The organism is Curtobacterium sp. MMLR14_006, assembly GCF_001864985.1.
Lineage (GTDB): Bacteria > Actinomycetota > Actinomycetes > Actinomycetales > Microbacteriaceae > Curtobacterium.
On sequence record NZ_MJGU01000012.1, the window covers coordinates 56990 to 172332 of the forward strand.

Here is a 115343-nt window from a genome sequence, read left to right on the forward strand (position 1 = left end):
CACGGCGGTGATGCCGAGGCCGGTGAGCATGACCTTCGGGAAGATGCGCGAGGGGTCCTTCGTCTCCTCGGCCATGTTGACCGAGTCCTCGAAGCCGACCATGGCGAAGAACGCCAGCGAGGTCGCCGTGCTGACGGAGAGCAGCAGGCCCTTGTCCTCGGGGGTCTCGAACATGACCACGCGCGAGAAGTCCGCGTTGCCGCCGGCGATCGCCCAGAAGCCGATGAGGATCACCATCACGAGACCGGACAGCTCGACCAGGGTCAGCACGACGTTCGTCTTGACGCTCTCGCTCACCCCGCGGAAGTTGACGGCCATCACGGCGAGCATGAAGCCCATCCCGATGAGCATCACGGCCGCGTTCGGCAGCTCGAGGCCGAACCCGGCGCCGAGGTTCGCGGCGAACGCCCGCGAGGCCGTCGATGCCGAGGTGATGCCGGAGCACATGACGATGAAGGTGACGATGAAGGTCAGGAAGTGGATGCCGAACGCCTTGTGCACGTAGAGCGCCGCACCCGCGGTCTGCGGGTACTTCGTGACGAGCTCCAGGTACGAGAACGCCGTCAGCAGCGCGACCGCGAACGCGATGAGGAAGGGCAGCCACGCTGCTCCGCCGACCTCTGCGGCGACCTGTCCGGTCAGTGCGTAGACACCCGTGCCGAGGATGTCGCCGACGATGAAGAGCAGCAGCAGCTTGGGACCGATGACCCTGCGGAGCTCGGTCTGCTCCTGCTTCGGGCGGTCCGTGTTGGTGGTGGCCATGCGTCACCCTTTCGCGGGGCAGGGCATCCTGTCCAGTCCCACAGGAAGGTTTCTCGAGATCGCAACACGGTGACCCGCCGGCGAATACGCTCCGGGCCATGGACCACGACTCGAACACCACCGAGGAACCCGTCGAGTTCGCCGACTTCAACGCGAAGCTGCTGGTGCTCGACGTCCTCTGCTACGACCTCGACGTGCTCGACCCGTACGACCCCGATGCCGAGGACGAGACCGGCGAGGACCTCGACGTCGACGGGCAGGACGACCGGGCGCGCGAGTACTACGACGACCTCGACCTCCTGCCGTCGCAGCTGGCCCTGGTCACCGAGCTGACGGTCGACTCCGACCTCGAGGTGCTGCAGGACGTGCACCCCGGCTGGGACGGCTCCGACGACCGCTTCGACCCGCAGAACTGGGACGACGTGCTGGACCTGCCGGAGCTGAGCACCGTCTTCGTCGCCGCACCGCTGCCGGCCCACGTCGCCGAGCGGCTGCAGGCGAAGGGCGTCGAGGTCCGCTCCGCCTGACACCGGGGCTCAGCGCAGCAGTGCCCGTACCTGCTCGGTGAACTGCCGGGCACCGCCCTGTGCCGGGTGCCGGACGGCCACCGCGTCGATGCCGGCCAGTGCGAGCGCGCCCTGCGCCTTCCGCCCGACCGCGACGACGCGGACCCGGTCGACACCGCCGAGGGCCTCGAGCAGGGCGAGGGCCACCGAGGCGCCCGAACGGACCTCGGCAGGGCGCGGCGTCCGGTTCGTCAGCCGGTCCGGCGCCACGAAGGGGTGGTGCGGGAAGATCGCCCACGCGACCGGGAGCGGGCCGCTCCGATCCGCCAGTGCGGCGTGCACGACGCGCGACGACGCCTCCCACGGTGCGGTCGGCTCCGGCGGCACGAGGTACTCCGGCCCCAGCTCCCGCATGCTCGTGAAGGGGATCCCCGTGTTCGTCATCCCGCGCCAGCCCGGGGCCTCGGCGACGAGCAGGGTGTCCGCCGACGGTGCGAGCCGGTCGAGGTACCGGGACAGGTTCTCGCGGCGCAGGCGGCCTTCGGCGGAGCGGACGTCGTAGAGCGCCTCGGCGTCGGGCTCGACCGGGACGGCGTCGAGTGCGTCCCAGAAGCGCTGGTCGATCACGGGCGTCCGAGCACCCGGCGGTACACGGCTTCGAGGCCGGACGCCGACCGTTCCCAGCTGAGCCGCTCCGCGTGCTCCCGCCCCGCCGAGGCCAGGCCAGCCGCGTACTGCTCGTCGGTCAGGATCCGTTCGATCTCCGCCGCCCACACCGCCGGGTCGCGGGACTCGAGCACGACGCCCGTCTCCCCGTCGACCACGGCCTCGCGCAGCCCGCCGGCAGCGGCGGCGACGACCGGCACCCCGGACGCCGAGCCCTCGAGCGCGACGAGTCCGTACGTCTCCGAGTGCGACGGCACGAGCACGGCGGCCGCGCCGCGGAACAGGAACGCCAGGTCGGCGCGCGACTGCGGCCCGATGAAGGTGACCTGGTCGGCGATGCCGTGCGCGGCGGCGAGCCGACGCAGTTCGTCCACGTAGTCGCCCGCCTCGCTCGAGGCGTCGCCCGCGATGACCAGGGTGGGGCGGGCCTCCTGGCTGATGCCGGCGATCGCCTCGATCGCCAGGTCCAGTCCCTTGAGTGGCTGCACGCGGGCCGCCGCGACGACGTAGGGCGTGGCGGCACGGCGCGCGCTCGATCCGGCAGGGCGGAAGACGGAACCGTCGACGCCCGGCGGCACGATCCAGATGCGGGCGTCGTCGCCGCCGAGTCGCGTGCGGACGGTGGCGGCTTCGGCCTCGGACACCACGACGACGGCGTCGGACCCCTGGGCGAGCAGTTCCTCGCCGGCGATGCGCCCGGCGGACTCGGGGCGCTCGCCCTCGGACAGCGGGGTCTCTGGGTCGGCGGCGATCGAGTGGAAGGACTGCACGTGCGGCACGCCGCGCTCCCGGGCGACGGGCAACGCCGCTGCGCCGGAGAACCAGTGGTGCGAGTGCAGCACGTCGTACGGGCCGAGCTGTTCGAGTTCGCGGCGGAACGGTTCGATGAAGGCGTCGTGCTCGCCCTTCGGCACCGGCTGCGCGGGACCGGCGGACACGAACCGCAGGCACACGCCCGGCACGAGCGACACCGAGTCCGGCTGGCTCGGGGCCGACCGGCGGGTGACGATGTCGACGTGGTGGCCGAGGTCGGCCAGGGCCTCGGCCTGGTGTCGGACGACGACGTTCATCCCGCCGACCTCGCCCGAGCCGGGTTCGTCGCCGGGGGAGGTGTGCAGCGACACCAGCCCGATGCGCAGGGGTTCGGTGGTGGTGCTCACCGAGCCAGCCTAGCCGCGCGGCCCCCGCTGCGACGGGCGTGCCGGCGCCACCACGACGGGCTGGCGGCCCGCCTCGTCCGCCGGGTCGGCCGGGAGGCCTGCCCGGCGTGCAGGATCGCCACCCAGGACCTGCACGCGGTCGTCGCCGTGCCGCTCCCAGAACGCGGCGGTCCAGGCGCACAGGGCGCCGTCGAGCAGGTCCTCGCGGTGCTTGTGCGTCGGACCGTGCAGCACCGACGGGTCGGCGAGCCCGGCGGTCAGCGGGTGGGAGTCGAGCGACAGCGGCGGGTCGAGCGGGGTCTCCCGCAGCCGACGGACGAGTTCGTCGAAGGCGGCAGCGCGGCGGGTCCGCGCCTCGGCGGCGGGGATGCGCAGGTCGAGGCGCTTGTAGCGCGGTCGCTCGACGTCGTAGCCGAGCTCCTCGACGCCGACCAGGGTCGTGTACGGGTAGCACTCGAACGCCACCGGGCCGGTGCGCGCCCGCATGGCCGCCGTCGACGACACGTACCCGATGCCGTGCGCCGTGAGGACGTCGAGCAGCCGGGCCCCGGCGCTCGCCGCGGACGCCAGGTTCGTCGGGTTCGCCGCGACCTTCCACCGGCCGTAGCGCTGCCCGACCTGGCGTTCGGCCTCGCGGATGCCCGTGGGGTTCGTCACGACGAGCGAGGCGTCGACGGCGATGAGCGTCCGCGGGCCGACGTGTGCGGTGATCCACGCGGCGACGGCGTCGACCCCGCGGGCCCAGCCGGCGTCGGTGACGGTGCCGTCGGCCTCCATGGCGACCAGGCCGGTCTCGTTCGGCGCGCGGTCCGGGGTGCCGAGCCCCCACGCCAGGTCCACGCCGAGGTAGTCGCTCACCCGTCCATCCTGCCCCGTGTACGGTCCGCTGCATGGCGAGCGAAGCGACGACGGTCCGCGTGGGCGACCGCGAGGTCCGGATCAGCAGCCCCTCGCGGGTGCTCTGGGCCGAGGCGGGCATCACCAAGGGCGACCTGGCGCAGTACCTCGTCGACGTGGGCGACGCCTTCGTCCGGGCGAACGGCGACCGCCCGATCTCGTTGCAGCGGTTCCCCGGCGGCATCGACGGCGAGCAGTTCTTCTCGAAGAACCCGCCGAAGGGCGCTCCCGACTACGTCCGCTCCGTGACGGTGACGTACCCGAGCGGCCGGTCCCACCCGCAGCTCGTCGTCGACGAGCCGGCCGTGGCGGTGTGGGCTGCGCAGATGAACACGGTGGTGTTCCACCCGTGGGCCTCGCGAGCCGGGGACAGCGACCACCCCGACCAGCTCCGCATCGACCTCGACCCGCAGCCCGGCACGGACTTCTCGGACACCGTGCCGGTGGCGCAGGAGCTCCGGAAGGTGCTCGACGAGGTCGGGCTGACCACGTGGATCAAGACGAGCGGCAACCGCGGCCTGCACGTGTTCGCGCCGATCACCCCGGAGCACGAGTTCCTCGACGTGCGGCACGCCGTCATCGCTGCGGCACGGGAACTCGAACGGCGCATGCCGGACCGGGTGACGACCGCGTGGTGGAAGGAGGAGCGCGGCCAGCGCGTGTTCGTCGACTTCAACCAGGCGAACCGGGACCGGACGATGGCCGGTGCCTACAGCCCGCGGGCGCTCCCGCACGCGTCGGTGTCCACGCCCGTCACCTGGGACGAGCTGCCCGACGTCGACCCGACGGCGTTCACGGTCCGGACCGTGCCGGAGCGGCTGCGGTCGATGGGCGACCCGTGGCAGACGATGGGCGAGACCCCCGGCTCGATCGCACCGCTGCTGGAGTGGTGGGACCGCGACCTGGCGGACGGCCTGGGGGAGCTGCCGTTCCCGCCGGACTTCCCGAAGATGCCCGGCGAACCGCCGCGCGTGCAGCCCTCGCGGGCGAAGAAGACGACCTGAGTCGGGTCAGGCGGCGTTGCGCACGTCCGGCGTCGGGGCGGTCGCCTCGACGCGGGTGGTGTGCATCGGCAGACCGACGGACGCCGTGTGCAGGCGCGTGAGGCGCGACCAGGTGCCGCGGTTCGCGTCGCTGATGCCGTCGACGATCACGAGCCGAGCCCGATCGTGATGAGTGCGAGCGCGGTGGCCGTCACGCCGGCGATGCCGCTGACGAGGGCGCTCAGCTGCAGGGTGCGCTGCCGACGGGCCTCGCGTACTTCCGAGAAGGGACTCCGCCGTGACTGGCGGACCAGCGTGCTGGTGCTCATGTCGACCGCTCCGATCTGTGGCATCCGGGATGGATGCGTGCTGCTGGTCCCCATGCTGCCACGCCTTCACTAGTTCGCCTAACTACTTGGAACGCTGAGCGAAAAACGGACAGAACGCCCGTTCCCTACGTCAGTACGTCCCGCAGGTCGTAGGCGGAGGGGACTTCCAGCTGGTCGAACCCGCACGACCCGGCGTCGCGGTCGGGACGCCACCGTTCGAACTGCACGGTGTGCCGGAATCGGTCGCCCTCCATCTGGTCGTACCGGACCTCGAGGACCCGCTCCGGCGCCAGCCGGACGAACGACGTGTCGCGACCCGACGAGAACCGCGAGCGTTCCCCGTCACCGGTGACGGGCCTCCCGTCCGCATCGCGCAGGACGACGGGGTCGAGCTCGTCGACCAACGCGAGTCGGCGCTTGTCCGAGAAGGCGGAGACGCCGCCGACCTGCCGGAGCTCGCCGCCCTCGCCGTACAGACCGACCAGCAGCGACCCGACCCCCGAGCCGCTCTTGTGCACGCGGTACCCGATCGCGACGACGTCCGCGGTGCGGTGGTGCTTGATCTTGAGCATCGTCCGCTTGCCCGGTTCGTACGGCTTCGCCCGACGCTTGGCGACCACGCCGTCGAGCCCGGCGCCCTCGAAGGTGGTGAGCCACTCTCGGGCCTGCTCGACGTCGAGCGTGGTCCGGGTGACGAACAGCGGGTCCGTCATGCCGCCGGCGAGCTGTTCGAGGCGCTCCCGGCGCTCGTCGAACGGCCGGTCGACCAGGTCCTCGCCGTCGACGGCGAGCAGGTCGAACGCCACGAACTGCGCCGGCGTCTCCGCGCTGAGCTTCGCGATCCGCGAGGCCGCCGGGTGGATGCGCTGCGACAGGGCCTCCCAGTCCAGGTGCTCCGCGCCCGCTTCGCCGGACCGCAGGACGACCTCGCCGTCGAGCACCACCGGGTGGTCGCGGCCGCCGAACTGGGCGCGGAACGCCTCGACGAGCTCGGGGAAGTACCGGGTCAGGGGCTTCGCGCCGCGGCTGCCGATCTCGACGTCGTCCCCGTCGATCGTGACGATGCCGCGGAAGCCGTCCCACTTCGGCTCGTACCGGAGCCCGCCGGCCACGCTGTCGGGTTCCGGTACCTCGGCGACGGCCTTGGCGAGCATCGGTGCGATCGTCATGGGTCCTGTGTACTCGGGTGCGGCCGCGCGCTCGCGTCGCTGCGCGCGGGGTGGCGCGGGGCGGGGCGCTGCGCGCTTCGTGAGCAGAAGATGTCGGGTCCGGCGCGACGACCCGACATCTTCTGCTCACCATGTGCAGGCGGGCCGGGCGGGACGGGCCGGGGGCGCCCAGGAGGCGCGGGTCGCCCCGGCCGGTCGCGCTCGGTGAGCAGGAATGGTCGGGTCAGGTGCGACGACCCGACATCTTCTGCTCACCATCGGCAGGCGGGGCGGGCGGGGTGCGCTGCGCACTTCGTGAGCAGAAGACGTCGGGTCCGGTGCGACGACCCGACGTCTTCTGCTCACCAGGTGCGGCCAGGAGGCCCGGATCACCCCGGCCGTGCGACCAGCGTCGGTAGGGTGGCCGGCGTGACGACCGAGCCACCACCGGCAGCGCCGGCGCCGGAACCGATCAGCCCCGTGCAGGCCGCCGCACTCCGTGAGGGTGTGCTGCCACCCGTCGAGGAGGTCCGGCCGGGCATCTGGACGCTCGCCGTCCCGTTCCGCTCCGGGGTCGTCGACGCCACCCTGGTGTACGTGGTCGAGGGGACCGACGGCTCGCTCGCCGTCATCGACCCCGGCTGGTCGGCCGACGGGGACCTGGACGCGCTCGACGGGGCGCTCGCCGCGGTCGGCCGTTCGGTCGACGAGGTGTCGCTCGTCGCGGTGACGCACCTGCACGCCGACCACCTCGGCGCGGCGGCCGCGATCCGGCGCCGGACCGGGGCGCGGGTCGCGATGCACGGCCTGGAGGTCGAGGGGCTCCGGCGCGAGCGGTCGGACGCAGTGGCCAACGACGCCGACATCGCGACGTGGGGCCTGCCGGGAGACCTCCGTGCCGGGGTCGTCGCGGCGTGGGGGAGCGGGCGGCGGATCGGGCTCGGCAGTGCCGAGGAGCCGTTCGCCGACCTGCTGCTGGCGGACGCCGACGAGCTACCGATCCCCGGGCGGTTGATCCGGACGCTGTGGACCCCCGGGCACACGGCGGGGCACGTGTGCTTCGTCGACGAGGCCGACGGCCTGCTGTTCACCGGCGACCACGTGCTGCCCCGGATCAACTCGGGGATCGGTCTCGGCGGTCGGACCGTCACGAACCCGCTCGGCGACTACCTGGCCTCGTTGGCGCTGCTCGAGCCGTACGCCGACCTCGAGGTGTGCCCGGGGCACGAGTACCGGTTCCACGACGTCGTGTCCCGCGCCCGGGTGCTCGCGCGGCACCGCGAGGAACGGTCACGGCACGTCGCAGCGGCGCTCGACGCGCTCGACCGGCCGACGCTGTTCGAGGTCGCGGCGCGGGTGCCGTTCAGCGGGGGCATCGGGTCGATGACCGGGTTCCTGCTGGCGAGTGCGGTCACGCAGACCGCGTTCCACGTCGGCCTGCTCGGGCGGTCGGACGAGATCCGTCCCGCCTGACCGTTCCGGCGCGGCCGCGGCCGCGCCTTCGCTCAGCCGAGCGTGGCGGCCAGTCGTCGAACGGTGGTCTCCGCGTCGGCGAACGCGGCGGCGGCGTGGTCGGCCAGCGGTGCGAGGTCGGGCAGCCGGTCGGCGAGGGTCGCGCTCACGGTGACGGGGTGGTGCTGCATGCCGAGGGCGGTCCCGAGGATGAGGTGCAGGACGGGGGAGCCGTGGTCCCAGTCCTCGGTCGGGGTGCCGACGTCATAGGTCCCGCCGCGGCTCACCACGGTCACGACCGGTCGACCGGCCAGCGGCTGCACGTCCCCGGCGAGGACACCCGGCACGTGCACACGGTCGATCCAGACCTTGAGCGTGGACGGCACCGTGTAGTTGTACAGCGGTGCGCCGATGACGACGACGTCGGCGGCGAGCAGCTCGTCGATGACCTGCTGGCGGAGTGCCTCGGCCTCGGGCGGCACGGTCTCGTCGGCGGTGCGGTCCGCGGCGGCCCAGTGCAGGGCGGCGGTCTCCAGGTGGGGCAGCTGGTCGGCGTGCAGGTCGCGCCGGACGACCGTGTACTCCGGGCCACGGGCACGCCAGGCGTCGGCGAACGCGGCGGTCAGCGCCCGTGATCGGGAGTGTGAGCGGTCGGCCGAGGAGTCGATGTGCAGCAGCGAGGGCATGCCGCCCACGCTACCGGCGCGGACGCGGAACGGCCCCGCGGTCCCTGGACGGGACCGCGGGGCCGTTCGTGACCGTGCGTCAGCGCTGGGTGTGGCGGCGTCGCAGGGCGCGGGCACCGACCAGGCCGGCACCGGCCACGAGCAGGCCGAGGGCCCAGGGCAGGGCCCCGGTGGCGTCCGAACCGGTGTAGGCGAGCTGGCCACCGGTGTTCACCGGGGTGACCGGCGACGCAGCCGGGACCGGCTTCGGCGCGACGACGGGCGCGACCGCGGTCGGCTGGACGTCGACGGCGAACGCGGTGCTGAAGTCGCCCGACGAGACGGTCAGATTGTGGACCGACGCGTGCGGGAAGGTGACGTTGACGATGCCGGCGTCTCCGTACTCCGCGTCCGGTGCGATGACGTCGCTCGCGACGTCCGACGAGACGGTCGGCAGCAGTACGGGCGCGTCCTCGTCCAGGTCGCCGGCCAAGTTGCCCCAGCGGTCCACGAGGCCGCCGGCGACGATGAGCGTTCCGCCCTGCTTGATCGTCGGGCGACCGCCCTCGGCGTAGCCTTCGGGCCCGCCGACGGTGATGACGCTGCCGTCGGGCTGGACGATCCAGATCTTCCGGTCGTCGAAGTCCTCGTCCTCGTCGAACAGGCCCGCTCGGTCGGTCGTGTAGACCATGATCCCCGCCGGTGCGCCGGCCTCGACGTTCAGCTGGACGTACTGCGTGACGGACTCGGTGCCGCTCGTCGCGGTGACGGCGAACTCCCAGTCGTACGCGTCGGTCGCGGTGCCGCTGAGCTCACCGGTCGAGGCGTCGAACGCGAGGCCCTCCGGCAGCTGGTCCGCCGGGGACCAGTCGTCCTCCGGGTACTCCTCGGCGAGTTCGGCGTCGTCGGGGTCGAACCAGGCGAGCGCGTACGTCGGCGTGGGCGAGCCCTGGGCGCGGAAGACGTGCGAGAACGCGTCACCGGCCGTGGCCGTCAGCTGCAGCGGGTGCTTCCGGCTGGTGCCCTCGGTGGTCGGGGTCCCGTCCGCGGCGAGGAACGCCGGGTCCTGGGTGACGGGGGCCGTCGCCTCGGAGGTCACCGTGGTGGTCTCCGTCGCGGCGGGCAGGGTGCCGGTGACGGCGACCGTGATGGTGGTGCGGACGTCGGTCGGGTCGACCTCGTAGGTGGCGGTCTTCGACAGGACGAGACCGTTGGCGTCCTTCCACGCGTACGTGTAGCCGAGGTCGCTGTCGAACCCGGTCGTCACGGCGCTGAGCAGCGAGCCGACCTTCGGCTTCCCCTTGATGGTGACGGTCGCGTCCTCGGCCTGCACGGTGACGTCCGGCGTCGGGGTGGCGTCCGGCTTCGCGGTCGCCTCGGGTGCGGGCGCTGCGGGCGCTGCGGGCGACACCGGCGCAGCCGGTTCGGTGGTGGCCGGGGTGGTCGGCTCGTCGGCGGGGACCTGCGGAGCGGGCGTCTCGTCCGCCGGCGCCGGGCTGTCCGACGGGGCCGGCTCGTCCGAGGGCGCCGGGGCCGGGGTCTCCTCGGTGACGACGGGCTGCGTCGTGTCGAGCGGCTCGGCGGCGCTGGCGGCGGTCGCGGTCATGATGCCGAGTCCGGTGGTCAGGCCGACGAGCGCGACGGTGGTGCCGACGGCGCAGGCGCGACGGACGGCGGAGGTGCTGCGGTGCACGGGTTCCCCCCAGGGTTCAGGTCCGGCGGCTCGCCGGATCATGTACATCTGCCGAGAATTCGTCGGCGTTCTCGGATCGTAGCGGGGCGATCACGCCGGAACGGGCGCCGAGACGCGAATGTGACCCGGGCTGGGGGCACCGCGCGCCGGTCCGCACGTGCGGGACGACGGACGGGAGGCGCGGGGCGGCGCCGCCCCGTGCCTCCCGTCCGTCCGTGGTCGCGTCTCAGGCGCGTCGGCGACGCAGACGGTGCACCAGGAGGCCGCCGCCTGCGGCGAGCAGGCCCAGTGCCCACGCGAGCGGGGACGACGGGTCCGCGCCGGTGAACGCCAGTCGTCCGGTGCCTGCGCCCGCGCCCGGGGTGGTCGCGGCGGGTGCCGCCACCGTGGCGGAGATCTCGACCGGGACACGGACCGACACGTCGTCGATCGTGACCGTCACGATGTGTCGTGACGCGTCGACGAACCTGATGCGCGGCTCGAACGCACCGTTCGGCAGCGTGACCTCGTCGCTGGCGACGCTGCTCGTCACGACGGGCCGGCGGTCGTCGGCACCGGCGGCCTCGTTGCCGTACGCGTCGACCGGCGTCACGCGCAGGTGCATCGTCGAACCCTGTGACGCGGGCACGGCATCGGTGGGGACGACTTCGGTGCTCTCGGCGAAGACCTCGCGGAGCCCGTCCTCGTCCTGCAGCCACGCCCGCGGCGTACCGACGACGCCGACGAGCAGCCGGATGCCGCTGGTCGCCGCCGGCCGGATCACCAGGTGGACGTACGCCGTCGCGGCCCGGGAACCGTTCACCGCCATGACCTGGAAGTCGTACGAGCCGGCCACCGTCGGCGTGCCGCTCAGCACGCCGCTCGTGTCACCCACGGCGAGACCGTCGGGGGCCGTCGGGTACTGGTTGCCCGGCACCGGGAACGCGGTCGGCCCGCTCAGCAGGACGTAGTGCAGCTCCGTCGACGAGCCCGTCGCGGTGAAGGTGCGCTCGATCTCCTCGCCCGCCGTCGTCTCGATCCGGATCGGGGACTCCGGCGACGAGGGCTCGGTGAACGTGATGGTGTCCGGCGCGGCGGGTTCGTCGGTGTCCTCGGCGCCGACCACGACCTCGAACGACGTGGACACGCCCCCTTCGGACACCGTCAGGGTCCGGGTGCCGGGCCCGCCGAAGGTCACGGTGTTCGAGGAGTCCCCGTCGTGCCACACCGCAGCGTCGGAGTCGTCCGTGCTCGTGACCGTCGACCGGGGGTAGGCCGGACCCGGCGTGGTCCGGTTGCCGTTCGCGTCGACCGCCAGCCCGGCGAGCGTGAGCGGGGTGTCCTCGGCGACGGGGACGCTCGGCACGGTGCGGACGCGGCCCTGACCGGAGGCCTGCTCCCAGATCGTGCCGTCGGTCTCGACCTGCCACATGCCGTCGTGGTCGGGGGTGGCGACGGCGAACGTGACGCCCACCGGGTCACCGGGCGCCACCGTGAGCTCGACGTACTGCGTGACCTCGGTCGAGCCGCTCAGGGCGACGACCTGGAACCGGAAGGTCCCGGCCTCCTTCGGGGCGCCGCTCAACACACCGGTGTCGACGTCGACCCAGTAGTCGGAGGACAGGGCGTCCTGGATGGCGTAGCCGACGGTGCCGTCGCCGCCGGTGGTCGGGAACGCGTGCGTGAAGGGTGTGCCGCTCGTGGCGGTGAGCTCGATCGGGTCGTCCGCGGTCGACGGTTCCGTGAAGGCGAGGTCGCTGCCGTCCTCGGCCGCCGCGTCCGGCTCGTCGGCGGGCGTCGCGGGCGCGGCGGGTGCGTCGGCTGCTGCGGGCGCTGCGGGCGTCGCGGATGCTGCGGGCGTCGCAGGTGTTCCAGGTGCCGCGGGCTCGGGTGCCGCGGGCTGCGGTGTCGCCGTCTCAGGGGCGGGAGCCGACGTCGGGTCGGTGGACGGGCCTCCCGGCCGGTCGTCGGTGTCGACCGTCGAGACGGGCGCGACGGGTGTACCGGTGCTCGGGTTGCTCGCGGTGCTCGTGGCGGCGGTGGGCTCGGCCGCGACGGCGGTCGCGGCGCCGACGCCGAACGCCGACGACGCGGTGACGATGGCGACGGCCGCGCCGATGGCGGCGACCCGTCGCGTGGTGGAGGTGCAGGGCTGGTTCACGGGATCCCCCTCGGATGCCGGTCGGGGCACCGGCTGGTGCCCTCATCCAGGAGGTGTCGTGCGCGAACCGATCCTGACGGACCCCCGGGTCTCGGTTCGGTCACGACGCCGGTCAGGGGCAGACCGGGGTGGACGGGTCAGTCGCCGACGGCGGCGGCTGCCCGCTCGAGCGCGGCGCGGAGCGCCCGGACCGCCGGCGAGGACGACCCCGCGGTCCGCACGACGGTGAAGATCGTGCGCCGCGGTCGCTCCGGCAGGTCGAGCAGCCGGCAGGTCGTCGTCCGGCCCGTCCACATCAGGTCGGGCATCAGGCTGACGGCGTTGCCGGACTCGACCAGCCGGATCTGCGTCTGCAGGTCGGCGGTCTCGTACCGGACGTCCGGCTCGAAGCCCCAACGTCGGCAGACCTGCTCGGCGAAGTGCCGTGAGGCGGTGCCCCGCGGCTCCATGACCCAGGGCATGGCCGCGGCGTCCTCGAGCGACGACACCGGCAGCAGCGCGGTGTCGAGCGGGGGGAGCGCCAGGCGGACGGCGTCCGTCGTCAGGTCGGAGCGGTCGAGCCCCGACAAGTGGGGTGCGGCGTGTGCCGGGTACTGCTCGGCGATGACCATGTCGAAGTCGCGCGCCCACGTCTCGTTCAGGGCGGTCTCCGGCTCGCGCTGCACCATCTCGACCCGCACGTCCGGGTGCTCCGTCGCCATCTCGTGCAGGGCGTTCGGCATGAGCGCGAGCGCCGCTGACTGGAACACCGCCACCCGGACCCGGCCCTGCACCGCCGGCAGGGTCTCCTCGACCTGCGCCTGCGCCTGCTCGAGCACGTCGAGCACGTGCCCGGCCGCGGACACGAGCACCTCGGCCTGCGGGGTGAGCTGCAGGCGTCGCCCGGCCTTGCGGAGGAGCTGCACGCCGGCCTCGCGCTCCAGGGCGCTGAGCTGCTGCGACACGGCCGAGGGCGTGAAGTTCACCGCCTCGGCGACGGCCGCGATCGTGCCACGGATGGAGAGCTCCCGCAGGAGCACGAGGCGGCGGACGTCGAGCATGTCGACACGGTAGTACAGCTTCACGGTACTCATCAGAAGAGATCGCTTCCGCTACCGCATCGGTGGCCGCCACACTGATCCCATGACGACGTTGCACGAGGAATCCGCCACCGACCACGACGCCCTGGCGGACCAGTCCGTCGCCCTCGTCCGGCAGTGGCTGGCGGACGCCGAGTCGTACCCGGTCGACGGGTCCGCGAAGCAGCTCGCCGGTGTCCTCGCCGACCCCGCCGGGCTCGACTTCGCGGTCGGCTTCGTCGACGGCGTCGTCCGCCCCGAGGACCTCACCGTCGCCGCGCGCAAGCTCCGCCAGATCGCCCCCGACGCCCCCGGGTTCCTGCCCGCCGCCATGCGTGGCCTCGTGCGGCTGGGCGGCGGGATGGCACCGGTGCTGCCGAACGTCGTCGTCCCCGTCGCCCGCCGGGTGCTCCGGAACATGGTCGGGCACCTCATCGTCGACGCCACCGACGCGAAGCTCGGCCCCGCCATCGCGAAGATCAAGCGCGACGGCGTCCGGCTCAACGTCAACCTGCTCGGCGAGGCCGTCCTGGGCGAGCGCGAGGCCGCCCGCCGCCTCGAGGGCACGCACAAGCTGCTGGCCCGCGACGACGTCGACTACGTCTCCATCAAGGTCTCCTCGACCGTGCACCCGCACTCCCCGTGGGCGTTCGGCCACGCGGTCGACGACATCGTCGAGCAGCTCCGCCCGCTGTTCGAGCGCGCCGCCGCCGCGACCCCAGCGAAGTTCATCAACCTCGACATGGAGGAGTACAAGGACCTCGACCTGACCATCGCGGTCTTCACGAAGCTCCTCGACGAGCCCGCGTTCCTGCACCTCGAGGCCGGCATCGTGCTGCAGGCGTACCTGCCCGACGCGCTCGCCGCGATGCAGGAGCTGCAGGAGTGGTCCGCCGCCCGTCGTGCTCGCGGCGGCGCCGGCATCAAGGTGCGCCTGGTCAAGGGCGCGAACCTGCCGATGGAGCAGGTCGAGGCGTCCGTGCACGGCTGGCCGCTCGCCACCTGGCACACCAAGCAGGACTCCGACACGAACTACAAGCGCGTGCTCGACTGGGCGCTCACCCCCGACCGCATCGAGAACGTCCGCGTCGGCGTCGCCGGGCACAACCTGTTCGACGTCGCGCACGCCTGGCTGCTCGCCGGGGAGCGTGGGGTGCGGGACGGCATCGAGTTCGAGATGCTGCTCGGCATGGCGCAGGGGCAGGCCGAGGCCGTCCGGAAGACCGTCGGGTCGCTGCTGCTCTACACGCCCGTCGTGCACCCCGGTGAGTTCGACGTCGCGATCGCCTACCTGATCCGCCGCCTCGAAGAGGGCGCCTCGCAGGACAACTTCATGTCCGCCGTGTTCTCCCTGGTGTCCTCGCCGCCGCTGTTCGCCCGTGAAGAAGCACGCTTCCGCGCCTCGCTCGTGCCGCTCGCGACGCCCGAGGGCCTCGAGGCGCCGGCATCCCACCGCGTCGCCGACCGCTACGCGGCCGTCGGTCGGCCCGGCCCCGGCCACTTCGAGAACACCCCGGACAGCGACCCGTCGGTCGCCTCCGTGCGTGCTTGGGGTGACGCGATCACCGCGCGGGTCGCCTCGTCGACGCTCGGTGTCCGCGCCGTCCAGGAGGCCCGGGTCGACTCCGCCGCGTCGCTCGACTCCGCGCTCGGTCGCGCGAAGGCCGCCGGTGCGGTCTGGGGCACCTGGTCCGGTGCCGCCCGCGGCGCCGTGCTGCACGCCGTCGGCGACGCGCTCGAGGCGAACCGCGCCGCCCTCATCGAGGTCATGGCCGCCGAGACCGGCAAGACGATCGACCAGGCCGACCCCGAGGTGTCCGAGGCGATCGACTTCGCGCACTTCTACGGCACGCTGGCGTCTGCACTGGACGACGTCGACGGCGCCACCTTCACGCCGGCCGAGCTGACCCTCGTCGCACCGCCGTGGAACTTCCCGGTCGCGATCCCCGCCGGCTCGACGCTCGCCGCACTGGCCGCGGGATCCGCCGTCGTGCTGAAGCCCGCACCGCCCGCCGAGCGCTCCGGCGCCGTGCTCGCCTCGATCATCGAGACCGCGCTCGACGCCCACGGCGCCCCGGCCGACGTCCTCGCGTTCCTGCAGGTGTCGGAGAACGACCTCGGGCAGCAGCTCATCGCCTCGCCCATGGTCGACCAGGTCATCCTCACCGGCGCGTACGAGACGGCCGAGCTGTTCCGCTCGTTCCGCCCCGACCTGCCGCTGCTCGCCGAGACCTCGGGCAAGAACGCGATCATCGTCACGCCGTCGTCCGACCTCGACCTCGCCGTCAAGGACGTCGTCGCGTCGGCGTTCGGGCACGCCGGCCAGAAGTGCTCGGCCGCGTCGCTCGTCGTCATGGTCGGCTCGGTCGCGAAGTCGAAGCGCTTCCGCAACCAGCTGCTCGACGCCGTGTCCTCGCTCACCGTGGGCTACCCGACCGACGCCGCGACGCAGATGGGTCCGGTCATCGAGCCGGCCGCGGGGAAGCTGCTCGAGGGCCTGACGACGCTCGGCGCGGGGGAGTCCTGGGCCGTCGAGCCGCAGCAGCTCGACGAGACCGGCAAGCTCTGGAGCCCGGGCGTCCGACAGGGCGTCCGCCGTGGCTCGGCGTTCCACCGCACCGAGTACTTCGGCCCGATCCTCGGCATGATGACCGCCGATTCCCTCGACGAGGCGATCGACATCGTCAACGAGGTCGACTACGGCCTGACCTCGGGCCTGCACTCGCTCGACCCGGCCGAGATCGGACGCTGGCTGTCGCGCATCGAGGCGGGCAACCTCTACGTCAACCGCGGCATCACCGGTGCCATCGTCCGCCGCCAGCCGTTCGGCGGGTGGAAGAAGTCGGCCGTCGGTGCCGGGACGAAGGCCGGTGGGCTGAACTACCTGCTCGGGCTCGGGTCGTGGACGCCGGCTGTCGCCACCGAGGGCTCGGCCGTCTCGGCACCGGTCTCGGCGTTCGCCCGGGCCACCGGTGTGACCTCGGAGTCGCTCGACCGTGCGCTCGCGTCCGACGAGCAGGCATGGTCGACGCTGTTCGGCACCGCGGCTGACGTCTCGGCGCTGTCCGCCGAGCGGAACATCGCCCGGTACCTGCCGTTCCCGTCGGTGCAGGTGCGGCTGGCCTCGGTCGACGAGGACGCCGTTCCCGAGCTCGTCCGGGTCGTCGCCGCGGCACTGCGGGCCGGCACGACGATCGAGGTCTCGACGGCGGCGACGCTGCCGTCCTCCGTCGCCTCGGCGATCCGCGCGCTGCCGATCGTCCGCTCGCTGTCCCAGACCGTGTCCGACGAGTCCTTCGCGAGCTCGGTGGCGTCCGGCCCGTCGACCCGGGTGCGGCTCATCGGCGGGGACACCCCGGCGCTGTACACGGCCGTCGAGGGCCGTCCGGACGTCGCGGTCTACGGCGGCCCCGTCACCGAGGCCGGGCGCCTCGAGATCCTGCCGTTCGTCCGGGAGCAGGCGGTGTCGATCACGGCGCACCGCTTCGGGACGCCGAACCACCTGACGGACGGGCTGATCTGATCCCGCACGGACCCGACGCCCGAGCGTCCCGACGCCGTTCCCTGGGGATCGTCGGCGCCGCCCTACTCCTGCCGGCACAGGGCGGCTGGCTCGCCTTCGCCCTGCGCGACGGCGGGGCGTGGTGGCTCGCCTGGGCCGTCGTGCTCGTCGGCTTGGTGGCCTGCACGGTGGTGACGGCCGCGCAGGCCCGCCGGCTCGAGCCGACCGGTCGGCCCGTGATCGCCACGCCGGTGAACGTCGCCGTGCTCCTGGCGCTCCTCGGCTGGATCCTCGTCGCACTCGTGCGCTGACGGCGCACGGTCGTCCGGCGCCGGAGCTGTCCGGTCGCCGCACGGTCTGGGGGCGCTCGGAGGGACAGCGCGTTGCCTCGGAGCCGCGCCGCAACCACGGCGCACCCGGCGGTCCCGCCGGACGATCCCTGAGGAGCACCACGATGACCGAACCCTTCGCCCGCCCGACCGCGCTCGCCCACGTCCGGGTGACCGTGACCGACATCCACCGCAGCAAGGCGTTCTACCAGCAGCTGCTCGGCACCGATCCGGCCATCGACTTCAGCGACCAGGTCGACGAGCCCGGTGTCCGCGAGGACCGCGAGCGGTTCTACGGTGGCGCGGTGTTCCGGCTCGGCGACCAGGTGTTCGGGCTCCGGCCGGTCGCCCCCGCGGGGCAGACCTTCAACCCGGACTCGGTCGGCCTCGACCACGTCAGCTTCGTCGTCGGGTCCGTGGACGAACTGCACCAGGCCGCCGCGCGGCTCGACGCCGCCGGGGTCGAGCACGGCGAGGTGACCGACCTCGGCGACGCCGGCATGGTGATCCTGTCCGTGCAGGACCCGGACGACATCAACCTGGAACTCGCCGCCGTCACGGGCTGACGGGCCGGAGCGCCGGTCGGCGGGGCCGTCCGGTCCGGACCGGTCCGGTCTCGGTCCGGTGCGGCGTCGACCTGCTGCGGGGTCGACCTGGTTCGATTCCGGCCCGCACAACCAAGGTGCTCCCGAACCGCGCGATCGCGTGGTTCGGGAGCACTTCGGTTGTGCGCCAGCGCGCAACGGGCGACAGGCGCCGGTGCGCCGCTGGCGCTCAGTCGGCGGCGGCGGGCTGCCCGGCGGTCATCGTGCTCGTCACGAGCTCGCGGAGCGACGCCGGCAGGGGGACCGGTCGGCGGGCGCCCTCGCGGTCGATGATCACGTGGACGAACTCGCCGGTGGCGAGGAGCGCGCCGTCGGACTGGCGGAACAGGCCGAACTCCCACGACAGGCTCGTGTTGCCGAGGTGCTTCGAGCGCATCCCGACCTCGATGACGTCCGGCCAGACGGCGGACTCGACGAAACGGCAGCTCGACGACACCAGCACCGCGATCCACTCCGACGAGAACGGATCGAGGCCGGCCTGCTCGCGGAACCAGTAGGTCGACCCGTTGTCCATGGCGCTGTAGTAGATCGTGTTGTTGACGTGGCCGAACATGTCGTTGTCGTTCCAGCGCGTGGGGTAGACGCGGACGAAGGGGTAGTCGTCGATGGTCATGGTGCTCCGATCGGTGGGGTGTCCGGGCTGGGGTTGCGGCCCGGTCGCAGGACGTACTCGAACGCGGCGCGCGCTCGGACGGGGTCGGGAGTCTCGCCGGAGATGAGGTCGGCGTAGGTGAACGACTCCGAGATCCGCACGAGCAAGCGTGCCAGTTCCTCGGCGGAGAGTGGTGCGGGGTCGAAGTCGCCGGACGACTGCTCCTCGACCACGAGCGCCGTGACGCGGCCGACGAACCGGCTCTGCACGTCGCTGTCCCGCGTCGTGAGCAGGCGGAGCGCCCGTGCCGGCTCGCGGGTCAGGAACGCCCGGAAGTAGGGCGCCTCGATGAGGTCGGCGGTGAACCGGTCGAGCACGTCGACGATGCGGGCGGCTCCGGTCGCCCGGTCCTCGTCGGCGGCGCGGGACGCCCGGTCGAGCGTCGGGACCGCCAGGGACCAGAGGATCTCGGACAGCAACCGGTCACGGTTGCCCACCCACCGGAACAGCGACGTCCGGTCCACGCCGAGCGAGCCGGCCAACGCCCCCATGTCGATGCGTGAGCCGGCGATGAAGGTGTGGCGGGCCTCCCGGAAGGCGCGCAGCGCAGAGTCCGATGTGTACACGCGAGTCTCCCTTGCAACGTTTTCGAGAATGATGCATCGTTGGTTCCATGTCAACGACGGCGCTCCCGACGACCCTGCTCGAATCGGACTTCTACGGCTTCCAGCAGCAGCTGTCAGAGCCGGAGCGAGCGTCGATCGGGCGGCTGCGCGAGTACCTCGAGCGTGAGGTCGCGCCCATCGCCGACGGCTACTGGGCACGGGCGGAGTTCCCGATGCAGGTGATCGCCCCGCTCGCCGAGCTCGGCATGTACGGTCCGGGCATCCCGCTCGTGCGCCACTTCGAGAACTCGGCGGTCTACCGCGGGTGGGCAGCCCTCGAGCTCGGGCGTGTCGATGCGAGCGTCGCGACCTTCATCGGCGTGCAGTCGGGTCTCGCGATGAACTCCATCGCGGTCGGCGGGAGCGAGGAGCAGCAGCGCGAGTGGCTGCCGCGCATGGCCGCGGGCGAGCTCGTCGGCGCGTTCGGCCTGACCGAGCCGCTGTCCGGAAGCGACTCCGCACGCGGACTCCGGACGACCGCGCGGCGTGAGGGCGACACCTGGGTGCTCGACGGCGAGAAGCGCTGGATCGGCAACGCGACCTTCGCCGACGTCGTCGTCATCTGGGCGAAGGACGTCGCGGACGAGCAGGTGAAGGGCTTCCTCGTGACGACGGACACCCCCGGCTTCACGGCCACCAAGATCGAGGACAAGATCGCCCTGCGCGGGGTGCAGAACGCCGACATCGTCATGCAGGGCGTCCGGGTGCCGGAGTCGCGCCGCCTGCAGCGCGCCGACTCGTTCCGGACGACGGCCGAGGTGCTCCGGCTCACGCGCACCGAGGTGGCCTGGCAGGCCATCGGCATCGCGGTCGGCGCGTACGAGGCCGCGCTGTCCTACGCGCGCGAGCGCATCCAGTTCGGCAAGCCGATCGCGGCGCACCAGCTCGTGCAGGACCGGCTCGTGCAGTCGCTCGGCAACATCACCGCGTCGATCGCGCTCTGCACGCAGGCCTCGGCCATGCAGGACGCCGGCGTCGGGGGCGACGAGCACTCGGCGCTGGCCAAGGCGTTCGCCACGGCGAAGATGCGCGAGACCGTCGCCTGGTGCCGCGAGGTGCAGGGCGGCAACGGCATCGTGCTCGACAAGGGCGTCGCCCGGTTCTTCGCGGACGCCGAGGCGATCTACTCGTACGAGGGCACGCGCGAGGTCAACACGCTCATCGTCGGGCGGGCGATCACGGGGCAGGCCGCGTTCGTCTAGGCCGGGGCGGCCGGGGCGGCCGGGGCGGATCCGACCCGGAACGACGTTCTCGACGTCGTGCGACGTCGATCCTGTCGTTCCGGGTCGATCGAGCTCGCCGCTACCCGAGCAGCTCCGGACGCTGCCAGTCCTCGCCGAGCACGTGCTGCCCGAGGAACGCGAACACCGTCTCGTACCAGACCACGGCGTGCTGCGGCTTGAGTACCCAGTGGTTCTCGTCCGGGAAGTAGAGGAACCGGTGCGGCATCGTGCCGTCCGCTGCGGCGTGATGCTCGGCGAGCTCCGACCACAGCCGCAGACCCTCGCCGATCGGCACCCGGTAGTCGCGGTCCCCGTGGATCACGAGCATCGGTGACGTGATGTCCGCGACGAAGCGGTGCGGGTCGTTCGCCGCGATGCCGTCCGCGTCGAAGATCGACGACCAGTAGTGCGACGAGTCCGTCGTGCCGTTGAACTGGTCGAGCGCCCACAGGCTGGCGTGGGTGACGACCGCCCGGAACCGGTCGGTGTGCCCGGCGACCCAGTTCGCCATGTAGCCGCCGAACGATCCGCCCATCGCCGCCGTTCGGGACGCGTCGATGTCCGCCCGGGCCTCCACGGCGTCGGTGATCGCCATGAGGTCGGTGTACGGCGCCTGCCCCCACGCGTTCCACCCGCGGTTCACGAAGTCGAGGCCGTAGCCCGTCGACAGCGCCGGGTCCGGCAGCAGCACCGCGTACCCGCGCGCCGCCGCCAGCATCGGGTTCCACCGCCACGACCACTGGTTCCACGAGTTGAGCGGGCCACCGTGGATCCAGAGCAGCAACGGGTGCGGCCCGTCGCCCTCCGGCACGACGAGCCAGCCGCGCACGCGCGCCCCGTCGGTCGCGGTCGTCTCGACCTCTTCCAGGTGGGCGGGGACGTCCGGCAGGGGCGCCGGCGTCGCGAGCGGGGTCACCGTGCCGTCGCCGTCGATGCGGACGGGGTGCAGCGGCGCCGCCCAGGAGGCCCGCAGCGCCACGACCGTGCCCGTCGCCTCCGCCACGCACAGGCTCGAGTACGCCCAGTCGTCGTGCGTCAGCTGCTCGACGGCGCCGCCGTCGAGCGGGAGGCGGAACACGGGCGCCCGGCCGTCCTGGTCGGCGACGGCGAGCAGCGCCCGGTCGCCGTGCTCGAAGACGAGCTGTGCGGGCCAGCGGTCCCAGTCGGTGGCGACGCGTCGTGCGTCGGACCCGTCGATCGAGGCGACCCAGACCTCCTGCTGGTTCGCGCCGGCCGGGGTCGAGCGGACCGTCCGCACCCACGCGACGGTACGGCCGTCGTGGCTGAGGGCGGGCATCTCGTGGTCGACACCGTCGTCGCCGAACAGGGTCGTGCGCGTTCCGGTGGTCAGGTCGTGCGCCACGATCGTGGAGCGGTCACCGCGGGCTTCCCGCACGCCCACCGCGGCGATGAGCACGGTTCCGTCCGGGGTCAGTGCGCCGTCGACGTGGTCGAGCGATCGACCGGGAGCCGGTGTGCGGTCGGTCAGGCGGGGCAGGCCGGCGGCCTCGGTGCTGTCGGTGCTGCTGCTGTCCTCGCTGCCGGCGGGGCTCGTGCTGGCCTCGGCGCTCGTCGTCGCGTCGGCACCGATCTCGAGGGTGAGGACGTGCGTCTGGTCCGGCCCGAGGTCGTGGTCCCAGTACCGGACCGGGTAGGTCTCGTGCAGGATCGCCCGGACCTTCTTGTCCGAGCGGGCCTTCCGCAGTTCGGCGTCTGCGGCGATGACCGTCTCGGGGTCGGTCCCGGCGCCGGGCAGCAGGTCGGCCGTGACGGCGACGGTGTCGGCGTCCGCGGCGGTGGCGAGCACGCCGCCGACACCGCCGGTCAACCGGGTGAGCGGGCGGGCCTCGCCGCCCCCGGCCGGCAGGACCCAGAGCTGCGCCGCGTCGAGGTCGGACGCGTCGGCGTCGGGCCGGGCGGACACGAACAACAGGTCCCCGGTGCGGGTGAAGGCGACCCCGCCCTCGCCCTTCGCGGAACGAGTGAGCCGGACCGGTCCGGCTGCGCGCGGCCCGTCGCTCGTCGCGTCAGCGTCCGCGGGGACCTGCCACACGGAACGCCGGTACGCGGTCCGGTCGGGGTCGAGCGCGCTGACCGTCAGGGCGACCCGCTGGCCGTCCGGACTGATCGCGATCCCGTCGACACGGGGGAGCGCGGTGTACTGGTCGAGGTCCGAGAACGGCGTCGTCATGCGACCACGCTAGCGAGGTCCTCCGACCAGAAGGCCGCGATCCGCTCGGCGACCGCCGTGCCCTGCGCACGACCGGCGTCCGCCGCGGGTGCCTGCGTCGAGAGCGCCAACGAGTTCGTCCCGAACGCCTGCTGCGACGTGCTGTCGGCGATGACGACCTCGACCGAGCTGCCGCCGGCCCGGAGCGACTCCACCGCGACGTCGAGCCAGGGTCCGAGCGGGGACGGCCCCTCGGGACCGCAGGCGATGACGAGCACGCGCTCGTGCCCGGCTGCGACGTCGGCGTTGGTGGCGGAGCGCATGCCGCCGTCGATGTACGGGCGGCCCTGGATCGCGACGGGCGACCAGACGAACGGCACGGAGCAGCTGGCGGCGACCGCGCGCGGCAGGGGGACGCCGTCGGCTGCGGTGAGCACCCGGAACGTGCCGTCGGTGGCGTCGATCGCCGTCACCGCGAGCGGAGCGTCCGGCCAGTCGGTGCCGGGCAGGGTCTCGACGAAGGTCGCGGTCCGCTCGTCGTCGGTCTGGCCGGTGGTCACCTGCTGCGCGGCCCGGCCGAGTCGGGCGCGGGCGTCCTGGTCGTCAGAGGCGCCCTGGAGCGCTGCGCCCACCCGTTCCTGCACCGAGCCGGGCTCCACCTGCGTGGGCTCCACGTAGGTGGACGGCAGGGGAGCGTGCTGCTGGTCGTACGCCTGCTGCACGGCACCGTTCCGGACGAAGGTCCCGACGACGCTGCCGGCACTCGAGCCGACGACGAGGTCCGCGGCGCCGAGGTCGACGCCGGCGTCCTGCAGGGCGGAGAGGACCCCGAGCTCCCAGGCGATCCCGGCGATCCCACCCCCGCCGAGGACGAGGGCTCTGGTTCCGGGCTGGGGCGTCGTGGCGTCGGTCATGGGTCCTGCTTACCAGCCGCCGGTGTCCGGGCCGGGCAGCGCGACGCCGCGCTGTGGACACCGTGCCGCACGATCGACCTGTGGACAACTCGATCCCCGTCGGTGGTCGGCCCTAGCGTCGAGGCATGGGAGCACAACGGGGACGACGCCGGACGCGTCCGGGGCGCATCGGCACGGTGGCGTGGCCGGTCGTGGTGGCGGCCGCGCCGACGGCTGCGTTCCAACTGCCGAACCTGTTCGTCGTGCCGGCGGTGCGGCTGTCGCTCGTGGTGTTCGGACTCCTCGTGCTCGCCGCGGCCGTCGTCGTGCAGGTGGTCCGCACACGGCACAGCGACGCTGCCCGGGGTGCGGCGGAGGACAACGCGGCGGCGGTCGAGCTCGAGCAGTCCACCGCCGTGCGGTACGCCTTCGGCCAGATCGCCACCCGGCTCGTCCGCTTCACCGAACTCCCGACGCGCGAGCGGCGCGGTGAGCTGCCCGTCTTCGCCGACCGGGTCGCCGTGGCCCTCGCCTTCTACCTGCTGCCCACGGTGCCCGACGTCCGTGCCAACGTGTACCAGCTGTCGGCGGACCTCCGCGCGCTCGAACCGATCGGGCACGGGGGTGCCGGTGACACCGCCGGGGTGTTCCGCGCGGGGACGCCGTACGGCGACCGCAACCTCGAGTGGGTGCTCGTCGGCGGAGCACCGCGCGTCGTCGGCGACCGGGCCGCCGACGTCGACGTCGACGACGACGTGCCCGGCTTCGAGCCGCGGTACACGTCCTACGTGTCCGTGGTGATCCGGTCCGAGGAGTACTCCTTCGGGATGCTCACCGTCGACTCGCCGGCCCCCGACGCGTTCACCGAGCTCGACGCGAAGGCCATCGCGATGATGGCGTCGTTCATGGCGGTGGCGTTCTCGTTGACCTACTCGTTCCCGGATCGGGACCGCAATGCAAGGAAAGGCCCGTGATGCTCACACGCTCTGTCGGACGCTCGACGTACGATCCCCTCATGACGACCGTGAACCCCGCCCCGCTGTCGTTCGGCCGCGCCCGAATCTCCTCACCGAACTGGAACGACGACACCACCGACGCCGACTACGAAGACCTCGACGTCATCGCCGCCAACCTCGAGCGCGAACGCGCCGCAGCCCGTGACCGGGTCGCCGCCGCCATCGCCGCTCGCCTGGGTCGCTGACCCTTCCCTCGTCACCCGTCCTGACCGACGACCGCTTGACGAACGGCACCCGTGCTCCTGCACGGGTGCCGTTCCTGTCTGCCGGCGCGCGCTCCGCTACGAGGCGGGCGCCACGTCGATGAGCACCTTCCCGACGGTGTCCTGCTCGACCGCGTCGTGGGCGGCGGCGGTCTGCTCCAGCCCGAACCGGGTCAGCGGGAGCCCGGCGTCGGCACCGACCTCGAGCACGCCGTCGTGGAGCGCCTCGGTGACGTCCTCGGCCGCGGCGGCCAGGGCCTCGTCGCCGATCGTGTAGAGCAGCAGGAACTGGTACCGGGCGTTCACGCTCATGTTCGGGCGGATCGGCAGGGTCGCGTCGTCACCGCCGTTGTTCGCGTAGATCGAGACGACGCCGTGGTTCGCCAGGACGTCGGCGACGAGCGTCGCGTTCTGCGGGATCGACACCTCGACGACGACGTCGACGCCGTCGGGGGCGATCGAGCGGATCTGGTCCGCCGCGTCGTCGTCGCGGTAGTTCACCGTGTGGTGGGCGCCGGCCGCCGTCGCGAGGGCTGCCTTCTCGTCCGAGCTGATCGTCGAGATGACGGTCGCTCCGGCCCACCGCGCGAGCTGGATGGCGGCGTGGCCCACGGCACCGGCACCGCCGGCCACCAGGACCGTCGTGCCCTCGAGTGTCCCGGGGCCGAGACGCGCGGGACCGTCCTCGTGGACCGTCAGCGCACGGTGCGCGGTCATCGCCGGGACACCGAGCGAAGCACCGACGTCGAAGCCGGTCCGCTCGGGCAGCCGTACCGCCCGCTCGACGGGCACGACCGTGTACTCCTGGGCGGTGCCGGTCGGACGGGACGCGGCGGCCATGAAGAGCCAGACGCGGTCGCCGACGGCGAGTCCCTCGACGCCGGGGCCGACGGCGTCCACGACACCGGAGCCGTCCTGGTTCGGGGTGATCTCGGGGAAGGGCAGGCCGTCACCGTAGGTGCCACCGGCGCGCGCCTTCCAGTCGGTGGGGTTCACACCGGAGACGACGACCCGGACGCGGACCTCGCCGGCGCCGGGTTCGGGGAGGTCCCGCTCGACGAGTTCGAGGACGCTGCTGTCACCGGGCTTCGTGTAGACGATCGATCGCATGTCCTCAGGCAACCACTCGGGACCGTCGCGGATTCCGAGCGTCGAGCCGCGCCCCCGGGTCAGCGCGCGTCGTACGCCACCCGCGACACCGCGACGTCCGCCATGTGCGAGGTCGCCCAGTCCTCGAGGGGCTCGAGGACCGTCCGGAGCGACCGCCCGCGCTCGGTCAGTGCGTACTCGACGTGCGGCGGGATCTCCGGGTAGACCGTGCGGGTGACCAGGCCGTCCCGTTCCAGCGCCCGCAGCGTCTGCGTGAGCATCTTCTGCGAGACGCCCTGCACCCGGTTCGCGATGGCCGAGTAGCGTGCCGGTCCTTCGGCGAGGCTGCCGATCGTCAGCACGCTCCACCGGTCGCCGATGCGGTCGAGCAGCTGCCGGCTGGGGCAGTCCGCCGCGTAGGGGGTGTACTCGAGTGCTGACATGACGTCCTCCGTTACGCACCGTGAGGTGCCTACTTACTCAAAGAGAGTAACTCTTGTACGGTGAGCAACACCAGGTCCACGAAAGGAACACCATGACCAGCATCGTCGTCTTCGGTGGCACCGGCTACGCCGGCTCCGCCATCACCTCCGAGGCCCTCTCGCGCGGGATCGCCGTGACCGCTGTCGCCCGCGACACGACCAAGCTCGAGCCGACCGACGGCCTCACCCTCGCGCAGGGCGACGCCTTCGACGCGGACTTCGTCGCCGAGGTCACGAAGGGCGCGGACGTCATCGTCGTCTCGCTGCACGCCGTGCAGGCCGACGGCAGCGAGCTCAAGGACAGGTTCCAGCACTTCGTCGACGCTGCCGCTGCCGCCGGCGCCCGTCTCGGCATCGTCGGTGGGGCCGGATCGCTCCGCGTCGCCGAGGACGGCCCCCGCCTGTTCGACACCGAGGGCTTCCCGGACGCGTTCAAGGGCGAGGCGAAGAGCCACGCGCAGGTCCTCGACGCCCTCCGCGCGTCGGACACCGAGGTCGACTGGTTCTACGTGAGCCCGGCCGCGGCCTTCGGCGGGTACAACCCGGGCGAGCGTCGCGGCACCTACCGCACCACCGACGAGGTCCTGCTCACCGACGCCGAGGGCAACTCGGACATCTCCGGTGCCGACTTCGCCATCGCCTTCGTTGACGAGATCGAGACGCCGGCGCACCACCGCGCCCGCTTCGGCGTCGCGTACTGAGCCGGTTCGCCTCCCGACCGGGGCACGCGCTGCACTGCGGTCCGCGTCTGCGCCCCGTGGCGGGCGTCGCGCCCATGTGAGTCGGGGCGCGATGCGCGCACGGGGGTGCGACGCGCTGGTGCGCGTCCGCGCCCCGGTGGGGAGGCCCTCGTCGGCTCCGTCTCGTGCCTCGCGTCCGCTGCGGCCTGCGTCCGCGCCCCCTGGCGGGCATCGCGCCCGTGTGAGTCGGGGTGCGATGCCCGTACGGGGGCGCGAAGCGCCGTGCGCCCGCTCCGCCCCGCGCCCGCGCCCGCGCCCATCGCATTCGCCCCGCGTCCGCGCCCGCCCTGCGCCCCGCCCTCTCAGTGCGCGACGATCGCGGGCACCGGCACGTGGTGGCGCATCCGCACCGCCAGGTGCAGGCCGCCCCGACGGGCGAGCACGAGCGCGATGACCGCGGCGGCCACGGCCGGCACACCGCCGGCGACGACCATCCCGACGTGGGCGCCGAAGTGGTCGACGACCTGGCCCATGACCGGCCCGCCGATCGCCTGGCCGCCGAGCAGCACGAGGACGTAGAGCGACATCACCCGGCCCCGGATCGCCACGTTCGACGACAGCTGCACGAGCGAGTTCGAGGCGGTCATGAACAGCAGCTGGGACATGCCGACGACGACGAGCGCCACGGTGAACGGCGCGATGACGGGGATCGTCCCCGACACCACGAGCAGCACCCCGGTCCAGAACACCCCGCCGACGATCGTCCGCAGCCGCACGACCGCCCGGCGGGTGGAGAGCAGTGCGCCGGCCAGCGCGCCGACCGCGACCGCGGAGTTGAACACCCCGTAGCCGGCGGCGCCGACGTCGTAGACCTCGGACGCGAAGGCGGACAGCAGAACGGGCATCGTCAGGGCGAACACCGAGAAGAACGCCATGAGCACCACGGGCACGAGGATCGTCGGCTTGTGCAGGGCGTAGCGCAGGCCCTCGACGAGCTGGCCCTTGCCGCGGGGAGCCGGTGGCGTCCGGTGCAGCTCGGACACGCGCAGGAACCCGAGCGTCACGACGACGGCGACGCAGGCGACCGCGTTCACGCCGAAGGACCAGCCGGCACCGACCGCGACGAGCAGCGCGCCGGACAGCGCCGGGCCGATCATGCCGCCGAGCTGGAACACCGACGAGTTGACGCTGATCGCGTTCCGCAGGTGCTGGTGGCCGACGATCTCGGTGACGAAGACCTGGCGAGCCGGGTTGTCGATGACGGTGACCATGCCGACCAGGAACGCGATGACCCAGATGTGCCAGGCCTCAACGACGCCGGTGAGCGTCAGGACGGCGAGCAGTGCGGACAGCACCGCGAAGGCGCCCTGCGTGATCATCATGAGCGCGCGTTTCGAGAACCGGTCGACGAGGACGCCGCCCAGCAGCCCGAAGAGCAGCATCGGCGCGAACTGGCAGGCGACGGTGATGCCGACCTGCGCGACGGAGCCGGTCAGCTGGAGCACGAGCCAGTCCTGCGCGATGCGCTGCATCCACCCGGCGGTCATCGCGACGAGGTTCGTCGCGGTGAACAGTCGGAAGTTCGGCACCGACAGAGCGATGAGGGTGTGTCGCCACGGCGGACGCTCGGCGACGACGGGCAGCGGTTCGGTGGGCGGTGGGAGGGTCGTCGGTGACGCGCTCACGGTGCGGGGTACTCCGGACGTGGTGGTGGGACGGGCACCCCGTCGGGAACACGGGGTCTGCCCCACCGAAACTACGGGTCCGCGGGTCATTCGCCACCCGTATGGTGGCTATCACTCCATTGCGATGTCGAATGGGGCCCACCGACGGAAGGCGACCACCGTGCTCGACCCGGTCCTGCTGCAGACGTTCCTGGCCGTCGCCGAGACCGGCAGCTTCACGCAGGCCGGCAACCGGCTCGGCATCAGCCAGCCGACGGTGTCGCAGCACGTCCGGCGCCTCGAGACCGCGGTGGCGCGGACCCTGGTGGCCCGGGACACCCGCGGGGTCGCGCTCACCGACAACGGCGACGCGATGGCGGGCTTCGCGCGGACCATCCTGGCCGCGCACGCCACCGCCGACGCGTACTTCTCGGGCTCGGCGACGCGGGGGCGGCTGCGGTTCGGCGCCGCCGACGACCTGGCGATCACGCAGCTGCCGCGGATCCTCCGCGACTTCCGGCGGCTGCACCCGCAGGTGAACCTCGAGCTGACGGTCAACCAGTCGGCGCCGCTCCTGCGTCGCGTGCACGCTGGGCAGCTCGACCTGGTGTTCATCAAGCAGACCGCGGGGGAGTCCGCCGAGGGCACCCGGGTCGCCACCGACCAGATGGTGTGGATGGCGCAGGACGGCATCACGGTGGAACGCGACGAGCCGGTGCCGCTCATCGTCTACCAGGCGCCGAGCATCAGCCGGCAGATGGCGATCGACGCCCTCGAGGCCGCCGGCCGGACCTGGCGGATCACCTGCAACACCCGGGACGTCAACGGCGTGCTCGCCGCGGTGCGCGCCGGCATCGGGGTCGCGGTGTTCCCGCACTCGCTCATCCCGGCGGACCTGGTGAAGGTCTCGCAGCGGCTCGGCCTGCCGGACCTGCCGGCGGTCGACTACGTCCTCATCGCGAACCCGACGGTGCAGCGCGGTCCGATCGAGGCCCTCACGAACGCGATCACGTCCCGAGGGGTCGTCCGCGCCGTCTGACCGCTACGGCGCGAGGGTCGGGGTCGTCCCGCTGCCGGTGAGGTCGGGCAGCGTCACCCCCGCGAGCGGCAGCAGTGCGGCGGCCACGGCCCAGAGCAGCACGAGCGTGCCCACCCCGCCGAGCACCGCGCCGAGCAGTGCGACCGGACGCTGCCAGGTCGCGGCGGCGTTCCGGAGCGTCGCGATCGAGAGCACGAGCGCGAGTGCCCCGAGCACCAGGCCGACGGCGTGCACCGTGCCGGGAGCGGTGAACCACCACGCGGCGAGACCGAGCGTCGCGGTGCCGGTGAGCGCACCGAGCACGGCTCCGGGGGTCGCGCCGAGTGCGCGGCGCGGTCGGGTCGCGGCGGCGGCGGACGGGAGGCCCGGTTCGGCTCCGGCGACGGCGTCCGGCCCGCCCTCGGGTGCGGTCGCGGGCAGGGCGGCGGTCGGAGCGTCGGCGCCGGTCGCGGGGACGGGCGTCGCGGTGGTGCCGCCGACCGTGTCGGCCGGCGCGGGCACGACCGGCGCGGGCAGCACCGAGGGTGCGGCGGGTGCCGCCGCGGCGGCTCCCTGGACGACGGTGTCGAACGGGTTCGCCGGAGCGGGGGTCGGCGCGACCGCGGCGCCCTGCTGGGCGGCGAAGCGGCGCGGCGTGCGGTAGCCGATCGGACCGACGGGGGCGGGCTCGGTGCCCTCGACGACGACGTGCTCGAGGCCCGGCACGGAGAACCGCGGCTGGCCCGCGGACGGCACGGGAGCGACGGCCGGCGGTGCCGGCGCGGCCGACGGCGCCGGCAGCGTCACCGGGGCGGTCGCGACGGGCACGGCGGCCTCGGGAGCCGGGGGTGCGGTCGGGGTGCGGAACGGGACGGTGTGCACGGTGGGCGACGTCGGCGCCGGCGGGAGCAGGTCCTGCTGCGGCGGGTAGTCGGGCACGACGACGTCCTGCTCGGCGAGGGCCGTGACCGTCGTCGCGACGTGCGCGCCGGCGGTGAGACCCGGCGCCCCCTGGGCGGCGTGCGACGTGGCGGGGGTGGGGCGTGCCTCCAGGCCGGCGGCGGCCGGGGCGGCGTCGGTGGGCGGCGCGGTGACCCAGGACGGGACCGGACGGCGCGGCCGGTCCGAGTCCGGCATGCGGTGCGATGCCACAGCGGTGCTCCCTTTTCCGTCGAGTGATCCACGATCAGTTCTACCGGCGCTGCCTCGGAAAGTCGCCGCCCCAGTTCCGGGGTCGCCGGTACGGTCGGGTGATGACCGGAATCGAACACCGCCCGCTCGGTCCCTCGGGACTCGTCGTCTCCACCGTCGGCCTCGGCTGCAACAACTTCGGCAGGCGCGGCACCGCGTCGGAGTCGCAGGAGGGGACCGACGCCGTCGTCCGGGCCGCCCTGGACGCCGGGGTCACCCTCTTCGACACCGCGGACGTCTACGGCGGGGCGCCGGGCATGTCCGAGGAGATGCTCGGTCGGTCGATCGCCGGGCGGCGCGACGAGGTCGTCCTGGCGACGAAGTTCGGCATGGACATGCAGGGTGCGAACGGTCCGGACTGGGGCGTGCGGGGGTCCCGCCGGTACGTGCGGCTCGCCGTCGAGTCCTCGCTGCGACGCCTCGGCACCGACTGGATCGACCTGTACCAGATGCACCGCCCCGACGACGTGACGCCGATCGAGGAGACCCTGTCCGTCCTCGACGACCTGGTGCGCGAGGGCAAGATCCGCTACGTCGGGCACTCGAACTTCGCCGGGTGGCAGATCGCCGAGGCCGAACTGACCGCGTCGATCGCCGGGACGACGCCGTTCGTGTCGGCGCAGGACGAGTACAGCCCGCTGGCGCGGCAGGTCGAGGCCGAGGTGCTGCCCGCGGTCCGTGCCTACGCGCTCGGGTTCCTGCCGTACTTCCCGCTGTACAACGGCCTGCTCACCGGCAAGTACACGCGGTCCGGCGGCCCGTCGGACGGGCGGCTGACGACCTCGAAGCCGCGGGTCCTCGAGGACGCGCCGTGGGAGGTCCTCGAGGACTACCAGCGCTTCTGCGACGAGCGTGGCGTGACGATGCTGCAGGCGACCTTCGCGTGGTTGCTCGCGCAGCCGGGGCTGTCGAGCGTGATCGCCGGGGCGACGAAGCCGGAGCAGATCACGCAGAACGTCGAGGCGGGGACGACGTGGACCCCCTCCGAGGACGACATCGCCGACATGACGGTCCTGTTCGACCGCGCCTGACGCGCGTGCGCCCCGGCCCGGCCGTCGACGGTCGGACCGGGGCGCACGTCGGTCGGGTCAGCGCGTGGCTGCTGCCAGGGCGTCGCGGAGCTGCTCGGCCGTCAGACGGGGGCCGTAGCCGGGGGTGTCGCGCTCGATGCGCCAGCTGTCCGCCAGGGAGCCCGCGTCGACGACGTCGAAACCGAACGCGTCGATGAGGTCGGTGACGACCTGCTTCGCCTCGGCGTCGTCGCCGGCGACCACGAGGGCGCGGCGGTCGGGCGTGCCGGCCGGCGTGGCGTGGCCGGTGAGGTCGGCGGCGCCGATGTGGTTGAACGCCTTGACGACCCGTGCGCCGGGCAGCCGGTCCTGCAGCATCTGCGCGGTCGTCGTGCGGCCCTCGTCGAGGGCGGCGATCTGACCGTCGCGCTGCGGGTAGTAGTTGTTCGTGTCGATGACGACCTTGCCGGCGAGCGGCTCGGCCGGGATCGTGTCGATCGCGCCGAGGGGGACCGTCACGACGACGATGTCGCCCGCGGCTGCGGCCTCGTCGCGGGTGGCGGCACGTGCGCCGTCGCCGAGCTCGCCCACGAGGTCGGAGAGCGTCTCCGGTCCGCGGGAGTTCGCGATGACGACCTGGTGGCCGTTCCGCACGGCGAGCCGTGCGAGCTGGGATCCGATGTTGCCTGCGCCGATGATGCCGATGGTGGTCATGCCGAGTGCAACACGGCGGACGGGTCGGCATTCCCCGGAGCATGATGGCGGCATGTCCCACGAGTTCCGCAACGAGACCGACCGGCAGCGCTGGGCGATGTACGTCGACGGCGCACTCGTGAGCGTCCTCGACCACCGCGAGAACGGGGACGCGATCGCGTTCCCGCACACGTACACGGTTCCCGCGCACCGGGGCCACGGCTACGCGGCGGCGCTCGTGGAGCACGCCGTCGCCGAGGTCGAGACCACCACCACGAAGCGCATCGTGCCGATGTGCTGGTTCGTCGGCGAGTGGTTCGACGCCCACCCCGAGAAGGCCCACCTGCTCGTCCGCGGCACCGCGGACTGAGCCGACACGAGAAGGGGGCCACCGTGCCCGCCATCACCCCGTTCCTCTGGTTCGACGACCAGGCTCGCCAGGCCGCCGAGTACTACGTCGGCCTGTTCCCCGACAGCCGCATCGACAGCATCGCCACGACACCGGAGGGGCGGACGCTCGTCGTCGAGTTCACGCTGCTCGGCCGGCCGTACCGGGCGATGGACGGCGGACCCGGCCACCCGCACTCCGACGCGGTGTCGTTCCAGGTGGACGTCGACACGCAGGACGAGCTCGACCGGGTGTGGGACGCCCTGCTCGCCGACGGCGGCCGACCGGTCGCGTGCGGGTGGCTGGTGGACCGGTGGGGGCTGTCCTGGCAGGTGACCCCGTCGATGATGGGCGACCTGATGGCCGGCTCCGGCGACCCCGAGGCGAACGCCCGGGTCTTCCGCGCGATGCAGGAGATGGTGAAGCTGGACATCCCGGCGCTGCAGGCGGCGGCCGCGGGGCGCTGACCCGGTACCGGTGACCCCGCCGGTACCGTTGCAGGAGAGAACACCGCCGGCCGGTGCCGGCACAGACAGGCTGGAGCCCTCCATGGACCACCCGAGCTCCCAGGTCCGCAACAGCGAGATCGGTCGCGCCTACACGGAACTCGCCCGCATCACGCGGCGCGCGAGCATCCGGGCACGCGGCTCCGAACTGGTGCTGAGCGTCGTCGACCAGTCCCTCGTCGACTTCGTCGTGCAGCACCCCGGTTGCATGGCCATCGACATCGCCCGCTACCTGCGGCTGAACCGGTCGACGATCTCGCGGCAGCTGTCCGGGCTGCTCGCGGCGGGACTCGTCCGCACGCTCGACGGCGGGACGGGCAACGCGAAGCCGCTCGCGGTGACCGACGACGGCCGCGCCGCGCTCGAACGGTCCGTGCAGCTGCACCGCGACGCGCTCGAGGAACGCCTCGCCGACTGGTCCGACGACGACATCGCGCTGCTCGCCGGCCTGCTCGAGCGGCTCGGCGCCGCCGACGAGGCCGGCCTGCCGATGCCCGGGCGCACCGACTCGTGACCACGTCGTTCGTCCTGCTGTCCGACACGCACCTGCCGAAGCGGGCGAAGGACCTGCCCGCGGGGTTGTGGGCCGACATCGACGCCGCCGACCTCGTCGTGCACGCGGGGGACTGGGTCGACGTCGCGACCCTCGACGCCGTGCAGGGGCGGTCGCGCCGCTTCGAGGGCGTCCGCGGCAACAACGACGGCCCGGAGTTCGACGACCGGCTGCCGCTCGTGGCGTGGTTCCCGGTCGAGGACCTGCGGTTCGCCCTGGTGCACGAGACGGGGGCGTCGACCGGCCGGGAACGCCGGATGACCGAGGCGTACCCGGACGTCGACGTGCTGGTCTTCGGCCACTCGCACATCCCCTGGGACACCGTGGCGCCCGGCGGCCTGCGGCTGCTCAACCCCGGCTCGCCCACCGACCGCCGTCGGCAGCCGGACCACACGTGGATGCGCGGCACGGTGGACGGCGCCGACCTGTCCGTCGAGCTGGTGCGGCTGCCCCCGGCCGCCCGCTAGCCGCGGTCCGGACCCGGCCCGGCCCGGCCCGGCCCGGAGCTCCGTCCGTCAGCGTGGGACCGGGACGTCGGCAGCAGCGGTCGGCATCCGGAAGAACGCGAGCTCCCACGCCACCGATCGCCGGAACGCCCGCGCCATCCGCCCCCGCTCGTCGGGGGTCGCCGCACGCGCCAGGTCCTCGACGAGCCGGGTCGCCTCGGCGCTCGCCGCGGCGAACCCCGGGTCCCCGTAGGCCGTGATCCAGTCGGCGAAGGCGTGCCCGTCCGGAGCGGCCCCGAGCCGGGACCCGACCCAGGCGTAGACCCGGAAGCACGGCAGCACCGCGGCGGCGAGCACCGCGGGTGACCCGGAGTCGGCGGCCTGCTGCAGGTGTGCGAGGTACCCGGCGCACGTGGGGTGAACGGGGTCGTCGGCGTGGGAGCCGGCGAGCCGTCGGTGGTGCAGGTCGCGGGCCTCGTCGGCGCACCCCTGCGCGGCCGCCGCCCAGAACGCAGCGGCACCGTCACCCGGACCGGACGCCGCAGCGAGCGCCGCCAGGTGCCGCTCGTACGCCCGCAGGTAGTGGACGTCCTGCGCCAGGTAGCCCGCGAACACCTCCGGCTCGAGCGTGCCGTCGCGGAGCCCCACCAGGAAGGCGCAGTCGATCGTCTCCTGCAGCACCGGTGCCGCGTCCGCCCACCACACGTCCGTGTACGACAGCGTCGGCAGGGCCGCCCGTGCCTGCGCGCCGTGGTCGACCGGGCCGTTGCCGCTCCCCACCGCCAGTGCGTCGGCGCCGCGGAGCGCCGCCGTGAGCCACTCCTTCGCCACCCCGACCGCGAGTTCCCAGTCGCCGTGCCGCGCGGCGAGCGTCGCGATCGCGCTGGACAGCGAGCACCCCGTGCCGTGCGTGTTCGTCGTCGCGACCCGCGGCCCGGTGAACACCCGCGCGCTGCCGTCCGGTGCCACGAGCACGTCGTCCGAGGTCGGCCCCTCGTCGTGCCCGCCCTTCGCCAGCACCAGGACGTCCCACCGCGCCGCCACGGCACGAGCCGCCGCCAGCGACGACGAAGACGACGACGACGACGACGAAGACGAAGACGACGACGCCGGCGACGCCGTCCCCGGCGCACCGGCCAGCTCCGCCAGCACGACGAGCTCGGCCCGGTTCGGCGTCACCAGGTCGGCGAGCGCGAACAACGCCCCCACGGCCGACGCGGCGTCCTCGTCGAGCAGCCGGTCCCCGCTCGTCGCCACCATCACGGGGTCGACGACGACCACCGGCGGCCGGTGCTCCCGCAGCCAGTCCGTCACGACCCGCACGACGTCGGCGGTGCCGAGCATCCCGATCTTCACCGCGTCGACCACGACGTCGTCCGACACCGCGTCGAGCTGCTCCCGCAGGAACCCGACGTCCGGCACGTGCACCGAGCGCACCCCGTGCGTGTTCTGCGCGACGAGCGCCGTCACGACCCCCATGCCGTACCCGTCGTGCGCGGCGATCGCCTTGAGGTCCGCCTGCATCCCGGCCCCGCCCGTCGGGTCGGTCCCGGCGATGCTCAGCACCCGGGGGACGCTCATGCGTCCGCCTCGTGGCGTGTGGCGTCGGACGGGAGGCCCGACACGGCCCCCGCGGACCGGCCCGCCCCCGCCGCGTGGTCGGGACCCGGACCGGACGCACCGCCCCATGCCGCCACGTACGCCGCCGCGGCGGACCCGGGGTCGGCCGCGGCGCAGATCCCCGAGACGACTGCCACACCCGCGGCACCGGCTGCCCGGAGCGGCGCGACGTCGTCGAGGGTCACCCCACCGATCGCCACGCACGGCAGGTCGGTGGCGGCAGCCAGCCGGGCGAACCCGTCGTGGCCGAGGGCCGGCGGGTGGTCGGCCTTCGTCGCCGTGGGGTGCACGACGCCGACGCCCAGCAGGTCCACGGTGCCGCGGGGGAGTCGCTCGACGGCAGCCAGGTGCGCGAGCGTGTTCGCAGTGAGGCCCACGTGGGCGTCCGCTCCGAGCAGGGCACGGGCGGCCGTGACGGGGACGTCCGACTGGCCGAGGTGCACGCCCGCGACCCGGTGACCCGCGTGCCGGGCCGCGAGGGCGACGTCGAGCCGGTCGTCGACGACGACGGTCGCGCGGTCCCCGACGGCGTCGGCCACCGCGGCGGTCAGGGCGAGCAGGTCCCGCGCCGAGGCGTCCTTGTCCCGCACCTGCACGATCCGGACCCCGGCGCGCACCGCGGCGCGGACGACCCCGAGCACGCCGGTGCCGTGCCGGTCGGCCAGGGCGCCGTCGGTCACCAGGTAGACGCCGACGCCCGTCGCGGCGGTCACGCCGCGACCCCGGGCGTCTCGACCGTGATCCGCGCCGTCCGCACGACGTCCTCCGGGGTGAGCGACGCCAGCCGGTCGAGGAACAGCGGCTGGAAGGTTCCGGGACCCCCGGCCTGGCGAGCGGCGAGCTCCGCGGCGATCGTGTGCACCGCGGTCGCGGCGACGGCCGCCGCTCCCGGCTCGTCCGGCACCACCGATGCGAACGCGGCGACGACCGCGCCGAGCGCGCACCCGCCACCGGTGATCCGCGTCAGCAGGTCGGTGCCGTTCGCGACCCGGACCACACCGATGCCGGGCGCGACCAGCAGGTCGACCGCTCCCGACACAGCCACCGCGGCCACGAGCCTCCCGTCCGAAGCAGCGACGGACGCGACCCGGGCGTCCTCCGTGCCCACGGTGCTGTCGACCCCGCGGCCACCGGCCGAGTCGCCGAGCAGGGCGAGGACCTCGGAGGCGTTGCCGCGGAGCACCGTCGGGTGCAGCGCGAGCAGCTCGCGCGCCAGGTCGGTCCGCACCGGCAGCGAGCCGACGGCCACCGGGTCGAGGACCCACGGGGTGCCCGCGTCACGGGCGGCGTGCACCGCCTCGAGTGCGGCGACCCGGGGCTCCGCGTGCGGGGTGCCGGTGTTCACCAGCAGGGCGTCGGCGACCCGGGCGAACGGCCCGGCCTCGGTCGCCACGTCGACCATCGCGGGCGAGGCCCCGAGCGCGAGCAGCACGTTCGCCGTGACGTTCTGCACCACGGTGTTCGTGATGCACTGCACCAGCGGGGCCCGGGCACGGACGGCCTCGAGCAGTTCGGCGGTTCGGTGGGCCCAGGCAGGGGAGGGCGCAGCGTTCTCCATGGACGATCCCTTCGCGAGTACGAGCTCGAGCAGGTTCGACGGGTGTGATCTCAGCCGCTGGATGCGGCACCCCGTGTCTCGGTCGACACCGTACACGACGTCCGGTGACCACTCCGAGGCCCGTCCGGGGCACCGTGTGCCAGGCTTGGACCGTGCCAGATGCAACGCCTCCCGGGCCCCCGCCCGGCCCCCGCGACCCCGGCGACGCCTGGTCGATCGGCCCCGACGGCACCAAGGCGTGGGGACGCTTCGGCGCCGCCGGACTGCTCGTCGACGACGGCGACGGCCGGGTGCTCCTGCAGCACCGCGTCGAGTGGAGCCACCACGGGGGCACCTGGGGCATCCCCGGCGGGGCACGCCACCAGGACGAGGACGCCGTCACCGCGGCACTCCGGGAGTCGGCGGAGGAGGCCGGCGTCCCCGAGGACGGCATCGACCTGCGGCACACCGCGCTGCTCGACCTGGGGTTCTGGACGTACACGACCGTCGTGGGGCGCGCCGCCCGTCCGTTCGAACCGGTCATCGCCGACCGCGAGAGCCTCGCACTGGACTGGGTCCCCGTCGACCAGGTCGAGGACCTGCCGCTGCACCCCGGCTTCGGGGCGTCGTGGCCCGCGCTGCGCGCCGTGATCACCACGACCCCGCACGTGGTCGTGGACGCGGCGAACGTCGTCGGCAGCGTCCCGGACGGCTGGTGGCGGGACCGCCCCGGCGCGGCCGAGCGCCTGCTGTCGTCGGTGTCGGCGCTCGCCGCGGCCGGGCTGCCCGCCGAGGCGCTCGACCTGCCGTTCGCCCGGTGGTGGCCGCGCTGGACGGTCGTGCTCGAGGGTGCCGCCCGCGACACCACCGCCGAGGACCCCGCGCGACTCGCGGTCGTGCGGGCCACCGGCTCCGGTGACGACGCGATCGTCGAGGCCGCCCGGGCCGCCGTCAGCGCCGGCGACGGCCCCGTCGTCGTGGTCACCGCGGACCGCGAGCTCCGCGCGCGGGTCGGAGCGATCGGCGCGGTGGTGCACGGACCCTCCTGGATCCGCGACCGCTCCTGACCGACCCCGCGCGCCGCCGCCGACCGTCACACGCTGTTTACACCGCCGACGTCACACGGCGCGTCCACGGTCGGTACTGTGGCCTCCACGTCAACGGAGACGTCACAACAGGAGGTTCCCCCATGGAGCGGATCACCAGGACCGACGACCGGGTCCACCGGCCGGCCGGGCCGTGGACGCCGACCGTCCACCGCCTGCTCGCACACCTGCACGAGCAGGGGTTCGTGGCCGCGCCGGAACCCATCGCACTCGGCGACGTCCTCGAGACCGTCTCGTTCGTCCCGGGCGTCGCCGGCGAGTACCCCTGGACCGAGGACGTCGCCGGCGAAGCCGCCCTCGTCACCAGCGCCCGCCTGCTCCGGCAGTACCACGACGCCGCGGCGAGCTACCCGCGCGACCCCGACGCCGACGTGTGGTCCCAGGCGGAGCGCGCCCCCGTCGAGACGATCGTGCACGGCGACTTCGCCCCGTACAACTGCGTCTACGACGGTATCGCCGCGGTGGGCCTCATCGACTTCGACACCGCGCACCCCGGCCCCCGGGTCTGGGACGTCGCGAGCGCCGTGTACCGCTTCGCGCCGTTCACGACCGGCCAGGTCGAGGGGGCGACGGCACCGCACCTGGCGGACCGGCTCGCCCGCGCCGCCGAGTTCTGCCGCGCCTACGGCCTCGACGACCGGTCCCGTGGCGTCCTCGTGCAGACCATGACCGCGTCGCTCGTCGCGATGGTCACCACCATCGAGACCGAGGCCGCCGCCGGCAACCCGAAGTTCACCAGCGACCTCGAGCACGGACACGCGGACCTGTACCGCGCCGACGTCGCCTGGATCGAGCAGCACGCGGACGACATCGCAGCCGCCGTCGCGTGACGCCGACCCCTGCGCGCCTCCGCGCGATGCGGTTCGCCGCGCAGGGGATCAGCGGCACCGCGCCCGACCCCGAGGCCGCGGTCGGGCGGATGCTCGCCGTGCAGGGGCAGGACCTCGGGCAGGCGCTGTGGGCCGTCGGGGTGCGGACCCACGGCGCGACCCTGGCCACCGTCCGTGACGCCTTCGACCGCGGCGCACTGGTGCGGTCGTGGCCGATGCGCGGCACCCTGCACGTCGTCCGCCCCGACGACCTGCGCCTGCTGCTCGCGCTGACCGCCGGGCGCACCCTGCGCAGCACCGCCCGCCGCGCCGACGCCCTCGGGATCGACGCGGCAGTGGTCGCACGGGCCCGCGACGTCACGGTGTCGGCGCTCGCCGGCGGCCCCGGACTGGTCCGCGACGACCTGTCCACCGTCTGGCGGCGCGCCGGCATCGACCCCGGTGGCGGCCGCGGCTCCCACCTGCTGCTCCACCTCGCACAGGAGGGCCTCGTCGCCTGGGGGCCCACCGCCCGGGTCGGGCAGCGACTGGTGCTCCTCGACGAGTGGGCTCCGCCCGCCACGGCACCGAGCGCCACCACACCCGACGAGCGGGACGAGGCACTGCGCCGCGTGCTCCTCGGGTACCTGCGTGGACGGGGGCCGGCGCCGGCGACCGACGCAGCAGCGTGGACGAAGCTGCCGCTCGGCGACGTCCGCCGCGCCCGCGCCGCCGCCGGTGCCGCCGTGGAGGACCTCGGCGACGGACTCCTCGCCCTCGCCGACCGTCCCGCCGTCGGCGGCGTGCCCGCCGGACACCTCCTGCCGGGGTTCGACGAGTACCTGCTCGGGTACGCCGACCGCTCCGCCCAGCTCGACCCCGAACACGCCGCCCGGGTGGTGCCGGGCGGCAACGGCGTGTTCCTGCCGATGGCCGTCGTGCGCGGACGCGTCGTCGGCACGTGGAGCCGCACCGAGCGCGCAGCCGGGGTCTCGGTCACGGTGACGCCCTTCACACCGCTCGACGCGGCTGCGACCCGTGCACTCGACGCGGCGGCGACCCGCTTCGGAACGTTCCTCGGCGTGCCGGTCGCATCCGCCGCCCGCTGACCCGAACCGACCCGACAGAGGACCGCAGCGGGCGTCGAGAACCCGCGCCGCGCCTCCCGACCGCTTCGACGGCGGGACCACCGGACCGGCCCAGCAGCTCCCCAGCGGCCACGCGGCGGATTCGGAACCACCCTCCGGTACTCTCGCAGGGCCATGACCGACAGCCCGGCCGACGCCACACCGTACGAAGTCCTCGGCGTCCCCGCGACCGCCGACGACGACGCCCTCCGCCGCGCGTACCGACGCGCCGCACGCGAGTCCCACCCCGACCTCGGCGGCGACGCGCAGCGCTTCCGCCGGGTCCAGCTCGCCTGGGAACGCATCGGCACGCCCGCCGCCCGCCGCGCCTACGACGCGGGATCGCGTGGCCCGTCCGCCAGCGACGGCCCCGGTCCGTCCGGAAGCTCGGTGTGGAGGCCCGACTCCGGTCGCGACGCCTACGCACCCCCGGCGGCGCGTCGCGACACACGGCCAAGGGCCCGCTCCCACGGACACCCCGGCGGTCGGTCGCGCGAGGTGTTCCTGCAGGCGGAGCGCGAGTGGGTCGGACTCGGCGACCCGATCGAGGACCCGTACGACCCCGCCCTCGTGCGGTCGGCACCCCGGCACGTGCGACGGCTGCTCGGCGAGGCGCTCGCCGAGGAGGCGACCGCCGCGATCGTCGCGGACATGGGCATCGGCGTCACGGTCTGGCACGACCTCGACGCCGGCGCCGAGGGCAAGCTCGACCACGCCGTCCTGACCCCGAGCGGGCTCTGGGCCGTGGAGTCGATCGACTGGGGCGGTCCGGTGCAGGTCGAGCACGGCGAGGTCGTCGGCGAGACCCTGCTGCCGGGGGAGCGCCCCGTCAAGGACCTCGTCCGCGCCGCACGCGCCGTGCAGAAGCAGACGCGCGTGCGCTTCACCGGGCGGCTGCTCGTCGTGCCGGACTCCGCCGTCGACGAGGACGTGCAGCTCGTCGGCTCGCCGAAGAAGCCCACCGCGCTCGTCGTCCGGCGGAGCGCCCTCGGCCAGGTGCTCAACGGCGTCTGGTCGCCCGCCGGGTCGGTCGACGTGTTCGAGGTCCGCGACCGCCTGCAGCAGACCGTCCGGTTCGTCTAGCGACGCGAGCGTCGGCGCTGCGCGCTCAGTAGCCGCGGAGCTTCTCGAGGTCGCGGCGCTCCCGCTTGCTCGGGCGTCCGGCACCGCGGTCGCGCATCGGCACGAACCCGGCTTCCTCCTTCGACAGCCGCGGCGGGGTCCTGTCCTCGAAGTGCTTCGCGGCCTCGGGGGCGCTCGTCCGCTTGAGGATGATGCCGGTCACGACGACGATCCGGTCGAAGCCGTTCTGCCGCACCCGGACCTCGTCACCGGGGCCGATCGGCTGCGCCGGCTTCGCGCGCTCCCCGTTCACCCGGACGTGGCCGGCCTTGCACGCGGCGGTCGCGGCCGACCGGGTCTTCGTGATCCGGACGGCCCAGATCCAGCTGTCCACGCGAGCCTTGGCCATCCCCTCACTCTAGGCGGCCCGTACCCTGGGACGGTGCGCGCGGACGAACAGGCAGCGATCGCCCGGGCCCGCGCGCTCGGGGTGCTGCACGACGCCGCGGTCGGGGACCGGCTCGTGGTCCGGGCGCACCACGGCGACGGCGCACAGGACGCCCTCGGGGACCTGCTCGCCCGCACCGCCGACACCGTGACGATCGCCACCCGCCGCGGCCCGGTCGAGGTCCGGCTCGACGACGTCGTCGCCGCGAAGCCCGTCCCGCCGCCCCCGCCCGCACGCGCGCCCCGCCGCTGACCGCGCGTCACCGGCGAGCCGCACCGCCCGGCGCGCACGACGCACCGTAGCCTCGTGGCATGGCAGTCCCCGTCGCGCTCGGCACCGAGGACCGCACCGCGCGGCTGACGCTCCGCCGCCCGGACCACTGGCGGCGCGAGGACAGCCCCCGCGCAGACCTCCGCCTGACCGGTGACGACGTCGAGCTGACCGTGCGGTCCCGACCGAGCGACCGTGCGATCGGCGACGAGAACACCGGGTTGCTCGCCCGCCTGCCGGGGTCGGTCGAGGGGCTGCTGCTCGTCGGGTGCGACCCCTGGACGACCGTCGGGGCACCCGCCCGTCTGGTCGAGTACGTCCGCCCCGACGACGCCGGCGACGTCGCCGGCACCCACCTGCTCTTCGTGACCGGTCGGCACCGCGTCGACCTGACGATCGAACGCCCCCTCCGACGGCTGCTCGACACCGACGACCTCGTGCTCGCGGTCCTCGAGAGCGTCCGCGCCACCGAGCCGACACCCGTCCGCCCGGAGCGCGACCTCGAATCCCTGCCGACGGCCGCACCGGCACCCGTCCTCGACGGGCCCCGGCTCAGCAGGGACGCCGTCGGCACCCTGCGGAGCCTGGCCGGCCGGCGCTGGAACCCCACCCTGCTGCGCAGCGCCGCCGGACGCGAACTCATCGAGGCCGGCCTCGTCGGACGGCTCGGCACCCTGCCCGACGCGACGCAGTCCCTGCTCGCGCCCTGGGCGGGCGACGTGGAACCGGTCACGCTGGAACAGCACCTGCCGGACGGGGGCGGGACGCGCCTCCAGGCCTGGTCGCAGACCGTCGTCGACGGGACGGACGAGACGGGCGCGGTGGTCGCCGCCGTCCCGCCGGACCGGCTGGTCGCACTGATGGCCGGGAGGCTCGGCATCGGCCCGGCGTGGACCTTCCCGTTCCGCACGGGGTCGCTGCCGGAGCACCTGCTCGGTCGCCGCCTCACCGGCGGCGCCGACGCGCCGGACCTGCCGGCCGACCTCGTCGAGGCCGACCCGCGTCTCGCACGCTTCTGGGCCGCGCCCTGGACGGTGTCGTTCCTGCGCCGCCCCGGCAAGCCGAACCCCGTCACCGTCGTGCACGCCGACGGGCAGGGCTTCGCCCGCGTCGGACGCAGCGAGGCCGGGGAGACCGTCTTCGGGACGGACTCCCCGGCCAACGTGTACCGCTCGGTGGTGCGGGCGCTGCTCGGCTGAGCGGACTAGGCGGCAGGACCGGCGGTCAGGGTGACCGTGACGGTCTTCGCGGCGCCGGTGCCGTCGGTGTAGTCGACGCTCACCCGGTCGCCGACCGCGTGGGACTGCACGATCCGGGTGAGCTGGTCCGCGCTCGTCACCGCGGTGCCGTCGACGCTCGTGATCGTGTCGCCCTCGGTCAGGCCGGCGTGCGCGGCGCCGGAACCCTCGACCGTGCCCGCGACGGCGACACCGCCCGTGGTGCCCGACGCGTCGCTCACCTGCACCCCGAGGAACGCCGGCAGCCCGATGGTGATCGTGCTCGAGGACTCGCCCGCCAGGATCTTCTCGGCGATGGTCTTCGCGGTGGTGATCGGGATGGCGAAGCCGGTGACGTCGGCCGACCCGGACGAGGCTGCGGTCGCCATGCCGACGACCTCGCCCTCGCTGTCCAGGACCGGGCCGCCCGAGTCGCCGGACACGATGTCCGCGGCGATCTCGATCATGCCGGTCAGCGACTCGGTGCCGGAGCCGGACTCGCTCTGCACCTGGATGTCCTGGTCGGTCGCGGTGACGGTGCCCTCGGCGGCCACGAGGTCACCGGTGCCCTCCGCGTTGCCGACGTCGGTCACGGTGTCGCCGGTGGCCGGCTCGCCGTCGTCGTCGAGCGTGACGGCCGACAGGCCCGAGGCGCCCTCGAGCTTGAGGACGGCGACGTCGTGCGTGGCGTCGGTGCCGACGACGTCGGCCTGGTACTCCTTGCCCGTGGTCTCGTCGGTGACGGTGATGCTCGTCGCGCCCTGGACCACGTGGTTGTTCGTCAGCACGGTGCCGTCCGAGCTGAGCACCATGCCGGTGCCGGCAGCCTGCGACGAGGCGTCGTAGCCGATGATCGTGTTGATCGTCACGACGCCCTTCTTCTGCGCGGCGGACGCGGCGGTGGCGGGGGACTGGGTGCCGGTGCCGGTGCCGCCGTCGGTGCCGGTGCTGCCGTCGCTCGAGCCGGTGCCGTCCCCCGGCACGGTGAAGCCGTAGGTGCCGGTGCCGGTGCCGCCCGTCCCGTTCCCGGTTCCCGTGCCGCTGCCGGTACCGGGCAGGGTCGTGGTGCCCTGCGACTGGCTCGACGTCGTGGTGGTGCCGTGCGTGGACAGACCGAGCGCGGTGCCGCCGGCGGCGCCGACGATCGCCAGGGCCGCGATGCCCGAGCCGATCACCAGCCCGAGCCGCCGCGGGCGCTTCGTCGAGCCGCCCGGGTGGTCCGCGCTGGCCGCCGAGGACGCCCAGGCGTGCTGCGAGCCGGTGAGCGCCGGGCTGCCGACCAGGAAGGGGCCGCGACCGTCGGGGCGGTAGGCGTAGGGGCCAGAGCCGTCCGGGCCGTACAGCCAGGGGCCCGAACCGTCGAAGGCGTACGCCGAGCGGAGGGTCGCCGGGTCGGCGTGCGGGGCGTCCCAGCGGAGGCCGTGCGCCTGCTGCTGCGCGGCCTCGGTGCGGGCGGTGCCGTTCTCGTCGTGGTCGGCGGCGGCGGGGTTCGGGGTCTCGTTCATCGGTGCTCTCCGGTCGTCCATCGGCTGCCCGGGCGGGCGTCGATGGAGACCAGTACAGGACCGTTCCCCATGACGAGCCTATGAACGGGCCCTGCGATCGCTCACCGTGCCCTCGGGAGTCGCCGTACGTCGGGAGCGCGTTAGGGTTGCCTTACTTCTCATGCGTTCCCCGTCGCCCGCGCCCCCCGCTCCCAGCTCTGTCCCCCGACTCGTCGGGGCGACCGTGCTGGCGGTCGTCGTCCTCGCGGTGGCGTGCGCGCTCTCGATCGCCTTCGGGTCCCGCCCGATCCCGCTCGCGACGGTGCTCGACACCGTCCTGCACCCCGGACGGACCGACGAGATCGGCCTCATCGTGCTCGGCAACCGTGTCCCGCGGACCGTCGTCGGGCTGCTCGCGGGTGCGGCCCTCGGCGTCGCCGGCGCCGTGATGCAGGGCGTCACCCGCAACCCGCTCGCCGACCCGAGCGTCCTCGGCATCAACTCCGGGGCCGCGCTCGCGGTCGTCGCCGGCATCGCCGTCTTCGGCGTCAGCGGCACCGCGGCCTACCTGCCGTTCGCCTTCGTCGGTGCCGCCCTCGCGGCCCTGCTCGTCTACGGGGTCGCGTCCCTCGCCCGCCGGGGACTCTCGCCGGTGGGCCTCGCGCTCTCCGGCGCCGTCGTCGCCGCCGCCCTGTCGTCGATCACCACGGCGGTGCTCGTGACGAGCCAGAGCCTGCTCGACCAACTGCGGTTCTGGCAGGTCGGCGCGCTCGCGGGCAAGGACCTCGGCACCGCCGGCGTCATCACGGTGCCGGTGCTCGTCGGCCTCGGCATCGCGTTCGCCCTCGGCCGCTCGCTCAACACCCTGGCGCTCGGCGACGAGCTCGCCGCGTCGCTCGGACAGCGGGTCGTGCTCGTCCGTGCCGTCGGCGGCCTCGTCACCGTGCTGCTCGCCGGGTCCGCCGTGGCCGCGGCCGGCCCGATCGCCTTCATCGGGCTCGCCGTCCCGCACGCCGTCCGCCGACTCAGCGGCCCGGACCACCGGTGGACGATCCTGCTCTCTGCGCTCGTCGCCCCGGCGCTGCTGCTCGTCGCCGACGTGGTCGGCCGGGTCGTCGCGTACCCGGGGGAGCTGCAGGTCGGTCTCGTCACCGCGCTCATCGGCGCCCCCGTCTTCATCGCACTCGTCCGGTCGAAGGCGGTGCGAGGACTGTGAGGGCCGGCCGTCGCCCGGTGGGGCTGCGCCGCGAGTTCGTCGTGCTCGCGGCCGTCCTCGTCGTCCTCGTCACCCTGGTCCTCGTCGGGCTGGGCGTCGGCTCCATCCCGCTCACACCCGCCCAGGTCGTCGGCGCCCTCGTCGGCCACGGCGACCGCATCTCGGACTTCGTCATCGGGCAGCTGCGCGGGCCCCGGGTCCTCGCAGCCGTGCTCGTCGGTGCGAGCCTCGGCGTCGCCGGCGGCATCGTGCAGAGCGTTGTGCGCAACCCGATCGCGAGCCCGGACGTCATCGGCATCACCTCGGGGGCGAGCGCCGCGGGCATCACCGCGATCGTCCTGTTCGGCGCCTCCGGCGGCACGCTGTTCTCCGTCGTGCTCGCCGGCGCCGTCGTGGTGTCGCTCGTCATCGCCGGGCTCGCCTGGCGTCGGGGCATCACGGGCAACCGGGTCGTGCTCGTCGGGATCGGGGTGGCAGCCATCTGCCTGAGCATCACGGGATGGATGCTGACGAGCGGCACGGTGACCCAGGCGGGCACCGCGCTGCTCTGGCTGTCCGGCAGCCTCAACGCCGTGGACCGCACTCTGGTCGGCGTGCTCGGCGTCGCCTTCGTGGTGCTCATGGTGCTCGCGCTCGTGCAGTCTCCGCGGCTGACCGTGCTGAGCCTCGGGGACGAGGTCGCCGCGGCCCTCGGACTCCGGCCGGACCGCGCGAAGGTGCTGCTCCTGCTCACCGCGGTGTGCCTCACCGCCGCCGCCGTCGCGACCGCCGGGCCGGTGTCCTTCGTCGCCCTCATGGCCGCCCCGATCGCCCGACGCCTGGTCGGCGGAGGCCGCGTCGCCCTCGGAGCCGTCGCCGCGGTGGGCGCCGTCGTCACCCTGGGCAGCGACCTCGTGGCACAGTTCGCGATCCCGGGCAACGCGCTGCCCGTCGGCGTCGTCACCGGGGTCGTCGGTGCCCCGTACCTGCTCTGGCTGCTCGTCCGGTCGCGCTGACCGCGGGAGCGCTGCCCGGGCACGTCCGGGAACGGCGTCGCACTCGTCGCGAGACCGGTCTCCGACCGCGATCCTCGGTCGCGGTGACGGACCTCGGGTGACGGGCGCGGTTCCCGTCTTCCCGCCGTGGTCTCTGTCTTCCGGTCGCGGTTCCCGTCATCCCGGCGCGGGCCGTGTCCTCCCTCCGCGCCCCACCGAGGTCCCTGCCTTCCCGCGGCGGTCCTTGTCTCCGCGCCGATGGGAGCGCATGCATCCACCTACGCGTGACGGTCCCGGTTCGCGAACCGCGGAGGTCGGGAACCGGAACCGTCAAATGCCGGCGCCGGACACGCCGCCCCGCCCGCGTCCCATCCCGCGGCACCGTTGACCGCCGTCGCCGATCACCCACCGCTGCTTCCTCCGGGTCTCCTCCGAAACCGGACCCGGAAGCGGAAACGGACCGGACCCGGATCGAACCCGGACCCGGACCCGGAATCAGAACCGGAACCGGACCGGACCCGGATCGGACCCGGACCCGGACCCGGAATCAGAACCGGAACCGGAACCGGACCGGAACCGGATCGGACCCGGACCCGGACCCGGAATCAGTACCGGAACCGGAACCGGAACCGGAACCGGAACCGGAACCGGAACCGGAACCGGAACCGGACCGGAACCGGAACCGGAACCGGAACCGGTACCAGGACCGCTGCCGATGCGGGGGCAGGCTCCGAGCCGGCCATGGTCGACAGGGCTGTGGGCACCAAGCTCGCGGACCCCTGACGGACCCGGTTCGCAAGCCCCGGCGCTCGATCACCGGAACCGTCATTCGCCGGACCGCACCACCTCACCCGCTGTCTGCTGGCGCGCCAGTCGCCCACGGCCGGACGTGAGCGGCGCGTCGCGCGGCACGCGCTCCGGGTGGCAGCGACACGCGGGCGGTGCGGGCCTCCGCGCAGCCTTGCGGGAAGCCGCACGCCATGCCGGAGACCCCCCGTCCGGGTGTCCGTACCGGTCCGTTCGTCCCCCTACGGTCGGAGGACCCGCGGGGGTCCCGACAGCACGCCGACCCGAAGGCACGCTGCCCCCGAGGACTGAAGGACCGTCATGCCCGAACAGCGTGACGGCGCCAGCGTGCGCCGTCGACAGTGGGGATCCGAGCGTCGTACCCGTCCGCTCGACACCCTCCACGAACGTCCCTCCGACCGGAAGCTCGTCTCCGGCCGGGTCGCGATCATCCTGACCATCGCGTTCTGGTCCGCCTACGTCGTCTACACGGTGATCCGGCAGTTCCTGGACTCCGGCACCGAGAGCTTCCGCTTCACGACCGAGGCGATCTCGTACCTCGTGGTCGTCACCTTCCTGACCTTCTCCGCGCTCATGCACCTCGTCGCCCGACAGGGGGCGATGGAGCGCTTCGCGAGCCACGTCCGGGTGCCGCGTGCGGAACTCGACCGGCACTTCGCCGAGGGCCACGAGTCGCCGATGACGGTCCTCGTGCCGAGCTACGCCGAGGAGCCCGACGTCGTCGCCACCACGCTGTGGTCGGCTGCGCTGCAGGAGTACCCGTCGTTGCGCGTGGTGCTGCTCGTCGACGACGCGCCGTTCCCGTCCGACCCGGAGACCCTGGCGAAGCTCGAGCGCACCCGCGCCGTCGCCGCGACGATCCAGGCGCAGCTCGCGGCACCGTCGAACCGGTTCCGCGAGGCCCTGTTCTCGGCCGAGGTCGAGGCGGCGAACGCGCCCTTCGCGAGCGTCGACGCCCTCCGCACGCTGGTCGAGCACCACCGCTGGGCCGACGCCTGGCTGCGGCGGCACGCACGGGAGCACGACGTCGTCGACCACGTCGACCGGTTCTTCCACGACCAGGTGCTCGTCGGGCTGGCCGACGAGTTCCGCCTGACCTCCGAGGCGCTCGAAGCCGCCATCGTCGACGCGCTCGACAGCGCGGCCGACGGCGCGACCGAGCCCACCACCGCGGCCGACGGCACGGACGGCGTTGTCTTCACGGAGATCACCTCGGCCCGCGCGGTCGAGCTCCAGCGCCGCCTGGCGTGGACGTTCACCGCCGAGATCACCACCTTCGAGCGGAAGCGCTTCGCGAACCTGTCCGACGAGGCGAACAAGGCGATGAACCTGAACGCCTACATCGGGCTGCTCGGTGGCTCGTACGCGTTCGAGGAGACGGCGAGCGGCACGATCCTGCGCACCGTCGAGGACCCGACGGCGGCGGACCTCGTGGTCCCCGCGTCCGACTACGTCCTGACGCTCGACGCCGACTCGGTGCTGCTGCGGGACTACTGCCTCCGCCTGGTGTACTTCCTCGAGCAGCCGGAGAACGCCAAGGTCGCCGTCACGCAGACCCCGTACTCGTCCTTCCGCGGCGCCGCGACCCGCATCGAGCGGCTCGCCGGTGCCACCACGGACATCCAGCACATCCTGCACCAGGGCATGTCGCGCCACGACGCCACCTTCTGGGTCGGTGCGAACGCGGTCATCCGCACGCGGGCGCTCCGCGACATCGAGGAGGTCGAGACGGTCGGCGGCTTCGAGGTGAAGCGCTACGTGCAGGACCGCACGGTCATCGAGGACACCGAGTCGAGCGTCGACCTCGGCATGCACGGCTGGACCCTCGTCAACTACCCGGAGCGCCTGTCCTACAGCGCGACGCCGCCGGACTTCGGGTCGCTCATCGTCCAGCGTCGGCGTTGGGCGAACGGCGGGCTGCTCATCCTGCCGAAGTACCTGCGCCAGGTGCGCGAGCGTCGCGCCCGCGGTGAGCGCGTCGGGATCGTCGAGTTCTCGCTCCGCGTCAACTACATGGCGTCGATCGCGTGGGCGTCGTTCGGGCTCATCTTCCTGCTGGCGTACCCGTACGACTCGCGGCTGCTCAGCCCGATGGTGTTGCTCGCGGCGCTGCCCTACTTCTGGCTGCTCAGCAGCGACCTCAAGTACTGCGGCTACAAGCGCACCGACGTGTTCCGGATCTACGGCTTCAACCTCATCCTCATGCCCGTGAACGTGGCCGGTGTGCTGAAGAGCATCCAGCAGGCGCTCACCGCGAAGAAGATCCCGTTCGCCCGCACGCCGAAGGTCCGGGACCGCACGGCGTCGCCGGCGCTCTACGTCCTGGCGCCCTACGCGATCGTCGTCTTCTCGGTCTTCACCTTCGCCCGCGACTACCAGGCACAGAACTGGGGCAACGCGGTGTTCGCCGCGTTCAACGCCCTGCTGGCGATGTACGCGATCGTCGCCTACATCGGGATCTGGAACTCGGTCGTCGACGTCTGGATCTGGGCGACGAAGTGGATGTACTACGACCCCTCGGCCCGGGCGGCCGCCCGGGCGGCACATCGTGCGGAGCGGGCTGCCCGGAAGGACGCCGCCCGCGGGGTCCTCCCCGAGGAACTCCCCGCCGAGGACTGGCGCGCCACGCTGTACTTCGGGCACCGCGGCGGTCGCATGCCGGTCCGCCACTCCGCCGACGTCGTCGGCGCGGCGCGCGGACGCCGGACCACCGGCACCCTCGCGACGACCCACCCGACCGCAGCACCGATCCCGTCCGCAACGAGCCCGACCACGGCCGTCGTGCCGGCGGTGTCCTCCGGCCGCCACGCCGACGGCCGGACCGCCGGCACCACCGCCACGGGCACCACGACCCCCGACACGAACAGGACCGCCGCCTGATGGCCACGACCCGTCGACTCTCCCCGCTCCGCGTCGGCATCGCCGTCGTGCTCACCGCGGCCCTCGCCGCCACCGCGTACGTCGGCCTCGGCCGCTGGCAGGCCGCCCACGCCGACGGAGCCGAGCAGCCGTGGTTCGCCGCGTACACCGACGTCACCGTCACGCCGACGTTCGCCTTCGAGGACGTCAAGTCCGCCAAGGGCCGCGACGTCATGCTGTCCTTCGTCGTCGCCGACCACGACGCCGCGTGCACCCCGACGTGGGGTTCCGCCTACACGTTGCAGGGGGCGTCGGACTCCCTCGACCTCGACCGGCGCATCGCCCGACTGCAGCAGCAGAAGGGTGAGGTCGGGGTGTCGTTCGGCGGCCTCGCGAACGACGAGCTCGCCACCACCTGTCGGAACGGCGACGACCTGCTGCGCGCGTACGACACGGTCGTGCGGCGCTACGACGTCAGCACGGTCGACTACGACGTCGAGGGCGACGACCTGACGAACCACACCGCCGGGAAGCGCCGCGCCGAGGCCGTCGCCGCCCTGCAGGAGCAGCGTCGGGCCGCCGGGCACCCGCTCGCGGTCTGGCTGACGCTGCCCGCCGCTCCCGGAGGCCTCACCGCCGACGGCACCACCGCGGTCGCGCAGTTCCTCGCGGCCGGCGTCGACCTCGCCGGGGTCAACGCGATGACGATGGACTACGGCGACTCGAAGGGGTCGAGCCAGAGCATGTACTCGGCATCGGTCCAGACCCTGCAGGAGGTCCACCGGCAGCTCGGCGTGCTCTACCAGCGCGCGGGCACCCCGCTCACCGCCGCGACGCTCTGGCGGAAGACCGGCGCGACGCCGATGATCGGCCAGAACGACGTGCAGGACGAGGTCTTCACCCTCACGGACGCCGAGAAGCTGAACGCCTGGGCCCGCGACAAGGGGCTCGGCCGGATGTCGATGTGGTCGCTGAACCGCGACACGACGTGCGGCTCGAACTACGTCAACCTGTCGACCGTGTCGAACTCGTGCTCCGGGGTCGACCAGGGCGGGCGGCTGTTCGCCGACGTCCTGGGCAAGGGCTTCGGCGGCGGGATCGTCGCCGCGGCCTCCGACGTGACGCAGGCGGAGCCGTCGGCGACGATCCAGCCGACCGACGACCCGAAGACGAGCCCGTACCCGGTCTGGGACGCCGACGCGTCGTACCTCGAGGGCACGAAGATCGTCTGGCACCGCAACGTCTACGAGTCGAAGTGGTGGACCTCGGGCGACCTGCCGGACGACCCGGTGCTCAGCGCGTACGAGACGCCGTGGCAGCTCATCGGCCCGGTGCTGCCGGGGGAGAAGCCCGTCGAGCAGCCCACCCTGCCGGACGGCACCTACCCGGCGTGGACCGGCACGAAGCAGTACGACACCGGCGACCGGGTGCTCTTCGCGGGTGTCCCGTACCAGGCGAAGTGGTGGAACACGGGCGACAGCCCGCAGGCCTCGACGAGCGATCCGGACGGCTCGCCCTGGGTGCGGCTGAAGGACTCGGAGATCCAGCGGCTCCTGTCCGGCGACGACCGGTAGGCGACCGGACCACCCGCCGGACGGGAGGCGCGGTGCCGGCCCGCACCGCGCCTCCCGTCCGCACGTCGGGGGACCTGTGGGGGCCGTCCGGCGTTCGCGGACCGCGGACGCTGTCCACAGCCCCGTTCGGGGCTGTGGTTCGGGCACTTCTTTCCGATACGCTTGTGGGCCAAGAGGAGGAGGTCCACCGATGCCAGATCCAGTGGTCCCGCAGCCCGACGGTCAGAAGACCCCGGAGCAGCGGCTGGTCGACACCACGCTGACCTTCAGCATGGACATGGGCGCGGCGCTCACCGCCGAGTCCGGAGTCTCGACCGAGGAACGCGACGCCGTCAACGCACTGCCGTCCGGTTCGGCGTTGCTCGTGGTGCGACGCGGCCCGAACGTGGGCGCGCGGTTCCTCCTCGACTCCGATGTCACGACGGCCGGCCGGCACCCCGACGCCGACATCTTCCTCGACGACGTCACCGTCTCCCGCAAGCACGCGCAATTCCTGCGGCACGGCACGGCCTTCACCGTGAAGGACAACGGCTCCCTCAACGGCACCTACTTCGACGGCGTGCGCATCGACGAGGCGCCGCTCACCGACGGTGCCGAGGTCCAGGTGGGCAAGTTCCGCCTGACGTTCTACGCCTCCCGGGTCGACCTGGCGCGCCTGGCGAACGCGTAGTGGCCGCACGGTCCGCTGCGGCCCGGGCGGGGAACGCGGCACCGGACCTGCTCACCATCGGGCAGGTCCTCGCGCGCCTCAAGCCCGAGTTCCCGGACCTGTCGAGCTCGAAGCTCCGTTTCCTCGAGGAACGCGAGCTCGTCACCCCGATCCGCACGGCGAGTGGCTACCGCAAGTTCTCGCCGGCCGACGTGGACCGCCTCCGCGTCGTGCTCGGCCTGCAGCGCGACCACTACCTGCCGCTCAAGGTCATCAAGGACTACCTGGCCGACCTCGACGCCGGTCGCGAGCCGGTCCTGCCCGGGGGCGGCGATGCTCCCCGGCCGTCGATGCTCGGTCGGGAGCGCCGCTACACCCGCGACGAGACCGTCCGGGCCGCCGGTGCTTCGCCGATGCTGCTCGCCGACGCGGTGTCGGCGTCGCTGCTGCCCGCGACCGAGACCTACGACGAGGCGAGCGTGTCGGTGCTCAAGGCGCTCGTCGACCTGCAGCGCACCGGCATCGAACCGCGTCACCTCCGCACGCTCCGCAGCACCGCCGAGCGCGAGGTCGGGCTCATCGAGTCCGCGCTCATGCCGGTGTCGCGGCGGGGCGACGCGACCTCGCGGGCGAAGGCCGCCGAGGCCGCGCGCGAGATCGCGGGGCACCTCGAGGTCATCCGCTCGAACCTCATCCGCGCCGCCATCGGTCGCCTCGACACATGACGCTGTCGGGCGCTCCGCGGGGGCTTGTGTGTCGGAGGGTGGGGCGTATCCTCGACACGCCGGACGCGCCGGGTCGGATGTCCCGCGTGGGAGCGGTCGGAGTCGCTACCGTGGACCTCGGAACAACTCTCAACCCGTCATTGAACGTTCGGGTGGGAGCTCGATCGTCGTGGAAGGCAAGCGCATGAGTGGGAACGACACCCCTGGCACCGAGTCGGACACGACCCGGTACGACCTCGGGCTGCTCTTCACCGACGGCCTGCCCGAGCACGACGAGCAGAACGGCTACCGCGGCACCGTCGCCGCCCGTGCAGCCGGTATCTCCTACCGCCAGCTCGACTACTGGGCCCGCACCGAACTCGTCCAGCCGACGATCCGCGGGGCCGCCGGCTCCGGGTCGCAGCGCCTGTACGGCTTCCGCGACATCCTGGTCCTCAAGCTCGTCAAGCGCCTGCTCGACACCGGCATCTCCCTGCAGCAGATCCGCACCGCCGTGAACCAGCTCCGCGAGTCGGGCGTGTCGGACCTCGCCCAGACCACCCTGATGTCCGACGGGGCCTCGGTCTACCTCTGCACCTCCGACGACGAGGTCATCGACCTCGTGTCCCGCGGCCAGGGCGTCTTCGGCATCGCGGTCGGCAAGGTCCTGCGCGAGGTCGAGAGCTCCCTGGTCGAGCTCGACGCCACCGCCGCGGCGGACCCGGCCGACGAGCTCGCCGCTCGCCGGGCGACGCGCGCTTCCTGACCAGGTTCTCGTCCCCGCGGCTCGGCCCGAGTGGTCACGAACCGCCGTGTGCGTGTCACCGAGTGGCCGAGAACTGTCGCCTGCGACGTTGCTGACCGACAAGTGGTGACCCCTCGGCGGACGTGAGTGGCATGTCGTGACCGCTGGGCGAGCGACATGTCGTGACCGGTGGGTGAGCGGCTGGGCGAGCCGGAGTCGCGTGTGTCTGCCGGGGCCGGGGTGGGCCTCCCGGCAGGCGCCGAGTGGTCACGGACCGCGGTGTGCACCTCGTCGAGAGGTCACGAACTGTCGTCTGCGACGTTGCCGACCGACAGTTGGCGGCCGCTCGGCGGACGTGAGCGGCATGTCGTGACCGCTGAGCGAGCCGCTGGGCGAGCCGGAGTCGGGCGTGTCTGCCGGGGCCGGGGTGGGCCTCCCGGCAGTCGCCTGAGCCTCCCGGCCGGCGCCGAGTGGTCACGAACCGCCGTGTGCACCTCGCCGAATGGTCATGAACTGTCGCCTGCGTCGTCGCCGACCGACAGGTGGTGACCCCTCGGCGGCGGTGAGCGGCACGTCGTGACCGCCTGACCGCAACGACCTAGGCGGCGCCGCCCTCGGCGTACGGGCCGATCTTGCCCGTGCGCATGATGCGCTCGAGCAGCTGGTCGAAGTTCTTCGCCATCTCCTGCGCGGACTCGCCAGGCCAGACGTGCAGGGGCTTCGCGGCGCCCTGGGCCTGCTGGAGCGAGGTGCGCTCGGGCAGCTGGGGGGAGAGCACGAGGGGGCCGAACATGTCCCGGAGCTCCTTGATGCGGAACTGGTGCTCGAGCGACTGCACGCGGGCGCGGTTCACGATGATGCCGAGCGGCTGCAGTCGTGGGGAGAGGCCGCGGCGGATCTCCTCGATGGCCCGGAGGGCACGGTCGGCGGCGGCGACGGAGAACAGACCGGGCTCGGTGACGACGGTGACGCGGTCCGACGCGGCCCACGCGGTGCGCGTGAGGGCGTTCAGGGACGGCGCGCAGTCGATGAGCACGAGCTCGTAGTCCTGCTCGACGTTGGCCAGGGCCTCCTCGAGCTTCCAGATGTCGCGGATGGAGGGGTGCGGGCCGTCGAAGTTGATGGCGGAGGGCGACCCGACCATGACGTCGATCTTGCCCTGGGAACCCTTCGTCCAGCCCGACGGGGCGATCGCCTGGCGGACGATCTTCTCCTTCGGGTTCTCGAGCACGTCGGCCACGTTGAGGTGTCCGGCGATGTTGATGTCGAGGCCGGTCGAGACGTCGGACTGCGGGTCGAGATCCACCACCAGCGTGCGCAGTCCCTTGGCGAACGCGGCCGAAGTCAGGCCGAGCGTCACCGTCGTCTTGCCGACACCACCCTTGAGGGAGCTCACGCTGAGTACATGCACGGTGAGCCACGTTACCGCCGATAGGGTTGTCCCACCTCAACCCGGGCTGAAAGGGACCTCGTGTTCAGCAAGATCCTGGTCGCGAACCGTGGCGAGATCGCCATCCGAGCATTCCGCGCTGCGTACGAGCTCGGGGCACGGACGGTCGCCGTCTACCCCTACGAGGACCGCAACTCGCTGCACCGTCTGAAGGCCGACGAGGCGTACCGCATCGGTGAGCGGGGGCACCCGGTACGCGCGTACCTCGACGTCAGCGAGATCGTCCGCGTGGCGCGGGAGTCCGGTGCCGACGCGATCTACCCCGGGTACGGCTTCCTGTCCGAGAACCCGGAGCTGGCGGCCGCCGCTGCGGCTGCGGGCATCACGTTCATCGGTCCGGGGGAGCACGTCCTCGAGATGGCCGGCAACAAGGTCACCGCGAAGGAGCACGCCATCGCGGCCGGGGTCCCGGTCCTGGCGAGCACGCCGGCGAGCCGCGACGTCGACGAGCTCGTGGCCGGTGCCGACGCCATCGGGTTCCCGGTGTTCGCGAAGGCCGTCGCCGGTGGCGGCGGGCGCGGCATGCGCCGGGTCGAGACGAAGGCCGAGCTCCGCGACGCCCTCGAGGCAGCGATGCGCGAGGCCGACAGCGCCTTCGGCGACCCGACGATGTTCCTCGAGCAGGCCGTCATCCGGCCGCGGCACATCGAGGTCCAGATCCTCGCCGACGCGACCGGCACCGACGCCGGCACGATCCACCTGTTCGAGCGCGACTGCTCGGTGCAGCGGCGCAACCAGAAGGTCGTCGAGATCGCCCCGGCGCCGAACCTCGACCCCGCGATCGCGCAGGCGCTGCACCGCGACGCCGTGGCGTTCGCCCGGTCGATCGGGTACGTCAACGCCGGCACGGTCGAGTTCCTGCTCGACACCGAGGGCGAGCGCGCCGGCCAGCACGTCTTCATCGAGATGAACCCGCGCATCCAGGTCGAGCACACCGTGACCGAAGAGGTCACCGACGTCGACCTCGTGCAGTCGCAGATGCGGATCGCCTCGGGCGAGTCGCTCGCCGACCTCGGCCTGTCGCAGGACACCGTCCGCGTGCACGGTGCGGCGCTGCAGACCCGCATCACGACGGAGGACCCGACGCAGGGCTTCCGCCCGGACACCGGCCGGATCAGCACCTACCGCAGCCCGGGCGGCGCGGGCGTGCGCCTCGACGGCGGCACGGTCGCCACCGGCGCGCAGATCAGCCCGCACTTCGACTCGATGCTCGCCAAGATGACGTGCCGCGGTCGTGACTTCCCCGCAGCGGTGGCGCGCGCGAAGCGAGCCCTCGCCGAGTTCCGCATCCGTGGGGTGAGCACGAACATCCCGTTCCTGCAGGCCGTGCTCGAGGACCCGGACTTCGCTCGCGGCGACGTGTCGACGAAGTTCATCGAAGAGCGTCCGCAGCTGCTCGGCGGCCACGTCTCGAAGGACCGCGGCACGAAGGTGCTCAACTGGCTCGCCGAAGTCACGGTGAACAAGCCGAACGGTGAACGGTCGCCGCTCGTCGTCGACCCGGGCGTCAAGCTGCCCGCCGTCGACCTGGGCACCCCGCTGCCCGAGGGGCAGCGCGACCGCCTGCTGGCGGTGGGGCCGGCCGAGTGGGCGCGGGAACTCCGCGCGCAGACGGCCCTGGCGGTCACCGAGACGACGATGCGCGACGCGCACCAGTCGCTCCTGGCCACCCGCGTCCGCACGAAGGACCTCGTCGCGGTGGCGCCGTACGTCGCGCGGCTCACTCCGCAGCTGCTCAGCGTCGAGGCGTGGGGCGGCGCGACGTACGACGTGGCTCTCCGGTTCCTCGGCGAGGACCCCTGGGAGCGCCTGGCCTCGCTGCGGCAGGCGATGCCGAACATCCCGGTGCAGATGCTGCTGCGCGGTCGCAACACGGTCGGCTACACGCCGTACCCGACCGAGGTCACCGACGCCTTCGTCGACGAGGCCGCACGGAGCGGCGTCGACGTGTTCCGGGTGTTCGACGCGCTGAACGACGTCGGTCAGATGCGACCGGCGCTCGAGGCGGTGCTCGCGACCGGTACGGCCGTCGCCGAGGCCGCGCTCTGCTACACCGCCGACCTGCTCGACCCGGCCGAGGAGCTCTACACGCTCGACTACTACCTCCGGCTCGCGGAGCAGATGGTCGAGGCGGGCGCCCACGTCATCGGGATCAAGGACATGGCCGGCCTGCTCCGCGCCGGCGCGGCCGAGAAGCTCGTCGGCGCACTGCGCGAGCGCTTCGACCAGCCGGTGCACGTGCACACGCACGACACCGCGGGTGGGCAGCTCGCGACGCTCCTCGCCGCCGCGCGGGCCGGTGCCGACGCCGTCGACGTCGCGTCCGCGCCGATGGCCGGCACGACGAGCCAGCCGAGCATGTCCGCGCTCGTCGCCGCCCTGGCGCACACCGAGCGCGACACCGGTCTGTCGCTCGGCGCGGTCGGTGACCTCGAGCCCTACTGGGAGGCCGTCCGCCGCGCCTACGCCCCCTTCGAGTCCGGGCTGCCCGGGCCGACGGGTCGCGTCTACCAGCACGAGATCCCGGGCGGCCAGCTGTCGAACCTCCGGCAGCAGGCGATCGCCCTCGGGCTCGGCGACCGCTTCGAGCAGGTCGAGGACTGGTACGCCGCGGCGAACCGGATCCTCGGCCGTCCGACCAAGGTGACGCCCTCGTCGAAGGTCGTCGGCGACCTCGCACTGCAGCTCGCCGCCGTCGGCGCCGACCCGGTCGACTTCGAGCAGAACCCGGACAAGTACGACATCCCGGACTCCGTGGTCGGGTTCATGGCCGGCGAGCTGGGCGACCTGCCCGGCGGCTGGCCCGAGCCGTTCCGCTCGAAGGTCCTGGCCGGCCGCGACGTCCGACTCGAGATCGCCGCCGTGCCCGACGCCGAGCGTGCGCACCTCGAGACCCCCGGCCCCGAGCGGCAGCAGGCCCTCAACCGCCTGCTCTTCCCGCAGCCCACGCAGCAGTTCGCCCGTGTCCGCGAGCAGTACGGCGACCTGTCCGTCGTGCCGACGGTCGACTACCTGTACGGGCTGCGTCCCGGCCAGGAGCACGTCGTCCCGCTCGGCCGGGGCGTCGACCTGTTCGTCGGGCTCGAGGCGATCGGCGAGGTGGACGACAAGGGCATCCGCACGGTCATGGCGACGATGAACGGGCAGCTCCGCCCGGTGTCGGTCCGCGACCGGTCGGTCGAGGTCGAGACGAAGGCCGCCGAGAAGGCCGACCCGTCCGACCCGAAGCACGTGGCCGCGCCGTTCTCCGGCGTGGTGACGCTCAAGGTCGCCGTCGGTGACGTCGTCGAGGCGGGCACGCCCGTGGCGACCATCGAGGCGATGAAGATGGAAGCGGCCATCACGGCGCCCGTGTCGGGCACCGTCGGCCGTCTCGCGATCCCGGCGACCCAGCAGGTGGACGCCGGCGACCTGTTGGTGGTGCTGCAGTAAATTGACCGTCCGTCCCATCCGCCTGTTCGGCGACCCCGTCCTCCGTTCCCCGGCGGACCCGATCCGACCCGAGTCGCTCGGCAGCCAGGGGGTCCGTGACCTCGTGCAGGACCTCGTCGACACCGTCCGCGAGCCCGGCCGCGCCGGCGTGGCCGCGCCGCAGATCGGCGTGGGCCTGCGGGCCTTCTCGTACAACGTCGACGGCGAGGTCGGCTACGTGCTGAACCCCGAGGTCGTCGAGGTCTCCGGCGAGCCCGAGCTCATGGAGGAAGGCTGCCTGTCCGTCCCCGGCCTCGGCTACCCGACCCGTCGGCACCCGTACGCCAAGGTGCGCGGGGTCGACGTCGACGGGAACGAGGTCGTGCTCGAGGGCACCGGGCTCATGGCCGAGGCGCTCCAGCACGAGGTCGACCACCTGGACGGCACCGTCTACGTGATGACCCTCGACCCCGAGGTCAGGCGACAGGCGTTGCGCGACATCCGCGCGCAGGACTGGTTCCACTGATCCGACGCCCGTTCCGGTGACACCCGGAAGCGGGATTGTCGTCTCGTCCTGACGACGAGGTACCGTACCGTCGTCGGCTTCCCACCGACGACGTATCCCACACCCCCAGGACAGCATCATGGCCGCTCAGGACAACGAGCTCAGCTCGCACCGCACCCGTACCAACCTCCGACCCGACTCGGCCGCCTCGACGACGTCGTCGACGGCCGTGCTCGACGCACCCGCCGCGGAGATGCCCCCGCAGGGCTGACCGCAGCAGGGCGCGTCGCGCCCCGCGCACACCGTGACCGCCTGGAGGCCCGGTGCCGATCCCATGGACCGGCACTGGGCCTCCAGGCCGTCGCGACGGACGTTCTTGCCCATTGCACGCGAGATGGGAAGACGAATCGCGCGTAGGGGGCCAGAAGTTCGGACCTCCTACGCGCGATTCCGCTTCCCACGCGCGAAACGACCACCTACGCGCGGAACAGCGCCCACCGCGGAACCGCCGCCTACGCGCGACGGCGGCGGCCCTCGACGACCGGCGTCGCCGTCGTCTGCACCTTCGACCCCGAGTAGATGTGCTCGACGTCCGCGGCGAAGTCGCGGAGGACCACCGCACGCTTGATCGTGAGCTTCGGAGTGAGGTGCCCCGACGCCTCGGTGAGGTCCGCGTCGAGGATCGTGAAGGACCGCACCGACTCGGCGCGCGAGACCCGTCCGTTCGCGGCGTCCACGGCTTCCTGCACGGCGGCCAGCACCCGGTCGTCGCGGGTCGCGGCGCCGGGCTCGAGCGCCGGCGAGATGCCCCGGCTCTCGCACCAGCCGGGCAGCATGTCGCGGTCCAGGGTGACGAGCGCGGCGACGAACGGCTTGCCCTCGCCGACGACGACGACCTGTCCGACGAGCGGGTGCTCGCGGATGCCGTCCTCGAGGGGCGCGGGGGCGACGTTCTTGCCGCTCGCGGTGACGATGAGCTCCTTGGCCCGGCCGGTGACGGTGAGCACGCCGTCGCCGTCGAGACGGCCGAGGTCGCCGGTGCGGAACCAGCCGTCGGCGAAGGCGGACGCCGTGGCCTCCTCGTTGTGCCAGTAGCGGTCGAAGACGTCGACGCCGCGGATGAGGATCTCGCCGTCGTCGGCGATGCGGACCTCGACGCCGGGCAGGGCGGGGCCGACCGACCCGATGCGCAGGTCGGCAGCGCGGTTCACCGTCGCCGGCGCCGTGGTCTCGGTGAGGCCGTAGCCCTCGAGGATGAGCACGCCGATCGAGCGGAAGAAGTGCGACAGCCGCGGTGAGAGCGGCGCCGAGCCGCTGACCGCGTACCGGGTGCGGCCGCCGAGGGCGTCGCGGAGCTTGGCGTAGACGAGCTTGTCGAACAGCCGGAAGCGCAGCGCGAGCCCGAGGGGCACCCGGCCGGCCGTGACGGCCTCGGAGTGCGCGACCGCGGTGGCCGCCGCCGCGCGGAACACCCGGCCGCGGCCGCCGAGGTCGGCCTTCTGCTCGGCGGAGTTGTAGATCTTCTCGAACACGCGCGGCACGGCGAGCAGGAACGTCGGGCGGAACGTCGAGACCGCGCGCATGAGGTCCTTCGTGTCCGGCTCGTGGCCGACCAGGACGCCCGTCGAGATCGACATGACCGCGATGAACCGGGCGAAGACGTGGGCCATCGGGATGAAGAGCAGGGTCGAGGACCCGTCGGCCACCACCTCGGGCATGGCCTCGCTCGCGCCCTCGACGGTGGCGGTGAAGTTGTCGTGCCGGAGCACGCAGCCCTTCGGCCGACCGGTGGTGCCCGACGTGTAGATGATCGTGGCGTCGTCGTGTCCGTGCACGTCCGCGGTCCTGGCGTCGAGCTCGTCGTCGGTGACGTGCTCGCCGAGCCGGACCAGGTCGTCGAGCCCGCCGCCGTCGATCGTCCAGTGCTGCCCGAGGTGCGGCAGGTCCGGCGCGATCGAGGCGACGCGGCGCGCGTGCTCCTCCTGCTCGACGACGATCGCGACCGCCTCGGAGTCGGACAGGATCCAGCGGACCTGGTCGGGCGAGCTCGTCTCGTAGACCGGGACGGACACCAGGCCCGCCTGCCACAGGGCGAAGTCGACGAGGGTCCACTCCATGCGGGTGCGGGAGAGGATCGCCACGTGGGCACCCGGCGCCAGGCCGGCGGCGACGAACCCCTTCGCGATGCCGCGGACGCGCGCGAGCGTCTCGGCGGCGGTGACGGTGCTCCACGAGTCGCCGTGGCGCTGCGCGAGGACCGGTCGGTCCGGCGTGCTGGCGGCCCGGGCCTCGAGCAGCCGGGCGGCGGAGCCGTGGTCGGGGGCGACCGGACCGGTGCCGGTGCTGCTGCCGGCGGCGGGCCGGGCGCGGTCCGGGGTCGGGGTGCTGCGCGGTGCGGGCCGCTGATCGTTCACGGTGACTCCCTTGTCTGCCGGTTCGATTCGGTGTCGACTCGTCCTCGAGACGACACGCTCAGCATAGGACGCGTCACCGGGCGTTCCGTGGGTCCCGGACGAACGGGTAGGCTCGTTCTCCGTGCAGGCCATCGGAATCGACATCGGGGGCACCAAGATCGCGGGGGCGGTCGTGACGGAACTGGGCGAGATCATCGCCGAGGACCGCGTGGCCACCAACGCTGCGGACCCGGACGCCATGCTGGACGACGTGGTCGCGATGGTCTCGCGGCTCCGCGCGACGAGCGACGTGGGAGCGGTCGGCGTCGCCGCACCGGGCTTCATCGACGCGTCGCAGTCGATCGTCTACTACACGCCGAACATCCGGTGGCGGAACGAGCCCCTGCGGCAGAAGCTGCAGCAGCGCCTCGGCGACCTGCACATCACCGTCGACAACGACGCGAACGCCGCCGGCTGGGCCGAGTTCCGGTTCGGCGCCGGGCGACTCGTGTCGGACATGACCATGCTCACCATCGGCACCGGGGTCGGCGGCGCGATCGTCACCGAGGACCGCCTGTTCCGCGGCGGCTTCGGCACCGGCGGCGAGATCGGGCACCTGCGCATCGTGCCGAACGGCCTGCCCTGCGGCTGCGGCGCCCGCGGCTGCATCGAGCAGTACGGCTCCGGCCGTGCGCTCCAGCGCATGGCGAACGACGTCGCCGACGCCGGCGGTATCGGGTCGGCCCTCGCCGACGCCCGGGCCGACAACGGCGGGCAGCTCGACGGCGGGATCGTCGGCGACCTCATCCTGGCCGACGACCCCGGCGCCCTCGCTGCGCTCCGCCGCCTGGGCCGGCACCTCGGCGAGGCCTGCGCGTCGCTGTCCGCGGTGCTCGACCCGCAGCTGTTCGTGTTCGGCGGCGGCGTCGCGAGCGCGGGGGACCGACTGCTCGACCCGATCAAGCAGGCCTACCTCAACAACCTGCCGGCGCGGGGATACCACCCGGAGCCCGACTTCGTGATCGCCGAGCTCGTGAACGATGCGGGCGTCGTCGGCGCGGCCGACCTCGCCCGGATCCACGCCCGGACGGCGTAGGGTCGGGCCACCCACCACCTGGAGTCGTCGATGACCTACTGGCTGCTGAAGAACTTCGTGCTCGGCCCGCTCATCCTCACCCTGTTCCGCCCGTGGGTGATCGGCCGCGAGAACGTGCCGACGACCGGACCGGTCATCTTCGCGTCGAACCACATCTCGTTCATCGACTCGGTGATCCTGCCCGCGGTGCTCGACCGGCGGTTGTCCTTCCTGGCGAAGAGCGACTACTTCACCGGGCGCGGCCTGAAGGGCTGGGCGACGAAGACGTTCTTCAACGCGATCGGCCAGCTGCCCATCGACCGCTCCGGCGGCAAGGCGTCCGAAGCGTCCCTGCGCACCGGGCTGCAGGTCCTGGCCCGCGGCGAGCAGCTCGGCATCTACCCCGAGGGCACCCGCAGCCCCGACGGCAAGCTGTACCGGGGTCGCACCGGCATCGCGCGGATGATCCTCGAGGGCCGCGTGCTCGTCGTCCCGGTCGCCATGGTGGGCACCCGTGAGGTCCAGCAGATCGGGCAGAAGTTCCCGAAGATCAAGCGCGTCGGCGTCGTCTTCGGCAAGCCGCTCGACTTCTCGCGCTTCCAGGGGTTCGAGACCGACCGCTTCATCCTGCGCAGCGTCACCGACGAGGTCATGCACGAGCTCGCCGGTCTGAGCCGCCAGGAGTACGTCGACGTCTACGCGACGAGCGTCAAGGAGCGCGCGAGCTCTGCGCGCGAGGCCGTCATGCGGGAACGCGGGAGCACGCCCGCACGTTAGGCTCTGATGGTCCCGGCACCCGCCCGGGGCGCACGGCGTCGCCGATGTGCACGCCGCGCCGATCGCACAGAACACCGAGGTACCGCCCTTGTCCGAGTCGACCGACTTCGTCGCCCTGCAGGATCCGGACGCGATCGAGGGCCTGGACTACTGGCGCACCCTCCCGATCAAGCAGCAGCCGACCTGGCCGGACCCCGCCGCGGCCGAGGCCGCCTCGGCCGAGATCGCCACGCTGCCGCCGCTCGTCTTCGCCGGCGAGGTCGACAAGCTGCGCGAGCGGCTCGCCGCCGCCGCCCAGGGCAAGGCGTTCCTGCTGCAGGGCGGCGACTGCGCCGAGACCTTCGCCGGTGCCACCGCCGACTCCATCCGCGACCGCGTCAAGACGATCCTGCAGATGGCCGTCGTGCTCACGTACGGTGCCTCGATGCCGGTCATCAAGATGGGGCGCATGGCCGGCCAGTTCGCCAAGCCGCGCTCGAGCGACTTCGAGACCCGCGGCGACGTCACGCTGCCCGCCTACCGCGGCGACATCGTGAACGGCTACGACTTCACCCCGGAGAGCCGGCAGGCCGACCCGCGCCGCCTGGTGCAGGGGTACCACACCGCCGCGTCGACCCTGAACCTCGTCCGCGCCTTCACGCAGGGCGGGTTCGCCGACCTGCGCCAGGTGCACTCGTGGAACAAGGGCTTCGCGTCGAACCCGGCGAACGCCCGGTACGAGCACCTGGCGCAGGAGATCGACCGCGCGATCCGCTTCATGGCGGCCTGCGGCGCCGACTTCGACGCCCTGAAGAACGTCGAGTTCTACGCCTCGCACGAGGGCCTGCTCATGGACTACGAGCGGCCGATGACCCGCATCGACTCCCGGTCCGGCCAGGCGTACGACACCTCGGGCCACTTCATCTGGATCGGGGAGCGCACGCGTGACCTCGACGGTGCCCACGTGGACTTCCTGTCCCGCGTCCGGAACCCGATCGGCGTGAAGCTCGGCCCGACGACGAGCGTCGACGACATGCAGGCCCTGGTCGAGAAGCTCGACCCGAACCGCGAGCCCGGTCGCCTGACCTTCATCACCCGCATGGGCGCCGGCAAGATCCGCGACGAGCTGCCGAAGCTGCTCGAGGCGATCAAGGGCATGGACGCGAACCCGCTGTGGGTCACCGACCCGATGCACGGCAACGGCCTCACCACGCCCACCGGCTACAAGACGCGGCGCTTCGACGACGTCGTCGACGAGGTGCTCGGCTTCTTCGAGGCGCACCGTCAGGTCGGCACCTACCCGGGCGGCATGCACGTCGAGCTCACCGGCGACGACGTCACCGAGTGCCTCGGCGGCTCGGAGCACATCGACGAGGCCACGCTCGCGACCCGTTACGAGTCGCTGTGCGACCCGCGGCTCAACCACATGCAGTCGCTCGAGCTCGCCTTCCTGGTGGCCGAGGAGCTCGGCGCGCACCCGCACGTCCGCGCCTAGCGCGACGCAGGTCGGGTCGGTCCCGGCAGAGCGACAGGACCCCGCGAGCAGTTCGCGGGGTCCTGTCGCTGCCGCGGACCGGACGGGAGGCCCGTGGCAGGCCCGCACCGTGCCTCCCGTCCGTCGTGCCGGTCGCGCCCAGTGCCAGCCGCGCGCGTCCGACGCGGCCGCCCGCCGTGCCGTCCCGTCCCGTCCCGCGGAAGCGACACTGTCTCGCCGATGTGCGGCGCCAGACTGTCGCCCTCGCGGAGCCTTCGGCGGGGCCAGGCGGACGTGTGTCGCCGTGGCGGATCGGACTGCTCGCCCCGCTCGCCCTGCCCGCTGCCCGCTGCGCGCGGCGCCGGCGGTGCCGGCGGTGCCGTTCTGCGAAAGCGACAGTGTGCCGCCGATGTGTGGCGCCAGACTGTCGCTTTCGCGAAGCCTTCGACGTGTCAGTCGCCCCGCTACTGGTCGTACGCGAGGGTGACGGTGTCGCCCCGGTGCACGGTGGCACCGACGCCGGGGTCCGTGCCGGTGACCGGGAGCTTCGACTTCCAGTCGTAGAAGCCGCAGAGGATGTTCGTGCAGTCCGGTACCGAGACCTGGAGCCCGAGTCCGCGCAGGGTCGCCGTGGCCTCGTTGATGGTCGCCCCGACGACGCCGTCCTCGGGGATGACGATGGGCGTCGGACCCTTCGACACGACGACGTCGACGGTGCTGCCGCGGACGACGGGGGAGTCCTGCACCGAGGCGGACACGATCTGCCCCTGCGGTACGGACTCGTCGTACTCCTCGGTCTGCGCGCCGAGCACCAGGCCGACGTCGTCGAGCGCTGCCGTGGCCTGCTCGACGGTCTTGCCCGCGAGGTCCGGGACCGGACCGAGGGAGACCGTGAGCGTGACCGGCCCGGTCTCCCCGTAGGCCTTCACGGTGCTCAGGTCGAGGCGTTCGCCGTCAGCTCCGCGCCCGGTGGCCGCGATGACGGTGTCCTCCGGGGCGTCGGCGGAGAACTGGTAGCGGTCGTCCTGCAGCTCGAAGTCGTCGTCGAGGGCAGCGGTGACGGTGGACAGCGGCTGGCCGACGATCGCCGGGAGCGCGATCATCCGCGGACCGTTCGACACGACGATCCGGACGGCGGTGCCCTTCCGGACCTCGCGCGCCGCGGCCGGTTCCGTGGCCGACACCTGTCCCTTCGCGACGACGGCGTCGAACCGTGTCCCGGTCTTCGACGCCGTGTGCAGGCCCTGCGCTTCGAGCAGCTGCCGGGCCTGTGAGACCGACTTGCCCGCGACCGCCGGGATCCGCACGTTGCCACCGGGGCCCGGCCCGAACCAGAAGGCGATGCCGGCGGCGACGAGGGCGAGCACGACGACGATCGCCAGGGCGGCCCAGCCGCGCTTCCGCCGCTTGCCGGACAAGTCGGCCAGGCGTTGCGCGGCGGGGGAGAGCGCTCCCGGCTGCGAACCGGTGCGCCGGGGTCCGGGCGGCGCGTTCCGGCCCCGCGCCGGACGACCGGGGTCGGTGGCGCGGTCGCGCGGGATGACGGCCGTCGCGTCGGTGGCCGGCGGGGAAGCAGGGGCACCCGCTCCGGAGCCGGCGCCGCCGCCGCCCGAGGGCAGGATCGCCGTGGCGTTCTCGGGTCGGAGCACCGCGGTCCGGTACTGCCCGGTGGCGCGCTGCTGGTTGCCGGCCATGTGGTCGAGCATCTCGCGGGCGTCGCGGGGGCGGTCGTCGGGGTTGCGCGCGGTCGCCCAGGCGACGAGGTCGTCGAGCTCGGGCGGCACGCCGTCGACCGCGGCGCTCGGCAGCGGCACGGTGTCGTTGGCGTGCTGGTAGGCGATCTGCATCGGCTGGTCGCCCTTGTAGGGCTGCTCGCCGGTGAGCATCTCGTAGAGCATGATGCCGAGCGCGTAGATGTCGCTGCGCGAGTCCGCGGCGCCGCGGGTGACGAGCTCGGGGGACAGGTACGCGATCGTGCCGAGGAGCGCCGCACCGGTCGCGGTGTTCGCGGTGGTGGCACGGGCGAGCCCGAAGTCGCCGAGCTTGATCCGGCCGTCGTCGGCGAGCAGGACGTTCTCGGGCTTGAGGTCGCGGTGCACGATGCCGGCGCGGTGCGCCGAGGCGAGTCCGGCGAGCACGGCCCGCAGGATGTCGGTCGCCTGCTCCGGCGTCAGGGCGTGGTGCTCCTGGAGCAGGTCCCGCAGCGTGATGCCGGGGATGTACTCCATGACGATGTAGGCGGTGTCGTCCTCGGCGCCCTGGTCGTAGACGCCGACGAGGTTCGGGTGCGACAGGCGGGCCGCGGAACGGGCCTCCTGGATGAAGCGCTCCCGGAACGCCTGGTCGTCCGCCAGGTGCCCGTGCATGATCTTGATCGCGACGCGCCGTTCGAGGCGGACGTCCGTGGCGAGGTACACGGTCGCCATGCCCCCGCGCGCGATGCGGGAGCGGACGCGGTACCGCTGATCGATCATGCGACCGATCATCGGATCCGTGGCGGCGTTCGTGCTCATCGGCGGCATTCTACGAATCGAGACTGCACACGGCCGCACTGACGCACCGGTCGTGATGCAATCTCGATCTTGCGGATGAGACTCAGAGCGTGGCCAGCCAGCCCTCGGCGGCGCTCGCCCAGTGGGCGTAGGCCTTCGGGTAGGCGGAACGCTGCACGGCCTGGGCCGCGTCCGTGATGCTCATCGACGCCCATCCGGGCACGTCGAGCAGGCCGCGCGTCGTGCCGGCGTTCGGGTTCGACCGGCCGCCGTAGAAGAGCTTCGCGGCGTGGGTCGGGTCCTGCAGGGCCGCGGCGCTGCCCCAGCCCTGGCTCGGACGCTGCTGGAACAGGCCGACCGAGTCACGGTCGCCGTGCGCGAGGTTGCGGAGGCTCGACTCCTGCATCGCGGCGGCGAGGGCGACGACGATGCCCCGGTCCGGCACACCGAGGGAGCGTCCGACGGCGACGATCGTCGCGGCGTTCTGCCGCTGCTGGGCGCTCAGCCCGACGGCGGAGCTGACCGCGGCACCGGAGGGCGCGGCGGCGACGGCGGTGGACGTGGCACCGGGCAGGACGAGGGTGCCGCCCGCGTAGATGGTGCTCGTGTAGCTCAGGCCGTTCGCGGACAGGAGCGACGCGACCGACACGTGGTGCGCGGCGGCGATCGAGCCGACGGTGTCGCCCGCGGCGATCTTCACCGAGGACGCACGCGACGCCGACGACCCGCCGGAGCCGGACGTGGACGACGCCGTCGAGGACGGCGCCGACGTCGTGGCGCCGTGCGGCACCCGGAGGGTCTGGCCCGGGTAGATGACGCTGCGCTGCGAGAGCCGGTTCGCCGACAGGAGCGCCGACGTGGACACGCCCACGCGGGACGCGATGCCGGAGACCGTGTCGCCCGACTTCACGTGGTAGCTCGAGGTGCTCGACCCGGTGGACGCGGTGGCGCCCGACGTCGCGGCCCCCGACGTGCGGGTGGACGCGGTGGTGACCGCGGGCGTCGAGGCGAGGTGCAGGGTCTGGCCCGGGTGGATGATCGTGTTCCAGCCGAGGCCGTTGCGCACCAGGACCTCCTGCGCGGAGAGGCCGAAGCGGGCGGCGATGCCGGACACGGTGTCGCCCTGGCGGACCGTGTACGAGGACGGCACCGAGGCGGTCGCCGCGACGGTGGTCACGACGGTCTGCGCCGGCCGGGCGACGGCGGTGCTGAACACCGGGCGGTCGCCGACGGTGCGGTCCTGGTCGACGTGGCGCTTGTGGTTCGCGTCCTGGTCGTCGTGCCGCGGTTCGGCGTGCGCGACGGGGCCGGTGAGTCCGGCGGTCACCGCGATGGTCCCCGCGAGGACGATGGGGACGGTGGCGAAGCGGGCGGATCGCGCGCGCCGGGCGGCGTCGTCTGCGGCGTTGTCCACGGGTTTCTCCTGACCTCGGTGAGCCGTGCTCGTGCGTGCGCGCACTCACAGGTGGCCCCACGCTGGCATGGTGTGGTTTCCAAGTCAACCAGAGAGTCGGACGTGACGCGTGTGACTGGTGTGACGAACGAGGTCGCGCCGGACCGGCGCGCGCTCTGGCACCATGGGCGTGTGAGTGCCGCACCCGCAGACGACCTGACCCTCTCCGAGCGCTGGCTGACCGTCCCCGAACTCGTGGACATGTTCAGCACCAGCCCCGGCCGGATCCACCGACTCTTCGAGCAGAAGACCCTGCTCGCCGCCCGCGTCGGCGGAGTCCTCCGGGTGCCGGTCGAGTTCCTGGAGGACGGCGAGCCGATGCCCGAGCTCCGCGGCACGCTCATCGTGCTCGGCGACAACGGCTTCACCGACGACGAGGCGGTCCGCTGGATGCTCACCGTCGACGACGCGATGGGCACGACGCCGATCGCGGCGCTGCGCGCCGGTCGCAAGGCCGAGGTGCGCCGCGTGGCTCAGTCGCTGCTCTAGACCCGCCCCGGGACGGACGGGAGGCCCGTGGCGGTGTCGCCACGGGCCTCCCGTCCGTTCCGGGGTCGCGTCTACGCGGAGCGGCGGCTGACCGTGTCCGCCAGCGACGCGAGCTGGTCGCGCGCCGACGGCGTGAGCGGGGAGGACTCGAGCGCGGCCTTGGCGCGCGCGACGTGCCGGTCGATCGATCGTTCCACCGCGGCGACCGCACCGGACTCGGTGAGGGTGGCGCGGAGCATCTGCACCTGGGCCTCGTCGAGGTCCGGGTCGCCGAGGAGCTCGTCGAGCAGCTGCCGGGGGCCGCTCGGCAGCGCCTTGCGCGCGGACGCGATGAGGACGGTGCGCTTGCCCTCGCGCAGGTCGTCGCCGGCGGGCTTGCCCGTGACCTCGGGGTCGCCGAAGACGCCGAGCATGTCGTCGCGCAACTGGTACGCCACCCCGAGCGGCAGACCGAAGGACCGCAGGCCCTCGAGCTGCGAATCGCTCGCGCCGGCGACGAGTGCGCCGATGACGAGGGGGGCCTCGATCGAGTACTTGGCGGACTTGAAGACGATGACGCGCTGGGCGCGGAGCAGGTGCTCGGACTCGTCGATGACGGGCCAGGCGGTCTCCTCGTGCACGTCGAGGTACTGCCCGGCGGTGACGTCGAGGCGCATCGCGTGGAACTCCTGGCGGACGATCCGTGCCCGGACCGGGTCGAGCAGCGCCAGGCCCTCGTCGAAGACGGAGTCACTCAGGGACAGCAGCAGGTCGCCGAGCAGCAGGGCCGAGTTCGTGCCGTACTGCGCCCGGTCACCGGTGAACCCGGACTCCTGGTGCAGGGACTCGAAGCGGCGGTGCGCCGCCGGTCGCCCACGGCGGGTGTCCGAGCGGTCCATGATGTCGTCGTGCACGAGGGCTGCGGCGTGGAAGACCTCGAGCGCGGCGGCGACGGTGACGACGGCCTCGGCGGTGGTCTGTCGCGAACCCTCGGCGAGGGGGTCGAACGAGCCGGAGCGCCCCGCGACCGACTGCCAACCCCAGTAGCAGAACAGCGCCCGGAAGCGCTTGCCGCCGGACAGCAGGTCTCGGGCGTACTGGTCGAACGGCGCGAGGTCGGGGCTGATCGCGAGGAGCCGCTCACGCTGCTCGTCGAGTGCCCGGTCGATACGCGCCGATACGAGGTCCACTAATCGCGTACTCTCAGCCACGGTGCCTAGCCTAGTGGAGTGGTCCGGACGTAGGATCGGCCCACTCAAGACGAGTGTTTTCCAGCCCGGTTCACCAACCCCGCGTCGATCCCAGGAACAGAGGGAACCAAGATGCCGCTCTCGGAACAGGAGCAGCGCCTTCTCGAAGAGATGGAGCGCAGCCTCTACCAGAACGATTCCGACTTCGTGGCGCGTGTCACACGTCGACAGGGCCGTCCGACGTACACGTCCATCACGCTCGGGGTGCTCGGCGCCCTCGCCGGTGTGGCCGTCGTCATCGTCGGCCTCGCCATCAAGGCACCGCTCCTCGGCATCCTCGGCTTCGTCGTGATGCTCGCCGGCGTGCTGTTCGCCCTGCGCCCCGGTCTCGGCGCTCCGAAGGCGAAGGCGCCGCGGTCCGGACGCCCCTCCAACGGCGGGTCCGCCCGGTCCGGTGGGTCGTCGCGGTCGTCGAACGGCGGCGGGTCCTTCATGGACCGCATGAACGAGCGTTGGGACAAGCGGAACGACCAGAGCTAGCGCTCCCTCCACAGTCCTCCACGGGGTCGGCCTTCGGGCCGGCCCCGTTCTGTGTTCCCGGGGGGCGGTGTCGCACGGGCCGGACCGGACCGAGCAGGGCAGAGCCGGTCCGGTCCGGTCCGGTCGGTCCGGCTCGGTCGGCGCCGAGGTCGCACGAACTGTCGCTGGGGGCCCCGCGAGCGACGGTCCGAGCGACCTCGGCGGAGTCCGTGCGGCATGTCGTGACCTCTCGCCAGCGTCTCTGACTGCGCGCCTCGGCCTCCGATCGTCGGTGAGGTCGCACTCCGACCCGCTCCGGCCACCGGGATCCGGTCCGGACCGCGATCTCACCGACCTCGCCGCGCCCCGGCGTGCCGGCGTTTCGCCTCCGGCTGGCGCCGAGGTTGCACGAACTGTCGCGCGAGGCCGGCGCGGGCGACAGTTCGACCGACCTCGGCGGACTTTGTGCGGCATGTCGTGACCTCTCGCCGGCGAGACCGTCCGCCCGCACCCCGGCGTCCGCGCCTCGGCCTCCGGGCGCCGGTGAGATCGCACTCCGACCCGCTTCGGCCACCGGGATCCGGTCCGGAGTGCGACCTCAGCGACCTCGCCGCGCCCTGACGTGCTCCACCGGCTGCGAAAGTCCTCCACTTCGCTCCACCGACGCCCCACGAGCGCCGATCCGCGCGGTTGCGGGCCTCGACGGACCGCCGGTGGGCCCGGTGGCCGTCCGGAGCGCCCCCAGAAGGGGTGTCGCGGGCCGAAAAGGGAGCGGGAACCTGGGCAGGGGGAGGGGAGTGGAGTAAAGTGGGGCATGCAACGGTCCGGTGGAGCGGAGGGGAGGCCCGACGTGCTGCTCGGTACCCATGCCCCGAAGCTCGACGAGAAGGGTCGCGTCATCCTGCCCGCCAAGTTCCGGGACGAACTGTCCGGGGGACTCGTGATGACCCGTGGGCAGGAACGCTGCGTCGTGGTCTTCAGCGCCCGGACGTTCGAGGAACTCCACGAGCGCATCCGGACCGCCCCGATGACGTCGAAGCGCACCCGGGACTACATGCGCCTGTTCCTGTCGGGAGCGAGCGCGGAACAGCCCGACAAGCAGAACCGCGTCACGATCCCGCAGAACCTCCGCGAGTACGCGGGGCTCGAGCGGGACCTGACGGTCATCGGCAGCGGTGACCGTGCCGAGATCTGGTCGACCACCGCGTGGGAGGCCTACTACGCCGAAGCCGAAGAGGCGTTCGCCGACAACGACGAGGAGGTGATCCCGGGGATCTTCTGATCCGTGGATCGGGACTCCCAGCCGTGGAGCCCTGACATCACTTCCCCGATGTCAGGTCGCATGGATGGGGATCCGGACCCGCGGCCCAGGAGACGAGGGGCTGCACATGGCCGAGGACGAGACTCCGAAGTTCCCGCACACGCCGGTGATGCTCGAGCGCATCGTCGACCTGTTCACGCCGACCCTCGAGGGGCCGGGCAAGGTCGTCGTCGACGCCACCCTCGGCATGGGCGGGCACTCCGAGGGGCTGCTCGAGCGCTTCCCGGAGCTGACGCTCATCGGTCTCGACCGCGACACCGACGCGCTCGGCATCGCGGGGGAGCGGCTCGCCCGGTTCGGCGACCGGGTCCGCCTGGTGCACACCGTGTACGACGGCATCGTCGACGCGATCGAGGGCGAGGGCTTCACGACCGTCGACGGCGTGCTCTTCGACCTCGGCGTGAGCTCGCTGCAGCTGGACCGTGCCGAGCGCGGCTTCGCCTACAGCCAGGACGCCCCGCTCGACATGCGGATGGATCGGACCGAGGGGCAGACCGCCGCCGACGTGCTGGCCACCTACGACGAGGGCGAGCTGCGTCGGATCTTCCAGCGCTACGGCGAGGAGAAGCTCGCCGGTCGGTACGCCCGGGCGATCGTCGAGCGTCGCGCGAGCAAGCCCTTCACGATGTCCGGCGACCTGGTCCAGGTGCTGCACGACGCCACCCCGGTCGCCGTCCAGCGGCAGGGGCACCCCGCCAAGCGCGTGTTCCAGGCGCTGCGCATCGAGGTCAACGCCGAGCTGAGCGTGCTCGAACGTGCGATCCCGGCGGCGCTCGACGCCATCGCGGTCGGCGGACGCATCGTCGTCGAGTCGTACCAGTCGCTCGAGGACCGCATCGTCAAGCGGGCCCTCGTGGAGCGCACGAAGTCGAGCGCCCCCGCCGGGCTGCCGGTCGAACTGCCCGAGCACCGGCCGACGTACGAACTGGTCGTCAAGGGCGCCGAGCTGGCCGACGAGGCCGAGCGCGCCGCCAACCCCCGAGCAACCCCCGTGCGCCTGCGCGCGGCCGAGCGGATCCGGAAGTGACATGAGCACGAACCTCGCACTCGTCGACCCCGCCGTCGTCCCGTCGCGGGCCCCGCGCCCGGACCGTCAGCACCGCCCGGAGCTCGTCGAGGTCACGCCGTCGAAGGCGCAGCGTCGGGCCCGTCCGCGCATCGGCTACGCCGTGGTCGCCGTGGCGGCCCTCGGCATCCTGCTGCTCGCCCAGCTCGGCATCAGCATGGTGCTCAGCCAGGGGGCGTACACGCTCGACTCGCTGAGCGCCGAGCGGACCGACCTGTCCCGGACGCAGCAGTCGTTGTCCGAGGAGCTCCGGGTGCTGGACTCGCCGCAGAACCTGGCGCGCAACGCGCAGGGGCTCGGCATGATCGCCAACTCGACCCCGGTCTACCTCGACCCGAAGACCGGCCGCGTCTACGGCACGCCGACGCCGGCGAAGCCGGACGAGTCCACGGTGTCGACGGACAACCAGGTACCGAACGCCCTGCTGGACGACGTCCCGCTCGCCGCGAAGCCCGGCAGCACGACGTCCGGCACGGACAAGACCGCCAAGGCGGACAAGACGGACAAGACCACCACGACGGACACGACCGACAAGACGGACGAGGCGGCGACGACGGAGCAGCCCGCCCAGGCCGCTCCCTCTGGGAAGACCTCCGACGCCAGCGCGTCGGACGGGGGTTCGTCGAAGTCCTCCGTAGAGTCCGACGCGAACCAGCTCCAGGCGCCCTCGACCCGGTGACCGACGGGGCTGACGCTCCCCTCCAGCCCCACCCAGCACCACCCCGGGAAGGACCGCACGCGTGACCAGGACGATCCGCAACCGCCGACTGCGCTACAGCATCGTGATGCTCGCCGTGATCGCCCTGGTGGGCGTCTTCGTGGTGCGGCTCGTCGACATCCAGGTGGTGCAGGCGGCCGAGATGAACAAGCAGTCGGCGGCGAAGCGCAGCATCCCGGTGACCGTCTACGGCACCCGCGGGTCGATCGTCGACCGCAGCGGCACCGCCCTGGCGGACAGCGTGACGCGCTACAACATCACCACCGCGCCCCGGCTCGTCAAGAAGTTCACGGGCAAGCTCGGCGGCACGCGCAAGAAGCAGGTCTCGGTCGACACGGCGCTCCAGGCCCTCGCGAAGGCGTCCGGGGGCGACGCAGCGACGATGCGGCAGAACATCGCGGCGGACCCGCGGTCGAACTTCGCGTACCTGGTGAAGGGCCTCGACGTGAAGCACTTCGAGGCGGTGCGGGCGCTCGAGATCCCGTGGGTCTACAAGGAGCAGCAGGCGGCCCGGGTCTACCCGGCTGGGGCGACGACCGGCAACCTGACCGGCTTCATGGGCACCGACGGCGCGCAGGCCGGCCTGGAGTACGCGTACAACCGGTGCCTCGCGGGCACGAACGGTTCCGAGACGTACGAGCGCGGCGAGGACGGCGTGCAGCTGCCCGGCAGCACCGTGACGAAGACGAAGGCCAAGGACGGCGGCACCCTCCACACCACGATCGACAGCGACCTGCAGTACATGGCGCAGCAGACGATCGCGTCCGCCGGCAAGGAGCTGCAGGCGGAGTCGGCGACGGCGACGGTGACGAGCGTCAAGACCGGCGAGATCCTGGCGGTCGCCGACTGGCCGACCGTCGACCCCAACGACGTCGACGCCACCACGGACAAGGGTGCCTTCGGCTCGCGGGCGCTGACGGCCTCGTACGAGCCGGGCTCCACGATCAAGGCCGCCATCGCCGCGGCGCTGCTCGACCAGGGCAAGTCGAGCCCCACCGACCAGGCCGTCGTGCCCTACTCCCGCACGTTCCCCTGGGGCGGCCGCATCCAGGACTCGGAGTTCCACCAGACCGAGAACCTGACCCTGACCGGCATCCTGCAGAACTCGTCGAACGTCGGCATCACGGAGCTCGGCGAGCGGCTGACGCCCCAGCAGCGCTACGACTACATGAAGAAGTTCGGCCTGTTCGAGCCGGAGAGCGCGATCGACTACCCGGGCCAGCCGTCGATGGACTACGGCTCGACGCCGGACTGGGACCAGCAGACGAACATCAACTCGATGTTCGGCCAGGGCATCTCGACGACGGCCGTGCAGGTCGCGAGCGTCTTCCAGACCATCGCCAACGACGGCGTGCGCATCCCGCTGCACTTCGTCACGGGCTGCACCACCGCCGACGGCACGACGATCGACGCGCCCGACGTGCAGAAGCAGCGCGTCGTGTCGGCGTCCGCCGCGGAGCAGACCACGCAGATGCTGCAGAGCGTCGTGACGGGCGGCACGCTCGTCGGCATGGAGCGGATCTCCGGCTACAACATCGCCGCCAAGACCGGTACGGCCGAGGTCGCCGAGGGCTCGAAGGGCTACGGCGGACAGCGCATCACGTCGGTGGCCGGAATGGCACCCGCCGAGGACCCCCAGTATGTTGTCACGGTGACGTTCACGAAGCCGCAGACCAACAAGTGGTCCAGTGGTGCGGCTCCGGCGTTCCGAACCCTCATGTCCCAGGTGCTCGAGAAGTACCGAGTAGCCCCCTCCACGACGCCGGCGAAGCTCTACCCGTCGACGTGGTGAGGAAGAAGGAACACTTGTCCGCACGGATCCCCCCGGTCCTCCGACCCGAACACCCGACCCCGAGGGCCGTCGCCGAACTCGCCAACGCCTTCGGCATGCGAGTCGTCGGCTCGGTCGACGCCGTCGAGACGACCGGTGTCACCCTGAGCGCCACGGAGGTGCAGCCGGGCGACCTGTTCGTCGGTGTGCACGGCGCCAACCGCCACGGTGCGCAGTTCGCGACCGAGGCCGCCGAGCGCGGTGCCGTCGCGGTCCTCACCGACCAGGACGGCGTCGCACTCGTCGAGCCCTCCGGCCTGCCGGTGCTCGTCGTCGACGACCCGCGCGCCGCCCTCGGCGACGTCGCGGCCTGGGTCTACCGCACGCACCCGGACGAGGCGACCGACCTGCCGCAGCTGTTCGCCGTCACCGGCACGAACGGCAAGACGAGCACGTCGTACATCCTCGAGGGGATCCTCAAGCAGCTCGGCCTGGTCACCGGCCTCAGCTCGACCGCGGAGCGCCACATCGGTTCGCTCAGCGTCACGAGCCGCCTGACCACGCCCGAGGCCAGCGAGATGCACGCGCTCCTCGCCCGGATGCGCGAGAGCGAGGTGCGCGCGGTCGCGGTCGAGGTCAGCGCGCAGGCCCTCAGCCGCCACCGGGTCGACGGGATCGTCTTCGACGTCGCGGCGTTCACGAACCTGTCGCACGACCACCTCGACGACTACGCCGACATGGAGGAGTACTACCAGGCGAAGCTCCCGCTGTTCCAGCCCGAGCACGCCCGTCGCGGCGTCGTCTCGCTGGACACCGACTGGGGCCACCGCGTGGTGCAGGACTCCCGCATCCCGGTCACCACGATCACCGTGCACCCGGACGTCGAGGCCGAGTGGCACGTCGACATCGTCGAGGCGCACGCCGCGTACACCGAGTTCCGCCTGACCGGTCCCGAGGGCCGCGAGCTGACCACCCGCGTGCCGCTCATCGGCTGGCACATGGCCGCGAACGCCGCGCTGGCGATCGTCATGCTCGTCGAGGGCGGCTTCGAGCTCGGCGCGATCGCCCAGGCGCTCGAGACGAACCACCGGCAGTACGCCGACCAGGGCGACGACCGTCCGGTGTCCGCGATCGAGTGCTACCTGCCCGGTCGCACCGAGCGGGTGTCCGGCGAGCACGGCCCGAGCGTCTACGTCGACTTCGGCCACAGCGCCGACGCCTTCGAGAACACCCTCGCCGCGGTCCGCCAGTTCACGGCCGGCCGGGTCCTCATGCTGTTCGGCGCCGACGGCGACCGCGACACGACCAAGCGCGGCGACATGGCGCGCGTGGCAGCTGCCGGCAGCGACGTCCTCGTCGTCACCGATCACCACCCCCGCTTCGAGGACGCCGCGTCGATCCGGAAGACCCTGGTCGACGCCGCACGCGAGGCCTACCCGGACCACGAGCTGTACGAGGTGAGTCCGCCCGAGGCGGCGATCCGCAAGGCGGTGAGCCTGCTCGGCGAGGGCGACTCGATCCTCTGGGCCGGTCCCGGCCACCAGGACTACCGCGACATCCAGGGCGTCCGCACGCCGTACTCCGCCCGCGACGAGGCCCGTGCGGCCCTGCGCGAGGCCGGCTGGGAGCCGAACGCCGGCCCGGCGGAGGACATCCGATGATCGCCCTGACCCTCGCCGAGATCGCCCGCGCGGTCGACGGCGAGCTGATCGGCGGTGCCCAGGCGACCGACGTCGCCGAGCCCGGCGACCTCGTCGTCGACGGCTCGGTCGAGACCGACTCGCGCCTGGTCCGCCCCGGCAGCGTCTTCTTCGCCCTGCCCGGCGAGGTCACCGACGGACGTCGCTTCGTGCCCGCCGCGACCGAGGCCGGCGCAGCACTGGTGATCACACCCGAGCGCGTCGACACGACCGCGCCGCAGATCGTCGTCGCCGACGGGTACGCCGCCCTCGCCGCGCTCGCGCACGAGGTCGTCACGCGCGTCCGGACGGCCTCCGCCGACCGGGTCGACGCCGAGGGCCGCCCGGCGCCCCTGCGCGTCGTCGGCATCACCGGTTCCAACGGCAAGACGAGCACGAAGAACATGCTCCGCACGATCCTCGAGCAGCACGGCGAGACCGTCGCGCCGCAGGGGTCGTTCAACAACCACGTCGGCGCACCGATCTCGATGCTCCGCGTCACGTACGACACCCGGTACCTCGTGGTCGAGATGGGGGCGAGCGGCGTCGGCCACATCGCCAAGCTCGTCTCGATCGCCGAGCCGGACACCGGTGTCGTGCTCAAGGTGGGCCTGGCGCACGCCGGCGAGTTCGGCGGCATCGAGGCGACGCAGCGCGCGAAGTCCGAGATGGTCACCGACCTGCCCGCGACCGCCACCGCCCTGCTCAACGTCGACGACGACCGGGTCGCGTCGATGCGCGACCTGACGGCCGCCCAGGTGGTCGGCTTCGGCACGTCGGCGGACGCCGACTACCGCATCACCGGCATCGAGACGGACCGCAGCGGCACCCGCTTCACCCTCACCGCGCCTCCCGTACCAGCGGACGACCCGTCTGCAGACGGCGGCCGACCGGGAGGCCCGGATCACGTCGACGTGCGCCTCGCGATCCTGGGTGAGCACCACGCCATGAACGCGTCCGCCGCGCTCACGGTCGCCCATCAGTGGGGCGTCCCGCTCGCCGACGGCGCCGCGGCGCTCGCGTCGATGACGCGTGCCGAGCGCTGGCGCATGGAGCTGCTCCAGGGCGGCCCCGAGGGCGTGACCGTCATCAACGACGCGTACAACGCGTCGCCCGACTCCACCGCGGCGGCGCTGCGGACCCTGGCGCAGATCGTGCGTCCGGGGGAGCGGACCGTCGCCGTGCTCGGCGAGATGGCCGAGCTCGGGGAGTACTCCGTCGAGGAGCACGACCGCATCGGTCGGCTCGTCGTCCGCCTCGGCATCGGACAGCTCGTGGTCGTCGGCCGCGGCGCGATGCCCATCCACCAGGCCGCCACCCTCGAGGGATCGTGGGACGGCGAGTCCGTGTACATCGAGGACGTCGACGACGCCGTCCACACCCTGCAGGACATGCTCCGCCCCGGCGACGTGGTCCTCGTCAAGTCCTCGAAGTCTGCCGAACTGCGATTCCTCGGCGACCGCCTCGGAGGTGTCACCGAATGATCGCGCTCCTCGTCGCCGGCGCTGTGTCGCTGGTGTTCACGTTGCTGCTCACCCCGTTCTTCATCAAGCTGTTCCACCGCCTCGGCTGGGGACAGTTCATCCGTGACGACGGTCCGCAGTCGCACCACACCAAGCGCGGGACCGCCACGATGGGCGGCATCGTGCTCATCATCGGTGCGGTCATCGGGTACTTCGTCGGGCACCTGGTCGGGGGCGACTCGGTCACGCTGTCCGGCCTGCTCGTCCTGTTCCTCATGGTCGGGCTCGGGTTCGTCGGCTTCATCGACGACTTCCTCAAGGTCCGGCGGCAGCGCAGTCTCGGCCTCGGCGGCTGGGCCAAGGTCCTCGGCCAGGTCATCGTCGGCGTGATCTTCGCCACGATCGCCCTCGTCGTGCCGACGTCGAACGGCAAGCCGCCGGCGTCCACGATGATCTCGGCGATCCGCGACGTCCCGTGGCTCGACTTCATGGCGCTCGGCACCGTCATCGGCACCGTGCTGTTCCTCGCCTGGATCGTGCTGCTCACCGTGTCCACGTCGAACGGCGTGAACGTGGCGGACGGCCTCGACGGCCTCGCCACCGGGTCGAGCATCCTGGCGATCGGCTCGTACGTCATCATCGGCTTCTGGCAGTCGAACCAGCTCTGCGGCGGAGCGCGTCTCGACGAGCGGGCCGCCGACGCCTGCTACACGGTGTCGAACCCGCTCGACCTGGCGGTCGTCGCCGCCGCGGTCTGCGGTGGGCTCATCGGCTTCCTCTGGTACAACACGTCGCCAGCGCAGATCTTCCTCGGTGACACCGGCTCGCTCGGTCTCGGCGGAGCACTGGCGGGTCTCGCGATCCTCAGCCGCACCGAGCTGCTGCTCGTCCTCATCGGTGGCCTGTTCTTCATCGTCACCGGCTCGGTCATCCTGCAGCGGGCGTACTTCAAGATCACGCACGGCAAGCGCATCTTCCTGATGAGCCCGCTGCACCACCACTTCGAGCTGAAGGGGTGGGCCGAGGTGACCGTCGTGGTCCGCTTCTGGATCATCGCCGGCCTCTTCGTCGCCGCCGGTGTCGGCCTCTTCTACCTCGAATGGATCGCCCGTGTCGGCTGACCGTCTCGCCTCGCTCGACAGCTGGTACGCCGAGGGGTGGAAGGGACTGGACGTCGCCGTCCTCGGCCTCGGTGCCACCGGGTTCTCGGTGGCCGACACGCTCGTCGAGCTCGGCAGCGCCGTGACGGTCTACTCGACCGACGCGCCGTCGGACAGCGTCGAGCTCCTCGACGTCATCGGCGCGCGGTTCGTGCAGACGCCGCTCGACGCGGTGCCGGACGCCCTCGTGCAGCAGGCGCCGGACGTCGTCGTCGTGTCGCCGGGCCTGCCCCCGCACAACCCGACCGTGCAGTGGGCCGTGGCGAACAGCGTCGTCTGGGGCGACATCGAGCTCGCCTGGCGCGTGCGCGACAAGGTCGTCCGCGGCCCGGTCGCGGCGCCGTGGATCACGATCACGGGCACGAACGGGAAGACCACGACCACGCAGCTCACCACGGCGATGTACGAGGCCGGCGGGCTGCGGGCGGTGGCCTGCGGCAACATCGGCGTGCCGGTGCTCGACGTCGTCCGCGACCCGGACGGCTACGACGTGCTCGTCGTCGAGCTCTCCAGCCACCAGCTGCACTACATGGCGACCTCCGGCGACGGCGCGGTCGTGCCGCTCGCGAGCGCCTGCCTGAACATCGCGGACGACCACCTCGAGTGGCACGGCTCCGCCGAGGCCTACCGCGCCGCCAAGGCCAAGGTCTACGAGCGCACCGTGATGGCGTGCGTCTACAACACGACCGACGAGGTCACCCGGCACATGGTCGAGCAGGCCGACGTGGTCGAGGGCTGCAGGGCCGTCGGCTTCACGCCCGGTGTGCCGGCACCCGGTGACGTCGGCATCGTCGAGGACGTCCTCTGCGACCGAGCCTTCACCGAGGACCGCCGGAACAGCGCCTTCGAGCTCGCGACCCTCGCCGACCTCGAGGTCGCCGGGCTCGCCAGCCCGCACATGACGATGAACGTGCTCGCCGCAGCGGCCCTCGCCCGGGCCGGCACCGTGCAGCCGAACGCGATCCAGGGCGCCGTGCGCGCCTTCCGAGCCGACCACCACCGCACCGAGCGCGTCGCCGAGTCGGGCGGGATCGCCTGGGTCGACGACTCGAAGGCGACGAACCCGCACGCGGCGACGGCGTCGCTCGCCTCCTTCGACACGGTCGTGTGGATCGTCGGCGGCCTGTTCAAGGGCGTCGACGTCGACGGGCTCGTCGCCCGCTTCGGCCCCTCCGTCCGCGCCGTCGTCGTGATCGGGACCGACCGCACGCCGGTCCTCGAGGCATTCGCGCGACACGCGCCCACGGTGCCGGTGCTCCAGGTGGAGACGACGGACACTGATCAGGTCATGCCCGAGGCGGTCCGGCATGCCGCATCGGTCGCGAGACCGGGCGACACGGTCCTCCTCGCCCCGGCGGCCGCGTCGTTCGACCAGTTCGGCTCCTACGCCGACCGGGGGCAGCGCTTCGCGGCGGCGGTCCACGAGCACCTGGGAGGAGACGCGGATGGCGACCACACCGACGGATCTCCCGAACAGCCGTAACGCACGGCCCACGGGGACGTCCCGACGGACGAACGGCGCGATCGTCGCCGTCAAGAACGTCTTCGTCGCCGAGTCCGGCACCTTCTACGCGATCCTCGGCGTGACCCTGTTCCTCGTCGTCTTCGGGGTCGTCATGGTCCTGTCGTCGTCGAGCGTCGAGCAGTACGCCGCCACCCACGACTTCTTCGGGGCGGCATCGCGCCAGGGGCTGTACGCCGTGCTCGGCGTGCCGCTCATGCTCATCGCGAGTCGCGTGCCGGCACGCTGGTGGCGGAAGTGGGCCATGCGACTGCTCGGAGCAGCCCTCGTGCTGCAGCTGCTCGTCTTCACGCCGCTCGGTCTGGACATCCAGGGCAACCGGAACTGGATCAAGATCGGGGAATCCTTCACCGCGCAGCCGTCCGAGGTCGTCAAGCTCGGACTCGCGCTCGGCATCGGCGCGATCATGTACGTCAAGCGGGACAAGCTCGACGACTGGAAAGAGGTCTTCATCCCGATCGGGATCGCCTCGATGGTGTCGCTCGGGCTCGTCGTCCTCGGTGGCGACCAGGGCACCGCGATGATCATGCTCCTGCTGGTCCTCGGCGCCCTCTACGTCGGCGGTGCCCGCGCGCGGCACCTGCTCGTCGGGGTCCTCGCCTTCGCGGTGATGCTGCCGTTCGTCACGATGGCGTCGAGCTCCCGCCGGGTGCGCATCGACGCGTGGTTGTCCGGCTGCACCGACTCGAACGCGTTCCAGGACCTCTGCTGGCAGCCCGTGCACGGCATGTGGGCGCTGGCATCAGGCGGCGTCTTCGGCGTCGGGCTCGGCAACTCCAAGGCGAAGTGGTCGTGGCTGCCCGAGGCCGACAACGACTACATCTTCGCGATCATCGGCGAGGAGCTCGGGCTGATCGGTGCGATCGTCGTGCTCGCCCTGTTCGTGGTGCTCGCCATCAGCATGATGAAGGTCATCCGCCAGTCGCGCGACCCCTTCGTGAAGACCGTCACCGGCGGCGTGCTGGCGTGGATCATCGGCCAGGCGCTCGTCAACATCGCCGTGGTGCTCGGGCTGCTGCCCGTGCTCGGCGTCCCGCTCCCGCTCATCTCCGCCGGTGGGTCGGCGCTCATCATGACGCTCGTCGCGATCGGCGTCGTGCTGTCCTTCGCGCGCGACCTGCCCGGCAAGCACGACCCGCGGCCGACGACCGCACCCCTCGACGGCACCACCACGAACGGACGACTCCGGTGAGCAAGTACCTCTTCGCCGGCGGCGGCACCGCCGGCCACGTCAACCCCCTGCTCGCGGTCGCCGACCGCCTGACCGACCGCGTGCCGAACGCCGAGGTGCTCGTGCTCGGCACCGCCGAGGGCCTGGAGTCCCGACTCGTGCCGATGCGCGGGTACGAGCTGCGGACGATCCCGCGCCTGCCGTTCCCGCGCCGCCTGAACGGTGCGGCCCTGCGGTTCCCGCAGCGGTTCGCCGCTGCGGTCAGGCAGACCGAACAGCTCATCCGCGACGAGCGGATCGAGGTCGTGCTCGGGGTCGGCGGCTACGCCGCCGCACCCGCCTACATCGCGGCCCGACGGACCGGCACGCCGATCGTCGTGCACGAGCAGAACGCCAAGCCCGGGCTCGCGAACCGACTCGCGGCGTTCCTCACCGAGCACGTCGGCCTGACCTTCTCGAACACGCGGCTGCGCCACGGCCGGGTCGTCGGCATGCCGCTGCGCCGCGAGATCGAGTCGCTCGACCGTCGAGCGTCGCGGGCCGAGGGCCTCGCCGAGTTCGGACTCGACCCGGACCGCCCGGTGCTGCTCGTCACCGGTGGGTCGTCGGGCGCCCGGAGCATCAACCGGACCGTCAACCGGTCGGCGGCGGCCATCGTCGGTGCCGGCTGGCAGGTGCTGCACGTCGTCGGTGCGAAGTCGGACATCGGGCCGAGCGACCTCGACGGGTACCACGTGCTGCCCTACTGCGACCGCATGGACCTGGCGTACGCGGCGAGCGACTTCGTGGTGTCGCGCTCCGGCGCCGGCATGGTCTGCGAGCTCACCGCCGTGGGGCTGCCGAGCGTGCTCGTGCCGTACCCGGTCGGCAACGGCGAACAGCGGCACAACGCGAAGGACGTCGTCGACGCCGGCGGCGCGGTGCTCGTCGCCGACGGGGAATTCGACCAGGACTGGGTGACGTTCCAGCTCCTGACGATCCTGCAGGACCGCTCCCGCATCGCGGACATGACGGTCCGCGCGGGCAGTGTCGGCCACCGCGACGGAGCGGACCGCATGACCGACCTCGTCCTCGACGCGGCGAAGCACACGCAGCACGGAGTCGGGCACGCGCCCGACGGGACCGGGGACGCGCCCCGCCCCGCCAGCACCACGGAGGAAGCATGACCATCAAGCCGGACCTGACGCAGCCGATCCCGGACGACCTCGGCACGGTGCACTTCGTCGGCATCGGCGGCTCCGGCATGAGCGGCATCGCGCGGATGTTCCTCGCGGCCGGCCACCGGGTGTCCGGCAGCGACGCCCGTGAGACCGACACCACTGGTGCGATGCGCGACCTCGGCGCGACGGTGCACATCGGGCACGACGCCGCCAACCTCGCCGACGCCGACACGGTCGTCGTCACGAGCGCCCTCTGGCCGGACAACCCCGAGCTCCTCGAAGCGCAGCGCCGCGGCCTGCCGGTCCTGCACCGGTCGCAGGCCCTCGCCGCCCTCATCGCCGAGCACCGCCTCGTCGCGGTCGCGGGTGCGCACGGCAAGACCACCTCGACCGGCATGATCGTCACCGCGATGGTCGAGCTCGGCCTCGACCCCAGCTACGTGAACGGCGGGGTCATCCAGTCCCTCGGTACGAGCTCGGCCCCGGGTTCGAGCGACCTGTTCGTCGTCGAGGCGGACGAGTCCGACGGCTCGTTCCTGCTCTACGACGTCGCCGTGGCGCTCGTCACGAACGTCGACGCCGACCACCTGGACCACTACGGCAGCGAGGAGGCGTTCACCGAGGCCTTCGTCGAGTTCGCCGCGAAGGCGAGCGAGCGCGTCGTCATCTCGAGCGACGACGCCGGCGCGAAGACGGTCACGGCCGGCATCCGCCAGCGTCCGGACGCCCCCGAGGTCGTCACGTTCGGCGAGGCCGTCGACGCGGACGTCCGCATCGAGGGCATCACCGAGTCCGCCGGCGTCGAGGTCGACTTCCGTGCCGGTGGCGAGGCGCACCACCTCACCCTCCGCGTGCCCGGCCGGCACAACGCGATCAACGCCGTCGGCGCCTTCGCGGTCCTGACCGGCCTCGGCGTCGCCCCAGCCGACGCGATCCGCGGGCTCGAGGCGTTCGGCGGCACCCAGCGCCGCTTCGAGCTGCACGGGGTCGAGCGCGGCGTCTCGGTCTACGACGACTACGCCCACCACCCGACCGAGGTCGCCGCGGCGCTCAGGGCCGCCCGCAACGTCGTCGGCGACGGCCGGATCATCGCGATCCACCAGCCGCACCTGTACTCGCGCACCCGCCTGATGGCCGGGGACTTCGCGAAGGTCTACGAGGAGCTCGCCGACCACACGGTCGTCCTCGACGTATACGGCGCCCGCGAGGACCCGGAGCCCGGCGTCACCGGCGCCCTCGTGCAGGAGCGCTTCGCCGACCAGTCGCGCGTCGAGTTCCTGCCCGACTGGGACGAGGCGGCGGCCCGCGCGGCCGCGGTCGCCGAGGACGGCGACATCATCATGACGCTGAGCTGCGGCGACGTGTACCGGATCATCCCGCAGGTGTTAGGAGCGCTGTCCCGGTGAGGCGACCCGAGGGATTCGACGAGGGGGACGCCCGCGCGGACGCCCCGGCCGAGGACGCCGCGGCGCCCCGGCAGCGTCGTGCCCCCTCGATGCCGCGGCTGCCGTTCCGCGGCCGCTCGACGGACGGCCAGGAGGCCCGGCCGGCGTCCGACGCGGCCGTCGCGTCCGACGACGCCCCGGCCCCGACGTCCGCCCCGGCACCCGAGGACACCGCCGGTTCCGCGCGGGACCGCGTCGGCGCCATCGCGGGTGCTGCCGGCCGCCGCTTCGGCGCCGGGCTGTCCACCGTCGCCGACCGGCTGCGCGAGTACACGCCGGACGAGGACCACGAGTCGCATCCGCGGGTCGAGGGCGCACGCCGGGTCGAACCGGCGACGGGCGACGCCCAGGTCACCGACGTGCTCACGGCGCCCGTCGGCACCGGGGTCCGCGCCGCCGAGACCGCCCGCGAGGCACGGATCGCGAAGCGCCGCCGTCGGCTCCTCGAACGCGCCGAGGTCCGGCGGTTCACCCGCAGGAGCCGCCACCGTCGTGCCGCGTGGACCACCGCGGCGGGCATCGTCGTCGTGCTCGGCGCGTCGATCCTGGTCGCCGTCTACTCGCCGCTCATGGCGCTCCGCACGATCGAGGTGAAGGGGACGAACCGCGTCGACGAGTCCGCGCTGCGGCAGGCACTGTCGGACCAGGTGGGCACGCCGCTCGCCCGACTCGACTTCGACGCGATCAAGCGCGACGTCGCTGGGTTCCCGCTCATCGAGAGCTACGTGACCGAGGAAGCCCCGCCGCACACGCTCGTCATCACGGTCACCGAGCGCACCCCGGTCGTCGCCGTGAAGTCGGGGAGCACGTTCGACCTCGTCGACCCGGCGGGCATCGTCGTGCAGTCGTCGCCGAAGCGCCCGGACACGATGCCGCTCGCCGACATCGCGCGTGCGGAGCTCGGGTCGATGAGCTTCCGCACGATGACCGAGGTCGTGCTCGCGCTGCCGTCCTCGGTGCGGTCGCAGGTCACCCGGGTCGCCGGCTCGACGGCCGACGACGTGACGCTGACGCTGCGCGACAAGTCGACGGTCGTGTGGGGGAGTCCCGACGACCCGCGGGCGAAGGCCGCGTTGCTCGCCGCCCTCGTCGAGGACCACGAGGCGCGGAACCCCGGCGTCGTCGTCGAGTACGACGTGTCCGCCCCGGACAACGGCGTCATCCGCGCGAAGCGGTGAGCGACGGAGAAATGCCGGGCGCGATCGGCGACACGCGGCGTGGCGAGGCGACAGTGCGCCGAGCGCACCCGTAGCGTCGGAGCCAGCACCACAACTACCAGCATTGCCCCTGAACTTCAAGTAGAGGTTGAGGGTTCGACCGGAGGCCTGACTGACGTGACCACGAACCACAACTACCTCGCCGTCATCAAGGTCGTCGGTGTCGGCGGCGGCGGCGTCAACGCCGTCAACCGGATGATCGAGCTCGGCCTGCGTGGGGTCGAGTTCATCGCGATCAACACCGACGCGCAGGCGCTGCTCCTCAGCGACGCCGACGTCAAGCTCGACGTCGGCCGCGAGATCACCCGCGGCCTCGGTGCCGGCGCGGACCCCGAGGTCGGCCGTCGCGCCGCCGAGGACCACGCCGAGGAGATCGAGGAAGCCCTGGCGGGCGCCGACATGGTCTTCGTCACCGCCGGTGAGGGCGGCGGGACCGGCACGGGTGGTGCTCCCGTCGTCGCGCGCATCGCGAAGTCGATCGGCGCGCTCACCATCGGTGTCGTCACGAAGCCGTTCAGCTTCGAGGGCAAGCGCCGCCAGTCCCAGGCCGAGAACGGCGTCGCCGGGCTGAAGGACGAGGTCGACACGCTCATCGTCGTCCCGAACGACCGCCTGCTCGAGATCAGCGACCGTGGCATCTCCATGGTCGAGGCCTTCGCGACCGCCGACCAGGTGCTCCTCGCCGGCGTGCAGGGCATCACCGACCTCATCACCACCCCGGGTCTCATCAACCTCGACTTCGCCGACGTGAAGAGCGTCATGCAGGGTGCGGGATCCGCGCTCATGGGCATCGGCTCGTCGCGCGGCGCCGACCGTGCCATCAAGGCCGCGGAGCTCGCGGTGGCGTCGCCGCTGCTCGAGGCCTCGATCGACGGCGCGCACGGCGTGCTGCTCTCGATCCAGGGCGGTTCGAACCTCGGCATCTTCGAGATCAACGACGCGGCCCGCCTCGTGCAGGAAGCCGTCCACCCCGAGGCGAACATCATCTTCGGTGCCGTCATCGACGACACCCTCGGCGACGAGGTCCGCGTGACGGTCATCGCCGCCGGCTTCGACGGTGGCGAGCCCACCACGCAGCAGAAGGAACGTCGCTCGAGCTACGTCGACCCCGAGTCGAGCGCGACGGTCCCCGTCGCCGCGTCGACCGGTGCGATCGAGGACTCGAGCACGTCGAGCCCGTCCTGGGCCTCCCAGGAGCACCAGCCGCCGGTGCAGCGCGCCGCCGACCCGGCCTTCGACGACGACGCCGACGAGCTCGACGTCCCCGACTTCCTGAAGTAACCGTCTCCTTGGCAGCCGAACCGCGCCTCCAGACCGCCTCGTCCCACGACGACGGACTGGAGGCGCGTGTTGCGTCCGTCAGGGCAGGCATCGCCGACGCGGCGCGAGCCGCGGGGCGGTCGGTGGACGAGCTGACGCTCGTCGTCGTCACGAAGTACCACCCGGCCTCGCTGGTGCGCGAGCTCGCCGCACTGGGTGTCACGGACGTGGGGGAGAACCGCCACCAGGAGGCGCAGGCGAAGGCGGCGGAGCTCGCCGACCTGCCGCTCACCTGGCACTTCGTCGGGCAGCTGCAGTCGAAGAAGGCCCGTCAGGTCCGCCGGTACGCCGACGTGGTGCAGTCGCTCGACCGCGACTCGGTCGTCGACGCCTTCGCCCCGACCGAGGCCGAGCCGTCGCCGCGAATCCTCGACGGGTTCGTGCAGGTGAACCTGACGGACGACCCCGGCCGTGGCGGTGTCCAGCCGGACGACGTCGAGGCGATGGTCGCCCGGGTGCTCGCCACGGGGACGATCCGGTTGCGCGGGGTCATGGCGGTCGCACCGCTCGACGAGGAACCGCGTCGCGCCTTCGCCCGGCTCCGCACCGTCTCCGACCGCGTGGTGTCGCTCGAGCCGACGGCGACCGACATCTCGGCGGGCATGAGCGGCGACTACGCCGACGCCGTCGCCGAGGGCGCGACACACCTGCGGATCGGTACCGCAATCACGGGAAACCGGCCGGTCGCGCCCTAGCCTCGACTCAGGGCATCCACGAGCAGACACCTCCGGAGGAACCATGGCCAACCCGCTGAAGAAGACGATGGTCTACCTCGGCCTCGCCGACGAGGAACTCGACTACGAGGACGAGCAGCCGCAGCAGGCACCCGCACGCCAGCAGGCCGCGGCCGCTCCGGCTGCTGCCCCGGCCGCCGCTCCCGCTCCGGAGACCCCGGCCGCCGCGCCCGCAGCAGCTCCGGCTGCCGCCGCGCCGGCCCCGACGAAGACGCACACCCACCAGCGCGGCGCCCAGGTCACCCCGCTCCGCCGCGCGAACACGACCGCACAGAAGGCGACCCCGGTCCAGGAAATGAACGAGATCCTCACCGTCCACCCCCGCGAGTACAAGGACGCGCAGTCCATCGCCGAGAGCTTCCGTGACGGGATCCCCGTCATCATCAACCTCTCGCAGATGACCGAGGGCGACGCGCGCCGCATGATCGACTTCGCCTCCGGGCTCTCGCTCGGCCTGTTCGGCAAGATCGAGCGCGTCACGAACAAGGTCTTCCTGCTCTCGCCCGCTCACGTCGCAGTGAGCGGTGAGCCTGCTGAGGTAGAGTCCGACATCGAGGCGAACTTCTTCGCCCAGCCCTGAGTCCCAGGCGCACCCGCCCCTGAGCGTCGTCCCCGGACGGCACTCGCACGAGACGAGCGAGCCACACCGTGTCCGCGATCTTCACCCTCCTGTACTACGTCCTGCTGCTCTACTTCCTGGTGATGTGGGGCCGGTTCGCGCTCGACCTGGTGCAGAGCTTCAACCGCTCCTGGCGTCCGCGCGGAGGCCTGCTCGTGGTGTCCGAGTTCGTGTACACGGTCACGGACCCGCCGATCCGGGCGGTCCGTCGGGTGCTCCCGCCGCTCCGGCTCGGGCCGATCGCGCTCGACTTCGGCTGGACGATCGTCATGCTCGTGACGATCATCCTCATGCGGCTCATGCCCTTCCTGGCCGCCGTCGTCTGACGACCGCGGTCGTCGCGACACGCGCCACGCCGCGCGGGCGGCACGGTTCCGCCCCACCGTCGGTGTACGGTGGTCGGGATCGATGCCGCGTCCGCGTGGCATCCGCGCCACCCGGTTCGACTGGTACATTCGGTCCGACCCGAAGTGGTTCCACACGTTCAGCAGTTCTATTGAGGTGACGGCAATGGCTTTGACGCCGGAAGACGTAGTCAACAAGCGGTTCCAGCCGACGAAGTTCCGCGAGGGCTACGACCAGGACGAGGTCGACGACTTCCTCGACGAGGTCGTCGTCGAGCTCCGTCGCCTGACCGCGGAGAACGACGAGCTCCGTCAGCGCCTGCAGGCTGCCGAGTCGGCCAGCCCCGCGCCGTCGCTCGAGAAGTCCGAGCAGCCCGCTCCGGCCGCCGAGCCCGAGCCCGCCCCGGTCGAGGCAGCACCGGAGCCCGCTCCGGTCGCCGCCGCTCCGACCCCCGCCGCCGCTCCGGTGTCGACGGTCCCGGCCGACGAGGACACCGAGGGCACCACGAACCTGCTCACGCTGGCTCGTCGTCTGCACGAGGAGCACGTCCGCGAGGGCATCGAGAAGCGCGACGCGCTCATCGCCGAGGGCACCGCGCAGGCCGCCCGCCTGGTCTCCGAGGCCGAGGCGAAGCAGCGCCAGATCATCGCCGACACCGAGAACACCAACCGTCAGCGCGTCGCGGTGCTCGACCAGGAGCGCACGCAGCTCGAGGGCAAGATCGACGAGCTCCGCACCTTCGAGCGCGACTACCGTGCGCAGCTCAAGAGCTACATCCAGGGGCAGCTCTCCGAGCTCGACTCCTCGGGCGAGCAGTCCTCGGGCCTCGCCCCGGCGCCGGCATCGGCGCAGGGCTTCGGCAACTGACGTTGTCCCGTCCGACCTCACCGGCGAAGGTCAGTGCCCGCGCGATCGCGGGCCTGGCCTTCGCCGCTGTCGTGGTGGTGGCCGCCGACCAGATCGCGAAGGCGCTCGTCGTCGCACACCTGCCGTACGGCACACCCGTGCCCGTCCTCGGCGGCGCACTCCAGTTCCTCTACGTCCGCAACCCCGGTGCCGCGTTCTCGTTCGCGGTGAACATGACCTGGGTCTTCTCGGTCATCTCGGCCGCGGTCGTCGTGGGCATCATCGTCTTCGCCCGCCGCATCCGGTCGATGTGGTGGGCCATCGTGCTCGGCATGCTGCTCGGCGGCGCGCTCGGCAACCTGGTCGACCGCCTGTTCCGTGAGCCGGGCTTCGCGCGCGGCCACGTCGTCGACTTCATCTCGACGCCGTGGATGATGCCGGCCATCTACAACGTCGCCGACTCGTTCATCTGCATCAGCATGGTGGTCTTCGTGCTCCTCGTGGTCCTCGGCGTGAACCTCGACGGCACCCGCACGGTGTCGACGAAGCGTGCCGCCGCGGCGGGGACCGACCCGGCCGCGCCGCTCGACGGCGGGGCCGCGTTCGCACCCGCGCCGACGGCAGCCGATGCGCCGGAGCCGGACCGGGCCTCCCGCTCCGAGCAGCACGACCGACGCGACACCCTGGGGCACGACGCCACGTGACCGAGAGCCGTTCCCTGCCCGTCCCCGACGGGCTCGCCGGTGAGCGCGTCGACGCCGCCATCGCCAAGCTCCTCGGCTTCAGCCGCTCCTTCGCCGCGGACGTCGTCGCGGCCGGTGGCGTGCGGGTCGACGGCGTGACCGTCGACAAGTCCGACCGGCTGCACGCGGACTCGTGGCTCGAGGTCGAGTGGTCCCCGAAGGAGCCGCCGCGCATCGTCCCCGCCGTCGTGCCCGGGATGACGGTCGTCCACGACGACGAGGACATCGTCGTCGTCGACAAGCCCGTCGGCGTCGCCGCGCACCCCTCGCCCGGTTGGGACGGCCCAACCGTGCCCGGGGGCCTCGCGGCTGCCGGGTTCACCATCGCGACGTCCGGCGCCGCCGAGCGTGCCGGGATCGTGCACCGCCTCGACGTCGGCACCTCGGGCCTGATGGTCGTCGCGAAGACCGAGCTCGCGTACAGGCACCTCAAGCGCGCGTTCAAGGAGCGCACGGTCGAGAAGGTCTACCACGCCCTCGCCCAGGGCCACCCCGACCCGACGTCCGGCACGGTGGACGCCCCGATCGGCCGGCACCCGTCGAGCGACTGGAAGTTCGCCGTCACGGCCGACGGCAAGCCGAGCGTGACGCACTACGAGACCCTCGAGGCCTTCCGCGCCGCCACCCTGCTCGAAGTGCACCTGGAGACCGGTCGCACGCACCAGATCCGCGTGCACATGGCCGCCACCCGCCACCCCCTGGTCGGCGACACGATGTACGGTGCCGACCCGGTGCTCGCCGCGGAGCTCGGCCTCACCCGCCAGTGGCTCGACGCCGTGCGGCTCGGCTTCGCGCACCCGCGCACAGGGGAGTGGGTGTCGTTCGAGGCGTCCTACCCCGACGACCTGCAGGCCGCGCTCGACCGCATCCGCGCCGCGTAGGCGCCGGGGACGTCGCTGCTCGGCGAGAGGGCGCGATGTGTCGTCCGGAGCGCCTCTGGGCGACACATCGTGCCCCTTGGACGTCCCGCACACGGCGCGTCGTGCCCGCTCGGCGTCGCGCCCCGCGCGTGTCCCGACCGCCTGCCGGACGGGAGGCGCGGGTCGACGCCGCCCCGCGCCTCCCGTCCGCTGCAACATGGCGTGGTCCGCGTCGCGCCGCGAGGTCGCGCAGTCGGCCGCGTGCGGCGCCGCCGATCGGCAGTCCGTGCGACCCCGGCGGCCGGCCCGCGGCGTGTCGCGCGACCTCGTGCGCCGGGGCGAGGGACACGCGCGGGATTGTCCCCAGCCGCGGTTAGGCTTGTCGGACCCAGCAGCAAGACCGTTCGACCGGAGGCTCCGTGGCGGATTCCGACTCCTTCGTCCACCTGCACGTGCACAGCGAGTACTCGATGCTCGACGGCGCTGCCCGACTCGGCGACCTGGTGGCCGAGACGGCCGCGCAGGGCATGCCCGCCGTGGCGGTGACCGACCACGGCAACATGTTCGGCGCGTTCGAGTTCTGGAAGGCCGCGAAGGCCGGCGGCGTGAAGCCGATCATCGGGACCGAGGCGTACATCACGCCCCGCACCCACCGCACCGACAAGACCCGTGTGCGCTGGGGTGACGGCGGCGGCGATGACGTGTCCGGCGCCGGGTCGTACACGCACATGACGATGTTCGCCGAGAACACGACGGGCATGCACAACCTGTTCCGGTTGTCGTCGAAGGCCTCGATCGAGGGCTACTACTTCAAGCCCCGCATGGACATCGAGCTGCTGCAGGAGTACCACGAGGGCATCATCGCGACGACGGGCTGCCCCTCGGGCGAGATCCAGACGCGCCTGCGCCTCGGGCAGTACGAGGAAGCGCGCCAGGCAGCTGCCGACTACCGCGACATCTTCGGCAAGGAGAACTACTTCGCCGAGATCATGGACCACGGGCTCGAGATCGAGCGCCGGGTCATGAGCGACGTCATCCGCCTGGCGAAGGACCTCGGCATACCGCTCGTCGGCACGAACGACCTGCACTACACGCACTCGCACGACGCGAAGTCGCACGCGGCCCTGCTCTGCGTGCAGTCCGGTTCGACGCTGAACGACCCGAACCGCTTCAAGTTCGACGCCGACGAGTTCTACCTGAAGACCCCGCAGCAGATGCGGCACGTCTTCCGCGACAATCCCGACGCCTGCGACAACACGCTGCTCATCGCCGAGCGGTGCAACGTCGAGTTCGACACCGCGGCGAACTACATGCCGAAGTTCCCGGTCCCCGCGGGCGAGACGGAGCACACCTGGTTCGAGAAGGAGGTCGCGAAGGGCTTGCAGTACCGCTACCCCGGCGGCATCCCGACCGAGGTCCAGGAGCGCGCCGACTACGAGGTCGGCATCATCAACCAGATGAACTTCCCGGGGTACTTCCTCGTCGTCGCCGACTTCATCAACTGGTCGAAGGACAACGGCATCCGGGTCGGCCCCGGCCGTGGTTCCGGCGCGGGCTCGATGGTGGCGTACGCGATGCGCATCACCGACCTCGACCCGATCCGGCACGGCCTGATCTTCGAGCGCTTCCTCAACCCGGACCGCGTCTCGATGCCCGACTTCGACGTCGACTTCGACGACCGGCGCCGCGGTGAGGCGATCAAGTACGTCACCGAGAAGTACGGGTCGGAGCGCGTCGCGCAGATCGTCACGTACGGCACGATCAAGGCGAAGCAGGCGCTGAAGGACTCGTCCCGCGTGCTCGGCTTCCCGTTCGGCATGGGCGAGAAGCTCACGAAGGCGATGCCGCCGCCTGTGATGGGCAAGGACATCCCGCTCACCGGGATCTTCGACAAGGACCACCCGCGCTACAAGGAGGCCGTCGACGTCCGCACGGTCGTCGAGACCGACCCCGAGGCGAAGACCGTCTTCGACACGGCACTCGGGCTCGAGGGGCTGAAGCGCCAGTGGGGCGTGCACGCGGCCGGCGTCATCATGTCGAGCGACCCGCTCATCGACATCATCCCGATCATGAAGCGGGAGCAGGACGGCCAGATCGTCACGCAGTTCGACTACCCGGCAGCGGAGTCGCTCGGCCTGATCAAGATGGACTTCCTGGGGCTGCGGAACCTCACGATCATCAGTGACGCCCTCGACAACATCAAGTCGAACCGCGGCATCGACCTCGACCTCGAGACCATGGGCCTCGAGGACCCCGAGGCCTACGCCCTGCTGCAGCGCGGAGACACCCTCGGCGTCTTCCAGCTCGACGGCGGCCCGATGCGCGGTCTGCTGCGCCTCATGAAGCCCGACAACTTCGAGGACATCTCCGCGCTCATCGCCCTGTACCGTCCGGGGCCGATGGGTGCGAACTCGCACACGAACTACGCCCTGCGCAAGAACGGCGAGCAGCCGATCACCCCGATCCACCCGGAGCTCGAGGAGCCCCTGGCGGAGATCCTCGGCGGCACCTACGGCCTGATCATCTACCAGGAGCAGGTCATGGCCATCGCGCAGAAGGTGGCGGGCTTCTCCCTCGGCCAGGCGGACATCCTCCGCCGCGCGATGGGCAAGAAGAAGAAGTCCGAGCTCGACAAGCAGTACGCGGGCTTCGAGAAGGGCATGCTGGACAACGGCTACTCGGCGGCCGCGATCAAGACGCTGTGGGACATCCTGCTGCCGTTCTCCGACTACGCCTTCAACAAGGCGCACTCGGCGGCGTACGGCGTCGTCTCCTTCTGGACGGCGTACCTCAAGGCGCACTACCCGGCCGAGTACATGGCCGCGTTGCTGACGAGCGTCGGCGACGCCCGTGACAAGCTCGCGCTGTACCTGAACGAGTGCCGCCGGATGGGCATCAAGGTGATGCCGCCGGACGTCAACGAGTCCATCGGCTTCTTCGCCGCCGTCGGCGAGGACATCCGCTTCGGCATGGGCGCGATCCGCAACGTCGGGTTCAACGTCGTCGACGACATCGTGCAGGCGCGCACGGAGAAGGGCGCGTTCGAGTCCTTCCACGACTTCCTGCGCAAGATCCCGATCTCGTCGGCGAACAAGCGCACGGTCGAGTCGCTCATCAAGGCCGGTGCGTTCGACGAGTTCGGCGACTCCCGGCGCGCGCTCGTCGAGATCCACGAGGGCGCCGTCGAAGGTGCGGTCAAGGTCAAGCGCGACGAGGCCCACGGCAACGTCGGCTTCGACTTCGACTCGCTCTTCGCCGAGGTCGCCGAGGAACAGCCGTCCGCTGCCGCGGTGTCCCAGGTGCCGGACCGCCCCGAGTGGTCCAAGCGCGACAAGCTCGCGTTCGAGCGGGACATGCTCGGCCTGTACGTCTCCGACCACCCGCTCGCCGGGCTCGAGATCGAGCTCGCCAAGCACCAGTCGATCACCATCGCCGACCTCATCGGGGCCGACGACTCGATCGAGGGCGAGACGGTCACCGTCGCGGGGCTCCTGACGAGCGTGCAGCACCGGGTGGCGAAGTCGAGCGGCAACCCGTACGGCATCGTCGACATCGAGGACTTCGGGGGCCAGATCGGCGTGATGTTCCTGGGCAAGACGTACCAGGAGTTCGGGCCGTCCCTCGTCGCCGACTCGATCGTCGTGCTGCGTGGTCGCGTCAACGTGCGTGACGACGGCAAGGCGCTGCACGCGGTGAGCATGTTCCAGCCGGCGATCGGCGACGGGATGGGCTCCGGTCCGCTGACCCTGTCCCTGCCCGAGCGGCAGGCCACCACCACGACGGTGACCGAGCTCGCGGCCGTCCTCGGTCGGCACCAGGGCGAGACCGAGGTGCGGCTGAAGCTCCTGAAGGACGACGTCGCCCGCACCTTCGAGCTGCCGTTCCCGGTGAACCTGACACCGGACCTGTTCGGCGAGCTGAAGAGCCTGCTCGGCCCCCGCTGCCTGGTCTGATCGGTCGAGCGGTGGGGGAAGCGAGCACAGTGGAGTGAGCACAGGGGAGTGAGCACAGGAAAGTGAGCACAGTGGAGCGAGCACGGGTGGGCCGGGGGACGGCCGTGCTCCTCGGTGCTGTCGTCGCGGTGGCGACCGTGCTCGCCACCGCGGGGTGCACGAACCACCTCAACGCGGGTTCTGGTGCCGGCGAGGACTTCGCGGACCACTTCCGCACGGTGGACGGCGTCGCCGCGGTGACGGGGAGCGGGACGAACAACTTGCCGTTCAGCGGCGAGGCGTCGGTCGCCGCGGTCCTCGACGACGACCTGTCGGACGCCCGGCTGACGGACCTCGTCGACGAGATGGGCCGGTACGCGGCCGACCACACGAACGGTTCACTGCGCTGGTCGGGCCGGATCGTGGTGGACGGCTACCAGATCCCGCTCGCGGCGAAGCGCACCCCGAACCACCGCACACTCGACCTGCTCGCCGAGGTGCGCCACGACGACCGCTTCGCCGGCGGCGAGATCGACCCCGAGTGGCGGATCGCCCTGCGGGCCGCGGCGACGGACGACCTCGTCACGGCGTGGCACCGGGCCCGCGAGCTCTCGACCTCGGACGACGCGTCGGTGCTGGCCTACTCGGGTGTCCCCGACGACTCCGACCGGCCGGAACACGACGCCAGCTGGGTGCTGTCCTCGACGGACCAGGACGCCCGCGACCTGTACGACGACCTCAACCCCGGCGGGTCGCCGCGGAAGCACGCCGTCCCCGAGGGGGACGACGCCATCGCGCGGCTCGCCGCGCAGGTGATGGCCGTCCCCGACGTCGACGGCGCGGTGATCACCCCGTCGTCCGTGTCCGTGCACGCCACGTCGTTCGCCCGCACCGACTCCGTCCGCAGGGCCGTCGAGGCGCGGGCACCCGACGGGACGCTCGTGCTCGTCTCCGGTGGTCCCGTGCACCGGACGGGGGCGGGGGACCACGCAGCGGCCGACCGGGTCGTGGACGCCGTCCTCGCGTCGCAGCCGGATCTCACGCGCGTCGAGGAGGCACCGGACCGCGTCGGCGTCGTCGTCCCCGACATCGACACGGCGACGACGCTGGCCGGCGTCGTCGGCGCAGTGCGCCCGCCGGCGGCGGTGGACCGCGTCGACCTGGCCACTGACGAGTCCGCCCTGGGCGACGTCGTCGAGACGGACACCCAGCTGGTGATCAGTGCGCCCCCGGACGCCCTCGTCCGTGCCGCCCGGATCGCCGCGGCACTCGATGCGGACGGCCCGGTCGTGGTCCGTCTGCCCAGCAGCGCCGAGGGGCAGGCCGACGTGCGGGTCACCGTGCCGTCGTCCGCGTCGTTCCCCGAGCTCGCGAAGACGCTCCGTGCGCTCGACCTGCAGGGTGCGTCGCTGCAGATCCGGTTGCCGTCCGGTGCCGACAACGGGTCCGGCACCGTGAACGCCGACCTCGACGACCCGACCGACGTCTCCGCCGGCAGCGACGCGGCGGACCAGCGCACCGCACAGGCGTGGCGTGACGCCTGGGCAGCGAGCCGCTGACGACCGCAGGCGGTCACGACCCGTCGGCCGGGAGGCCCGGGGCGGCTCCCTGAGGAGCCTCCGGTCCGTCCGGTGGGTGCGTCAGGCGCCGCGGCCGGTGATCGCCCGGATGCGCGCGACCACGCGGGGGTTCCGGGCGCCGAAGCTCAGCGCCGTGAGTCGCCGCAGGGACACCGTGGCGCGGTGCACGAGCAGGCCGGTGGCCTCGGCGATGTCGGAGACGGCGAGCCAGCGCGCCCGGAGCGACTCCACGTCGATCTCGGTGGCCGCGGCGGTGCGCACGAGTGCCACCAGGTCCTCGCCGCTGCGCCAGGTGGTCGTCTGGTTCTCGAACCGCCGCTGGATGCGGTCGATCGCGGCGGCCCGGTGGTTCGCCACCGCGTGGGACCACCGGAGGTCATGTGCCACCGGGTCGACGAGGATCCACCGCGGAGCGTTCGCGTTGAGCGCCGTCAGCTGGCCGAACGTCGTCAGGGCGCCGAGCGCCACCGCCACGTCGAAGATCTGGCGCGGGCGTCCGTTCACCGCGATCGCAGCACCCGGGAACGCCTGGCGGGCGGCACGGATCTGCGACTTCGCCACGATGACGGTGACGACGACGTCCACCGGTGCCGCGGCCAGGGTGGCGCGCGCGGACGCCAGCACGGAGTCCGTCAGGTCCTCCGGCAGGTGCAGGGCGACCCGGACCACGTCGTCGTCCGGCATGAAGGCGTCGGCGAAGACGTCGACGGCGTCGCGGTGCCGGGCGAGGAAGAGGGCCACGGCGCCGGCGTAGAACGGGTAGCGCTCGAGCAGGATGCGCTCGTGCTCGAGCCGGAGGGCCGGCCCGCGGTCGCCGCTGAAGCTCGTCGAACCGGTGTGCAGCACGAGGGCCCGGTTGGCGAGCACCGAGGTGAACCCCTGCTCGTTGATCCGGAGGCAGAAGTCGTTCTCCTCGCCGTAGCCGGGGGAGAACCGCTCATCGAAGAGGCCGAAGCGATCGATCATCTCGCGGCGGATCAGGAAGCAGAAGCCCATCGCGACGGGCGACACCGTCGAACGCGGCAGCAGGTACTTCGTCCGCCCGTGCAGTTCGCGGGTGCGGCGCGGCGACAGGTTCGCCCGCGGGTTGCGCCGCGCGTACGGGAACGAGGCGATGGTCGCGTTGTCGCTCCGGGCGCACACGACGCCGATCGTGTCGTCCGAGGCCAGGACGGCGGTCATCTCGTCGAGGAATCCCGGCAGCGGCACCGTGTCGCTGTTGAGCAGCAGGACGTCGTTGCCGGTGCGGTCGAGCTCGAGGACGGCGCGGTTGCAGTTGCCGACGAAGCCCAGGTTGCGCGGGTTCCGGGTGTACTCGAAGCCGTCGTGGTCGCCGACCAGTTCGAGGACCCGTGCCTCGATCTCGTCGACGCGGGGCCCGACGTCGTTGGCGAGCAGCACCCGGTCGGTCGTGAAGTCGACCGAGTCGAGGAGCGCCTCGATGCAGCGCTCGAGTCCGGGCAGGTCGTCGTAGATCGGGACGACGATCGTCACCGGACGGCGCTCGTCGCGGGTCACCGGCGCACGAGCTTCCGGACAGCGGCACCCGGCCGCGCCAACACCCGGCCGACCAGGCCGGACCGCGTGCGCACCCGGTTCGCGAGCAGGCCGACAGCGGCCCGGGCGCTCGTGGCGCCGAGGGCGGCGTAGGCGCCCGGCAGCTCGAACCAGTAGCGCGCGGCCTGGGGGAGTCGGTAGCCCTCGGTGCCGACCAGGGCGACGAGCCGCGCGATCGCGGCCGCGTTGTCGTGTCCTGCACCCATGACGGCGGCGAGACGGTCCGGGGCAGCCGCACCGTGCCTCCTGACCGATGCCGGGTCAGCCGCGTAAGCGGCGATGGCGTCCGTCAGCGCAGTGGTGTCGTCGGCGTCGACGAGCGCACCGGTCACGCCGGGTTCGACCAGTTCGGCGCTGCCACCCTGGCGGGTCGCGACGACCGCCTTGCCGAGCGTCATGTACTCGGCGGTGGTGCGGCCGAACGCCTCGATCGTCGAGGGGGTGATGCAGACGTCCGCGGCCTCGACGTAGGGAGCGGGTGTGCGCTGCTCGCCGGTGAACACCACGTGGTCGGCGACACCCAGGGCGCGGGCGCGGTCGGTGAGGCGCTGGTCCTCGCCGGGGTGCTTCCAGCTGCCGACGAAGCAGACGCTCGCCGTCACTCCACGAGCGCGCAGTGCGCCGAGCGCGTCGACGACGCGGTGCTGGCCCTTCGACTCCTCGACCCGTCCGACCACGGTGATGCGGAGTCCGGGGTCGGCCTGGGGGAACGGGGTGACCGCCGGGGCGTCGGTCCGCGTCGCACGGAGCCGCTCGCTGTCCACGGTGGGGTACGCGACCGAGAGCTTGTCCGCCGGGATGTACCGGGCGAGGTGCTCGCGCATCGCCTCGGAGTTCGTCACGACCGCACCGGCCAGCAGCCCGATGTCACCGAGGACGCCGGCACGTCCGGTCTGGAACTGCAGGCCGTGGTCGAGGTCGCCGTACTCACGGACGAACCAGGCCTGCGGGATGCCGAGGACCGCTGCGGCGAAGGACGCCCACGGGGCCACGAGCGTGTTCGTGACGACGAGGTCGGGGCGCTGGCGCTCGTACAGGCGGATGAGGGCGTTCACCGCCGCGTAGTCGACGGTGGCGAACGCGGCCCGCTCGGCGGCGGGGGCGGGCTGCGGGCTCGGCAGTGCCCAACCGCGGAACCGGAGGGCGTCGTACGACCAGCCGCGCTCGTCGAGGGCCTCGATGAACTTGCCGCGAGGCGCCTTCGTGACGAACGTCGGGGTCATCGTCGGGTCGGTCGCCAGCCAGTCCTCGACGAACCGCAACAGCGAGCGCTCCGCACCACCGAGGTTGACGGGCGCCGTCGAGTGGTTGGCGAAGCTGACGAGCACTGTGCAACTCTACAAACGATTGGCCGAGTGTTCGTCATCTCGACACGTTCTGTTGGTTCCCCGCGGGACGCGGGGGTTTCGTCCGGAGCCTGTGCGAGAATACCTCGTCCCCCATCCGATCAGGAGCGTCCCTGCGCTCCGGAGGAGCCAGCACCCGGAGCATGACGTACCTGAACCAGCTCATGTCGTCGCGCGAACTGCTGGCGAACCTCACCGCGCGCGAGGTCAAGGGCAAGTACCGTCGCACGGTCTTCGGCCAGCTGTGGTCGCTGATCAACCCCCTCGCGACGATGCTGATCTACACGATCGTGTACTCGTTCATCTTCCGCGCGCGGCTCGAGGTGGGCGATCCCAGCGGTCTGAACATCTACCCGCTCTGGCTCATGTGCGGGCTGCTGCCCTGGATCTTCGCGCGGAACGTCATCAACTCCGGCATGACCTCGATCGTGGCGAACGGCTCGCTCATCAAGAAGGTCTACTTCCCGCGCATGACCCTGCCGCTCGCGGCGGTCGGCTCCTTCGGCTTCACCTGGCTCGTCGAGATGGGCGTGCTGTTGATCGCACTCGCGATCGCCGGATCCAACTTCTGGCTGTTCCTGCCGCTCATCCTGCTCACGATGGTGTTCCTCGCGATGTTCGCGGCCGGGGTCGGGCTCATCCTGTCGATCGTCAACGTGCACTTCCGCGACATGCAGCACCTGGTCGGCATCGCGCTGCAGATGTGGATGTACCTGTCGCCGATCATCTACCCGCTGTCGCTCGTCGAGGACGCCGCGAACAAGGCCGGGCACCCGTGGATCATCCACGTCTACAAGCTCAACCCCATCGAGCGGTTCTCGACGGTGTTCCGCAACCTGATGTACGACAACCGCCTCCCGAACTGGACCGACCTGGTCGCGTGCGCCCTCGCAGGATGCGTGTCGCTCGCACTCGGCTACGTCGTGTTCTCCCGCAACGAGAAGAAGCTGGCCGAACTGCTGTGACCGATGCTGCCGTGACCGTCGAACACGTGTCCAAGCGCTTCCGCATGTACCACGAGCGGAACGACTCGCTGAAGAGCATGGTCCTCAGCGGGAAGAAGTCCGTGCACGAGGACTTCTGGGCCCTCAAGGACGTGTCCTTCGAGGTGCCGCACGGGTCGACCTTCGGCCTGATCGGCAAGAACGGCTCGGGCAAGTCGACCCTGCTGAAGTGCCTGGCCAAGATCCTCTGGCCGGAAGAGGGGTCGATCACCGCTCGTGGCAAGCAGGCCTCGTTGCTCGAGGTGGGTTCGGGCTTCCACCCGGAGCTCTCCGGACGCGAGAACGTCTTCCTGAACGGCTCGATCCTCGGGATGAGCCGCAAGGAGGTCGCGCGGAAGTTCGACGAGATCGTCGCGTTCTCCGGAGTCGGGAACTTCATCGACCAGCCGGTCAAGAACTACTCGTCGGGCATGTACGTGCGCCTCGGGTTCTCCGTCGCGGTGGCGGTCACGCCCGAGATCCTCGTCGTGGACGAGGTCCTGGCGGTCGGCGATGCGACGTTCCGCAAACGGTGCCAGACGAAGTTCAAGGAGATGAGGGACGACGGTCGGACCGTCATCCTCGTGTCCCACTCGATGGGCACCGTGAAGGACATGTGTGATCAGGTCGCGTGGCTGAACGAGGGCGAACTGAAGATGATCGGCAACACGAGCGACGTCATCAAGGCGTACGATGCCACCGTCTGAGGCACGGACCCTGTCGGTCTGCCGTCTAGTCTGATGCGGTGCACACCGTCCTGGAAGAGCTGACCGAGTACGCCGACGACCACGGGAACCGCATCGAGTACGCGGGACCGCGCCGAGGCAACGTCCGGATCGAGTTCCGTGGGGCGAACAACGTGGTGCGGATCGCCCCTGGCGCCAGGCTCGGTCGGCTCGTCATCAGCATGGACTGTGACAACGGGCTCTTCTCGATCGGGACGAACAGCGGTGCGCCGTCGTTCGTGGCCAACGTCCGGATCGGCCAGGACTCCTCGGTGATCGTCGGCGACAACACCTCGACGACGGCGAACTGCGTCATCTCGGCGACGGAGGGGACCACCGTCGAGATCGGTGACGACGTCATGATCGCCTCGCACGTGCAGATCCGAGCGGACGACGCGCACCCGATCTTCGACGTCCGGACCGGTCAGCGGGTGAACGTGTCACGATCGATCACGATCGGGGACCACGTGTGGCTGGCCCTCGGAGTCACGGTCCTCGGGGGTGCGTCGGTCGGTCGCGGGTCTGTCGTCGGCACCGGGTCGATCCTGACCTCCAGCATCCCGAACAACTGCATCGCGGTGGGGACCCCGGCGCGGGTCGTCCGTCGGGACGTCGCCTGGGAGCGTCCGCACCTGTCCCTGAAGCAGCCGTTCTACAAGCCGGACGCGTCCACGGTCGAGCGCTCCCCGTTCTGGGAGCTGACCGAAGAGCCCGTCTGATCGTCGTCCGCCCGCAGGGCGGCCGTCGGTTCGACGTGACGCGGCCCGCCGGTGAGCCACTCCATCGCGGTGATCACTCGCTCGGCGTTCCTGCCGTCGCGTGTGACGAAGGTTCGCGCGGCGCGGTCGCGGAAGGTGTCGGAGGGTCGGTAGTCCTGCGCAGCGATCCGGTCGAGCGCACCTTCCACCTCGGCGACCGAACCGGTCACCTCCCCGAACCCGTCGCGCTCGTAGTCGAAGTACCCGCGACGACCACTGTGGGAGCCGCCGAAGAACTCCTTCATGTCGAAGTGGAAGTACACCACGGGCACGTCGATGAACGCGGCGTCGAACGCCAGCGACGAGAAGTCCGTGACGAAGGCGGCCGACCTCGCCAGGACGTCCTGGATGCCGTTCGTCGCGAAGTCGAGGACCTCGACGTCCGGCGGCAGGTCGAAGTCGGACAGGTACGGGCGCAGGAGCGGGTGGGGCATGAGCGCCAGCTTCTTGCCGGTCCTGGCCGCGAGGTCGCGCAGCGACGGCGATGACATCAGCGCCGTGTACTCCTTCGCGAAGCGACTCTCCATGAACCGGTCGTCCCGTTCCCAGGCGCCCGAGCCGGCGACCTGTGCACCGACGAGGTAGTGACGCCAGGTCGGCATCACGAGGATCAGGTCGCGGTGCTGTTCGTCCGTCGAGCGACTCTTCTCGAGCAGGGCGTCGAACCGGGGAAGACCGGTGAGGACGACCTCGTGCTCCGAGAAGATCCACTGTCCGTGACCGGCGATCGCGGCTTTCTCCTGCGGCGTGGACACGACGAACAGGCCGGGCCGCTTCGAGTTGAGCCAGCGGGAGAGGTCGTAGTTGATCACGCCGTGCTGCAGGAAGGTGAAGTGGAAGCGTGGCTGCCCGAACACCTTCGCGGGGAGCGGCTTCGTGACGAAGTCCGCGATGTGGGACGACGCGACGTGCTGCGCGTGCAGCATGAGCTGGACCCACTCGAGTGACCGGAACGCGATCATCCGGAAGCCCTCGTGGTGGAGACGGTCCCAGTCCTTCGAGTCCCGGTTCAACACGAAGTACGCGTTGATGTCCGGCCGGTGCCGGCGCACCCACCGGTAGGCGTGTTCTGCGTTGTCGTTGGCGTCCGTGTCGCGGTCGATGAACACCCAGGCGTCACGGAAGCGCTCTCGAGCGCGACGGGTCCGTGCGAGGGCAGGGGCCACGGAATGGCGGAGCGCAGTCCCGGAGACGGACCGACGTGCGTCGACTGCACGGGCTCGCAGGCCGCGCCAGAAGTGCTGGAGGTTCGTCAGGTCGATCTCGTTCGGGTCCACCACCCTGCGCCGTTGCGACAAGATCTGCGGTTCGAGCTGTCGTCGCGTCAGCGTGGCGTAGTGGTTCGGCACCTCGCCGCGGGCGAAGACCACCTGCTGTCCGTCGACGTGCATCTCGGTGACGTGACCCCGCGGGATCCAGAGGATCCGCCGTCGCACGAGGGGGCGGCCGTAGAACACGAAGTCCTGCACCGTCTCGAACTCGGGGGAGACGGGGTGACCGTCCACCGAGATGTCCTCGTCCGGGATCTCACGGGTGAACCAGTACTGCAACTGCACGAGCTGGTGGGCCTCGTCGACCTGGGCCAGGTTGACGGTGCTCGGCCGGTCGGCGTCGGATCGGTAGCCGACGAGCATGGCGCGCCGCACGGCGAACTCGACCGGGAGGAGGTCGAAGGACCGCACTGCCTCCGCTCCGACCCGTCGGAGGACCTCGGCGGCGAGTTCGTGGAACTCCTCGAACGCGTCGCTGGGTGCCAGGGCCGAGGGGGACCGGATGGCGCGCTCACGCCGGAAGTACCCCACGAGGTCGTAGAGGACGGTGTTCGCGACCCACCGGTCGACGGTGCCGAGCGCCTCGGCCTCGGTGAGGAGTCCGAGGTGGCCGTGTCGGAGGACGTCCGTGTACTTCCGTCGATCCTCGTGACTCGTCTGCATCGTGGAGGATCCGTCTCCCCGCTGACGGTAGTGGTACTTCGCCGAGGCCATCAGGCCGATCCGGTGCAGTCCGTTGCGGAGCAGGTACCGTGCGACGAAGTGTGCGTCCTCGAACGTCGGGCGGACTCGTCCGTCGAACTCGACGCCGGCAGACCCGATCAGGTCGCGCCGCATGAACGCGGCGTTGACGCCGGTCTGCACGATCGGGTCCAGGCGCATGTCGACGATGCGCGATCCCTTCTCGAACCGCCTCCGGGAAGGGTGGTCGTCCTTGAGCGCACCGTCGTCGTCGCGCACGAGCTGGTGCGCCGCGAGCAGCGCGACCTTGTCGGAGCCGTGGAGCTCGATGAACTTCGCGACCTCCTCGAAGTAGCGCGGGTCGAGTTCGTCGTCCGCGTCGACGAACGTCACCCACTGCCCCACGGCACGACCGAGACCCGCGTTGCGCGCCTCGGCGATCCACTCGTTCTCCTGGTGCACGACCGTCACGTCACCCGGGTAGGTGCGGCTCCACTCGTCGAGGAGGTCGCCGGTTCCGTCGGTGGACCCGTCGTCGACGAAGACGAACTGCAGGCGGTCCCGATCGAACGTCTGCTGCTCGATCGAGCGGAGGAGGGTCGGGAGGTACCGGGCCACGTCGTGGGCGGCGGTCACGACGGAGATGAGCGGTGTCGCTCGGCTCGCAGATGTCATCGCTTCGATCGGCTCCCTGGCTTCGTGGGTCACGTGCTGCGATAGTTTAGGGCTGAACTCGAGGGCGGCTCGGCGCGACCTGCGCAACCCGAAGACGGTGAATCCCCGGAGAAGAAGACCGTGACTGAATCGTTCCCCGTGCTGTCCGTCGTCGTGCCGGTCGGGCGGATCGACTCCCGCTTCGCAGAGGCGCTCGGGGCGCTGCGGGCGCAGACGACGGAACGACTCGAGATCGTCCTGGTCCTGGACGGCCTCGGTGCTGCCGCCGCCGACGTCGTGCTCCGCCAGCAGGGCGGGGACCCGCGGATCGTCGTCCTGACCGTCCCCTCACGAGGTGGAGCGGGCAACGCCCGCAACGTGGGCCTGCGCCGAGCGCGCGGCGAGTACGTCGCCTTCGCAGACGCTGACGACCTGGTCCCTCACGACGCGTACGAACGACTGCTCGCCGCGATCGGGACCTCGACCGCCGACGTCGTCAGCGGGCGTGCCGAACAGTTCGGCGAGGACGGCGCCGGCGTGACGTACTGGACGGTGGACGAACCGCTCTGGCAGCACGGCGGCACCGGGTTGCGACTCGCGGACACACCACTGCTCGCTCACGACCACACGCCGTGGAACAAGGTCTTCCGGCGCGCGTGGCTCGTGGGGACGGGGATCACGTTCCCCGTCGACACCACTTGCGAGGACGTGTCGTGGTGGGCGGAGCTCGTGGTCCGGGCCGAGGTGGACGTCCTGCCGGAGGTGGTCTACCGTCACCGCCGGCACGGGGACTCGGTGACGTCCGGCATCGGTCGGGGCGCCGACCTCGACGACTGGACCGCACAGACGAAGCGCGCCGTCGAGACCTACCAGCGTCACGGCCAGCGTGGAGCGCTCGAGGCGGTCGGTCGACGTCTGATCCGCCGCGAGGCCTGGACACGCGTGCGGAGCACCGCGCAGTTCACGCAGCAGGACGCCCGGTCGCTCGTCGAGTTCGTGCGCTGGATGGGGACCTGGACCGACGCGGACGAGTTCGCTCGTCTCAGCTCCTACCCCCGCACCGCTTACGACCTGCTCCGGCACGGCGAACCCGGGCTCGTGTCCGCGTTGGTGCAGACGTTCGACGGCCCGTCACCCGACGCTGTCGAGTCCTGGCGCGCGCTGGCCGAGGACGTGCAGCGTGTGGTGCGCCGGGAGGACCAGTCCGAGGCGCTCTGGCGAGAGCGGTTGTTCGGCCCCGTCCTCGACGCCGCGCAGCGGGGGGAGCGTCTGCCCGTGCCACCGCGGACCGTCGTGGCGTTCTGGGACCACTTCGTCAGGGGCGGGCTCGACGAGCACGAACACGAGATCCTGGCGGCGCTCCGGAGGGATGCGGTGAGTGACGTGGCGTTCCTCCGTCGGAACCGACGGTTGCGGGTCTCGGCGCGGGGGCGCGGCGGCGGCGTCCTCGTGTCGGTGAGCGGACTCGCCGCTCCTGCCGAGACCAGGATGCTCGTGCGGCGCGACGGCGTGCCGGGCAGAGCGGTCGAACGCGTACTCGACAACGGTGACCACGTCGTGCCGACGCAGCTGCGTCGTGGGGACGAGCTGGTCCTGGAGTTCCCCCTCGCGAGCGGGTCGCTGCACCGCGTCAGCGCGGAGTTCCGGCGCTCTCGTGTGTCGCGCGTGCTCGCGGCGGTCGGTTCGAAGGTCCGGGGCGGGCGGTGAGCCCGCAGCTCTCGGTCGTCGTCCCGGTCCACGACGTGGCCCCGTGGATCGGGGAACAACTTGACTGCATCCTCCGGCAGCGCGTCGACCTCGAGGTGCTCGTGGTGGACGATCGCTCGACCGACGGCACGCGGGCCGTCGTCGAGGCGATCGCGGCGCAGGACGACCGGGTACGGGTCCTCGCCCCGCCGTCACCCGGGGGTGCGGTTGCGCGCAACTTCGGCATCGACGCCGCCCGCGGCGAGCACATCGTGTTCGCCGACGGCGACGACCTGGTGCCGGACGGGGCGTACGCGGCGCTCCTCGACGCGATCGAGCAGACCGGTGCGCCGATCGCGATCGGTCGCCACCTCAAGTTCAGTTCCGGCGCCACCTGGGAACCGATGTCCTCGTGGTACGCCGTCGACGAGTCGTCCGTCACGGACCTCGACGAGATGCCCGTCCTGCTCGCGAACCGCGCATGCTGGAACCGTGCCTTCCGGACCGACTTCCTCCGTGCGCGCGGCATCCGCTTCCCGGAGGTCCCGCGGTCGAACGACATCGTGCCGATGGTCCGGGCGCTCGTCGCCGCCGACCGTGTCGCGGTCGTGCCGTCCGTGGTCTACCTGTACCGGGAACGCCCCGGGGCCTCCTCGATGACGGCCCGGTCCTCCGGGGTCGACGGCGTGCTGAGCTACATCGAGCAGGAGATCGAGGTCGCCGGGCTCCTCGCGACGTCCGCGACCCACGTCCGCCGGACCCACTCCCGCGTTGTCCTGGAAGCCGACGGGTACGTGCACCTGGAGCGGTTCCTCCGCAGCCGACCCACGCCGGCCGACACGGAGCGCTTCACCGACGCCGTCACCCGGCTGCTCGCCGCCGTGCCGACCGCCGATCGCGAGAGCGTCCGTGCCGAGCGGCGGATCCTTTGGCACCTGGTGGCGACGGGATCGGCTGCGGTCGCCGTCGAGCTCGCGACACGGAGCCACGACGAGCGGAGCTCCGGGGCGGTCTCCGTCGAGTACCTCCGAGCGTGGGCGGATGCGCTCGAGGCGGTGCGGCCCGGCGACGCACCGGTGTTCCCTCTCGACCGTGCCGCGCTGGTCGACGAGGGGCTGTTCGTTCTCCTGGCGAATCGGGCGGAGCGCACCGACCGCGCGGTGCTCGAGGGGACCGTGGAGCAGCTCGCGTCGGTGTCCGAGGGGGCCGCCGGGTCGACCGAGGTGCTGCGCGCCGTGTCGGACGCCCTGCACCGTCGCGATCCCGAAGGGATCCGGTCGGTCTCGGTCGCCCGGCACCTCGCTCCGGTCGTCGTCGACGCAGCGGATGCGACGACGACGGCCCTGGTGCTGCGCGGGCCGCTTGCGACGACGCTGCCCGAGGCCGTGGTGCTGCAGCTGGTGGCCACCGGACCGGACGGCCGAGAGCGTCCGTTCGCCGTCGATCGCGCCGAGGGCCGGTGGCAGGCTCGGATCGCGAACGACGAGATCGGCCCCGGGCGGCACAGCACCGCGTTCCGTGTCGGGTTCGGCGACCTCGCGGTCACCTTCCCCGTCGTCGTGGCCCGGATGCCGCTGCCACCCGTCGCCGAGCCCGTCCAGCTCCAGCCGCTCGCTGACCGGGCTGACGGTCGACGGTTCGTCATCGATCGCCGATCGCCGAGGCCACCGCTCCTGCGTCGCCTCGTCAGGGCAGCAGGGCGCGCGGTCAGGAGAGCGTGACGCCCGCCGGTTCGGGCGCGGTCCCGGCTCGTGCCATCGTGTCGCCGAGCACCATCCGGTCGAGGTCGGCCATCAGGTCCTGGTAGAACGGTCGGCCGAAGTGCCACGGGGAGACCCCGTACGGGTGATTCCCGTCGGAGTGGTAGGAACGGTCGCGGTTGTCGATCGTGCGGAGCTCGTGGCGTGCGGTGATCGAGCGGTAGAGCGCGTCGTAGCGATCGTTCTCCCGCAGGAGCCGCCGGTAGAGGTCGTCCCGCTTGTCGTTCCCGCGGTACTTGACGAAGTTGAGGTCGCCCGTGCTGGTCTTGTAGTAGGAGCTGTACCGGAAGCAGTTCATGACGAGCGTCGTCGACGGCAGTGCACGCTGCTGCCACGCCACGAGGTCGTCGACCGCCGCTTCGAGGAGGGGGAGGTACTCCGCGTGGGCGTTCGCCATGTGGAGCGGCGTGAAGCCGGAGCCGTCTGCGAAGAAGTCGGTCTTCCGGAAGCTGTTCGGGTTGTTGGTGATGGTCGTCCCACCGACCCGGGCGAGCCCGTACCGGACGTCCGAGTACAGGTCGAAGAGCAGGTAGTCGGGCGCGAACGCCTCGATCTCCGCTCGGTCCGTCTTTGCGATGTCGCGGGCCATGGTGCGCGCACCGTGCTCGTTGACCTTCTCGCCCGGATCGATCGAACGGGCCACGTCGGCGGGGACGGGCTCGGCCAGGAAGCTCACCAGCCCGCTCTGCCAGGCGAGCGGCCCGAGGTCGTAGACGTCCTTATAGTGCGGGTTGTTCCGCGTGATGAACGCCTCTCGGGTGACGCACGAGCCGATGATGGCGACCTTGATCCGTGACAACTTGTCCTCCGTCTCGCCGCGTGGAGTGCGACGAGGACCGATTATGCCGCAGGGTCGGTCGTCCGCGCCGCCCCTGGGATCGTGTCGACGAGGGCGGCGAGGAGCTCGGCGTAGCGCCGTGAGACGTCGAACGGTGCGAGCCGGTGAGCGAACCGCCCCGACCGGTCGCGCTCGGGCAGCGGTTCGGACAAGCGGCGGGCGAGGGACCCGGCGTCCCCTGGTCGGAACCAGCGGATCCACGGTTCGTCCCCGAAGTCGCTGCGGAGGTGTGGCTCGTCCGGCAGGATCGTCGGGACGCCGAAGGTCCCCGCGAGGTGCAGGCTCCCCGAGTTGAGGATCCGCCGGTACGGCAGCACGACCACGTCTGCAGCATCGAACCACTTCTCGACGTCGGCGTCCTCGACGTAGCCGTGGTGTCGGATGGTCTTCAACCCGTCCGGGAGGAGCCCGCCGATGGCGGCTTCGTCCTCCGGGGACGTCTTGCCGGCGAGCATCAGGACCAGGTTGCCGCGGTCCTCCGACCTGCCGAGCGCCTCGAAGAGCACGTCCAGCCCCTTGTACGGACGCACCTGACCGAAGAAGAGGACGGCGCGGTCTCCCTCCCCGAGTCCGAAGTCGGCTCGAGCGCTGGCACGCGACCCCGCCCCGTCGTAGACGCCCTGGTAGCTCGGGTGCGGGATGTGCGCCACCCGGCGCGCGGACAGGTCGTAGAACGGAGCGACAACGTCCGCGGTCCGCGAGTTCAGGACGTGCACCACGTCCACGGTCGCCGCGAGGTAGCGGTTCAACTCGATCTCGAGGTCCTCGTGACGCACGTCGTGGGCGAGCGCGTTGTGCACGGTCCACACCGTGCTGGCGCCCCGGCCACGCGCTGCGTCCACCGCGGTACGGAAGCGACCGAGGCGTTCCGCCGCCTCGGTCCGGTCGTCGGCACGCTGGACGATCGGAGCCGTCCAGTGGACGTGGAGGACGTCCCCGCCTGCGAGCCGTTCGACGTCGCGCTCGAAGCGTTCGAGGCGGGCCGACTCGTGCACGACCCACCCTGTTGCGCGTGGAGCGAGCAGCAGGGTGTTCAGGTAGGGGTTGTCACGGTAGACGGGGAACACCGCGAGTCGACCGCGGTGCGTCCGGGAACCGGTTCCGGGGTGCTCTGTTGCTGCCACCCGAGCGATCCTACGAGGCCCGGAGCGTGTCGGTGGAGCGGCTCCCCAGCGCCCGTACCGGACAATGACCCGGTGCGTGTCGTCCGAGCCCTCCTGGTCCTCTTCGTCGTCCTCGGAGCGCTCGCCGCCTCGCTGATCTCGTTCGATCGCCCGTCCCCGCTGGCATCCGGCACGGAGCCCGCGCGCCCGTTGCGACTGGCCGTGGTGGGCGACTCCCTGAGCGCCGGAGCCTCGCGGTACCTGGGCAACGGGCTCGACGACGGGACCTGGATCACGACCGTCGTCGGCGAGGACGTCGAGTTCGTGGGCGGTTGGGCTCGGTCCGGTGCGACCCCGGAGCGCATGGCGGAGCACGTGCGCCCGGTGGCGGACGTCGACGTGCTCGTCATCCTCGCCGGGACGAACGCGGTCCGACTGCACCGCAGCCTCGCCGACGAAGCAGCCTCCTACCGGAGCATCGTCGAGACGGTGCGACCGCGGTCGGTCCTCGTCGCGGCGATCCCGCCGTACCGCTGGCAGCCGGCCGCGGCCGTGGAGTACAACCGCGATCTCCGAGAGTTGACGCGCGAAGAAGGGTGGGCGTGGGGGGACCCGTGGGGCTTCGCACGCGACGGGTCCGGCTGGGTCCCCGGCGTGAGTGCGGACGGCACACACCCGGCCGGCCCCGCGCAGTACCGTCGGCTCGGGCTGGCGATGCGGGAGCTCATCGAGGGAGTGGACGAGCGCGACGACGTCGTCCTGGCCGCGGAGTGACCGCGACGCGCCCGTGACGGACGTGACGTCGTGACCTCCGTGCTGCTCGGTACCATCGAAGGATGTTCAGATCACGTGCGCGGGTCACGCCCGATGCGACCCTGACGTTCGCCGTGTCGGGGGACTCCATCACGTCCAGGCCCGACTCGTGGCGTGATCAGCTCGGCGACCGCCGTCTGCGTCTCGTCGGTGGGTTCGCCGAGGACGGGGCCACGTCCGAGCGGGCGTTCGGTCAGGTGCGTCGATCGATGGCAGACGTGCTCGTCGTGATGCTCGGGATGGAAGACGTGCGCGAGAGCGTGCCGGCGGAGACGGTGAAGACGAACATCGAGAAGATCGTGCGGTTCTCGGAGTGCCGGACCGCGCTGCTGTGCCTCGTCCCGCCGAGCAACCACAGCGACGGACCGGTGAACCGACGCGCGAACGGCGTGGTGGCCAACCGTCACCTGTTCGACCTGGGGGCGAAGCAGGGCTGGATCGTCGCCGACCCGTTCGCGTTCGCGCGGGCGTCCAACAACTCGTGGGGTGGCGGCTCCAGCGACGACGGGACGCACCCGCTCCCGCACGTCTCCGCCGAAGCCGCAGTCCGCATGCGGCTGTTCATCCGACAGGCGGCCGCGACGGTCGACCTGAACACCAAGGCGGGCGCCGTGGCGCGACCGGCAGGGGTTCGGGTCCGCTGACCGCAGCGACCACGGTCCGTGCGTGATCGGGAGCTGATCGGCCGGACCGGCTCAGTCGTGCGTGGCGACCACGTACTCGGCCTCGTGCAGGACGGAGCAGAACGCCCGCCCGGCGTGGTCGAGCGCGTCGCGCCGACTGATGACCGCGTCGCACACCGCGCACCTGGTCGTGAAGGTCGACCGCACCGCATCGGAGAGAAGGGACATGCGGACATCCTGCGCGCCGGAGGTGAACGGCAGGCTTCGCCCACCTCCGAGCCGGGTGAACGATCCCGAAGAACCCGCCGCGGACGCGAGCGAGACTCGCGTCAGGACCCTCCGAGCGCCTCGATGACCCGGTCCGCGGAGCCGGACACCACGGCGGCGAAGTCCTGCTCGGTGGCGATCTGCCCCGCAGCGAGCCACACGACGTTGCGGGCGCCGGGTTGCGGCACCCACACCGGTCCGTCGCCGGGGCCGCCTACCAGGACCGTGACATCGTCGAGCGACGCCGATCCCCGGTACCAGGACGTCGGCACGTCCACCTGCACGTCGTGCCCGGCTGCTGCGAGCCGGCCGAGGAGCGCGGTCACGTCGTCGCTGCGGGAGCCGTCGTGCTTCACCGCGATCCGCAGCGCCGCGCCGGCCGCTTCCCGGTGGTCGCGGACGACGAGGGGCCGCGAGGACCGCACCATGACGGCGTGCCCCTTCGGCAGCCCCGGCTCGACGCCGAGCCAGCGCAGGCCTGCCGCCTCGTACCGCGGGGCGGCGTCGGCGTCGGGGTAGCGTCCGCGCCAGCGTTCGTCGAAGACGCGCCGGTTGTCGATCCGGGCGTCGTCGCGTCCGGGGGAGCGGCTCTCGTGGTGGACGACCACGGAGGACGGCACGACGGCGAACGACGAGCCGGTCGGGGACGACGCCAGGGCGCGGAGGCAGAGGTCGACGTCCTCGAGCCCGTTGGCGTACACCGGGTCGAACCCGTGCCAGCGGATCAGGTCGGCGGCGCGGAAGGCGGCTGCAGCTGCGGTGATCGCCGAGAAGCGGCGGGCCGACGGGTCGGCGAACGCCCGCGATGCGTCGTACCGGGGGTGGTCGCCGAGGAAGTGCCACGGCAGCACCTTGTTGCCGCCGAAGACGGTGCCGGCGGCCTGCACGACGCCGTCCGGGTAGACGAGCAGCGGCTGCGTGCCGAGGACGGTCGGGTCGGCGAGCGCGGCGACGAGGGGGCGGAGCCAGCCGGTGGTCACCTCGGTGTCGTTGTTGAGCATGACGACGGTCGCGCCGGTCGAGCGTGCCAGTCCGAGGTCGCTGCCGAGCCCGAAGTTCCGGTTCCGGTCCTCGCGCTGCAGGACCACCCGCGGCTCGTCGCCGAACCACGTGCCGAGCACGGCGCTGACGGAGCGCGGCGATCCGTTGTCGACGACGACGACCTCGACGTGGTCGCCGTCGTGGTCGGCCGCGCTCAGCACGGCGTCGACGGCACGGCGGGTCATTGTCCAGTCGCGGAACACGGGCATGACGACCGACACGAGGTCGGCGTCGCGGTCCGGTGCCGCCCCGGCGAGCGCGTCCCAGTCGATGCGGTGGCGCGCGAGTGCGACCTCCTGCCACGACGCGGGCTGCGCGGACGACACCCGTCGCGGGTCGCGGACGTTGTCGTAGTCGACACCGATCACCGGCACGTACGCGGGCACACCGAAGCGGGCACCGATGCGGAGCAGCCACTCCCAGTCGATCCAGCGCCGGAGGGTCTCGTCGAAGGGACCGACCGCCGCGGCGACGTCCCGGCGCACGACCAGGGCGTTGAGGTCGATGAAGTTGCCGGCGAGCAGGTCCGCGAACGTGCCGTCCTCGCCGCGGTACGTCTCGACCGGCGCGGTGGAGTCGTCGGCGTTGTTCGCGCCGATCATGCGCACGCCGGTGTGCACGCCGGGGCCGCCGGTCTCGAGCAGGACGGCGAGGGCGGCGGACAGGTGCGCGGGGCGCCAGGTGTTGTCGGCGTCGAGGAACGCGACGAAGTCGCCGCGGACGGCGGCGAGCCCGGTGTTCCGGGCAGCGCCGGCGCCGCCGTTCTCGCGCTCGAGCAGCCGGATCCGGGGGTC

The 115343-nt window shown here is 72.2% G+C and carries 102 protein-coding genes and 1 riboswitch (2 of these 103 running past the window's edge); of the genes, 65 read left to right on the top strand and 37 right to left on the bottom strand.

Annotated elements, in window-relative coordinates; translation table 11 throughout:
• A protein-coding gene (locus BIU94_RS03890) for an APC family permease (protein WP_071254421.1) crosses the window boundary here: on the bottom strand, positions 1–762 show its 5' portion. 693 nt of this gene lie to the left of the window's left edge; only the first 762 of its 1455 coding nucleotides appear in the window; its start codon is at positions 760–762; its stop codon lies off the left edge, out of view.
• 98 nt (positions 763–860) lie between these two features.
• Here BIU94_RS03890 and BIU94_RS03895 point away from each other — a divergent pair, with 98 nt between their 5' ends.
• A complete protein-coding gene (locus BIU94_RS03895) occupies positions 861–1289 on the top strand; it encodes a hypothetical protein (protein ID WP_071254423.1) in 429 nt (142 codons plus the stop codon).
• A 9-nt stretch (positions 1290–1298) separates the two neighbouring features.
• Here the strand turns inward: BIU94_RS03895 and BIU94_RS03900 are convergent, their stop codons facing one another.
• From BIU94_RS03900 to BIU94_RS03910, 3 genes are read right to left on the bottom strand one after another with little or no spacing between them, the layout of a single operon-like run.
• On the bottom strand, positions 1299–1895 hold the full coding sequence (locus BIU94_RS03900) for a uracil-DNA glycosylase (RefSeq protein WP_071254425.1): 597 nt from the start codon (positions 1893–1895) through the stop codon (positions 1299–1301).
• Entirely contained in the window at positions 1892–3094 is a 1203-nt protein-coding gene (locus BIU94_RS03905; protein ID WP_071254427.1) for a glycosyltransferase, read from the bottom strand. The genes BIU94_RS03900 and BIU94_RS03905 overlap by 4 nt, the downstream gene beginning before the upstream one ends.
• 9 nt (positions 3095–3103) lie before the next feature.
• Entirely contained in the window at positions 3104–3952 is an 849-nt protein-coding gene (locus BIU94_RS03910) for a DUF429 domain-containing protein (RefSeq protein WP_071254429.1), read from the bottom strand.
• A 32-nt stretch (positions 3953–3984) separates the two neighbouring features.
• Between BIU94_RS03910 and ligD the strand changes: the two genes are divergently transcribed.
• Complete coding sequence (gene ligD, locus BIU94_RS03915) at positions 3985–4995, top strand: non-homologous end-joining DNA ligase (RefSeq protein ID WP_071254431.1); 1011 nt, start codon at positions 3985–3987, stop codon at positions 4993–4995.
• A 6-nt stretch (positions 4996–5001) separates the two neighbouring features.
• Here the strand turns inward: ligD and BIU94_RS17700 are convergent, their stop codons facing one another.
• From BIU94_RS17700 to BIU94_RS03925, 3 genes are all read right to left on the bottom strand, one after another.
• Positions 5002–5145 (bottom strand): hypothetical protein, encoded by a 144-nt coding sequence (locus tag BIU94_RS17700; protein WP_175472185.1) that lies wholly within the window; start codon positions 5143–5145, stop codon positions 5002–5004.
• Positions 5142–5303 carry a hypothetical protein gene (locus BIU94_RS17705; RefSeq protein WP_175472186.1) on the bottom strand — a complete coding sequence of 54 codons (162 nt, stop codon included), beginning with the start codon at positions 5301–5303 and terminating at the stop codon, positions 5142–5144. The genes BIU94_RS17700 and BIU94_RS17705 overlap by 4 nt, the downstream gene beginning before the upstream one ends.
• A gap of 125 nt (positions 5304–5428) precedes the next feature.
• Positions 5429–6472, bottom strand: a complete 1044-nt coding sequence (locus BIU94_RS03925) for an ATP-dependent DNA ligase (RefSeq protein ID WP_071254435.1) — start codon at positions 6470–6472, stop codon at positions 5429–5431.
• Positions 6473–6880: 408 nt separating this feature from the next.
• Between BIU94_RS03925 and BIU94_RS03930 the strand changes: the two genes are divergently transcribed.
• A complete protein-coding gene (locus BIU94_RS03930) occupies positions 6881–7924 on the top strand; it encodes an MBL fold metallo-hydrolase (protein ID WP_175472187.1) in 1044 nt (347 codons plus the stop codon).
• Between the two features lie 32 nt (positions 7925–7956).
• Here the strand turns inward: BIU94_RS03930 and BIU94_RS03935 are convergent, their stop codons facing one another.
• The 4 genes from BIU94_RS03935 to BIU94_RS03950 all read right to left on the bottom strand — a co-directional run bounded on the left by BIU94_RS03935 (position 7957) and on the right by BIU94_RS03950 (position 13441).
• Positions 7957–8589 carry an FMN-dependent NADH-azoreductase gene (locus tag BIU94_RS03935; protein WP_071256167.1) on the bottom strand — a complete coding sequence of 211 codons (633 nt, stop codon included), beginning with the start codon at positions 8587–8589 and terminating at the stop codon, positions 7957–7959.
• Between the two features lie 79 nt (positions 8590–8668).
• Positions 8669–10261: a putative Ig domain-containing protein gene (locus tag BIU94_RS03940; RefSeq protein WP_071290553.1), complete on the bottom strand. Its 1593-nt coding sequence runs from the start codon at positions 10259–10261 to the stop codon at positions 8669–8671.
• A 226-nt stretch (positions 10262–10487) separates the two neighbouring features.
• Positions 10488–12401 carry a hypothetical protein gene (locus BIU94_RS17710; RefSeq protein WP_071254442.1) on the bottom strand — a complete coding sequence of 638 codons (1914 nt, stop codon included), beginning with the start codon at positions 12399–12401 and terminating at the stop codon, positions 10488–10490.
• Positions 12402–12538: 137 nt separating this feature from the next.
• Positions 12539–13441: a LysR substrate-binding domain-containing protein gene (locus BIU94_RS03950; RefSeq protein WP_071256171.1), complete on the bottom strand. Its 903-nt coding sequence runs from the start codon at positions 13439–13441 to the stop codon at positions 12539–12541.
• 82 nt (positions 13442–13523) lie between these two features.
• Between BIU94_RS03950 and BIU94_RS03955 the strand changes: the two genes are divergently transcribed.
• The 3 genes from BIU94_RS03955 (at position 13524) to BIU94_RS03960 (ending at position 17856) form a co-directional block, all read left to right on the top strand.
• On the top strand, positions 13524–16982 hold the full coding sequence (locus tag BIU94_RS03955) for a bifunctional proline dehydrogenase/L-glutamate gamma-semialdehyde dehydrogenase (RefSeq protein ID WP_071254444.1): 3459 nt from the start codon (positions 13524–13526) through the stop codon (positions 16980–16982).
• A 140-nt stretch (positions 16983–17122) separates the two neighbouring features.
• On the top strand, positions 17123–17272 hold the full coding sequence (locus tag BIU94_RS17715) for a hypothetical protein (RefSeq protein ID WP_175472188.1): 150 nt from the start codon (positions 17123–17125) through the stop codon (positions 17270–17272).
• A 143-nt stretch (positions 17273–17415) separates the two neighbouring features.
• Complete coding sequence (locus BIU94_RS03960; RefSeq protein WP_071254446.1) at positions 17416–17856, top strand: VOC family protein; 441 nt, start codon at positions 17416–17418, stop codon at positions 17854–17856.
• A 208-nt stretch (positions 17857–18064) separates the two neighbouring features.
• Here the strand turns inward: BIU94_RS03960 and BIU94_RS03965 are convergent, their stop codons facing one another.
• Both BIU94_RS03965 and BIU94_RS03970 read right to left on the bottom strand, forming a co-directional pair.
• Positions 18065–18508 (bottom strand): thioesterase family protein, encoded by a 444-nt coding sequence (locus BIU94_RS03965; protein ID WP_071254447.1) that lies wholly within the window; start codon positions 18506–18508, stop codon positions 18065–18067.
• Entirely contained in the window at positions 18505–19113 is a 609-nt protein-coding gene (locus BIU94_RS03970) for a QsdR family transcriptional regulator (RefSeq protein ID WP_071254449.1), read from the bottom strand. Before BIU94_RS03970 ends, BIU94_RS03965 begins: the two co-directional genes overlap by 4 nt.
• Positions 19114–19160: 47 nt before the next feature.
• Here BIU94_RS03970 and BIU94_RS03975 point away from each other — a divergent pair, with 47 nt between their 5' ends.
• Entirely contained in the window at positions 19161–20354 is a 1194-nt protein-coding gene (locus tag BIU94_RS03975; RefSeq protein WP_071254451.1) for an acyl-CoA dehydrogenase family protein, read from the top strand.
• Between the two features lie 100 nt (positions 20355–20454).
• On the opposite strand, the gene BIU94_RS03980 is transcribed toward BIU94_RS03975, so the two are convergent.
• The gene (locus BIU94_RS03980) at positions 20455–22566 is read right to left on the bottom strand and encodes an alpha/beta fold hydrolase (protein ID WP_071254453.1); all 2112 of its coding nucleotides are present in this window, start codon (positions 22564–22566) and stop codon (positions 20455–20457) included.
• Positions 22563–23459, bottom strand: a complete 897-nt coding sequence (locus BIU94_RS03985) for a patatin-like phospholipase family protein (protein ID WP_071254455.1) — start codon at positions 23457–23459, stop codon at positions 22563–22565. Before BIU94_RS03985 ends, BIU94_RS03980 begins: the two co-directional genes overlap by 4 nt.
• Positions 23460–23584: 125 nt before the next feature.
• Here BIU94_RS03985 and BIU94_RS03990 point away from each other — a divergent pair, with 125 nt between their 5' ends.
• Complete coding sequence (locus BIU94_RS03990) at positions 23585–24412, top strand: GAF domain-containing protein (RefSeq protein WP_139196286.1); 828 nt, start codon at positions 23585–23587, stop codon at positions 24410–24412.
• A gap of 41 nt (positions 24413–24453) precedes the next feature.
• The gene (locus tag BIU94_RS03995) at positions 24454–24639 is read left to right on the top strand and encodes a hypothetical protein (protein WP_071254459.1); all 186 of its coding nucleotides are present in this window, start codon (positions 24454–24456) and stop codon (positions 24637–24639) included.
• A gap of 96 nt (positions 24640–24735) precedes the next feature.
• On the opposite strand, the gene BIU94_RS04000 is transcribed toward BIU94_RS03995, so the two are convergent.
• Both BIU94_RS04000 and BIU94_RS04005 read right to left on the bottom strand, forming a co-directional pair.
• A complete protein-coding gene (locus BIU94_RS04000) occupies positions 24736–25767 on the bottom strand; it encodes an NADPH:quinone reductase (protein WP_071254461.1) in 1032 nt (343 codons plus the stop codon).
• Between the two features lie 59 nt (positions 25768–25826).
• The gene (locus BIU94_RS04005) at positions 25827–26189 is read right to left on the bottom strand and encodes a helix-turn-helix domain-containing protein (RefSeq protein ID WP_071254463.1); all 363 of its coding nucleotides are present in this window, start codon (positions 26187–26189) and stop codon (positions 25827–25829) included.
• 92 nt (positions 26190–26281) lie between these two features.
• Between BIU94_RS04005 and BIU94_RS04010 the strand changes: the two genes are divergently transcribed.
• Positions 26282–26929: an NAD(P)-dependent oxidoreductase gene (locus BIU94_RS04010; RefSeq protein ID WP_071254465.1), complete on the top strand. Its 648-nt coding sequence runs from the start codon at positions 26282–26284 to the stop codon at positions 26927–26929.
• 341 nt (positions 26930–27270) lie between these two features.
• On the opposite strand, the gene BIU94_RS04015 is transcribed toward BIU94_RS04010, so the two are convergent.
• Complete coding sequence (locus BIU94_RS04015) at positions 27271–28497, bottom strand: MFS transporter (protein WP_254784745.1); 1227 nt, start codon at positions 28495–28497, stop codon at positions 27271–27273.
• 256 nt (positions 28498–28753) lie between these two features.
• Here BIU94_RS04015 and BIU94_RS04020 point away from each other — a divergent pair, with 256 nt between their 5' ends.
• Positions 28754–29611: a LysR substrate-binding domain-containing protein gene (locus BIU94_RS04020; RefSeq protein WP_071254467.1), complete on the top strand. Its 858-nt coding sequence runs from the start codon at positions 28754–28756 to the stop codon at positions 29609–29611.
• A gap of 3 nt (positions 29612–29614) precedes the next feature.
• On the opposite strand, the gene BIU94_RS04025 is transcribed toward BIU94_RS04020, so the two are convergent.
• Positions 29615–30742, bottom strand: coding sequence for a hypothetical protein (locus BIU94_RS04025; RefSeq protein ID WP_071254469.1), 1128 nt, complete (start codon positions 30740–30742; stop codon positions 29615–29617).
• A gap of 101 nt (positions 30743–30843) precedes the next feature.
• Here BIU94_RS04025 and BIU94_RS04030 point away from each other — a divergent pair, with 101 nt between their 5' ends.
• The gene (locus tag BIU94_RS04030; protein WP_071254471.1) at positions 30844–31812 is read left to right on the top strand and encodes an aldo/keto reductase; all 969 of its coding nucleotides are present in this window, start codon (positions 30844–30846) and stop codon (positions 31810–31812) included.
• A 57-nt stretch (positions 31813–31869) separates the two neighbouring features.
• On the opposite strand, the gene BIU94_RS04035 is transcribed toward BIU94_RS04030, so the two are convergent.
• Positions 31870–32505 (bottom strand): NADPH-dependent F420 reductase, encoded by a 636-nt coding sequence (locus BIU94_RS04035; RefSeq protein ID WP_071254474.1) that lies wholly within the window; start codon positions 32503–32505, stop codon positions 31870–31872.
• 52 nt (positions 32506–32557) lie between these two features.
• Between BIU94_RS04035 and BIU94_RS04040 the strand changes: the two genes are divergently transcribed.
• From BIU94_RS04040 to BIU94_RS04055, 4 genes are all read left to right on the top strand, one after another.
• A complete protein-coding gene (locus tag BIU94_RS04040; RefSeq protein WP_071254476.1) occupies positions 32558–32854 on the top strand; it encodes a GNAT family N-acetyltransferase in 297 nt (98 codons plus the stop codon).
• A gap of 23 nt (positions 32855–32877) precedes the next feature.
• The gene (locus BIU94_RS04045; RefSeq protein WP_071254478.1) at positions 32878–33339 is read left to right on the top strand and encodes a VOC family protein; all 462 of its coding nucleotides are present in this window, start codon (positions 32878–32880) and stop codon (positions 33337–33339) included.
• Positions 33340–33421: 82 nt separating this feature from the next.
• The gene (locus tag BIU94_RS04050) at positions 33422–33892 is read left to right on the top strand and encodes a MarR family winged helix-turn-helix transcriptional regulator (RefSeq protein WP_071254479.1); all 471 of its coding nucleotides are present in this window, start codon (positions 33422–33424) and stop codon (positions 33890–33892) included.
• Positions 33889–34398 carry a metallophosphoesterase gene (locus BIU94_RS04055; RefSeq protein ID WP_071254482.1) on the top strand — a complete coding sequence of 170 codons (510 nt, stop codon included), beginning with the start codon at positions 33889–33891 and terminating at the stop codon, positions 34396–34398. Before BIU94_RS04050 ends, BIU94_RS04055 begins: the two co-directional genes overlap by 4 nt.
• Before the next feature lie 48 nt (positions 34399–34446).
• Here BIU94_RS04055 and thiD read toward each other — a convergent pair whose 3' ends face one another.
• The 3 genes from thiD to thiM all read right to left on the bottom strand — a co-directional run bounded on the left by thiD (position 34447) and on the right by thiM (position 37555).
• Positions 34447–35958 carry a bifunctional hydroxymethylpyrimidine kinase/phosphomethylpyrimidine kinase gene (gene thiD / locus BIU94_RS04060; protein WP_071254484.1) on the bottom strand — a complete coding sequence of 504 codons (1512 nt, stop codon included), beginning with the start codon at positions 35956–35958 and terminating at the stop codon, positions 34447–34449.
• Positions 35955–36710 (bottom strand): thiamine phosphate synthase, encoded by a 756-nt coding sequence (gene thiE, locus BIU94_RS04065; RefSeq protein ID WP_071254486.1) that lies wholly within the window; start codon positions 36708–36710, stop codon positions 35955–35957. The genes thiD and thiE overlap by 4 nt, the downstream gene beginning before the upstream one ends.
• The gene (thiM, locus tag BIU94_RS04070; protein WP_071254488.1) at positions 36707–37555 is read right to left on the bottom strand and encodes a hydroxyethylthiazole kinase; all 849 of its coding nucleotides are present in this window, start codon (positions 37553–37555) and stop codon (positions 36707–36709) included. Before thiM ends, thiE begins: the two co-directional genes overlap by 4 nt.
• Positions 37544–37639: riboswitch (TPP riboswitch) on the bottom strand. (Overlaps the previous gene by 12 nt.)
• Positions 37640–37707: 68 nt before the next feature.
• Here thiM and BIU94_RS04075 point away from each other — a divergent pair.
• The 4 genes from BIU94_RS04075 to BIU94_RS04090 all read left to right on the top strand — a co-directional run bounded on the left by BIU94_RS04075 (position 37708) and on the right by BIU94_RS04090 (position 41659).
• Positions 37708–38601, top strand: coding sequence for an NUDIX domain-containing protein (locus tag BIU94_RS04075; protein WP_071254490.1), 894 nt, complete (start codon positions 37708–37710; stop codon positions 38599–38601).
• Positions 38602–38723: 122 nt separating this feature from the next.
• On the top strand, positions 38724–39470 hold the full coding sequence (locus tag BIU94_RS04080) for a phosphotransferase enzyme family protein (protein WP_071254492.1): 747 nt from the start codon (positions 38724–38726) through the stop codon (positions 39468–39470).
• Entirely contained in the window at positions 39467–40558 is a 1092-nt protein-coding gene (locus BIU94_RS04085; protein WP_139195941.1) for a winged helix DNA-binding domain-containing protein, read from the top strand. The genes BIU94_RS04080 and BIU94_RS04085 overlap by 4 nt, the downstream gene beginning before the upstream one ends.
• 153 nt (positions 40559–40711) lie before the next feature.
• Positions 40712–41659: a J domain-containing protein gene (locus tag BIU94_RS04090; protein WP_071254499.1), complete on the top strand. Its 948-nt coding sequence runs from the start codon at positions 40712–40714 to the stop codon at positions 41657–41659.
• A 25-nt stretch (positions 41660–41684) separates the two neighbouring features.
• Here the strand turns inward: BIU94_RS04090 and BIU94_RS04095 are convergent, their stop codons facing one another.
• Complete coding sequence (locus tag BIU94_RS04095) at positions 41685–42047, bottom strand: RNA-binding S4 domain-containing protein (protein ID WP_071254500.1); 363 nt, start codon at positions 42045–42047, stop codon at positions 41685–41687.
• A gap of 33 nt (positions 42048–42080) precedes the next feature.
• On the opposite strand from BIU94_RS04095, the gene BIU94_RS04100 reads away from it, so the two are divergent.
• Both BIU94_RS04100 and BIU94_RS04105 read left to right on the top strand, forming a co-directional pair.
• On the top strand, positions 42081–42338 hold the full coding sequence (locus BIU94_RS04100; protein ID WP_217639485.1) for a hypothetical protein: 258 nt from the start codon (positions 42081–42083) through the stop codon (positions 42336–42338).
• A 59-nt stretch (positions 42339–42397) separates the two neighbouring features.
• A complete protein-coding gene (locus BIU94_RS04105) occupies positions 42398–43555 on the top strand; it encodes a hypothetical protein (RefSeq protein WP_071254502.1) in 1158 nt (385 codons plus the stop codon).
• A 5-nt stretch (positions 43556–43560) separates the two neighbouring features.
• Here the strand turns inward: BIU94_RS04105 and BIU94_RS04110 are convergent, their stop codons facing one another.
• Positions 43561–45078, bottom strand: coding sequence for a S1C family serine protease (locus BIU94_RS04110; RefSeq protein ID WP_083404568.1), 1518 nt, complete (start codon positions 45076–45078; stop codon positions 43561–43563).
• Between the two features lie 160 nt (positions 45079–45238).
• Here BIU94_RS04110 and BIU94_RS04115 point away from each other — a divergent pair, with 160 nt between their 5' ends.
• From BIU94_RS04115 to BIU94_RS04145, 7 genes are all read left to right on the top strand, one after another.
• On the top strand, positions 45239–46273 hold the full coding sequence (locus BIU94_RS04115) for an iron ABC transporter permease (protein ID WP_083404569.1): 1035 nt from the start codon (positions 45239–45241) through the stop codon (positions 46271–46273).
• A complete protein-coding gene (locus BIU94_RS04120; protein WP_071254506.1) occupies positions 46270–47268 on the top strand; it encodes an iron chelate uptake ABC transporter family permease subunit in 999 nt (332 codons plus the stop codon). Before BIU94_RS04115 ends, BIU94_RS04120 begins: the two co-directional genes overlap by 4 nt.
• A gap of 1086 nt (positions 47269–48354) precedes the next feature.
• Positions 48355–50934, top strand: coding sequence for a glycosyltransferase family 2 protein (locus BIU94_RS04125; protein ID WP_071254508.1), 2580 nt, complete (start codon positions 48355–48357; stop codon positions 50932–50934).
• Positions 50934–52487: a chitinase gene (locus BIU94_RS04130; protein ID WP_071254510.1), complete on the top strand. Its 1554-nt coding sequence runs from the start codon at positions 50934–50936 to the stop codon at positions 52485–52487. The genes BIU94_RS04125 and BIU94_RS04130 overlap by 1 nt, the downstream gene beginning before the upstream one ends.
• Positions 52488–52677: 190 nt before the next feature.
• Positions 52678–53157, top strand: coding sequence for an FHA domain-containing protein (locus tag BIU94_RS04135; RefSeq protein ID WP_071254512.1), 480 nt, complete (start codon positions 52678–52680; stop codon positions 53155–53157).
• On the top strand, positions 53157–53861 hold the full coding sequence (locus BIU94_RS04140; protein WP_071254514.1) for a MerR family transcriptional regulator: 705 nt from the start codon (positions 53157–53159) through the stop codon (positions 53859–53861). Before BIU94_RS04135 ends, BIU94_RS04140 begins: the two co-directional genes overlap by 1 nt.
• Positions 53862–54045: 184 nt before the next feature.
• A complete protein-coding gene (locus tag BIU94_RS04145) occupies positions 54046–54606 on the top strand; it encodes a MerR family transcriptional regulator (RefSeq protein WP_071254515.1) in 561 nt (186 codons plus the stop codon).
• Between the two features lie 577 nt (positions 54607–55183).
• Here BIU94_RS04145 and BIU94_RS04150 read toward each other — a convergent pair.
• The gene (locus tag BIU94_RS04150) at positions 55184–55996 is read right to left on the bottom strand and encodes a ParA family protein (protein ID WP_071254517.1); all 813 of its coding nucleotides are present in this window, start codon (positions 55994–55996) and stop codon (positions 55184–55186) included.
• A 60-nt stretch (positions 55997–56056) separates the two neighbouring features.
• Here BIU94_RS04150 and BIU94_RS04155 point away from each other — a divergent pair, with 60 nt between their 5' ends.
• The 3 genes from BIU94_RS04155 (at position 56057) to BIU94_RS18195 (ending at position 60222) form a co-directional block, all read left to right on the top strand.
• The gene (locus BIU94_RS04155; protein ID WP_071254519.1) at positions 56057–59467 is read left to right on the top strand and encodes a pyruvate carboxylase; all 3411 of its coding nucleotides are present in this window, start codon (positions 56057–56059) and stop codon (positions 59465–59467) included.
• 1 nt (position 59468) lies between these two features.
• Positions 59469–59972: a peptide deformylase gene (locus BIU94_RS04160; protein ID WP_071254521.1), complete on the top strand. Its 504-nt coding sequence runs from the start codon at positions 59469–59471 to the stop codon at positions 59970–59972.
• Positions 59973–60090: 118 nt separating this feature from the next.
• A complete protein-coding gene (locus BIU94_RS18195) occupies positions 60091–60222 on the top strand; it encodes a hypothetical protein (RefSeq protein WP_302846694.1) in 132 nt (43 codons plus the stop codon).
• Positions 60223–60463: 241 nt separating this feature from the next.
• On the opposite strand, the gene BIU94_RS04165 is transcribed toward BIU94_RS18195, so the two are convergent.
• Positions 60464–62365, bottom strand: coding sequence for a long-chain fatty acid--CoA ligase (locus tag BIU94_RS04165; RefSeq protein ID WP_083404570.1), 1902 nt, complete (start codon positions 62363–62365; stop codon positions 60464–60466).
• Between the two features lie 121 nt (positions 62366–62486).
• Here BIU94_RS04165 and BIU94_RS04170 point away from each other — a divergent pair, with 121 nt between their 5' ends.
• The 3 genes from BIU94_RS04170 to BIU94_RS04180 all read left to right on the top strand — a co-directional run bounded on the left by BIU94_RS04170 (position 62487) and on the right by BIU94_RS04180 (position 65670).
• Entirely contained in the window at positions 62487–63440 is a 954-nt protein-coding gene (locus BIU94_RS04170; RefSeq protein ID WP_071254523.1) for an ROK family protein, read from the top strand.
• A gap of 30 nt (positions 63441–63470) precedes the next feature.
• The gene (locus BIU94_RS04175; RefSeq protein ID WP_071254525.1) at positions 63471–64196 is read left to right on the top strand and encodes a 1-acyl-sn-glycerol-3-phosphate acyltransferase; all 726 of its coding nucleotides are present in this window, start codon (positions 63471–63473) and stop codon (positions 64194–64196) included.
• Positions 64197–64284: 88 nt separating this feature from the next.
• Positions 64285–65670 (top strand): class II 3-deoxy-7-phosphoheptulonate synthase, encoded by a 1386-nt coding sequence (locus tag BIU94_RS04180; protein ID WP_071256189.1) that lies wholly within the window; start codon positions 64285–64287, stop codon positions 65668–65670.
• Between the two features lie 443 nt (positions 65671–66113).
• Here the strand turns inward: BIU94_RS04180 and pknB are convergent, their stop codons facing one another.
• Both pknB and BIU94_RS04190 read right to left on the bottom strand, forming a co-directional pair.
• Positions 66114–68162, bottom strand: coding sequence for a Stk1 family PASTA domain-containing Ser/Thr kinase (gene pknB / locus BIU94_RS04185; protein WP_071256191.1), 2049 nt, complete (start codon positions 68160–68162; stop codon positions 66114–66116).
• Between the two features lie 82 nt (positions 68163–68244).
• Positions 68245–69555, bottom strand: a complete 1311-nt coding sequence (locus BIU94_RS04190; protein WP_071254527.1) for a LysM peptidoglycan-binding domain-containing protein — start codon at positions 69553–69555, stop codon at positions 68245–68247.
• A gap of 240 nt (positions 69556–69795) precedes the next feature.
• Between BIU94_RS04190 and BIU94_RS04195 the strand changes: the two genes are divergently transcribed.
• A complete protein-coding gene (locus tag BIU94_RS04195) occupies positions 69796–70083 on the top strand; it encodes an Rv2175c family DNA-binding protein (protein ID WP_042537451.1) in 288 nt (95 codons plus the stop codon).
• A gap of 71 nt (positions 70084–70154) precedes the next feature.
• On the opposite strand, the gene BIU94_RS04200 is transcribed toward BIU94_RS04195, so the two are convergent.
• Positions 70155–71273 carry a polyprenyl synthetase family protein gene (locus BIU94_RS04200; RefSeq protein ID WP_071254528.1) on the bottom strand — a complete coding sequence of 373 codons (1119 nt, stop codon included), beginning with the start codon at positions 71271–71273 and terminating at the stop codon, positions 70155–70157.
• Between the two features lie 111 nt (positions 71274–71384).
• On the opposite strand from BIU94_RS04200, the gene BIU94_RS04205 reads away from it, so the two are divergent.
• The 22 genes from BIU94_RS04205 (at position 71385) to BIU94_RS04310 (ending at position 98422) form a co-directional block, all read left to right on the top strand.
• A complete protein-coding gene (locus BIU94_RS04205) occupies positions 71385–71792 on the top strand; it encodes a DUF3040 domain-containing protein (RefSeq protein ID WP_071254529.1) in 408 nt (135 codons plus the stop codon).
• An 829-nt stretch (positions 71793–72621) separates the two neighbouring features.
• Positions 72622–73053: a division/cell wall cluster transcriptional repressor MraZ gene (gene mraZ / locus BIU94_RS04210; RefSeq protein ID WP_071254530.1), complete on the top strand. Its 432-nt coding sequence runs from the start codon at positions 72622–72624 to the stop codon at positions 73051–73053.
• A 106-nt stretch (positions 73054–73159) separates the two neighbouring features.
• Positions 73160–74119: a 16S rRNA (cytosine(1402)-N(4))-methyltransferase RsmH gene (rsmH, locus tag BIU94_RS04215; RefSeq protein WP_139195940.1), complete on the top strand. Its 960-nt coding sequence runs from the start codon at positions 73160–73162 to the stop codon at positions 74117–74119.
• Position 74120: 1 nt separating this feature from the next.
• Entirely contained in the window at positions 74121–74837 is a 717-nt protein-coding gene (locus BIU94_RS04220) for a hypothetical protein (protein ID WP_071254533.1), read from the top strand.
• 61 nt (positions 74838–74898) lie between these two features.
• Positions 74899–76668 carry a penicillin-binding protein 2 gene (locus tag BIU94_RS04225; RefSeq protein ID WP_083404571.1) on the top strand — a complete coding sequence of 590 codons (1770 nt, stop codon included), beginning with the start codon at positions 74899–74901 and terminating at the stop codon, positions 76666–76668.
• 14 nt (positions 76669–76682) lie between these two features.
• Positions 76683–78308 carry a Mur ligase family protein gene (locus BIU94_RS04230; RefSeq protein ID WP_071256198.1) on the top strand — a complete coding sequence of 542 codons (1626 nt, stop codon included), beginning with the start codon at positions 76683–76685 and terminating at the stop codon, positions 78306–78308.
• On the top strand, positions 78305–79810 hold the full coding sequence (gene murF / locus BIU94_RS04235; RefSeq protein WP_071254534.1) for a UDP-N-acetylmuramoyl-tripeptide--D-alanyl-D-alanine ligase: 1506 nt from the start codon (positions 78305–78307) through the stop codon (positions 79808–79810). The genes BIU94_RS04230 and murF overlap by 4 nt, the downstream gene beginning before the upstream one ends.
• Positions 79807–80910, top strand: coding sequence for a phospho-N-acetylmuramoyl-pentapeptide-transferase (gene mraY, locus BIU94_RS04240; RefSeq protein ID WP_071254536.1), 1104 nt, complete (start codon positions 79807–79809; stop codon positions 80908–80910). The genes murF and mraY overlap by 4 nt, the downstream gene beginning before the upstream one ends.
• A complete protein-coding gene (murD, locus tag BIU94_RS04245; RefSeq protein WP_083404572.1) occupies positions 80900–82432 on the top strand; it encodes a UDP-N-acetylmuramoyl-L-alanine--D-glutamate ligase in 1533 nt (510 codons plus the stop codon). The genes mraY and murD overlap by 11 nt, the downstream gene beginning before the upstream one ends.
• Positions 82395–83663 (top strand): putative lipid II flippase FtsW, encoded by a 1269-nt coding sequence (gene ftsW, locus BIU94_RS04250; protein WP_071254540.1) that lies wholly within the window; start codon positions 82395–82397, stop codon positions 83661–83663. Before murD ends, ftsW begins: the two co-directional genes overlap by 38 nt.
• Positions 83660–84808 carry an undecaprenyldiphospho-muramoylpentapeptide beta-N-acetylglucosaminyltransferase gene (gene murG / locus BIU94_RS04255; RefSeq protein WP_254784748.1) on the top strand — a complete coding sequence of 383 codons (1149 nt, stop codon included), beginning with the start codon at positions 83660–83662 and terminating at the stop codon, positions 84806–84808. The genes ftsW and murG overlap by 4 nt, the downstream gene beginning before the upstream one ends.
• Complete coding sequence (gene murC / locus BIU94_RS04260) at positions 84805–86208, top strand: UDP-N-acetylmuramate--L-alanine ligase (protein WP_071254543.1); 1404 nt, start codon at positions 84805–84807, stop codon at positions 86206–86208. Before murG ends, murC begins: the two co-directional genes overlap by 4 nt.
• Positions 86205–87425 carry an FtsQ-type POTRA domain-containing protein gene (locus BIU94_RS04265; protein WP_139196292.1) on the top strand — a complete coding sequence of 407 codons (1221 nt, stop codon included), beginning with the start codon at positions 86205–86207 and terminating at the stop codon, positions 87423–87425. Before murC ends, BIU94_RS04265 begins: the two co-directional genes overlap by 4 nt.
• A gap of 156 nt (positions 87426–87581) precedes the next feature.
• A complete protein-coding gene (gene ftsZ / locus BIU94_RS04270; protein ID WP_071254545.1) occupies positions 87582–88745 on the top strand; it encodes a cell division protein FtsZ in 1164 nt (387 codons plus the stop codon).
• A gap of 8 nt (positions 88746–88753) precedes the next feature.
• A complete protein-coding gene (locus tag BIU94_RS04275; RefSeq protein ID WP_071254547.1) occupies positions 88754–89479 on the top strand; it encodes a YggS family pyridoxal phosphate-dependent enzyme in 726 nt (241 codons plus the stop codon).
• Between the two features lie 43 nt (positions 89480–89522).
• Positions 89523–90098: a cell division protein SepF gene (locus tag BIU94_RS04280; RefSeq protein ID WP_071254549.1), complete on the top strand. Its 576-nt coding sequence runs from the start codon at positions 89523–89525 to the stop codon at positions 90096–90098.
• A gap of 68 nt (positions 90099–90166) precedes the next feature.
• Positions 90167–90463, top strand: coding sequence for a YggT family protein (locus BIU94_RS04285; protein WP_071254551.1), 297 nt, complete (start codon positions 90167–90169; stop codon positions 90461–90463).
• Between the two features lie 184 nt (positions 90464–90647).
• Positions 90648–91349, top strand: a complete 702-nt coding sequence (locus BIU94_RS04290; protein ID WP_071254553.1) for a DivIVA domain-containing protein — start codon at positions 90648–90650, stop codon at positions 91347–91349.
• A 2-nt stretch (positions 91350–91351) separates the two neighbouring features.
• Positions 91352–92032, top strand: a complete 681-nt coding sequence (lspA, locus tag BIU94_RS04295) for a signal peptidase II (RefSeq protein WP_083404574.1) — start codon at positions 91352–91354, stop codon at positions 92030–92032.
• Positions 92029–92952 carry an RluA family pseudouridine synthase gene (locus BIU94_RS04300; RefSeq protein ID WP_071254555.1) on the top strand — a complete coding sequence of 308 codons (924 nt, stop codon included), beginning with the start codon at positions 92029–92031 and terminating at the stop codon, positions 92950–92952. Before lspA ends, BIU94_RS04300 begins: the two co-directional genes overlap by 4 nt.
• A 398-nt stretch (positions 92953–93350) precedes the next feature.
• Complete coding sequence (gene dnaE / locus BIU94_RS04305) at positions 93351–96884, top strand: DNA polymerase III subunit alpha (protein WP_083404575.1); 3534 nt, start codon at positions 93351–93353, stop codon at positions 96882–96884.
• 62 nt (positions 96885–96946) lie between these two features.
• On the top strand, positions 96947–98422 hold the full coding sequence (locus BIU94_RS04310) for a hypothetical protein (RefSeq protein WP_139196294.1): 1476 nt from the start codon (positions 96947–96949) through the stop codon (positions 98420–98422).
• Between the two features lie 81 nt (positions 98423–98503).
• Here the strand turns inward: BIU94_RS04310 and BIU94_RS04315 are convergent, their stop codons facing one another.
• The gene (locus BIU94_RS04315) at positions 98504–99937 is read right to left on the bottom strand and encodes a glycosyltransferase family 2 protein (RefSeq protein WP_139196296.1); all 1434 of its coding nucleotides are present in this window, start codon (positions 99935–99937) and stop codon (positions 98504–98506) included.
• Between the two features lie 20 nt (positions 99938–99957).
• Positions 99958–101328, bottom strand: a complete 1371-nt coding sequence (locus BIU94_RS04320; protein ID WP_071254559.1) for a glycosyltransferase — start codon at positions 101326–101328, stop codon at positions 99958–99960.
• Positions 101329–101489: 161 nt separating this feature from the next.
• On the opposite strand from BIU94_RS04320, the gene BIU94_RS04325 reads away from it, so the two are divergent.
• From BIU94_RS04325 to BIU94_RS04335, 3 genes are read left to right on the top strand one after another with little or no spacing between them, the layout of a single operon-like run.
• Entirely contained in the window at positions 101490–102311 is an 822-nt protein-coding gene (locus BIU94_RS04325) for an ABC transporter permease (protein WP_071254561.1), read from the top strand.
• A gap of 11 nt (positions 102312–102322) precedes the next feature.
• A complete protein-coding gene (locus BIU94_RS04330; RefSeq protein WP_071290555.1) occupies positions 102323–103036 on the top strand; it encodes an ABC transporter ATP-binding protein in 714 nt (237 codons plus the stop codon).
• 38 nt (positions 103037–103074) lie between these two features.
• Positions 103075–103773: an acyltransferase gene (locus tag BIU94_RS04335; RefSeq protein ID WP_083404577.1), complete on the top strand. Its 699-nt coding sequence runs from the start codon at positions 103075–103077 to the stop codon at positions 103771–103773.
• Here the strand turns inward: BIU94_RS04335 and BIU94_RS04340 are convergent.
• Positions 103707–106439, bottom strand: a complete 2733-nt coding sequence (locus BIU94_RS04340; RefSeq protein WP_071254564.1) for a CDP-glycerol glycerophosphotransferase family protein — start codon at positions 106437–106439, stop codon at positions 103707–103709. The two genes, BIU94_RS04335 and BIU94_RS04340, sit on opposite strands and share 67 nt — an antisense overlap.
• Positions 106440–106559: 120 nt before the next feature.
• Here BIU94_RS04340 and BIU94_RS04345 point away from each other — a divergent pair, with 120 nt between their 5' ends.
• Together BIU94_RS04345 and BIU94_RS04350 are read left to right on the top strand one after the other, a co-directional pair.
• Entirely contained in the window at positions 106560–108125 is a 1566-nt protein-coding gene (locus BIU94_RS04345; protein ID WP_083404578.1) for a glycosyltransferase, read from the top strand.
• Complete coding sequence (locus BIU94_RS04350; RefSeq protein WP_071254568.1) at positions 108122–109825, top strand: glycosyltransferase family 2 protein; 1704 nt, start codon at positions 108122–108124, stop codon at positions 109823–109825. Before BIU94_RS04345 ends, BIU94_RS04350 begins: the two co-directional genes overlap by 4 nt.
• On the opposite strand, the gene BIU94_RS04355 is transcribed toward BIU94_RS04350, so the two are convergent.
• Both BIU94_RS04355 and BIU94_RS17720 read right to left on the bottom strand, forming a co-directional pair.
• Positions 109812–110663 (bottom strand): DUF6270 domain-containing protein, encoded by an 852-nt coding sequence (locus tag BIU94_RS04355; protein WP_071254570.1) that lies wholly within the window; start codon positions 110661–110663, stop codon positions 109812–109814. The two genes, BIU94_RS04350 and BIU94_RS04355, sit on opposite strands and share 14 nt — an antisense overlap.
• A gap of 41 nt (positions 110664–110704) precedes the next feature.
• A complete protein-coding gene (locus BIU94_RS17720) occupies positions 110705–111826 on the bottom strand; it encodes a glycosyltransferase (protein ID WP_175472189.1) in 1122 nt (373 codons plus the stop codon).
• Between the two features lie 72 nt (positions 111827–111898).
• On the opposite strand from BIU94_RS17720, the gene BIU94_RS17725 reads away from it, so the two are divergent.
• The gene (locus BIU94_RS17725; protein WP_071254574.1) at positions 111899–112579 is read left to right on the top strand and encodes an SGNH/GDSL hydrolase family protein; all 681 of its coding nucleotides are present in this window, start codon (positions 111899–111901) and stop codon (positions 112577–112579) included.
• Positions 112580–112641: 62 nt separating this feature from the next.
• Positions 112642–113262, top strand: a complete 621-nt coding sequence (locus tag BIU94_RS04370; RefSeq protein WP_071254576.1) for an SGNH/GDSL hydrolase family protein — start codon at positions 112642–112644, stop codon at positions 113260–113262.
• Between the two features lie 51 nt (positions 113263–113313).
• Here the strand turns inward: BIU94_RS04370 and BIU94_RS17730 are convergent, their stop codons facing one another.
• Together BIU94_RS17730 and BIU94_RS04375 are read right to left on the bottom strand one after the other, a co-directional pair.
• Positions 113314–113469 (bottom strand): hypothetical protein, encoded by a 156-nt coding sequence (locus BIU94_RS17730; RefSeq protein WP_175472190.1) that lies wholly within the window; start codon positions 113467–113469, stop codon positions 113314–113316.
• Between the two features lie 101 nt (positions 113470–113570).
• Positions 113571–115343, bottom strand: the 3' portion of a protein-coding gene (locus BIU94_RS04375; protein WP_071254578.1) for a glycosyltransferase family 2 protein. 810 nt of this gene lie beyond the right edge of the window; 1773 of the gene's 2583 nt are visible here — the last part of the coding sequence; its start codon lies off the right edge, out of view; its stop codon occupies positions 113571–113573.

What these genes read in the sequence shown, in the direction of transcription:
- BIU94_RS03895 (WP_071254423.1), top strand. Translation starts at nt 861, where the DNA reads ATGGACCACGACTCGAACACCACCGAGGAACCCGTCGAGTTCGCCGAC.
- ligD (WP_071254431.1), top strand. Translation starts at nt 3,985, where the DNA reads ATGGCGAGCGAAGCGACGACGGTCCGCGTGGGCGACCGCGAGGTCCGG.
- BIU94_RS17705 (WP_175472186.1), bottom strand. Translation starts at nt 5,303, where the DNA reads ATGAGCACCAGCACGCTGGTCCGCCAGTCACGGCGGAGTCCCTTCTCG.
- BIU94_RS03925 (WP_071254435.1), bottom strand. Translation starts at nt 6,472, where the DNA reads ATGACGATCGCACCGATGCTCGCCAAGGCCGTCGCCGAGGTACCGGAA.
- BIU94_RS03935 (WP_071256167.1), bottom strand. Translation starts at nt 8,589, where the DNA reads ATGCCCTCGCTGCTGCACATCGACTCCTCGGCCGACCGCTCACACTCC.
- BIU94_RS03950 (WP_071256171.1), bottom strand. Translation starts at nt 13,441, where the DNA reads ATGCTCGACGTCCGCCGCCTCGTGCTCCTGCGGGAGCTCTCCATCCGT.
- BIU94_RS03955 (WP_071254444.1), top strand. Translation starts at nt 13,524, where the DNA reads ATGACGACGTTGCACGAGGAATCCGCCACCGACCACGACGCCCTGGCG.
- BIU94_RS03960 (WP_071254446.1), top strand. Translation starts at nt 17,416, where the DNA reads ATGACCGAACCCTTCGCCCGCCCGACCGCGCTCGCCCACGTCCGGGTG.
- BIU94_RS03965 (WP_071254447.1), bottom strand. Translation starts at nt 18,508, where the DNA reads ATGACCATCGACGACTACCCCTTCGTCCGCGTCTACCCCACGCGCTGG.
- BIU94_RS03975 (WP_071254451.1), top strand. Translation starts at nt 19,161, where the DNA reads ATGTCAACGACGGCGCTCCCGACGACCCTGCTCGAATCGGACTTCTAC.
- BIU94_RS03980 (WP_071254453.1), bottom strand. Translation starts at nt 22,566, where the DNA reads ATGACGACGCCGTTCTCGGACCTCGACCAGTACACCGCGCTCCCCCGT.
- BIU94_RS03985 (WP_071254455.1), bottom strand. Translation starts at nt 23,459, where the DNA reads ATGACCGACGCCACGACGCCCCAGCCCGGAACCAGAGCCCTCGTCCTC.
- BIU94_RS03990 (WP_139196286.1), top strand. Translation starts at nt 23,585, where the DNA reads ATGGGAGCACAACGGGGACGACGCCGGACGCGTCCGGGGCGCATCGGC.
- BIU94_RS03995 (WP_071254459.1), top strand. Translation starts at nt 24,454, where the DNA reads ATGACGACCGTGAACCCCGCCCCGCTGTCGTTCGGCCGCGCCCGAATC.
- BIU94_RS04000 (WP_071254461.1), bottom strand. Translation starts at nt 25,767, where the DNA reads ATGCGATCGATCGTCTACACGAAGCCCGGTGACAGCAGCGTCCTCGAA.
- BIU94_RS04005 (WP_071254463.1), bottom strand. Translation starts at nt 26,189, where the DNA reads ATGTCAGCACTCGAGTACACCCCCTACGCGGCGGACTGCCCCAGCCGG.
- BIU94_RS04010 (WP_071254465.1), top strand. Translation starts at nt 26,282, where the DNA reads ATGACCAGCATCGTCGTCTTCGGTGGCACCGGCTACGCCGGCTCCGCC.
- BIU94_RS04030 (WP_071254471.1), top strand. Translation starts at nt 30,844, where the DNA reads ATGACCGGAATCGAACACCGCCCGCTCGGTCCCTCGGGACTCGTCGTC.
- BIU94_RS04035 (WP_071254474.1), bottom strand. Translation starts at nt 32,505, where the DNA reads ATGACCACCATCGGCATCATCGGCGCAGGCAACATCGGATCCCAGCTC.
- BIU94_RS04040 (WP_071254476.1), top strand. Translation starts at nt 32,558, where the DNA reads ATGTCCCACGAGTTCCGCAACGAGACCGACCGGCAGCGCTGGGCGATG.
- BIU94_RS04050 (WP_071254479.1), top strand. Translation starts at nt 33,422, where the DNA reads ATGGACCACCCGAGCTCCCAGGTCCGCAACAGCGAGATCGGTCGCGCC.
- thiD (WP_071254484.1), bottom strand. Translation starts at nt 35,958, where the DNA reads ATGAGCGTCCCCCGGGTGCTGAGCATCGCCGGGACCGACCCGACGGGC.
- thiM (WP_071254488.1), bottom strand. Translation starts at nt 37,555, where the DNA reads ATGGAGAACGCTGCGCCCTCCCCTGCCTGGGCCCACCGAACCGCCGAA.
- BIU94_RS04080 (WP_071254492.1), top strand. Translation starts at nt 38,724, where the DNA reads ATGGAGCGGATCACCAGGACCGACGACCGGGTCCACCGGCCGGCCGGG.
- BIU94_RS04090 (WP_071254499.1), top strand. Translation starts at nt 40,712, where the DNA reads ATGACCGACAGCCCGGCCGACGCCACACCGTACGAAGTCCTCGGCGTC.
- BIU94_RS04095 (WP_071254500.1), bottom strand. Translation starts at nt 42,047, where the DNA reads ATGGCCAAGGCTCGCGTGGACAGCTGGATCTGGGCCGTCCGGATCACG.
- BIU94_RS04105 (WP_071254502.1), top strand. Translation starts at nt 42,398, where the DNA reads ATGGCAGTCCCCGTCGCGCTCGGCACCGAGGACCGCACCGCGCGGCTG.
- BIU94_RS04110 (WP_083404568.1), bottom strand. Translation starts at nt 45,078, where the DNA reads ATGAACGAGACCCCGAACCCCGCCGCCGCCGACCACGACGAGAACGGC.
- BIU94_RS04115 (WP_083404569.1), top strand. Translation starts at nt 45,239, where the DNA reads ATGCGTTCCCCGTCGCCCGCGCCCCCCGCTCCCAGCTCTGTCCCCCGA.
- BIU94_RS04125 (WP_071254508.1), top strand. Translation starts at nt 48,355, where the DNA reads ATGCCCGAACAGCGTGACGGCGCCAGCGTGCGCCGTCGACAGTGGGGA.
- BIU94_RS04130 (WP_071254510.1), top strand. Translation starts at nt 50,934, where the DNA reads ATGGCCACGACCCGTCGACTCTCCCCGCTCCGCGTCGGCATCGCCGTC.
- BIU94_RS04135 (WP_071254512.1), top strand. Translation starts at nt 52,678, where the DNA reads ATGCCAGATCCAGTGGTCCCGCAGCCCGACGGTCAGAAGACCCCGGAG.
- BIU94_RS04145 (WP_071254515.1), top strand. Translation starts at nt 54,046, where the DNA reads ATGAGTGGGAACGACACCCCTGGCACCGAGTCGGACACGACCCGGTAC.
- BIU94_RS18195 (WP_302846694.1), top strand. Translation starts at nt 60,091, where the DNA reads ATGGCCGCTCAGGACAACGAGCTCAGCTCGCACCGCACCCGTACCAAC.
- BIU94_RS04175 (WP_071254525.1), top strand. Translation starts at nt 63,471, where the DNA reads ATGACCTACTGGCTGCTGAAGAACTTCGTGCTCGGCCCGCTCATCCTC.
- pknB (WP_071256191.1), bottom strand. Translation starts at nt 68,162, where the DNA reads ATGAGCACGAACGCCGCCACGGATCCGATGATCGGTCGCATGATCGAT.
- BIU94_RS04195 (WP_042537451.1), top strand. Translation starts at nt 69,796, where the DNA reads ATGTTCAGCACCAGCCCCGGCCGGATCCACCGACTCTTCGAGCAGAAG.
- BIU94_RS04205 (WP_071254529.1), top strand. Translation starts at nt 71,385, where the DNA reads ATGCCGCTCTCGGAACAGGAGCAGCGCCTTCTCGAAGAGATGGAGCGC.
- rsmH (WP_139195940.1), top strand. Translation starts at nt 73,160, where the DNA reads ATGGCCGAGGACGAGACTCCGAAGTTCCCGCACACGCCGGTGATGCTC.
- BIU94_RS04220 (WP_071254533.1), top strand. Translation starts at nt 74,121, where the DNA reads ATGAGCACGAACCTCGCACTCGTCGACCCCGCCGTCGTCCCGTCGCGG.
- murF (WP_071254534.1), top strand. Translation starts at nt 78,305, where the DNA reads ATGATCGCCCTGACCCTCGCCGAGATCGCCCGCGCGGTCGACGGCGAG.
- mraY (WP_071254536.1), top strand. Translation starts at nt 79,807, where the DNA reads ATGATCGCGCTCCTCGTCGCCGGCGCTGTGTCGCTGGTGTTCACGTTG.
- ftsW (WP_071254540.1), top strand. Translation starts at nt 82,395, where the DNA reads ATGGCGACCACACCGACGGATCTCCCGAACAGCCGTAACGCACGGCCC.
- murC (WP_071254543.1), top strand. Translation starts at nt 84,805, where the DNA reads ATGACCATCAAGCCGGACCTGACGCAGCCGATCCCGGACGACCTCGGC.
- BIU94_RS04280 (WP_071254549.1), top strand. Translation starts at nt 89,523, where the DNA reads ATGGCCAACCCGCTGAAGAAGACGATGGTCTACCTCGGCCTCGCCGAC.
- BIU94_RS04290 (WP_071254553.1), top strand. Translation starts at nt 90,648, where the DNA reads ATGGCTTTGACGCCGGAAGACGTAGTCAACAAGCGGTTCCAGCCGACG.
- BIU94_RS04325 (WP_071254561.1), top strand. Translation starts at nt 101,490, where the DNA reads ATGACGTACCTGAACCAGCTCATGTCGTCGCGCGAACTGCTGGCGAAC.
- BIU94_RS04340 (WP_071254564.1), bottom strand. Translation starts at nt 106,439, where the DNA reads ATGACATCTGCGAGCCGAGCGACACCGCTCATCTCCGTCGTGACCGCC.
- BIU94_RS04370 (WP_071254576.1), top strand. Translation starts at nt 112,642, where the DNA reads ATGTTCAGATCACGTGCGCGGGTCACGCCCGATGCGACCCTGACGTTC.
- BIU94_RS17730 (WP_175472190.1), bottom strand. Translation starts at nt 113,469, where the DNA reads ATGTCCCTTCTCTCCGATGCGGTGCGGTCGACCTTCACGACCAGGTGC.